At 69.9% G+C, this 113689-nt stretch carries 105 protein-coding genes, 7 tRNA genes and 2 pseudogenes (1 of these 114 cut by a window edge); 39 read left to right on the forward strand and 75 right to left on the reverse strand.

Annotation, left to right across the window (positions count from 1 at the left end; all coding sequences use genetic code 11):
* Positions 1–133: 133 nt before the first annotated feature.
* The 3 genes from KCH48_RS43270 to KCH48_RS33550 all read right to left on the reverse strand — a co-directional run bounded on the left by KCH48_RS43270 (position 134) and on the right by KCH48_RS33550 (position 2135).
* Positions 134–370, reverse strand: a complete 237-nt coding sequence (locus KCH48_RS43270) for a GNAT family N-acetyltransferase (RefSeq protein ID WP_307841021.1) — start codon at positions 368–370, stop codon at positions 134–136.
* A gap of 23 nt (positions 371–393) precedes the next feature.
* Entirely contained in the window at positions 394–522 is a 129-nt protein-coding gene (locus KCH48_RS43275; protein ID WP_307841022.1) for a hypothetical protein, read from the reverse strand.
* Between the two features lie 146 nt (positions 523–668).
* A complete protein-coding gene (locus KCH48_RS33550) occupies positions 669–2135 on the reverse strand; it encodes a GuaB1 family IMP dehydrogenase-related protein (protein ID WP_210580279.1) in 1467 nt (488 codons plus the stop codon).
* Between the two features lie 246 nt (positions 2136–2381).
* Here KCH48_RS33550 and KCH48_RS33555 point away from each other — a divergent pair, with 246 nt between their 5' ends.
* Positions 2382–3581, forward strand: coding sequence for a glycoside hydrolase family 76 protein (locus KCH48_RS33555; protein WP_210580281.1), 1200 nt, complete (start codon positions 2382–2384; stop codon positions 3579–3581).
* Here KCH48_RS33555 and KCH48_RS33560 read toward each other — a convergent pair.
* From KCH48_RS33560 to KCH48_RS33575, 4 genes are all read right to left on the reverse strand, one after another.
* Positions 3575–4648 carry a LacI family DNA-binding transcriptional regulator gene (locus KCH48_RS33560; protein ID WP_307841023.1) on the reverse strand — a complete coding sequence of 358 codons (1074 nt, stop codon included), beginning with the start codon at positions 4646–4648 and terminating at the stop codon, positions 3575–3577. The genes KCH48_RS33555 and KCH48_RS33560 overlap by 7 nt on opposite strands.
* A gap of 325 nt (positions 4649–4973) precedes the next feature.
* Entirely contained in the window at positions 4974–6272 is a 1299-nt protein-coding gene (locus KCH48_RS33565) for an ABC transporter substrate-binding protein (protein WP_246886271.1), read from the reverse strand.
* A 43-nt stretch (positions 6273–6315) separates the two neighbouring features.
* A complete protein-coding gene (locus KCH48_RS43280; RefSeq protein ID WP_210580283.1) occupies positions 6316–7242 on the reverse strand; it encodes a carbohydrate ABC transporter permease in 927 nt (308 codons plus the stop codon).
* A complete protein-coding gene (locus KCH48_RS33575) occupies positions 7226–8200 on the reverse strand; it encodes a sugar ABC transporter permease (RefSeq protein ID WP_307841024.1) in 975 nt (324 codons plus the stop codon). The genes KCH48_RS43280 and KCH48_RS33575 overlap by 17 nt, the downstream gene beginning before the upstream one ends.
* Before the next feature lie 157 nt (positions 8201–8357).
* Here KCH48_RS33575 and KCH48_RS33580 point away from each other — a divergent pair, with 157 nt between their 5' ends.
* Complete coding sequence (locus KCH48_RS33580; protein WP_246886272.1) at positions 8358–9737, forward strand: glycoside hydrolase family 125 protein; 1380 nt, start codon at positions 8358–8360, stop codon at positions 9735–9737.
* 38 nt (positions 9738–9775) lie between these two features.
* Entirely contained in the window at positions 9776–11362 is a 1587-nt protein-coding gene (locus KCH48_RS33585) for a hypothetical protein (protein ID WP_307841025.1), read from the forward strand.
* Positions 11363–11390: 28 nt separating this feature from the next.
* Here KCH48_RS33585 and KCH48_RS33590 read toward each other — a convergent pair whose 3' ends face one another.
* The 4 genes from KCH48_RS33590 to rpe all read right to left on the reverse strand — a co-directional run bounded on the left by KCH48_RS33590 (position 11391) and on the right by rpe (position 14182).
* Positions 11391–11705: a barstar family protein gene (locus tag KCH48_RS33590; RefSeq protein ID WP_210580285.1), complete on the reverse strand. Its 315-nt coding sequence runs from the start codon at positions 11703–11705 to the stop codon at positions 11391–11393.
* Between the two features lie 73 nt (positions 11706–11778).
* The gene (locus KCH48_RS33595; RefSeq protein WP_210580293.1) at positions 11779–12246 is read right to left on the reverse strand and encodes an iron chaperone; all 468 of its coding nucleotides are present in this window, start codon (positions 12244–12246) and stop codon (positions 11779–11781) included.
* Positions 12247–12373: 127 nt separating this feature from the next.
* Complete coding sequence (locus KCH48_RS33600; RefSeq protein ID WP_210580296.1) at positions 12374–13417, reverse strand: sugar-binding transcriptional regulator; 1044 nt, start codon at positions 13415–13417, stop codon at positions 12374–12376.
* A 78-nt stretch (positions 13418–13495) separates the two neighbouring features.
* Entirely contained in the window at positions 13496–14182 is a 687-nt protein-coding gene (rpe, locus tag KCH48_RS33605) for a ribulose-phosphate 3-epimerase (RefSeq protein WP_210580298.1), read from the reverse strand.
* 134 nt (positions 14183–14316) lie between these two features.
* Here rpe and KCH48_RS33610 point away from each other — a divergent pair, with 134 nt between their 5' ends.
* The 4 genes and pseudogenes from KCH48_RS33610 to KCH48_RS33625 all read left to right on the forward strand — a co-directional run.
* Entirely contained in the window at positions 14317–16509 is a 2193-nt protein-coding gene (locus KCH48_RS33610) for an MMPL family transporter (RefSeq protein WP_246886273.1), read from the forward strand.
* Positions 16510–16810: 301 nt separating this feature from the next.
* The gene (locus tag KCH48_RS42570; protein WP_307841026.1) at positions 16811–17857 is read left to right on the forward strand and encodes a helix-turn-helix domain-containing protein; all 1047 of its coding nucleotides are present in this window, start codon (positions 16811–16813) and stop codon (positions 17855–17857) included.
* 42 nt (positions 17858–17899) lie between these two features.
* Positions 17900–18808: a MerR family transcriptional regulator gene (locus KCH48_RS33620; RefSeq protein ID WP_210580301.1), complete on the forward strand. Its 909-nt coding sequence runs from the start codon at positions 17900–17902 to the stop codon at positions 18806–18808.
* A 1-nt stretch (position 18809) separates the two neighbouring features.
* Positions 18810–19033 (forward strand): annotated as a pseudogene (locus KCH48_RS33625) (hypothetical protein); the annotation flags it as partial.
* 489 nt (positions 19034–19522) lie between these two features.
* Here the strand turns inward: KCH48_RS33625 and KCH48_RS33630 are convergent.
* From KCH48_RS33630 to KCH48_RS33665, 8 genes are all read right to left on the reverse strand, one after another.
* On the reverse strand, positions 19523–20911 hold the full coding sequence (locus KCH48_RS33630) for an erythromycin esterase family protein (RefSeq protein ID WP_210580303.1): 1389 nt from the start codon (positions 20909–20911) through the stop codon (positions 19523–19525).
* A 151-nt stretch (positions 20912–21062) separates the two neighbouring features.
* A complete protein-coding gene (locus KCH48_RS33635) occupies positions 21063–21962 on the reverse strand; it encodes an alpha/beta fold hydrolase (RefSeq protein ID WP_210580305.1) in 900 nt (299 codons plus the stop codon).
* Positions 21963–22125: 163 nt separating this feature from the next.
* Positions 22126–22479: a hypothetical protein gene (locus KCH48_RS33640; RefSeq protein ID WP_210580307.1), complete on the reverse strand. Its 354-nt coding sequence runs from the start codon at positions 22477–22479 to the stop codon at positions 22126–22128.
* Positions 22467–22841, reverse strand: a complete 375-nt coding sequence (locus KCH48_RS33645) for an alpha/beta hydrolase fold domain-containing protein (protein ID WP_210580545.1) — start codon at positions 22839–22841, stop codon at positions 22467–22469. The genes KCH48_RS33640 and KCH48_RS33645 overlap by 13 nt, the downstream gene beginning before the upstream one ends.
* A gap of 314 nt (positions 22842–23155) precedes the next feature.
* Positions 23156–24106: an alpha/beta hydrolase gene (locus KCH48_RS33650; RefSeq protein ID WP_210580309.1), complete on the reverse strand. Its 951-nt coding sequence runs from the start codon at positions 24104–24106 to the stop codon at positions 23156–23158.
* A gap of 32 nt (positions 24107–24138) precedes the next feature.
* On the reverse strand, positions 24139–25083 hold the full coding sequence (locus KCH48_RS33655; RefSeq protein ID WP_210580311.1) for an NADP-dependent oxidoreductase: 945 nt from the start codon (positions 25081–25083) through the stop codon (positions 24139–24141).
* Positions 25084–25181: 98 nt separating this feature from the next.
* Positions 25182–25757: an NAD(P)H-dependent oxidoreductase gene (locus KCH48_RS33660; protein ID WP_210580313.1), complete on the reverse strand. Its 576-nt coding sequence runs from the start codon at positions 25755–25757 to the stop codon at positions 25182–25184.
* Positions 25754–26095, reverse strand: coding sequence for a hypothetical protein (locus KCH48_RS33665; RefSeq protein ID WP_246886275.1), 342 nt, complete (start codon positions 26093–26095; stop codon positions 25754–25756). The genes KCH48_RS33660 and KCH48_RS33665 overlap by 4 nt, the downstream gene beginning before the upstream one ends.
* A gap of 199 nt (positions 26096–26294) precedes the next feature.
* Between KCH48_RS33665 and KCH48_RS33670 the strand changes: the two genes are divergently transcribed.
* The 4 genes from KCH48_RS33670 to KCH48_RS33685 all read left to right on the forward strand — a co-directional run bounded on the left by KCH48_RS33670 (position 26295) and on the right by KCH48_RS33685 (position 30787).
* Complete coding sequence (locus tag KCH48_RS33670) at positions 26295–26798, forward strand: MarR family winged helix-turn-helix transcriptional regulator (RefSeq protein WP_210580315.1); 504 nt, start codon at positions 26295–26297, stop codon at positions 26796–26798.
* 566 nt (positions 26799–27364) lie between these two features.
* Positions 27365–27865, forward strand: coding sequence for a cupin domain-containing protein (locus KCH48_RS33675; protein ID WP_210580324.1), 501 nt, complete (start codon positions 27365–27367; stop codon positions 27863–27865).
* Positions 27866–28024: 159 nt separating this feature from the next.
* Positions 28025–30133, forward strand: coding sequence for an ATP-binding protein (locus KCH48_RS33680; RefSeq protein ID WP_210580327.1), 2109 nt, complete (start codon positions 28025–28027; stop codon positions 30131–30133).
* A 177-nt stretch (positions 30134–30310) separates the two neighbouring features.
* Complete coding sequence (locus tag KCH48_RS33685; protein ID WP_210580329.1) at positions 30311–30787, forward strand: nuclear transport factor 2 family protein; 477 nt, start codon at positions 30311–30313, stop codon at positions 30785–30787.
* A gap of 370 nt (positions 30788–31157) precedes the next feature.
* Here KCH48_RS33685 and KCH48_RS33690 read toward each other — a convergent pair whose 3' ends face one another.
* Entirely contained in the window at positions 31158–32567 is a 1410-nt protein-coding gene (locus tag KCH48_RS33690; protein ID WP_210580331.1) for an RsmB/NOP family class I SAM-dependent RNA methyltransferase, read from the reverse strand.
* Positions 32568–32643: 76 nt separating this feature from the next.
* On the reverse strand, positions 32644–33576 hold the full coding sequence (gene fmt, locus KCH48_RS33695) for a methionyl-tRNA formyltransferase (protein ID WP_210580333.1): 933 nt from the start codon (positions 33574–33576) through the stop codon (positions 32644–32646).
* A 369-nt stretch (positions 33577–33945) separates the two neighbouring features.
* Here fmt and KCH48_RS33700 point away from each other — a divergent pair, with 369 nt between their 5' ends.
* Complete coding sequence (locus tag KCH48_RS33700; RefSeq protein ID WP_210580335.1) at positions 33946–34488, forward strand: hypothetical protein; 543 nt, start codon at positions 33946–33948, stop codon at positions 34486–34488.
* 214 nt (positions 34489–34702) lie between these two features.
* Here the strand turns inward: KCH48_RS33700 and KCH48_RS33705 are convergent, their stop codons facing one another.
* The 14 genes from KCH48_RS33705 to pyrR all read right to left on the reverse strand — a co-directional run bounded on the left by KCH48_RS33705 (position 34703) and on the right by pyrR (position 51243).
* A complete protein-coding gene (locus KCH48_RS33705; RefSeq protein WP_210580337.1) occupies positions 34703–36853 on the reverse strand; it encodes a primosomal protein N' in 2151 nt (716 codons plus the stop codon).
* 125 nt (positions 36854–36978) lie between these two features.
* Entirely contained in the window at positions 36979–38187 is a 1209-nt protein-coding gene (gene metK / locus KCH48_RS33710) for a methionine adenosyltransferase (protein ID WP_210580339.1), read from the reverse strand.
* A 239-nt stretch (positions 38188–38426) separates the two neighbouring features.
* On the reverse strand, positions 38427–39629 hold the full coding sequence (gene coaBC / locus KCH48_RS33715; protein ID WP_210580347.1) for a bifunctional phosphopantothenoylcysteine decarboxylase/phosphopantothenate--cysteine ligase CoaBC: 1203 nt from the start codon (positions 39627–39629) through the stop codon (positions 38427–38429).
* A gap of 102 nt (positions 39630–39731) precedes the next feature.
* The gene (gene rpoZ, locus KCH48_RS33720; RefSeq protein WP_003982715.1) at positions 39732–40004 is read right to left on the reverse strand and encodes a DNA-directed RNA polymerase subunit omega; all 273 of its coding nucleotides are present in this window, start codon (positions 40002–40004) and stop codon (positions 39732–39734) included.
* Between the two features lie 38 nt (positions 40005–40042).
* Positions 40043–40600, reverse strand: coding sequence for a guanylate kinase (gene gmk, locus KCH48_RS33725; RefSeq protein ID WP_210580350.1), 558 nt, complete (start codon positions 40598–40600; stop codon positions 40043–40045).
* Between the two features lie 57 nt (positions 40601–40657).
* Positions 40658–40981, reverse strand: a complete 324-nt coding sequence (locus KCH48_RS33730) for an integration host factor (RefSeq protein ID WP_003977346.1) — start codon at positions 40979–40981, stop codon at positions 40658–40660.
* Between the two features lie 278 nt (positions 40982–41259).
* Positions 41260–42102: an orotidine-5'-phosphate decarboxylase gene (gene pyrF, locus KCH48_RS33735; protein WP_210580352.1), complete on the reverse strand. Its 843-nt coding sequence runs from the start codon at positions 42100–42102 to the stop codon at positions 41260–41262.
* Positions 42099–43205 (reverse strand): quinone-dependent dihydroorotate dehydrogenase, encoded by a 1107-nt coding sequence (locus tag KCH48_RS33740; protein ID WP_210580354.1) that lies wholly within the window; start codon positions 43203–43205, stop codon positions 42099–42101. Before KCH48_RS33740 ends, pyrF begins: the two co-directional genes overlap by 4 nt.
* A 54-nt stretch (positions 43206–43259) precedes the next feature.
* The gene (gene carB, locus KCH48_RS33745) at positions 43260–46568 is read right to left on the reverse strand and encodes a carbamoyl-phosphate synthase large subunit (RefSeq protein ID WP_210580365.1); all 3309 of its coding nucleotides are present in this window, start codon (positions 46566–46568) and stop codon (positions 43260–43262) included.
* Positions 46561–47733: a glutamine-hydrolyzing carbamoyl-phosphate synthase small subunit gene (carA, locus tag KCH48_RS33750; protein WP_210580367.1), complete on the reverse strand. Its 1173-nt coding sequence runs from the start codon at positions 47731–47733 to the stop codon at positions 46561–46563. The genes carB and carA overlap by 8 nt, the downstream gene beginning before the upstream one ends.
* Positions 47730–48305, reverse strand: coding sequence for a hypothetical protein (locus tag KCH48_RS33755; RefSeq protein WP_210580369.1), 576 nt, complete (start codon positions 48303–48305; stop codon positions 47730–47732). The genes carA and KCH48_RS33755 overlap by 4 nt, the downstream gene beginning before the upstream one ends.
* Positions 48302–49588, reverse strand: coding sequence for a dihydroorotase (locus tag KCH48_RS33760; protein ID WP_210580371.1), 1287 nt, complete (start codon positions 49586–49588; stop codon positions 48302–48304). Before KCH48_RS33760 ends, KCH48_RS33755 begins: the two co-directional genes overlap by 4 nt.
* 5 nt (positions 49589–49593) lie before the next feature.
* Positions 49594–50571 carry an aspartate carbamoyltransferase catalytic subunit gene (locus KCH48_RS33765; RefSeq protein WP_210580373.1) on the reverse strand — a complete coding sequence of 326 codons (978 nt, stop codon included), beginning with the start codon at positions 50569–50571 and terminating at the stop codon, positions 49594–49596.
* Positions 50572–50661: 90 nt separating this feature from the next.
* Positions 50662–51243: a bifunctional pyr operon transcriptional regulator/uracil phosphoribosyltransferase PyrR gene (gene pyrR / locus KCH48_RS33770; protein ID WP_210580374.1), complete on the reverse strand. Its 582-nt coding sequence runs from the start codon at positions 51241–51243 to the stop codon at positions 50662–50664.
* 252 nt (positions 51244–51495) lie between these two features.
* Here pyrR and bldD point away from each other — a divergent pair, with 252 nt between their 5' ends.
* Positions 51496–51999, forward strand: a complete 504-nt coding sequence (gene bldD / locus KCH48_RS33775) for a transcriptional regulator BldD (RefSeq protein WP_004002691.1) — start codon at positions 51496–51498, stop codon at positions 51997–51999.
* A 178-nt stretch (positions 52000–52177) separates the two neighbouring features.
* Here the strand turns inward: bldD and nusB are convergent, their stop codons facing one another.
* The 17 genes from nusB to KCH48_RS33860 form a co-directional block, all read right to left on the reverse strand.
* Positions 52178–52615 carry a transcription antitermination factor NusB gene (gene nusB / locus KCH48_RS33780; RefSeq protein ID WP_210580377.1) on the reverse strand — a complete coding sequence of 146 codons (438 nt, stop codon included), beginning with the start codon at positions 52613–52615 and terminating at the stop codon, positions 52178–52180.
* A 1-nt stretch (position 52616) separates the two neighbouring features.
* On the reverse strand, positions 52617–53183 hold the full coding sequence (gene efp / locus KCH48_RS33785) for an elongation factor P (protein ID WP_210580379.1): 567 nt from the start codon (positions 53181–53183) through the stop codon (positions 52617–52619).
* A 59-nt stretch (positions 53184–53242) separates the two neighbouring features.
* The gene (locus tag KCH48_RS33790; RefSeq protein ID WP_210580381.1) at positions 53243–54352 is read right to left on the reverse strand and encodes an aminopeptidase P family protein; all 1110 of its coding nucleotides are present in this window, start codon (positions 54350–54352) and stop codon (positions 53243–53245) included.
* A gap of 139 nt (positions 54353–54491) precedes the next feature.
* Positions 54492–55370, reverse strand: a complete 879-nt coding sequence (locus tag KCH48_RS33795; protein WP_210580383.1) for a Pro-rich N-terminal domain-containing protein — start codon at positions 55368–55370, stop codon at positions 54492–54494.
* 164 nt (positions 55371–55534) lie between these two features.
* Positions 55535–56626 carry a 3-dehydroquinate synthase gene (gene aroB, locus KCH48_RS33800; RefSeq protein ID WP_210580385.1) on the reverse strand — a complete coding sequence of 364 codons (1092 nt, stop codon included), beginning with the start codon at positions 56624–56626 and terminating at the stop codon, positions 55535–55537.
* Positions 56623–57105: a shikimate kinase gene (locus KCH48_RS33805; protein WP_210580547.1), complete on the reverse strand. Its 483-nt coding sequence runs from the start codon at positions 57103–57105 to the stop codon at positions 56623–56625. Before KCH48_RS33805 ends, aroB begins: the two co-directional genes overlap by 4 nt.
* A gap of 32 nt (positions 57106–57137) precedes the next feature.
* Positions 57138–58322 (reverse strand): chorismate synthase, encoded by a 1185-nt coding sequence (gene aroC, locus KCH48_RS33810; RefSeq protein ID WP_210580387.1) that lies wholly within the window; start codon positions 58320–58322, stop codon positions 57138–57140.
* A 172-nt stretch (positions 58323–58494) separates the two neighbouring features.
* Entirely contained in the window at positions 58495–58839 is a 345-nt protein-coding gene (locus KCH48_RS33815) for a hypothetical protein (protein WP_210580389.1), read from the reverse strand.
* Positions 58840–58890: 51 nt separating this feature from the next.
* Positions 58891–59730 carry a shikimate dehydrogenase gene (locus KCH48_RS33820; protein WP_210580391.1) on the reverse strand — a complete coding sequence of 280 codons (840 nt, stop codon included), beginning with the start codon at positions 59728–59730 and terminating at the stop codon, positions 58891–58893.
* 5 nt (positions 59731–59735) lie between these two features.
* Positions 59736–61394 carry an endolytic transglycosylase MltG gene (gene mltG / locus KCH48_RS33825; RefSeq protein ID WP_210580393.1) on the reverse strand — a complete coding sequence of 553 codons (1659 nt, stop codon included), beginning with the start codon at positions 61392–61394 and terminating at the stop codon, positions 59736–59738.
* A gap of 121 nt (positions 61395–61515) precedes the next feature.
* The gene (gene ruvX / locus KCH48_RS33830; RefSeq protein WP_210580549.1) at positions 61516–61980 is read right to left on the reverse strand and encodes a Holliday junction resolvase RuvX; all 465 of its coding nucleotides are present in this window, start codon (positions 61978–61980) and stop codon (positions 61516–61518) included.
* A 17-nt stretch (positions 61981–61997) separates the two neighbouring features.
* Positions 61998–64670, reverse strand: coding sequence for an alanine--tRNA ligase (gene alaS / locus KCH48_RS33835; protein WP_210580395.1), 2673 nt, complete (start codon positions 64668–64670; stop codon positions 61998–62000).
* Positions 64670–65020 (reverse strand): hypothetical protein, encoded by a 351-nt coding sequence (locus tag KCH48_RS33840; RefSeq protein WP_210580397.1) that lies wholly within the window; start codon positions 65018–65020, stop codon positions 64670–64672. Before KCH48_RS33840 ends, alaS begins: the two co-directional genes overlap by 1 nt.
* An 8-nt stretch (positions 65021–65028) precedes the next feature.
* Positions 65029–65472: a DUF948 domain-containing protein gene (locus KCH48_RS33845; RefSeq protein ID WP_210580400.1), complete on the reverse strand. Its 444-nt coding sequence runs from the start codon at positions 65470–65472 to the stop codon at positions 65029–65031.
* A 219-nt stretch (positions 65473–65691) separates the two neighbouring features.
* The gene (rpsD, locus tag KCH48_RS33850; protein ID WP_210580414.1) at positions 65692–66306 is read right to left on the reverse strand and encodes a 30S ribosomal protein S4; all 615 of its coding nucleotides are present in this window, start codon (positions 66304–66306) and stop codon (positions 65692–65694) included.
* Positions 66307–66612: 306 nt separating this feature from the next.
* The gene (locus tag KCH48_RS33855) at positions 66613–67968 is read right to left on the reverse strand and encodes a replication-associated recombination protein A (protein ID WP_210580416.1); all 1356 of its coding nucleotides are present in this window, start codon (positions 67966–67968) and stop codon (positions 66613–66615) included.
* Positions 67969–68051: 83 nt separating this feature from the next.
* Positions 68052–68708, reverse strand: a complete 657-nt coding sequence (locus KCH48_RS33860) for a vitamin K epoxide reductase family protein (protein ID WP_210580418.1) — start codon at positions 68706–68708, stop codon at positions 68052–68054.
* Between the two features lie 144 nt (positions 68709–68852).
* Here KCH48_RS33860 and KCH48_RS33865 point away from each other — a divergent pair, with 144 nt between their 5' ends.
* Genes KCH48_RS33865 through KCH48_RS33880 form a run of 4 tightly spaced genes read left to right on the forward strand, consistent with a single transcriptional unit; the run spans position 68853 to position 72380 of the window.
* A complete protein-coding gene (locus KCH48_RS33865) occupies positions 68853–69719 on the forward strand; it encodes an ABC transporter ATP-binding protein (protein WP_210580426.1) in 867 nt (288 codons plus the stop codon).
* On the forward strand, positions 69716–70561 hold the full coding sequence (locus tag KCH48_RS33870; RefSeq protein WP_210580428.1) for an ABC transporter permease: 846 nt from the start codon (positions 69716–69718) through the stop codon (positions 70559–70561). The genes KCH48_RS33865 and KCH48_RS33870 overlap by 4 nt, the downstream gene beginning before the upstream one ends.
* Complete coding sequence (locus KCH48_RS33875; protein WP_210580550.1) at positions 70558–71760, forward strand: sensor histidine kinase; 1203 nt, start codon at positions 70558–70560, stop codon at positions 71758–71760. The genes KCH48_RS33870 and KCH48_RS33875 overlap by 4 nt, the downstream gene beginning before the upstream one ends.
* On the forward strand, positions 71757–72380 hold the full coding sequence (locus KCH48_RS33880) for a response regulator transcription factor (RefSeq protein WP_210580430.1): 624 nt from the start codon (positions 71757–71759) through the stop codon (positions 72378–72380). Before KCH48_RS33875 ends, KCH48_RS33880 begins: the two co-directional genes overlap by 4 nt.
* 246 nt (positions 72381–72626) lie before the next feature.
* Here KCH48_RS33880 and hisS read toward each other — a convergent pair whose 3' ends face one another.
* The gene (gene hisS, locus KCH48_RS33885) at positions 72627–73889 is read right to left on the reverse strand and encodes a histidine--tRNA ligase (protein ID WP_210580432.1); all 1263 of its coding nucleotides are present in this window, start codon (positions 73887–73889) and stop codon (positions 72627–72629) included.
* A gap of 12 nt (positions 73890–73901) precedes the next feature.
* The gene (locus KCH48_RS33890) at positions 73902–74615 is read right to left on the reverse strand and encodes an MBL fold metallo-hydrolase (RefSeq protein WP_210580439.1); all 714 of its coding nucleotides are present in this window, start codon (positions 74613–74615) and stop codon (positions 73902–73904) included.
* Between the two features lie 177 nt (positions 74616–74792).
* Between KCH48_RS33890 and KCH48_RS33895 the strand changes: the two genes are divergently transcribed.
* Together KCH48_RS33895 and KCH48_RS33900 are read left to right on the forward strand one after the other, a co-directional pair.
* On the forward strand, positions 74793–75638 hold the full coding sequence (locus tag KCH48_RS33895; RefSeq protein ID WP_210580441.1) for a peptidylprolyl isomerase: 846 nt from the start codon (positions 74793–74795) through the stop codon (positions 75636–75638).
* A 135-nt stretch (positions 75639–75773) separates the two neighbouring features.
* A complete protein-coding gene (locus KCH48_RS33900) occupies positions 75774–77003 on the forward strand; it encodes a DUF349 domain-containing protein (RefSeq protein WP_210580443.1) in 1230 nt (409 codons plus the stop codon).
* Positions 77004–77082: 79 nt separating this feature from the next.
* Here the strand turns inward: KCH48_RS33900 and KCH48_RS33905 are convergent, their stop codons facing one another.
* From KCH48_RS33905 to ruvC, 8 genes are all read right to left on the reverse strand, one after another.
* Positions 77083–79623: a bifunctional (p)ppGpp synthetase/guanosine-3',5'-bis(diphosphate) 3'-pyrophosphohydrolase gene (locus KCH48_RS33905; RefSeq protein ID WP_210580447.1), complete on the reverse strand. Its 2541-nt coding sequence runs from the start codon at positions 79621–79623 to the stop codon at positions 77083–77085.
* Positions 79624–79904: 281 nt separating this feature from the next.
* Complete coding sequence (locus tag KCH48_RS33910) at positions 79905–80453, reverse strand: adenine phosphoribosyltransferase (RefSeq protein ID WP_210580449.1); 549 nt, start codon at positions 80451–80453, stop codon at positions 79905–79907.
* Positions 80450–81580, reverse strand: a complete 1131-nt coding sequence (gene secF / locus KCH48_RS33915) for a protein translocase subunit SecF (RefSeq protein WP_210580451.1) — start codon at positions 81578–81580, stop codon at positions 80450–80452. Before secF ends, KCH48_RS33910 begins: the two co-directional genes overlap by 4 nt.
* Before the next feature lies 1 nt (position 81581).
* Complete coding sequence (secD, locus tag KCH48_RS33920) at positions 81582–83345, reverse strand: protein translocase subunit SecD (protein ID WP_210580452.1); 1764 nt, start codon at positions 83343–83345, stop codon at positions 81582–81584.
* 132 nt (positions 83346–83477) lie between these two features.
* Positions 83478–83966 carry a preprotein translocase subunit YajC gene (yajC, locus tag KCH48_RS33925; protein ID WP_210580455.1) on the reverse strand — a complete coding sequence of 163 codons (489 nt, stop codon included), beginning with the start codon at positions 83964–83966 and terminating at the stop codon, positions 83478–83480.
* A 175-nt stretch (positions 83967–84141) separates the two neighbouring features.
* Positions 84142–85212, reverse strand: coding sequence for a Holliday junction branch migration DNA helicase RuvB (gene ruvB / locus KCH48_RS33930; RefSeq protein WP_210580457.1), 1071 nt, complete (start codon positions 85210–85212; stop codon positions 84142–84144).
* A 23-nt stretch (positions 85213–85235) separates the two neighbouring features.
* Complete coding sequence (gene ruvA / locus KCH48_RS33935) at positions 85236–85841, reverse strand: Holliday junction branch migration protein RuvA (RefSeq protein ID WP_210580465.1); 606 nt, start codon at positions 85839–85841, stop codon at positions 85236–85238.
* A complete protein-coding gene (gene ruvC / locus KCH48_RS33940; RefSeq protein WP_210580474.1) occupies positions 85838–86383 on the reverse strand; it encodes a crossover junction endodeoxyribonuclease RuvC in 546 nt (181 codons plus the stop codon). The genes ruvA and ruvC overlap by 4 nt, the downstream gene beginning before the upstream one ends.
* Before the next feature lie 137 nt (positions 86384–86520).
* On the opposite strand from ruvC, the pseudogene KCH48_RS33945 reads away from it, so the two are divergent.
* Together KCH48_RS33945 and KCH48_RS33950 are read left to right on the forward strand one after the other, a co-directional pair.
* Positions 86521–87360: pseudogene (locus KCH48_RS33945) on the forward strand (phosphotransferase family protein); the annotation flags it as partial.
* Positions 87361–87440: 80 nt separating this feature from the next.
* Positions 87441–87740, forward strand: a complete 300-nt coding sequence (locus KCH48_RS33950; protein WP_210580475.1) for a zf-TFIIB domain-containing protein — start codon at positions 87441–87443, stop codon at positions 87738–87740.
* Positions 87741–87793: 53 nt separating this feature from the next.
* On the opposite strand, the gene KCH48_RS33955 is transcribed toward KCH48_RS33950, so the two are convergent.
* The 5 genes from KCH48_RS33955 to KCH48_RS33975 all read right to left on the reverse strand — a co-directional run bounded on the left by KCH48_RS33955 (position 87794) and on the right by KCH48_RS33975 (position 88265).
* Positions 87794–87865, reverse strand: a tRNA-Val gene (locus KCH48_RS33955).
* Positions 87866–87899: 34 nt separating this feature from the next.
* Positions 87900–87971: transfer RNA gene (locus KCH48_RS33960), tRNA-Val, on the reverse strand.
* 34 nt (positions 87972–88005) lie between these two features.
* Positions 88006–88077: transfer RNA gene (locus tag KCH48_RS33965), tRNA-Val, on the reverse strand.
* Position 88078: 1 nt separating this feature from the next.
* Positions 88079–88152 (reverse strand) — tRNA-Cys (locus KCH48_RS33970).
* Positions 88153–88192: 40 nt separating this feature from the next.
* Positions 88193–88265: transfer RNA gene (locus KCH48_RS33975), tRNA-Gly, on the reverse strand.
* A gap of 178 nt (positions 88266–88443) precedes the next feature.
* Between KCH48_RS33975 and KCH48_RS33980 the strand changes: the two genes are divergently transcribed.
* Genes KCH48_RS33980 through KCH48_RS33990 form a run of 3 tightly spaced genes read left to right on the forward strand, consistent with a single transcriptional unit; the run spans position 88444 to position 91229 of the window.
* Positions 88444–89484, forward strand: a complete 1041-nt coding sequence (locus KCH48_RS33980; RefSeq protein WP_210580477.1) for a chorismate-binding protein — start codon at positions 88444–88446, stop codon at positions 89482–89484.
* A gap of 52 nt (positions 89485–89536) precedes the next feature.
* Positions 89537–90367, forward strand: a complete 831-nt coding sequence (locus KCH48_RS33985; RefSeq protein ID WP_210580479.1) for an aminotransferase class IV — start codon at positions 89537–89539, stop codon at positions 90365–90367.
* 37 nt (positions 90368–90404) lie between these two features.
* On the forward strand, positions 90405–91229 hold the full coding sequence (locus KCH48_RS33990; protein ID WP_210580482.1) for an N-acetyltransferase: 825 nt from the start codon (positions 90405–90407) through the stop codon (positions 91227–91229).
* A gap of 3 nt (positions 91230–91232) precedes the next feature.
* Here KCH48_RS33990 and KCH48_RS33995 read toward each other — a convergent pair whose 3' ends face one another.
* Positions 91233–91754 carry a DsbA family protein gene (locus tag KCH48_RS33995; protein ID WP_210580484.1) on the reverse strand — a complete coding sequence of 174 codons (522 nt, stop codon included), beginning with the start codon at positions 91752–91754 and terminating at the stop codon, positions 91233–91235.
* Positions 91755–91967: 213 nt separating this feature from the next.
* Here KCH48_RS33995 and KCH48_RS34000 point away from each other — a divergent pair, with 213 nt between their 5' ends.
* Together KCH48_RS34000 and KCH48_RS34005 are read left to right on the forward strand one after the other, a co-directional pair.
* On the forward strand, positions 91968–92411 hold the full coding sequence (locus KCH48_RS34000) for a hypothetical protein (RefSeq protein ID WP_210580552.1): 444 nt from the start codon (positions 91968–91970) through the stop codon (positions 92409–92411).
* A 153-nt stretch (positions 92412–92564) separates the two neighbouring features.
* Entirely contained in the window at positions 92565–92717 is a 153-nt protein-coding gene (locus KCH48_RS34005; RefSeq protein WP_210580487.1) for a hypothetical protein, read from the forward strand.
* Positions 92718–92777: 60 nt separating this feature from the next.
* On the opposite strand, the gene KCH48_RS34010 is transcribed toward KCH48_RS34005, so the two are convergent.
* Together KCH48_RS34010 and KCH48_RS34015 are read right to left on the reverse strand one after the other, a co-directional pair.
* Entirely contained in the window at positions 92778–93338 is a 561-nt protein-coding gene (locus KCH48_RS34010) for a CGNR zinc finger domain-containing protein (protein WP_210580489.1), read from the reverse strand.
* 227 nt (positions 93339–93565) lie between these two features.
* On the reverse strand, positions 93566–93979 hold the full coding sequence (locus tag KCH48_RS34015; RefSeq protein WP_004002642.1) for an SsgA family sporulation/cell division regulator: 414 nt from the start codon (positions 93977–93979) through the stop codon (positions 93566–93568).
* A gap of 191 nt (positions 93980–94170) precedes the next feature.
* On the opposite strand from KCH48_RS34015, the gene KCH48_RS34020 reads away from it, so the two are divergent.
* The 7 genes from KCH48_RS34020 to KCH48_RS34050 all read left to right on the forward strand — a co-directional run bounded on the left by KCH48_RS34020 (position 94171) and on the right by KCH48_RS34050 (position 101780).
* On the forward strand, positions 94171–94623 hold the full coding sequence (locus KCH48_RS34020; RefSeq protein ID WP_210580491.1) for a TIGR02611 family protein: 453 nt from the start codon (positions 94171–94173) through the stop codon (positions 94621–94623).
* 78 nt (positions 94624–94701) lie between these two features.
* Positions 94702–94773: transfer RNA gene (locus tag KCH48_RS34025), tRNA-Val, on the forward strand.
* A gap of 383 nt (positions 94774–95156) precedes the next feature.
* The gene (locus KCH48_RS34030; protein ID WP_210580493.1) at positions 95157–96446 is read left to right on the forward strand and encodes an ABC transporter substrate-binding protein; all 1290 of its coding nucleotides are present in this window, start codon (positions 95157–95159) and stop codon (positions 96444–96446) included.
* Entirely contained in the window at positions 96446–97447 is a 1002-nt protein-coding gene (locus KCH48_RS34035) for a carbohydrate ABC transporter permease (RefSeq protein WP_210580495.1), read from the forward strand. The genes KCH48_RS34030 and KCH48_RS34035 overlap by 1 nt, the downstream gene beginning before the upstream one ends.
* Entirely contained in the window at positions 97444–98337 is an 894-nt protein-coding gene (locus KCH48_RS34040) for a carbohydrate ABC transporter permease (protein WP_210580497.1), read from the forward strand. Before KCH48_RS34035 ends, KCH48_RS34040 begins: the two co-directional genes overlap by 4 nt.
* Before the next feature lie 10 nt (positions 98338–98347).
* Entirely contained in the window at positions 98348–98938 is a 591-nt protein-coding gene (locus tag KCH48_RS34045) for a hypothetical protein (RefSeq protein WP_210580498.1), read from the forward strand.
* A 103-nt stretch (positions 98939–99041) separates the two neighbouring features.
* Positions 99042–101780, forward strand: coding sequence for a Tat pathway signal sequence domain protein (locus KCH48_RS34050; protein WP_210580500.1), 2739 nt, complete (start codon positions 99042–99044; stop codon positions 101778–101780).
* 91 nt (positions 101781–101871) lie between these two features.
* Here the strand turns inward: KCH48_RS34050 and KCH48_RS34055 are convergent, their stop codons facing one another.
* Positions 101872–104232, reverse strand: a complete 2361-nt coding sequence (locus KCH48_RS34055) for an SCO7613 C-terminal domain-containing membrane protein (protein WP_210580502.1) — start codon at positions 104230–104232, stop codon at positions 101872–101874.
* Between the two features lie 68 nt (positions 104233–104300).
* On the opposite strand from KCH48_RS34055, the gene KCH48_RS34060 reads away from it, so the two are divergent.
* Positions 104301–104747 carry an SRPBCC family protein gene (locus KCH48_RS34060; protein ID WP_210580504.1) on the forward strand — a complete coding sequence of 149 codons (447 nt, stop codon included), beginning with the start codon at positions 104301–104303 and terminating at the stop codon, positions 104745–104747.
* A 39-nt stretch (positions 104748–104786) separates the two neighbouring features.
* Positions 104787–104858 (forward strand) — tRNA-Val (locus KCH48_RS34065).
* A gap of 143 nt (positions 104859–105001) precedes the next feature.
* Here the strand turns inward: KCH48_RS34065 and KCH48_RS34070 are convergent.
* Entirely contained in the window at positions 105002–105727 is a 726-nt protein-coding gene (locus KCH48_RS34070) for a 3'-5' exonuclease (RefSeq protein WP_210580506.1), read from the reverse strand.
* A 168-nt stretch (positions 105728–105895) separates the two neighbouring features.
* Here KCH48_RS34070 and KCH48_RS34075 point away from each other — a divergent pair, with 168 nt between their 5' ends.
* From KCH48_RS34075 to thrS, 3 genes are all read left to right on the forward strand, one after another.
* On the forward strand, positions 105896–106462 hold the full coding sequence (locus tag KCH48_RS34075) for a DUF4365 domain-containing protein (protein WP_210580508.1): 567 nt from the start codon (positions 105896–105898) through the stop codon (positions 106460–106462).
* A complete protein-coding gene (locus tag KCH48_RS34080) occupies positions 106459–107721 on the forward strand; it encodes a hypothetical protein (protein ID WP_210580510.1) in 1263 nt (420 codons plus the stop codon). The genes KCH48_RS34075 and KCH48_RS34080 overlap by 4 nt, the downstream gene beginning before the upstream one ends.
* 91 nt (positions 107722–107812) lie before the next feature.
* Entirely contained in the window at positions 107813–109789 is a 1977-nt protein-coding gene (gene thrS / locus KCH48_RS34085) for a threonine--tRNA ligase (RefSeq protein ID WP_210580513.1), read from the forward strand.
* Between the two features lie 29 nt (positions 109790–109818).
* Here thrS and KCH48_RS34090 read toward each other — a convergent pair whose 3' ends face one another.
* Complete coding sequence (locus tag KCH48_RS34090; protein ID WP_210580515.1) at positions 109819–110481, reverse strand: potassium channel family protein; 663 nt, start codon at positions 110479–110481, stop codon at positions 109819–109821.
* 67 nt (positions 110482–110548) lie between these two features.
* Between KCH48_RS34090 and KCH48_RS34095 the strand changes: the two genes are divergently transcribed.
* A complete protein-coding gene (locus KCH48_RS34095) occupies positions 110549–111109 on the forward strand; it encodes an HIT domain-containing protein (RefSeq protein WP_210580517.1) in 561 nt (186 codons plus the stop codon).
* Positions 111110–111218: 109 nt separating this feature from the next.
* Here the strand turns inward: KCH48_RS34095 and KCH48_RS34100 are convergent, their stop codons facing one another.
* Together KCH48_RS34100 and KCH48_RS34105 are read right to left on the reverse strand one after the other, a co-directional pair.
* Entirely contained in the window at positions 111219–112880 is a 1662-nt protein-coding gene (locus KCH48_RS34100) for a hypothetical protein (RefSeq protein ID WP_210580518.1), read from the reverse strand.
* Between the two features lie 299 nt (positions 112881–113179).
* On the reverse strand, positions 113180–113689 hold the final stretch of the coding sequence (locus KCH48_RS34105) for an elongation factor G-like protein EF-G2 (protein WP_210580554.1). Its footprint extends 1689 nt past the window's final position; the window shows 510 of its 2199 coding nt (coding positions 1690–2199); its start codon lies beyond the right edge, outside the window; the stop codon is at positions 113180–113182.

The raw sequence follows: 113689 nt of genomic DNA on the forward strand, positions 1-113689 counted from the left end.
CGGGCTCGTCACCCCCGGCGGATAGCGGCCGGGTGCGCCGGCCGCCCCATGCGCCCGGAGGCTCCGTTCGGCCTCGCTGCGGCGGCACGGACCAGCCATCACCGTTTGTCATGTAGGCATCAGGCACAGCTTCTCAGAGGGCCTTGACGAGGAACACGCAGGCGTCGGCCTGCTCCTGCCGTACACCGTCGGCGTCCAGGCCACGCTCCCGTGCCAGCCGCTCGGCGGTGCGCACCAGCGTGGTTCCGATGCCCTGTGAGCGAAGCGGCTCGGGCCACACCAAGAGGCCGTTGATCTCCGGGCATCCCGGCAGGGCGGCCCGCACCTCCGGCGACTCGCATCCGGTCCAGCGCACCTCCGCGTGGCCCACGGGCCTGCCGTCCAGCCACGGGATCAGATAGGTGCTGCCGCCCCCGCCTCCTGCCGCGCGAACCGGGCCCCGTGGTGGCCGTCGACGCTGTTCGACGGCATGAAGCGCTCCAGCACTTCGACGTCCTCGGCCCTGCAGGCGGCGATCTCCATGCCCCGACCGTAGGACGCGCGCACGCGCACGGCCCTCGATTTTCTCCCGCCGGGCGAGCGGAGGTCGGTAGGGGCCCGGACATGCGCTCGGCCCCCGGTTTTCCCGCCGGTGCGGGACAACGGGGGCCGTGCGCAAGGGACTTGGCTCAGTTCCAGCTGGCGTGCAGCGGCTTGCCCTCCGCGTAGCCCGCCGCGCTCTGGATGCCGAGGACGGCCTTCTCGGCGAACTCCTCCAGGGAGGCGGCGCCCGCGTAGGTGCAGGACGACCGCACACCCGCGATGATCGAGTCGATCAGGTCCTCGACGCCCGGGCGGGCCGGGTCGAGGAACATGCGGGAGGTGGAGATGCCCTCCTCGAACAGCGCCTTGCGGGCCCGGTCGTACGCCGATTCGTCGGACGTACGGTTGGCCACGGCCCGCGCGGACGCCATGCCGAACGACTCCTTGTAGAGACGGCCGTCGGCATCCTGCTGAAGGTCGCCCGGCGACTCGTACGTGCCCGCGAACCAGGACCCGACCATCACGTTGGACGCACCGGCGGCGAGCGCCATGGCGACATCGCGAGGGTGCCGGACACCGCCGTCGGCCCAGACGTGCTTGCCGTGCTTCTTCGCCTCCGCCGCGCACTCCAGGACCGCGGAGAACTGCGGCCGGCCGACCCCGGTCATCATGCGGGTGGTGCACATCGCACCCGGTCCGACACCGACCTTGACGATGTCGGCGCCGGCCTCGACGAGGTCCCTCACACCGTCCGCGGACACGACGTTGCCCGCGACGATCGGGACCTGTGGGTCGAGGGCGCGGACCAGCCTGAGCGCGCTGATCATCGACTCCTGGTGGCCGTGCGCCGTGTCGATGACGAGCGTGTCGACGCCCGCGTCGAGCAGCTGCTTGGCCTTGCCCGCGACATCGCCGTTGATCCCGACGGCGGCGGCGATCCGCAGCCTGCCCTGCGCGTCGACGGCCGGCGTGTAGAGCGTGGCGCGCAGGGCGCCCTTGCGGGTGAGGATGCCGGCGAGCCGGCCGTCGCTGTCGACCGCGGGGGCGTACCGCCGGTTGTGGTGGTCGAGGGTGTTGAAGGCCTCGCGCGGGTCCATGTCGGCGTCGAGCAGCAGCAGGTCCCGGGACATGACGATCTCGAGCTGCGTGAAGCGGTCCACTCCGGACAGGTCCGCGTCGGTGACCACACCGACCGGCCGCTGCTCCTCGTCCACGACGACACCGGCGTTGTGCGCCCGCTTCTGCAGCAGGGCCAGCGCGTCGGCGACGGTCTGGTGCGGGGCCAGCACGATCGGGGTGTCGAGGACGAGATGGCGGCTCTTCACCCAGGAGACGACCTCGGTGACCACGTCGATCGGGATGTCCTGCGGGATGACCACGAGGCCGCCGCGCCGGGCCATCGTCTCGGCCATCCGGCGCCCCGCGATCGCGGTCATGTTGGCGACGACCAGCGGGATCGTGGTGCCGGTGCCGTCCGGGGAGCTGAGGTCCACATCCTGCCGCGAACCGACCGCGCTGCGGTTCGGCACCATGAAAACGTCGTCGTACGTCAGGTCGTAGGGAACCGGAGCTGACTCCACGGGCCGACCCGTACCGGGCTCAAGGAAACGCATAAGTCTCACATTTTCACGCGAAACGGCGCAGGTCACTCCCACAAGGACACAGCAAAACGCCCCCGCGTTCGTGTGATCCTCCATGAGGTACGGGGGCTCCGGTGTCAGGCAGTGGAACCTGCCTTACCCCGAGAGCTTACCCGAACGCGCAGACGACGCCTTGGTGCTGTTCGGACCGTTGACGACCCCCCAGCCCCATGGCAACGTTTCCATCACCCAGCCCCGGCATCGAATGGAGACGTTTCCATGCGCAGGTATCCCTCCCGCCGGACGCTGGTCGGCTCCGGCCTGACGGCCGTGGCCGCGATGGCGGCCGGACCCACCGCGAGCGCGGCCGCCGCCGACGGCGACAAGGCGGCGGGCGACGCCGAGCACCGGTCCCGTGCGCTGTCCCGCGCCAGAGCCGCCTATGCCGCTCTGGAGAGACACTTCGACACGAAGGACGGCTCCGGACTGGTGCGTGAGCAGTATCCGGCGGCCTCGGGCGACCACCCGTACTCCTACGAATGGCCCTTCTCCCAGGTGCACATCGCCGCCTTGGACCTCGCGGCGGTGGACCCGGCGTACGAGTCGGAACTGACCGTCCGCGCGAAGGCCCAGGAGCACTACTGGAACGCCGGCGGAGGCACGACCGGGCTGCCCGGATACGACTCCTACCCCCGCGCCCCGTACGGCTCGGGCGGCGACTTCTTCTACGACGACAACGAATGGGTCGGCCTGGCGAAGATCCAGCGCCACCTGCAGACCGGTGACACCGCCGCGCTGACCCGCGCGAAGGAGATCTTCGCGCTCGTCAGGTCCGGCTGGGACACCGACACCTCCCACGCCGCACCCGGCGGCGTCTTCTGGACCCAGGCGACCTGGAGCCACGACCGCAACACCGTCTCCAACATGCCGGGCGCCCAGCTCGCCCTGCGCCTCCACCTGATCACCGGGGAGCGGGGCTACCTGGACTGGGCGCGGCGGTTCTACGACTGGACGAACACGCATCTCCAGAGCCCCGGCGGGCTGTACTGGGACCACCTCGACCTCAAGGGCACGATCGAGAAGACGGTCTGGTCGTACAACCAGGGCGTACCGATCGGCGTCAACGTCCTGCTCCACCGGGCGACCCGCGACCGCGTCTACCTGCGCCGGGCCGAGCGGATCGCCGAAGCCGCGTACGCCTACTACGTCACGCAGGGACGGCTGTTCAGTCAGCCGGTGTTCTTCAATTCGATCTTCTTCAAGAACCTGCTGCTCCTGGAGTCGGTGTCCGGGGACGGCAGATACCACCGCGCGATGGCCGACTACGCCGACCAGGTGTGGTCCACAATGCGCGATCCCGCGACCGGGCTGGTGCACTTCAACTCGTCCGGCGGCACCGAGGCGATCCAGCAGGCGGCCTTCGCGCAGCTGTACGCGGTGCTCGCGTGGCCCCGCGCCCTCTGGCCGACGCTCTACTGAGACTGAGACTGAGACTGAGACTGCGACCGGGACCGGGGCGGGGGGCCCAACTCCCCCGTGCCGCGGGCGATGAGCCGTACCGGCAGCACGGTCCTGCGGTAGGGGGTACCCACGCCGTTGATGCGGTCGATGAGCAGATGGGCGGCGTGGCGGCCGAGTTCCTCGGTGTCGGAGGTCACCACGGTGACCGGGGTCGGGAGCATGTCGGCGAGCTTGAAGTCGTCGAACCCGACCACCGCGACGGGCGCCCGCAGTCGCTGGCTCGCCCGCAGGACACCCTCGGTGAGGAAGCCCGTGGTCGAGAAGATCGCCGTCGGCGGTCGCTCCGACGTCAGCAGGGCGTGGGTGGCGGCGGAGGCGTCGTCCGTGGTGCCGCGCCGCAGGGTGACGACCAGGTCTTCGTCGACGGGGATGCCGCTGCGCCGCAGAGCCTTGCGGTAGCCGCGCAGTCGGCGCCCGGTCGTGTAGTACGAGGGCGCGACAAGGATCGCGATCCGGCGGTGGCCGTGGTCGATGAGGTGCTGGGTCGCCGCCGCTCCCCCGCCTTCGTTGTCGACCACGACGACGTCGGCCTCGGCGCCGGTGGCGGGCCGGTCGACGAAGACGATGGGCACCTGGTCGTGCGCGTTGACCTCGTCGAGAAAGGCGTGGTCGCCCTGGTCCGGCACGATGATGAGCCCGGCGACCCGCCGTCCGATGAGCTCGCCCACCGCGCGGCGCTCGACCTCCGGATCCTCGTCGGCGGTGCTGAGCAGCACCGCGTACCCGGCCCGGTTCGCCACGTCGACGGCCGCCTTGGCCAGGGACGCGTAGAACGGGTTGGTCAGGTCACCGAGCAGCAGTCCGACGGTCATGGAGGTCTGGCCGGGGCGGAGCGACCGCGCGATCTCGTTGCGCTGGTACCCGATGGCGTTGATGGCCGCGTTGACCCGCTCGGCCGTCTCCTCACGGACCGTTCCGATGCCGTTGACGACGCGCGACACGGTGACGACGGCGACTCCGGCCCGCTCCGCGACATCGCGCATCGTCGGCCGGGTGTTCTGGCGCTGCGTGGAACGACTGCTCACGTGGGGCGGAGACCAACTTTCATCGCCGGGGCGGCCGGGGAACGGCCCTCAGGATACGTTTCCGGGCCCGGGCGCATGCCCCGGTCAGCAGGGACGACCGGGGCTTTGCGTCCGCACGGGCAGGGCGCTAGTGCCCCAACAGGCAACGTTCGCCCCGTCGCGACGCCCGGCACGCTCCCCCAGCCTTCGGCCGGGGGGACCCCCACTCGCCGCACCGGCCGAAAGCCCAAGTACATCCGGTCCATCGACGGGGCCTTCCGGCCGGCACGCCGAGAGCACGCACCGGACGCCGCTCCTTGACGGGCAAACGTTGCCTGCCGGGGCGCTAGCCGTTGTTCTTGATCACATCATTGATCTTGTCGGTCATGGTCTGCAGTTCGGACAGCGGCTTCTTGCCCTGGACGATGTCCGGCCAGTACGCCGTGATCACGTCGCCGGCCTGGCTGGCCCACGGTGTGGTGAAGCGCACGCCCATGGTCAACGGGGCCTCCAGGTCTGTCTTGACGGTGGACGCCACGGTCGTCAGCCCGGCCTTGTCCAGGGCGTCGAAGTAGGCGTCCTGGGCGCCGGTGTAGGCGGGCACGGCCACGGGCGAGTCCGGGAGCACCTTGGTCCACACGGTGGAGTTGAGGTACGAGAGGACCTTGAAGGTGGCGTCCGCGTTCTTGGTGTACGACGGGGTGCAGATGCCCACCGCGTCGTAGAGGGTGGCCGCCTTGTCGACCTGGGGCAGGGGCGCGAAGCCGTACTTGATCTTCGGCTTGTCGGTGAGGAACCCGGCGCCCAGCCACTGACCGCTCCACAGCATCGGGATCTCTCCCGAGGCGAAAAGGGACTGCTGGCTGGAGGTGTCGTAGCCGGGAGGCGCCACGGCACCGCTCTTGATACCCGCGGCGAGTTTGCCGACGCCCTCGGTGAAGGTCGCGTCGGCGGTCACCTTCGTGGGCTGGTGGACGCTGTCGGTGAAGGGCGCGCCACCGGCGGACATGGAGTAGAGGCTGAGGCTGAAGGGCGCGTCCAGAGCCGTCATCGCGTCGGCGACCAGGCCGTACTTGGCACCCTGCTTGTGCAGCTTGTCGGCGGCCGCGTACATGTCGTCCCAGGTCCAGCCGGCGGCCGGCAGGGGTACCCCGGCTGCCTTGAACGCGTCGATGTCGTACCAGATGCCGTAGGTGTTCATCAGGGAGGGGACTCCGCCGATCTTTCCGTCGGCGGTCTTCCAGTTCTTCATCGCGGTGGGGTCGAAGCTGCCGGCCGTGAAGTCACCGGAGCCGGACAGCTTGGACGACCAGTCGGTGAGCAGACCCTGGCCGGTGTACTGCAGTTCGGTGTCGTTGCCGCACCAGAACAGATCGGGCAGCTTCTGGGCCTGGGTGAGGGAGGCGAGCTTGTCCCCGTAGTTGCCGTTGGGGGTGTCGATGCGCTTGACCGTGATGTCGGGGTCCTTGAAGCCGGCCAGGGCTTTGTCGATGAGCTTGTTGGTCGCGTTCGACTCCCAGGTCATCACGGTGACCGTGGTCTTCCCCCCGGACTCGCTTCCCGAGGAGCCGCCGCAGGCGGACGTGGCCAGCAGTCCGCCCGCCACCAGCAGGGTTCCGGCGATGTGCGCTGTTCGTTTCAACATGGCCTCCGGGTACGTGGTTCGGGTCGGCCGACCTCGGTGGGGGTCAGCGCTGGTTGACGGTGCCCAGTGCGCTCAGGCCTTGGATGAAGTAGCGCTGGGCCACGAAGAACACGGCCAGTGGGGGGAGCATGTAGAGCAGGTTCGCGGCCATGTAGAGGTTCCAGTCGGGGGTCTGGCCGGCGAACTGGCCGACGAAGGAGGCCATACCGACGCTCAGCGGCCACTTCTCGGACGAGTACAGGTAGATGAGCGGGTTCAGGTAGTCGTTCCACGAGAACTGGAAGGCCAGGATGGCCATGGTGATCCAGGCCGGCCGGGTGATGGGCAGCATGACGCTGAAGAAGATCCGGATGTGCCCCGCGCCGTCGACCTTGGCGGCCTCGTCGATGGAGTGGGGCACGGACAGGAAGTACTGGCGAGCGAGGAAGATGAACAGCGGATTGCCGCCGAGGAAGGCCGGCACGATCAGCGGCAGCCAGGTGTCGTACCAGCCGATGTCCTTGAAGAGCTGGAACAGCGGGATGATGCCCACCACCGGGGGCAGCATCATGCTGCCGACGAAGGCGTAGAACCAGAGCCTGCGGCCCGGGAAGCGGAGCCGGGCCAGGGCGTATCCCGCCATCATCGAGGTCATGACGCCACCGAGCACCGACAAGCCGGTGATGACAAGGGAGTTGAGCAGCAGGCGGGGGAAGTGGATCGCCTTCGGTCCCTCGATGAAGTTCTCGAAGTGGAACTCGTCGGGCAGCAGCCGGGGCGGGACCTGGAAGACCGCCGACTGGCCCTTCAACGCGATGGTGAGCATCCACAGGATGGGCAGGACCATCACCGACGAGATCAGCAGCGCGACGGCGTACCAGGCCGCGGTCCGTACGGTCTTCCGGGGCGGCCGGGGCGCGTCGGCGGCGGGGGTCGGTCGCGGGGACGGCGCCGGCTCCGACGCCGTCGCGACATCAGGAGTCGTGGTCACTGTAGGTCCAAATCGACGAGAAGCGGGCGGTGGCGGCGATCACGACGACGATGGCCAGGAAGAGCACCCAGACCTGGGCGGAGGCGTAGCCGAAGTCGGCGACCCGGCCGAGCGTGGGGAAGCCGTTGTTGTAGATCGACAGCATCAGGACCCTGGTGCTGAAGCCGGGCCCGCCGAGGCCGTCCGGCGAGAGGATCTTCGGCTGGTTGAAGGTCTGCAGGGCTGTCACCATCTGCAGCACGACCTGCAGCACCATGATCGGGCTGATCAGCGGCAGGGTGATCCGGAAGAACACGGTCCAGGGCCCGGCGCCGTCGAGGCGGGCCGCCTCATAGAGCTCGGTGGGCACCGCCTGGAGCGCGGCAAGGAAGATGATCATCGTGGAGCCGACACTCCAGAGCATGACGATCACGATCGACGGGATCGCCGAGCCCGTACCGGACAGCCACTCGCTGGTCGGGAGATGAAGCCACGTCAGCACCTGGTTGGCCAGGCCGACCTGCGGATTGAAGACGAACTTCCACAGCGTGATCGTGGCGACCACCGGCAGCACCACCGGAAGGTAGACCAGGGTGCGCAGGAGGCGGACGCCCCGGATACGCCGGTTGCAGAACACCGCCAGCGCCAGCCCGATGGCCAGGGACAGCGGCACGTACAGGACGACCAGCAGCAGGGTGGCCCGCACCGACGGCCAGAACGACGGGTCCGTGGTGAACATCCGGCGGAAGTTGTCGAGGCCGACGAAGGTCGGGGCGGTCAGGCCGTTGTACCGCGTCAGCGCGAAGTAGGCCGACCGGATCAGCGGGTAGACGACGAAGACCGTGAAGCCGATGAGAGCCGGCGCCATGAACGCGTAGGCGGCCCGGGTGTCCGACCCGAGTTTCCCTCGCCGGCGCCACGGGCTGCGCGGTGACGGACGCGGGGGTGGGTGCGGCTGCCGGTCCGGGATGGCTGTCACACGCGCTCACCTTCTCCTCATCTTCTCCGAGGAGTTGACGAGAACGCAGACCGGGGCGGACCCGACCGTCTGGCGGTCTCCAGCTCCTTCAAGGTAACGTTTCCATTTCCTGTTGATCACACGGTGGCGCACGTCACAGAGGGAGTCAAGAGGCGCGATGGTAACGTTTCCCGGATCAACATCCGGAACACTGTGGGCGGTTCCGGAGTCGCTGAGGACGCTCGGACGACGGCTGGCCACCGAACTGCGGGGCAGCCCGGCGGCGGACATCGTCGAGAGTTGCCTGACCAACACATGGACCACATCGATGAGTTGGGGCACTGAGCCATCTCAAGGCCCGGAGGTCTTCGTCAGAACCGGAGACATCCCGGCGATGTGGCTGCGCGACAGCACGGCCCAGGTCCGCCCCTACCTCGCCCTGGCCACGGATCCGGCGGTCGGCGACGTGCTGGCCGGCGTGTCCCGCCGCCAGATCCGCTGCGTCCTGCAGGACCCGTACGCCAACGCCTTCAACGACGGACCCACCGGCGCGCACGGCGAGCCCGGTGACCGGCCCGCACCGGGAGACTGGGTGTGGGAGCGCAAGTACGAACTCGACTCCCTCTGCGCGCCGTTGCAGCTGGCGTACGCGATCCGGCGGGCGAGCGGTCGTGAGGACCACCTCGACGACGCCTTTCACCGCGCCGCCTGGACGATCGTACGGATGTGGCGGGCGGAGCAGTCCCACGCGGATTCGCCCTACCGGTTCATCCGGCCGTCCGGTCCCTTCGCCGGTGACAGCCTTCCCCAGGGTGGCCGCGGAGACGGCGTCCGGCGGAACGGCATGACCTGGTCGGGCTTCAGGCCGAGCGACGATCGCTGCCGGCACGGCTACCTCGTCCCGGCCAACGCGCTGGCGTCCGCGACCCTGCACGGGCTGGCCGAACTGGCCTCATCCGCCCTCCGTGACACGGAACTGGCCCAGGAATCCCGCAGGCTGGCCGCCGAGATCGACGCCGGAATCCTGTCGGACGCGGTGGTCGAGGCAGGCGGCACAACCGTCCTCGCCTACGAGGTGGACGGCCTCGGCGCGGTACTGCTCGGCGACGACGCCAACCTCCCCAGTCTGCTGAGCCTCCCCCTGAGCGGCTGGTGCACCCCGGAGGACCCGCTCTATCAGGCCACCCGCACTCTGGTGCTCTCCCCGTCGAACCCGTCCTTCTTCAGCGGCCGTCACGCGTCAGGCGTCGGCAGTGCGCACACTCCGGACGGTCACGTCTGGCCGCTGGCGCTCGCCACGGCGGGCCTGACCGGCGACGAGAACGCCGCGGCACAGGCCCTGGAGACACTGGCGGCCACGACGGCCGGCACCGGCCTGATGCACGAGAGCTTCCATGTCGACGACCCCGGCCGCTACACCCGGGACTGGTTCGGCTGGGCCAACGCCATGTTCTGCGAACTCGCCCTCGACCTGTGCGGGGGCGGCGTACGGGAACTGTTCCCCGTCCACCCCCGGACGCTGCCCGCCGCGCCCACCGCGGCCGACAGGCCCGCCTGACCGGCGCCGTCGCCGTCCCCCCCACCGAGGAGCCCGCCGTGCTGCGCCTGCCCGACGCCGTCCACGTCATGACCGACGACACCCGTCCGCACACGGCGATGTCGGCCACCGAAGGCGTCTGGACGGTGCGCGGCACCCGAGTCACCGCCGAGGGGGCGGCCGGCGGACTGCGGGTGCGCGCCCGCGCGGGCGCCGAGGGCCTGTCGCGGATCGTGCTGCGCTGGCGGCACCGCACACCCGAAGACGCGCGGATCCTGGGAGACGCCTGGGAACGCGGCTACGGCGATCTTCAGTGGCGCACTCTGCAGCCGGAGCGCGCGCTGCCCTGGTACGTCCTGATCACCGGCGCATCCGGAGAGACGACGACCGGGTGGGGCGTGCGGACCGGAGCCGGTGCCCTGTGCTCCTGGACGGTCGACGAGGGTGGCGTCACCCTCTGGTCGGATGTCCGCAGCGGCGGCCTGCCGGTCCTGCCGGGTGAGCGTGTGCTGGACGTGGCCACCGTGGTGACCGCCGCGGCCCCGACACCGTTCGCCGCGCACGAGGCGCTCTGCACCGTCATGAGCCCGGACCCACTGCCCTCCACCGGCCCCGTCGTCGGCAGCAACAACTGGTACTACGCCTACGGACGTGGCTTCGGCCCGGACGCGGTGCTGCGCGACGCCCGGACGGTCGTGGAGTACGCCGACGGGCATGCCGTCCGTCCGTACTGCGTGATCGACGACGGCTGGACCGAGGGCGGCGGATCCGCGCCCGGCGGCCCCTGGGACACCGGGCTGCCGGGCGTGTTCGACGACATGGCGGACATGGCCGCCCGGATCACCGAGACCGGCGCCCGGCCCGGCCTGTGGTTCCGGCCGCTGCTCTCCCGGACCGAGAACGCCGCCGTCCGGCCCTGCATGCTGAGGGACGCCGGTTTCCCCCTCGACCCTTCCCTGGACGTCGCGCTGGAGACGGTCGCCGAGGACGTGACCCGGTTCCGGCGCTGGGGGTACGAACTGATCAAGCACGACTTCTCGACGTACGACGTGTTCGGCCGGTTCGCCGCCGGCTCCCCCGCCGAACTCGCCTCGCCGGGCTGGTCGTTGGCCGACCGGTCCGTCACGAGCGCCGAGATCCTGGTCCGCCTGTATCGCACGATCAACGAGGCCGCGGGGGACACGGTGGTGATCGGCTGCAACACGATCGGCCATCTGTCCGCGGGTCTGGTGCGGGTACATCGATCCGGCGACGACACGTCGGGCCGCAGCTGGGAGCGGACCCGGCGCATGGGCGTGAACACCCTTGCCTTCCGGCTGGCCCAGCACAACAGGTTCTTCACGGTGGACGCGGACTGCGTGCCCTGCACTCCGCGGACGGACTGGAGTCTCAACCGGCAGTTCCTCGACCTGGTGGCGCGTTCCGGCACGGCTCTGTTCGTCTCCGTGGACCCCGCCGCCCGCACCGACCGCACGGACACCGACCTGGCCGCGGCCATCAGGCTCGCACTGGACGGCGGGACACCGGGTGGCGTGGAACCGCTCGACTGGCTGTCCACCACGGCTCCTCGCCGCTGGCGGTCCGGCGCGAAGACCCTCGTCTACGACTGGGCCGAACCCTGGGGAGCGACACCTCTGGCGGTCTGAGGGGTGACCGTCCGGAACCCACGCCGGCTCAGGAGGACCCGCCGAGAGCCAGCGCCACGGTCAGTGCCGGAGCCGTGTCGGCCGCCTGTCCGAACACCTCCCGCGCGGTCTTCCACTCGCCCGGGCGCGCGACGGCGTACGGCTGCCAGTTCCGTACGACGACGAGCAGCCCCTGTTCCGCGGCGCCGTCGGGCCAGACGGTGTGGTCGGAGAGCGAGTCGGCCAGCGCGTCCCAGTTGCGGCCGAACCAGTCGGGCAACGACAGGGCACGGGCGCAGCGGTCCATCAGGCCGCCCTTGTCCGTGACCCCGTCGAGGTCCAGCGTGACCACGACTTCCGTCATCTCAGTACCGCCCTGAACGTTCGTAGTGATCACCGGTGTGATGGTCATTGTGCCGCAGGCCCGGTCCCGCGCCTCAGCGCACCGCCTTCTGCACGAGTGCGGCGATCGTCTTCTCGTGGGCGGGGGTCAGTTCCGTCACGGCGAAGGCGGTCGGCCACATCGTGCCGTCGTCGAGCGTGGCCGAGTCGTCGAAGCCGAGCGTCAGATAGCGGGACTTGAACTTGGCCGCGGCCTGCACGAAGCAGACCACCTTGCCGTTCTTGGCGTACGCGGGCATCCCGTACCAGAGCTTCGGCGCCAGCTCGGGCGCGTTCTCCTTGATGAGGGCGTGCAGCCGCTCGGCGATCACGCGGTCCGCTTCCGGCATCTCGGCGATCTTCTCGAGCACGGCGGCTTCCGCGTCGGCCTTGGTCTTGCGCTTCCCGCCGCGCACGGCCTTGAGCTCCTGAGCATGCTCCTTCATCGCGGCCCGCTCTTCGTCCGTGAAGCCGTCGTACGACGTGGCGGCCGTGCTCTTGGCGGACTTCTCTGCGTTCGGCATGACGGGCATCCTTCTGCGCGATCGGCTGGGAACACCCTCGATGCTAGGAAGCCGCGGCGGCATCGGCTTCTTGAAAACTGACCGATGCTGCCACGGCTCTCCCGTCACACCCTGCTCTGAAGGGCCGTCAGGGCCCGTCGGGGTCCGCCCGGTTGAGCGCGGGCCGCGGTGTCGAGCCCGTCGTCATCAGGTGGTCGGCCGCGGACGTGTCCGTCACCAGGCTCGTGACGAGCCCCGACCGCAGCACCGCGTCGATCGCGCCCGCCTTCCGCGCTCCGCCGGCGATCGCGACGACTTCGGGGATACGGCGGAGCTGGTCGGCCTTGACCGTGATGCACCGCTCGCCCAGGTCCCGTCCGACCCGGCGGCCCTCGGAGTCGAAGAGGTGCGCGGACGTCTCGGCGGCGACACCGAGGGACGAGTAGTGCGCCCGCTCCTCGTCGCTGAGCATGTCGTACACCGTCGAGATGCCCGGCTCCCAGGAGCCGATGGAGACACAGGCGACCGTGACCTTGTCGAAGTACTCGAAGGCCCGCGCGATCCCGGTCTGGTTGCGCAGGGCGGCCGCGGTGGCCACGTCCGGCAGCAGCATGGGCGCGTAGATGGGGTGGGCGTCGCCGCCGGACACCTGGGCGGCCCGCCGCACGGCCTCCACCGAACCGCGCTCCGCGGTCCCGGCGTCGTACACGCCCGTCAACTGCACCACCGTGCACGGCGGCAGCCGGTCGAGGGCCGCGGCCATGTGGATGGTGGAGCGGCCCCAGGCCAGACCGAGCACATCGCCCTCGTTGACGAGTTCGCCGAGCAGGTCGGCGGCCACCTCACCGAGGTTCTCGGGGTCGGGCGAGTCCTCGGCCTCGGCCGGGGACTCGACCACGACGGCATGCCTGAGGCCGTAGCGGGCGCGCAGCGCGTCGGAGCGCTCGGCGTCCAGTTCGGCCGGGACGCGGATCTCGATCCGTACGAGATCCCGTTCGAGAGCGGTCTCCAGGACCCGGGCCACCTTGAAGCGGCTGACGCCGAACTCCTCGGCGATCTGGATCTTGGATTTGCCCTCGAGGTAGAAGCGGCGGGCCATGGCCGCCGCCTGCACCAGCTCAGCGGGTCCCATCCGCATGGCTGACCGGCCCGCCGACATTGCCGACACGGCGCTCTCCTCACTGCTGTTCACACTCTGGATTCGCTGTTCATCCTTGCAGATCCGGCCCACTTGATCCGCCCGGAAGGGCGCCGTTCACGTTCCCTTGGCTCAGTGGTCGCACGCCCAGGACGCGACGGCCGTGGCCGCCTGAGCCTGGGTGCGCAGTGCACGTACCGCGTCGGCCGGATCGGCGGCCCCGTACACCGCCGAGCCCGCCACGAAGACATCTGCTCCGGCCTCCGCGCACCGCTCGATCGTGGCCGCCGAGACTCCACCGTCGACCTGGAGCCACAGCTCCAGGCCGTGCTTGCTGATCAACTCGCGGGTGCGGCGAATCTTCGGAAGCATGATGTCGAGGAACGCCTGGCCACCGAAGCCCGGCTCGACCGTCATGATCAGCAGCATGTCGAGCTCGGGGAGCAGATCCTCGTACGGCTCGATGGGCGTCGCCGGCTTGAGCGCCATGGAGGCACGGGCACCCTTGGCCCGGATCTCCCGGGCCAGCCGCACCGGAGCGGAGGCCGCCTCGATATGGAACGTGACGGAACCGGCACCCGCTTCGACGTACTGAGGCGCCCACCGATCAGGGTCCTCGATCATCAGATGGCAGTCCAGCGGGGTGTCCGTCGCACGGGCCAACGACTCTACGACCGGCACGCCGAGCGTGAGGTTCGGAACGAAATGGTTGTCCATGACGTCGACGTGGAGCCAGTCGGCCCCGTCGACCGCCTTCGACTCCTCGGCGAGCCGGGCGAAGTCGGCGGACAGGATGCTGGGGTTGATCTGCACGGCCATGACCCAAGCCTCCCATGTCCGGGCACGAATGTTCGCCTCGGTCCGTACCTAAGACGTTCATCGGATGTTCCGCGAGGGCCGGGCGTGCCATGCTGGGCCGCCCACCGGCTCCACGGGCGGCTGCGGGGGTGGCCATGACGGGGACCAGTTCCGAGACGAAGTCCGAGATCACGACGGGCACCAAGGGCATCGCACACCTGGTGTGCGGCCGCCGCGCCAAGTGGGTCGTGCTGGTGCTGTGGCTGGCGGTGCTCTTTCTGGCGGCGCCCTTCGCGCAGAAGCTCACCGACGCCCAGGACAACGACGCGGCCTCCTGGCTGCCCGGGTCCGCCGAATCGACCCAAGTCCTGGAGATCTCTGAGGACTTCAGGCCCGAGACGATCCCGGCGATCGTCATCTACGCCCGCGAGAGCGGCCTGACCGCGCAGGACCGGGCGCAGATCACCGAGGACGTGCGGCAGCTCAAGCAGCTCACCGACCACGGCATCCGAGGCGCCGAGACCCGCGGCCCGACCTTCGACCGCGAGACCGACCCCAGGGCCGCCCAGGTCTACGTCCCGATCACCATGGACGAGAAGGGCTGGGAGCGCATCGCGCCCGCGGTCGACGCGATCCGGGACGAGGTCGGGGAGGGCGGCGACGGGCTCGCCGTGCACATCACCGGCCCGGGCGGCACGTCCGCCGACTTCTCCGAGGCCTTCGAGGGCATCGACTCGACGCTGCTGGTGTCCGCGATGGGCGTCGTCATCATCATGCTGCTGCTGACGTACCGCAGCCCCTCGCTTCTGCTGATCCCGCTGCTCTCCGTGATCGCCGCCCTGTTCACGGCACAGGCCCTGATCTACTTCCTCGCCGAGAACGCGGGCCTGACGGTGAACGGCCAAAGTGCGGGCATCCTCACCGTGCTCGTCTTCGGCGCGGGGACGGACTATGCCCTGCTGCTGGTCGCCCGCTACCGGGAAGAGCTGCGCCGCCATGAGGACCGGCACGAGGCGATGGCCCTGGCTCTGCACCGCGCCGGGCCCGCGGTGATCGCGTCCGGCGCCACGGTCGTACTGAGCATGCTGGTGCTGCTGGCCGCCGAGATGAACTCGACCCGCGGCCTCGGCCCGGTCGCCGCGATCGGCGTCGCCGTGGCGCTGCTGGCGATGATGTCGCTGTTCCCGGCCCTGCTGGTGATCTTCGGCCGCTGGATCTTCTGGCCGGTGATCCCGCACCACGGCTCCCCCGACCCGACCGAGCGGGGCGTCTGGGCCCGCATGGGACGCCGTATGGCCCACCGTCCACGCATGATCTGGGGCGTGACCGCGCTGATCCTGGCGGTCTGCTCGCTCGGCCTGATCCAGCTGCGCGCCGAGGGCATCAGCAACGCGGACGCGTTCACCGGCACCCCGGACTCGATCACCGGCCAGGAGGTCTCGGAGCGCTACTTCCCGGCGGGCAGCGGCGATCCGCTCGTCATCGTCAGCAACCAGGCGCAGGCCCAGCAGGTGGGCCAGGCGGTCGCCGCGACCGAGGGCGTCGTCCCCGAGTCGCTGGGCCTGCCACCGGGCACGAAACCGTCGTTCGAGGGCAAGGTCCTCTTCGAGGCCACGATGACCGACGCGGCCGACAGCGAGGCCGCGAAACAGACGGTCGAGCGGGTCCGCGACGCCGTGCACGCGGTGCCGGACGCCGACGCCCAGGTGGGCGGCGGTACGGCGGCCCTGCTGGACATGGACGAGGCGACCACGCACGACAACATCCTGATCATCCCGCTGGTGCTGGTGGTCGTGCTGCTGATCCTCTGTGTCCTGCTGCGCGCCCTGATCGCCCCGCTGCTGCTGATCGGGACGGTGATCCTGTCGTTCGCGGCGGCCCTCGGCATCAGCGCCCTGGCCTTCCGGTACGTCTTCGACTACGCGGGCGAGTCGACGGACTTCCCGCTGTTCGTCTTCGTCTTCCTGGTGGCCCTGGGCATCGACTACAACATCTTCCTGACCACCCGCATCCGCGAGGAGGCGGCCCGCCAGGGCACCCGACCAGGCGTGATCACGGGCCTCGCGGCGACTGGCGCGGTCATCACCTCCGCCGGCCTGGTCCTGGCCGGCACCTTCGCCGCCCTCGGCACGCTCCCGATGGTCGCCTTCGCGGAGATCGGCTTCACGGTCGCCCTCGGTGTCCTGCTGGACACCTTCATCGTCCGCTCGATCCTGGTCACGTCCCTCTTCCTGGACGTGGGCCCGAAGGTCTGGTGGCCGCACCGGCTGGCGAAGGAGGACGGACAGGCCATGGCCCGCGATCCCGCTGTAGGATCTGATTCGGAACAGCCAATTCCGCGGGGGTGACCTGGGCTTTTGCCGGTTGTCTCACTTAGTGGTGATCGTGCCGATCGCCCGCGAGATGGCCGAGATGGACTACCAGTCGTACGCGCCGTTCCACATGGACGCGACGGAGACAGCTGACACCTTCCGCCTGACCCCACCGACCTCGACTCCGCCGTCCGCAACGAGGTCGGCTGAACTCCCACCGCCTCGGCACGGCAGGCACTTGAACCGCGGCGGCGTCGGGACAGAACATGTACGCCACAAGAAGGCGTCGAAATATCGGACACGAGGTGGATCACCGGAGATGAACAGCACTGGATCGGTGACCGACCTGGCGCCCGGGGCGTTCGCCGTCGATTCCAGGGTCCCGGTTGCCGCACCGCGAGGATTCGATGCCTTCCGTCGTGAATGGCAGACGCAGATCGGCGATGTCTTCCCCCTGCCGGCCTTCAGCCCGGCCACGATCGCCGACTTCCGGCTCAAGGGATCCGTCGCCCGGGTGCGCGATGTGGTGATCGCTGATCTCCACATGGCGTCGGCCACCCGGATCGCGGACCCCGCGGGCGGCGATCGGGACCTGGTGGAGATCCACGTACTGCGGCGCGGCGCATGGACGTTGGGCGGCCTGCCCGATCGCGACGAGCACACCGTATCGACCGGGCAGTTCCTGTTCCGGCACTTCGGGCGGCAGATGCCCTTCGAGACGGCGCCGCACACCACGGCGCAGTTCCTTTTCCTGCCCTCCGCGACGCTCAGATCCCTGCTCGGGAACCGGACTGTCATCGGGCCGGCGGACTCGGCCGAGATGCGCCTGCTGACGGCCCACACGAACATGATCCTGAAGACGGCCACCGACCTCGGCCCAGCCGGTGTGTACGCCGCGCACAGCACCCTGATCGAACTGGCCAAGGCGGTGGCGGTGGGTCGCTTCGACGACGTGGAACCACAGTTGGCTCCCGCACTCACCCGGGCCGCGAAGGACCTCGCCAACAGCCATCTCGCCCATCCCGAGCTGTCCCCGACGATGCTGGCACGCGAGCTCAACGTCTCTGTACGCACCCTGCAGCGGGCATTCGCCACGGTAGGAGAGTCGGTGATCGCCTACATCCGCCACCGGCGGCTGGAAGAAGCCCGGCTCGCCCTCACATCGCCGTCCGGCCGGTGGAGCATCTCGGAACTCGCCGCCCACTGGCACTTCGCCGACAGCAGCCACTTCATCCGCGCCTTCAAGAAACACTACGGTCAAACGCCCGCCGAATATGCCCGCTCGACCGGTCGGCCGCACGCTGAAACGGACCTGAAGCAGGGCCCGACGCATGAACTGACCGCTCGGCCGAGCTCTGGAGAACTCACGGGATATCGCGCTTAGGCGCTTGAGTCTCCAGCCGCCGGAGGGTTCAGGATCTTACTCATGGACGACGAACGCCCCCACTTGCTCACCATTGGCCGGCTCGCGCACCGCACCGGACTTCCGGTGCGTACCCTGCGCTTCTGGTCGGACGAGGGGGCGGTGCCGCCTGTGGCCCGCTCCGCGGGCCGCTACCGGTTGTACGACGCCGAGTCCGTGGCCCGCGTCGAGCTGGTCCGCACCCTGCGGGAGCTGGGCCTCGGGCTCGACGACGTGTGCCGCGTCCTGAGCGGCAGCACCACGGTCGCCGAGGTCGCCGACGCGCATGTGGCCGCGCTCGACGCGCAGATCCGCTCACTCAAGGTGAGCCGGGCCGTCCTGTCCACCGTGGCGAAACGGGGTTCGACCGTTGAGGAGACAGCACTGATGAACCGGTTGGCGCGGCTTTCCGCCGCCGAGCGCAAACAGATCATCGACGAGTTCAAGGAGGAGGTGTTCGGCGGCCTCGACGACCCCCGCCTGCGCGACCGCATGCGCACCTTCAGCATCGAATTGCCCGACGATCCCACACCTGAGCAGGTCGACGCCTGGATCGAACTGGCCGAACTGGTGCGGGACCCCGACTTCCGCGCCAGGTTGCGCACATGGATGGAGCTCAACACGCCCGTACCGGGGCAGAGCCGTCCCCCCGGGGCGTCCATCTGGTGGGCCAGGCAGATCGTGCAGACCGTCGCGGAGGTCAGAAAAGGCGGAGTCGCTCCCGAGGGGCCGGCAGCAGCCGAGGTGCTGTCCGAGCTGTTCGGTGACGCCGATCGGGCCGCCGTGCTGCGCAGCCTGGAAGCCGGGATCGAGGCAGGAGCGGAGCACTACCGCAGGCTCGTCGCCCGTGTGCGCGGGCAGGATTCGTCGCCCGACGCGACCGAGGAGCTGGAATGGCTGGCGCGGGCCCTGCGCGCCGCGGATCAGACCTGACCTGGTGCTCGCCCTCGGCACGGGGCAGGCCGCCGACCTCGCGGTGCCGCTCGACCGGGACGAGCTGATCGCCTACGGGCCGCGGCCGTCCGACAACGGCGCCGCCCGGCTGGGGACGGCGGCGTTGGTCCGAAGCCCGGACCCGGCCACGGCACGCGCCATCCCGACCCCGGACCGGTACGCCGACCCTGGGTGCACAACTGGCAGTTCGGCAGGCGGTGGTGATGATTCAAGCGGCTGATCACCGCGCACGAGCATCTGCTGGCCGTGCTGCTGACGCTGAAGCTGTGTCAGCGCATGGGGTACTTCCCGACGCTGGAGGACGTGCCGGAGCAGGTGGTGGCCAAGCGGCGTGGATCCGTCGGGAAGCTCACCGTCACGGACTCAACTGACGCCGCTCGTCGTCCAGCGCCCGCCCCACCCCGGGGCGGGCGTCTGCGTGTTCAGTTGACACTCCCATGACCAAGCACGCAGGTACCTGATCACCTCGAAGAATCTACCGGCTGAGTACGCCGAGTGGCTTGGGGCGGCGAATCTCGGCGGAAGGGCTTCGGTCCGTCACGGTGCCCCGTGCCGGATCACACCCGGCACGGGGTCGCGGCCGTGAACGTCGCCACGCACCGCAGCCGTCGCGGCGAGGGCGTGCCTGGCTGCCACGACGCGTGGCGAACCGGCCCGTTCCGGCCCTCCCCCAGGGGTGTCCGTGGTGGGGTGTCAGGGTGTGCCGAGGTACGTGGTGGCCTGGACGTCGTGCAGGTGTATGAGGATGTCGTGGGCCTTGCCGAATGCGGCCGTGTATTCCACGGGGTCGGGCCATCCGGCGCCGATGTTCCAGGTGCCACGCTCCTTGTCCAGCCACTCGCGCACCGGCTCGGGGGCCTTGCGCATGTCGAGGATGTAGTCGTCCCGGCGGGCCTTGTCCAGGGTCCGTTCGTTGGAGCCCGGCTTCGCGCCGTCCACGTGGTAGCTGCGCATCACGTTGTCGTCGGTGCCGAACGCGATGAAGGAACCCTCGTAGAACGAGAAGCCGATACTGGCGTAGCGGCTGCCCAGTGCGTCGCGGAGAAAGGAGCCCTGAGTCTTGGGGTACCGCGTGTCGAACGAGTCGTAGGACACGTGGGTGTTGTGGGCCGACAGCAGAATCTTGTTCCCGGTGTACTGGTGCCACCACTCCACGTTCTCGGCCATCACCTGGTCGCGGAGCTTCATCATCTGGGCGATTTGATCCTCGTCGCCGATGTCGAAGGACAGGCCCCTGGCCATCTGGTGGATGGCCAGGGCGTGCTGTGTCATCCACAGATGGTTCTGCTTGTCACCGGGGCCGGGGCGCTGTGCGCGCAGGAGGTCGTAGACCTTCCGGGTCCGCTCCGCCCGCTCCTGGCGCTCGGCGAGCGGCAGCTTGTAGTACTCCTCGGCGAAGGTGCCGGCGTCGGTTGTCGGGGCCAGACCGCGGTACAACTCGGTCGCCTGCTTCAGCAGTTGCGGGTACTCGTGGGATACGTAGTCGATGACCCGTGCGTACAGTTCCGGGCCGGCGTAGCCCATGTCGTTGCCCATGAAACGCACCGGGTCGCCGGGGTGGTGGAGGTTGTAGTCCCGCATCCACCTGATGAGGTCGATGTAGTCCTGGTTGTTCCAGATCCGGTAGGAACCCTGGAACTCCTCACGGGCGATGTCCTTGAGGTTGCCCTTGCCCTGCACCACGTACTCGTCGATCCGCACACCGCTGCTCCAGGGGAGTTCCAGGCTGAAGGTCCGGAAGCCTTTCTCCTCGACCAGATAGCGGAAGACCCGGTGCTTCATGCGGAAGAAGTCCCGCGAACCGTGGGTGGCCTCGCCCAGTCCCACCACCTCGGTGCCCTTGAGCATGCGGCCCAGCGCGTCGAGGTCCCGCAGACTGCCCGTGGGGTTCGTGGTCCGCAGGGGGTGGGAGCTGCGGTCGATGCCGGCCACCACACTCTCGCCGCTCTGCCAGGAGGCAGATGCCCTCGATGCCGGGGCCGGTGAACCGTGCGCCGTGGCGCCCATGGCAGGCGTGGCGACCGTCAGCGCGCTGAGGGAGAGGAGGACCGAGGGGATGATTACTGCCTTGCGTCGCGTCATGCGTACAGATTTCCGCGCGCACAGGGTCCGTCACCAACCCGTTTGCTGCCCATCTCCAAGTACCGCAGGCACTACCCCGGGACTCGGGCGAAGAGCAGATACAGGGGACGACGAGATGCACCACGTTGCGCCGGCGAGTCCCGCCAGCCTGTCAGGTGCGCCCGGCGGGTCGGGGCGGGGCAGACAGGAAAGGGAGCAGCTCGCGGGCGAAGGCATCGGGTCGTTCCTCGGGCACGAAGTGGCCACTGCCCTCAATCACCGCGCCGGTCAGGTGCGGCGCGGCTTTGTCCAGGCTGTCGGCGAGTCGGGCGCCTGAGCTGTGCTCGCCGCCGACGGCGAGTACGGGAATGGGAAGGGTTCCTCCGGTTTCGTGCCAGGCCCGGTTGACGCGGCCGTCGTCAAGGAGGGTGCGGTAGTGCGCGAAGCCGGCGCGCAGTGCCTCGTTTCCGCGGTAGGAGGAGGCGATGGTGTCGACCTCTTCCGGCGGGAAGGTTCCGGGTACCGCGGACAACCAGTCGAACCACCACGTGAGGAAGTCGCTTTCCCGGCCTTCGAGGAGCAGCTCGGGCAGTTCTTCGGTCATGAAGAGGCCGAAGTGGAACAGGCCGCCGGAGGCCACGTCCATCGCCTGCTCCAAGCCGAAGCCGGGGAGGGCGAGTTCGACGAGGACGAGGCGTTCGACTTCCTCGGGGTGGCGGCGGGCGTAGGCGAAGGCGACCATGCCGCCGATGTCGTGGCCGACGACGCTTACGCCGCCGTGGATGCCGAGCTGTGCGAGGAGTTCGCGCATGTCCTCTGCTTGTGTGTCCTTGTCGTATCCGCTCGGGGGACGGTCAGAGGCACCCATGCCGCGCAGGTCGGGTACGACGACGCGGTAACCGTGCGCGGCGAGGGCCGGCATGAGGTGTCGCCAGGCTCGCCACGTCTGGGGCCAGCCGTGCAGAAGGAGTACGGGTGCACCGGACCCGCCGACCACGGCATGCAGCCGGGTGCCGTTCGCCGTGACGGTGATGCTCTCGAATCCGTCGGGGAGGGGTGTTTCGTCGCTCATTATTGGATCACCTGGGGTCGGAGAGGAAGACCAGCATTTTCTGGTCGCGGGGGCCGGTGAAGTCGGCGGACGGCCCGGCCGGTTGAGGCTGGCATCGTCGGGTGGGGCGTTCTCGAAGCCGATGCCGTGCGGGACGCCGACCCTCGTGTGGGTCCGTGCTCCTTCAGGCCTGCAGTGCGAGGGCTTCGCGGACTGCGGGTACGACTTCGGCGGCGAACGCGCGGATCTGCTGGCCGTGGTCTCGTTCGGGCCAGATGACGAAACCGTTCATGCCGACGGTGCGCACGAGCGTGACAAGGTGCTCGGTCCACTGGGCGGCGGGCCCCTGGAACGGGCCGGCCGACTCCGGTTGGATGACACCGGCGATGTTGTAGACCCGGCGGATCGTGTCCGGATCGCGGCCCGCCGCCAGAGCTGCGTCGTCGATGCGGCGGACAGCCGTGGGCAGTGCGTCAAGTCCGAGGTAGGCATGCGACGGAAGCCAGCCCTCCGCCTTTGCACCGGTCAGAGCCAGCATGCGGGGCCCGTACGAGTCTGGTGGGCGATCTGCGGCCCACCTCGCTCTCGCGCGAGGATCGACACTGCTGCGGCCATGCCGCCGCCGGCGCTGTCGCCCATGACCCCGATCCGGCCGGGGTCGACGTCGAGTTCTACGGCGTGCTCGTGCAGCCAGTTCAGCGCTGCATAGCCGTCTTCGACCGGGGTGGGAAAGGGGAATTCGGGGGCGCGGCGGTATTCGACGGAGAGCATGGGTACGCCGCTGGCGGAGACGTAGCGGGCGACGGGACCGTCGAAGTGGTCGATGTGGCCGAAAAATAGCCACCGCCGTGGAAGTACACCACTGCGGGACCCGGTGTGATGCCCTTCTTGGTGTACCAGCGCATCTGGATCTGTGTGCCGTCGTCTGCGGTGACGTAGCTGTCGCGCGTCTGGACTTCTTCAGGGAAGGGCTGGGCGGCGCTGGAGGCTGCGAGGATCGGCTCCCAGAAGGCTCGACGACCTTCGACGTCGTCGCGCGAAGGCTGGAATGCTTCGGTCCCGCCCAACTGAGCCAGGACCTCGGCTACTTCGGGGTCCAAATTGAGTGTCATGATCTCGGTCTTTCGCTGCGTGGTGTGAGTGGTGGAACGAGTTGAGTGACGTCGATGGCGAGACCGTCGGGGTCGATACAGGTGAACACGCTCGGCGTAGGTTCAGATCGACTTGAGGACTCGGACCCGATCGGCGATGGCGCGTCGCGCGACGTCGGTGTCGAAGGCGATGGAGTCGAACTCGTGCGGGGCGCCGGGGTGGAGGTGGAACTCCACCGGCACGCCGGCGCGGCTGAGTTTGGTCGCGTAGGCGGTGTCCTCGTCGCGGAAGACGTCGAGTTGGCCGACCTCGATGTAGGCCGGCGGCAGGCCGGTCGCATCCTCGAGACGGGCGGGAGCTGCCGTGGGCGGGACATCGGGGCCGCCGGCGGCCTCGCCGAGCAGGGCGGGCCATGCGGTGAGGCTGTCGTCGTAGGACCACAGAGCGTAGGGCTCGATGTGGGGGTCGGGGGTGGTGGTGCGGTCGTCGAGCATGGGCATGAGCAGGATCTGCCGGGCGATCCGCGGGCCGCCGCGCTCGCGGGCGAGGATGGTCAGGGCGGCTGCCATGCCGCCTCCGGCGCTGTCGCCCATCACGCCGATGCGGTTGGCGTCGACGTCCAGTTCGGCGGCGTGTTCGTGCAGCCAGCGCAGTGCGGCGTAGGCGTCTTCGAGCGGTGTCGGGAAGGGGTGCTCGGGGGCGCGGCGGTACTCGACCGACAGCATCGGCACGCCGCTGGAGGACACGTAGCGGGAGACCGGTCCGTCGAACAGGTCGATGTGGCCCAAGATGTATCCGCCGCCGTGGAAGAACAGCACGGCCGGGCCGGGCTCGGCGCCGTCCTTGACGTACCAGCGCATTTTGATCTGTGTGCCGTCGTCCGCGGTCGCGTAGTGCTCGTGGGTCCTCACGTCGGCCGGGATCGGCTGCGCGGCTCCCGCGGCGCCGATGATCGGTTCCCACATGGCGCGGCGGCCCGCGATGTCGCCCACAGCCGGCGGCTTGGCCTCGGCCATCGCGCCGGCCATCGGGGCCAGCGCCTCGGCGATCTCGGGATCCAGGGACAGTGTCATGGTCGTTTCCTTTCGAGGCTGGTCGGTCGGTGTCAGGCGGCGGGCGCGACGATGACGACCTTGCCGTGCAGCTCGCCCGTGGCGGCCTGGGCGTGGACCGCCGGCAGCTCCGCCAGCGGCACCCGCTGCGCGACGTCGACGCGCAGCTCGCCGGAGTCGATCAGTGCCACCAGCCGCGCCAGCTGGTCGGCGTCGCTGCGGACGAACAGGTCGATGCCCCGCACGCCGCGCTCCTCGTCGCTGGGTGCGGGCATCCACACCGTGGTGTTCACCAGCACCCCGCCCGGACGGATCAGCGTGACGAGCGCGGCGAGTTCGGCCGGGTCGACCGGTGCAAGGTTGAGCACGACATCGACCGGTTCGGTCACCGCCTCGGTCACGCTGGTGGTGGTGTGGTCGATGACCTCATTGGCGCCGGCCGATGTGACCGCCTCGCTGCTGCGCCCGCTGGCCGTGGCGATCACGTATGCGCCGGCGTTCTTGGCCAGCTGCACGGCGTAGCCGCCGACCGCTCCGCCCGCGCCGTTGATCAGCACGCGCTGACCCGCCGTCAGCTTGGCGTGATCGAACAGCGCCTGGTACGCGGTCAGGCCCGCCACCGGCAGCGCTGCGGCGTCGGCCGGCGGGACGCTCTTCGGCGCCGCCGCGAGGATCTCGGCCGGGGCGATGACGTACTGCGCTGCGGCGCCGGGCTTGCCCATCGGCAGGAAGCCGACAACCCGGTCGCCGACCGTGATGCCGTCGACGCCCTCGCCCAGCGCGTCGATGGTGCCGGCGACGTCGAGGCCGGGAGTGTGCGGCAGCACCACCGGGATGGGGCCTTGCATGAAACCGCCGCGGATGTTGCCGTCGACGCCGTTGAACGACGTCGCGGCGACCCGGATCCGGACCTCACCGGCCCCGGGGACGGGCTGCTCCACGTCCTCGTAGCGCAGGACGCTCGGGTCGCCGTACTCGTGGAAACGCACTGCCTTCATGTCGGTTCTCGCCTTCACTGCGATCGATGTTACTTCGAATTCGAAGCAACTGTTGATGACGGTACATCTACTTCGAATTCGAAGCAAGTGCTTGTCGGTCACTGCCGGTGCGAGCTCATCGCCACGGCGAGTTCGGCGGCGGCCTGGTCGATGCACGCGCGCAGCCGCGCCGCGTCGCTGCGCGCCGCGGCCTGCCAGTCGGCGGGATCGGCGACGACGATCGTGGGCACGGGTTCGGTGTGCACATCGGTCAGGCGTCTGCGCATCACCTGCGTAAGGTCGGGCGGCTGCCGGCGGGAGCCACTGTTGAGCGCCAGCAGCACCGGCATGCCGGAGAGGATTCCGTCCCCGAGGACGGCGAAGAACGAGTCGAACACCTCGCTCGGGGACGCGGCGAGCACCGGAGTCGCCACCACGAGCCCGTCGGCCGCCACGACCGCCGCGATCGCCTCCCGCAGGTCGAGGCTGGCGCGGCGCTGGGCAAAATGCTGAGCGAGGTCGGGCGCCAGCCGGTGCAGCTCCAGCACCTCCACCTCGGCGCGCGCACCTCCGGCCGCCAGTGACCGGCACACAGCCTCCGCCACCCAGTCCGCAAGCCGGCGAGTCGGACGCGGATAGCCGGCACCGGCGCTCACCACAGCCAAGGACACCGGACTCCACTCGGCGGCGCTCATCTCGGCATCGTGTTCTCGGCTTCTTCCCCACGGCCGGACTGTGATGCCGTCACCGGGGAGAGCCAAGCGCGACGGTGCCGGACAGTTCCGCGGCATCGGCAAGCAGCTGAGCGGGGATCTCGAAGCCCTCCAGGCGGCTCACGAAGGTGACGGCCCACGTGGCGGAACATCCCGCCCTCCAGCAGCTCGTGCTCCTCCGCGCCGGCCCACACCAGCGCCGAACCGGACAGCAGCAGGTGGAACGGCGGCGCCTCGGCGTCGAGCAGGACGCTGAAGACACTCCCGCCGATCCACTCGAGCTGCTGGTCCTCCCGTTGCGCGGGACTGGAGATACTCATGGCCGGTCCTCGGGATCCGTGGGCGGCGGCGCCGTCCTCGTGCTCCTAACCCTGTGCCGCACCACTGCCCGATCTCCATGTTCTGCGGTGCTCACTCGGGCCCAACACTGCCCATACCGTGCGCTCACGAGGCCACCGCCGAGGTGGCTGGAACGGCGACACTCCACACTCTTCGAATTCGAAGCAGTAGACTCCGGACATGCCTGATTCACCGCCGTCGCTCGACCGTGTGCAACTCGGCGCCTACTTCGACCTCGTCGAGGTGACCAGCCTGCTCCGGCATGCGGTCGAGCAGCAGCTGCGCGAGACCGGTGATCTCAGCTATGTGCAGTTCCAGCTGCTGGCCCGCCTCGGAGACTCGCCGACGGGCAGCCACCGAATGACCGACCTCGCCGACGGCGTCGTCTACAGCCGCAGCGGCCTGACGTACCAGGTAGGTCTACTCGAAAAGGAGGGCCTGGTCGTCCGCGCTCCCTCGCTGGACGACGAGCGGAGCATCACCGTCACCATCACCGATGCCGGGCGTGAGCTGCTTGCGAAGGTGCTGCCGGGGCATGTCGAGGTGGTCAGCGACCTGTTGTTCGAGCCGCTTTCGCGCGACGACGTCAAGGCTCTCGCGAGCCTGCTGGCGCCGGTACGCGACCATATGCGCTCGACACCGCCCCGCTCGGCCACGCCTCGCCGCCGCAAAGGCGGAGCATAAGGACTCGACAGGCGTCGGAGCCCCGCAGGCCGCAGCGGAACAGGACGCGGCGAGACGCCGGGCCGGCCGCGGCAGTCGCCGGTCAACCGGGACGGGGGAAGCCGAGGCGTCAGGTTGGTCGGCGGGCGAACTGGGCGGGTGTTTCTTGAATGCGCGGATGAAGTGGCTGCTGTCGGTGAAGTGCCGGCGCGCGGCGGCTTCGGAGACAGCCAAGCGAAGAGCCCAGAGCTCGTTGGCAGCGGTGTGCTGCGGGGTCACCCAGCGCATTGAACGTGCCCGTCCTGCCGCCCGGGCCGAGGAAACGCCCCCTGCTGCTCATGTGTCCTCCGCGCTGACGAAGATGTCGCCGCAATCCCATCCGGTGTCGCAGACGTACACGCCTACTACGCATAGCCGTTCCTACTGTTGGCTGCACTTCAACCGTCAACAACCAATCGCCCGCGGGTGCACCCACCTGAACCATGGGCCTTGCACGCCGACACCGCGGGCGCTCTGCCCAGCGGCAAGGTCGTCGTCGCGCCAGGCGACCGACTCCCCCTTGACCGACATCTGAGGAGACGACCGCGATGATCCCCGACGACGACCCGTCCCGCTCGCTGACCGTCGCGAACCCCGACGACCCCGGCACGACGTACATCTCGCTGGTGGGCAACACGTACGGCATGCTGGTCACCGGCGAGCAGACCAACGGCCGATACTGCCTGATCGACATGCGCATCCCCGACGGCGGCGGCCCACCGCCGCACCGGCACGACTTCGAGGAGATGTTCACGATCCTCGAAGGCGAGATCGAGTTCACCTTCCGCGGCGAGAAGCACACCGTGGGGGCCGGGTCCACGATCAACATCCCGGCCAACGCGCCGCACAACTTCCGCAACGCCTCGGGTGCGCCGGCCCGCATGCTGTGCATGTGCACCCCCGCCGGCCAGGACGAGTACTTCCTGCGCATCGGCGATGTCGTCGCGGGCAAGGACGCACCGCCGCCGCAGCTGTCGGAGGACGAGCTCGCGGAGCGCCGCCGTCGCGCGGCCGAGCTGGCCTCGACCTACCGAAGCGAGTTCCTGTAGCCCGCAGGGGCCGACAAGCCCGGCCGTCGGCCGAAGCTCACCGAGCCTGGGCGGCCTTCGACAGCTCGACGTCATCCAGGACTCGGCCAGGCCCGGTCCCGCTCCGGTCACGGACGTAACCGGACCTTGATCATCCATCTCCTGTCCGACCGTGGAGGCATGACGGAAACCAGAGAGGGGCTTGGATTGGGAGCAGTGGGCCTGGCGGGCCGGCTGGCGCAGGCTCGAGCCGGTGCGCTGGTGGGCAGGGAGCCGGAGCGGGCGGTGCTCGACCGGATGCTGTCGGGCGCGGCGGACGCTCCACTCGTGGCGTACATGCACGGTCCCGGCGGCATCGGCAAGTCCTCGCTGGTGCGCTACGCCGCCCGGCAGGCCGAGCTCACCGGCCGCCGCGTGGTGCACGTGGACGGACGGTTCCTCGACGCTGATCCGCGCCGGCTCGAGGAGACTGCGGCCCCGGCGTGTGCCGAACCCGGTGCGGTGCTGCTCATCGACACCTTCGAGCAGTGTCAGCCACTCGAGGCATGGCTGCGCGAGACCTTTCTGCTGCGGCTCGCCGACCACGCGATCGTGGTGGTGGCCAGCAGGGTCGCCCCCGACGCCGAATGGTCGCTGGACCCTGGATGGGCGCAGTTGTTCACCGCACTGGCCGTGCGGCCGCTCGACGCCGCTCAGTCCCACGCCCTGCTCGCTGCCCGGGGTGTCCCCGCAGAGCAGCGCGGCGCCTTCGTCGCCTTCGCCGGAGGCAGCCCGCTCGCCCTCTCGCTGGCCGCCTCCGTCCCGGCCGCACCCGGCGCACCGTGGGAGCCGACCGGCGACGTCCTGCGGACCCTGGTCGAGCGGCTGGTGGGCGACCTGCCCGGCGCCGTCCACCGGCGCGCCCTCGAGGTGGTCGCGCAGGCCTACGTCACCCGCGAGCCCCTGCTGCGCGCAGTGCTGGGTGACGAGGAAACCGACAAGGTGTTCTCCTGGCTGCGCCAGCTGCCCTACATCGAGGCCACGCCGGAAGGGCTGCACCCGCACGACGCGGTGCGGGCGACCCTCGAGGCCGACCTGCGCTGGCGGGACCCCGAGCGCTACGACGACGTCCGCGCCCGCATATCGCTCGCGGGCCTGCAGGCCGTGCGCGGCGCCGCCGAGGACGACGTGCTGCTGCGGGTCGCGGAGTGGATGTTCCTCTTCCGCAACCAGAGCGGACCGGATGATCTGTACAACTACCGAACGCACCCGCACATCGAAGACACTCCGCTCCAGGCCGAAGACGTCCCCGGTGTGCTGCGCATGGCCGAGGAGGCCGAGGGCCCGGCATCAGCGGCAGCGGTCGCACACTGGCTTCGCCGCCAACCGGAGGCCTTCCGCGTCCACCGCTACGCGGGCTCCTCCGCACCAGCGTCATTCATGGCCATTCTGCGGCTGGACGCGCCACTGCCCGAGGACCGCGCTGAGGATCCGGTAATCGCGGCAGTCTGGGACCTCGTGGAGGCGGCCGCTCCCCTGGGACCGGGCGAGCACTTGGGCATCCGCCGCTTCGCGGTGCAACCCGGCGGGCACCAGAGGCCCTCGCCCCTGATGGAGCTCACCAGCCGGCGCACCATCGGCGAGGAGATGCGGACCCACAAACGCGCGGTGACCTTCACCGTCTTCGAAGACGCCGACCTGTGGGGGCACTACCTCGCCGAGGCCGGGATGCCGGAGGTCGCGGCCGTGGACGTCGGCGGCCTGCGACAGCACGTCTTCGGCCGGGACTGGCGACGGCAAACAGTGGAACAGTGGGTGCAACACCGGGCTCGCACCGCGGTCACGCCCGTAGCAACATGGCCCGCGACTGTCGCCGCGAGTGACCCGGGCGACCGGCCGGCGCGCGCCGCGTTCGCGGAAGGCGTGCTCGAGGCACTGCGCACCTGGCACACCCCCCGCGAATTCGCCACCAGCGTCCTGCTGTACTCCCATCTCGTGCCGCCGGGCTCACCCGACCCGGCCGCGGACCTGCGCGGCGCCATCCTCACCGCCCTCGACGCGCTGCAGATCGATCCCGCGGGCGTCAAAGCGCACGAGGCTCTCACCGCCACCTACATCACGGCCTCCCGCACCCACAAGGCCGCCGCCCGGCGACTCGGGGTTCCCTACGGCACCTACCGTCGCCGCCTCGCCCTGGCCAAGCAACGCCTGATCGAACAACTGCTGCGCAACCAACCACGACAATCCCCCCGCCCCCGCCACACTCGCGAAAGCTCCGCCACATCAGCCCGTGTGGGGTCTGTCCAGTGAACTTTGCGCTCTCCCCTTCGAGCGGCGGCTACACGCCTCGTACACAGCGGCCGGGCCAGGTGCGCGGAGCGCGACTCGGCGCTGGCATGGAGGAAAACCCCTCCATCGACTTCCCGCTCCGCGACCTCACGATCCCCGTCTGGTCAGGCAACAAAGTCCGTCAAGCAAAGGGACGTTATGGACGACCGTATTGATCTCGCCGAGCTGCTGAGCCGGTATGCAGATATTGCGGATATGAAGGAGTTCACCCACCTGCCCAGTCGCATTTGCACCGATCCCCTGACGGTGGATTTCGAAGCAGTTACCGGCATGCCGGCGATAACTGCTTCGCTGCATGACTGCGTCGAGCTCCTCCGCACAACCTTGGCGCCCTTCGCTGCGACCCACCACGCGATCACCGGCCACGTCGTCACCATCGACGGCGACAGTGCGACGATTCACGCGCACGTGCGTGCCGAGCACTGGCTTCCGGTGGAACTCGTCGGTGACGGACCCGACCGCTGGCTGGTGGTGGGTTTCTACGATACGGAGGCGGTCCGTACGCCGAAGGGATGGCGCATCAGCCGATTCAAACTCACCGTGACCCACCAGGAAAATCCACAGCTGGCGAGCCTCGCTCAAGCCGCTGAGCAGGCGCGCCGACCCCAGGCCTGAGGGGGAGCCGTATCTCAACCGATCTTGGAACCTGCAAGTCGAACGGCGTTCCTGGTCGGGCGATCTTCCGCCGGTATCCGTCGGACATGACGGACGCGTAGTGGGCGGAGGTCCGGCCTTTGCTGCCGGTGCCGGCCTGGCTCCAGGGCAGAGGCGGGCAGCCCGAGAGCTATTGCCACCCCCAGATGCTGGACGCGATCCGCCGACCGGCTGCGCGGGACGGTCCGTGAACGCGAGGGCCGTGAGGCCGAGCCCGCGGCGGGGATCACCGACGCGCAGTCGGTGCGGGCCGCCGCGACAGTCCCGGCCTCCTCACGCGGCTACGACGGCGAATTGGTCACTCATTTTGAGCGCCTACACGCGAAGAGCGTCACCCAGTCCGGCGGATGAGTGCCAGATACATCGCGTCCGTCCCGTGCCGGTGCGGCCACAGTTGTACGTCGGGACCGTCGCCGAGGTCCGGTACGCCCGGCAGCATCGGGCGGGCGTCGAGGAGTTCGGCGTGCGGATCGTGCTTGAGCACGTCGTCGACGACGGCCCGGGTCTCGGCGAGGTGCGGCGAGCAGGTGGCGTAGCCGACGACTCCGCCGACCCGCACCGACTCGAGCGCGGTGCGCAGCAGGGCGCGCTGCAGCGGAGCGAACCCCTCGAGATCGTCGGGCCGCCGCCGCCAGCGCGCCTCGGGCCGCCGCCGCAGCGCCCCCAGCCCGGTGCACGGCACGTCCATCAGCACCCGGTCGAAGGAGCCGGGCAGCCACGGCGGCCGGGTCCCGTCGCCGGCGATGACCTGATACGGACCGGGGTTCCCCTGGAGCGCCTTCGCGACCAGCGCCGCCCGGTGCGGCTGCTTCTCGGAGGCGACGAGCATCGCGCCCCGCTCGGCGGCGAGGGCCGCAAGCAGCGCGGCCTTGCCGCCGGGCCCGGCACACCCGTCGAGCCACTTCTCGTCGGAGCCGTCGATGGGCGCGTTGGCCAGAGCGAGCGCGACGAGCTGACTGCCCTCGTCCTGCACACCGGCCCGCCCCTCCCGCACGGCCTCGATCGCACCGGGCTCTCCGCCCTCGGTGAGCCGTACGGCGTACGGTGACCAGCGCCCCGCCACCGCGGCCTCCTCGCCGAGCAGTTCCTCGGCGGTGGCCCGCCCGGGCCGGGCGACCAGGGTGACCTCGGGCCGCTCGTTGTCGGCCTCCAGCAGCTCCTCGATCCCGGCGCGGCCGCCGCCGAGGGAGTCCCACAGCGCGGAGACGACCCAGCGGGGGTGGGAGTGGACGACGGCGAGATGCTCCTCGGGATCGTCGTCGTAGGGCGGAGCGACCTTGGCGAGCCACCCGTCGAGGTCGTCCTGGGCAACCTTCCTGAGGACGGCGTTGACGAACTTGGCCCGCCCGTCGCCGAGCACGACCCGGGCCAGCTCGACGGAGGCGGACACCGCGGCGTGCGTGGGGATCCGCGTCCCGAGCAGCTGATGCACGCCGAGGCTCAGCACATCGAGCACGGGCGGGTCGACCTCACGCAGGGGCCGGTCCACACAGGCGGCGATGACGGCGTCGTACGTCCCCTGCCGCCGCAGCGTCCCGTACACCAGCTCGGTCGCGAGCGCGGCGTCCCGCCCGTCGAAGTCGCCCTTCTCCCGCGCCTTCCTGAGCAGCGGCGGCAGGACGAGGTTGGCGTACGCGTCTCGCTCGTCCACCGCCCTGAGCGCCTCGAAGGCGAGGAAGCGGACGGGATCCTTCTTGGGCCGACGGTAGGGCTTGCGGGGCCGGCGGGACTGCTCACTCACGTAAAAGGTGCTCCGGATGAAAGATGAAAGGGGGAGAGATGTGCCCCAGCGTACGTCGCTGCCGGGGACCGCCGCGTCACACGCCCAGCGTCTCGCCGTCCGCGTCCCGCACGCCACGCGCCCAGTCGGCCGCCCGCATTGGCTTCTTGCCCTGGGCCTGGACCCAGAGCAGCTCGACGGCGTACGAGCCCGTACCGACGTACACATGGTTCTTGCCGACGGAGAGGACACCTGGGGCGAGCTCGTCGCGGTCGGGCAGGGTGGCGACCTGGATGAGCTTGAGCCGCTCACCGTGGAAGGTGGTCCAGGCGCCGGGGGCCGGCGTGCATCCGCGGACGACGCGGTCGACTCGCAGTGCGGGCGCCGACCAGTCGACGCGGGCGTCCTCGACGGTGATCTTCGGGGCCAAGGTGATGCCTTCGGCCGGCTGCGGTACGGCCTTCAGGGTGCCGTCCTCGATGCCGTCCATGGTCGCGGCGAGCAGCCCGGCGCCGGCGAAGGCGAGCCGGGTGAGCAGGTCGCCGCTGGTGTCGGTGGGCCGGATCGTCTCGGTCACGGTGCCGTAGACGGGCCCGGAGTCGAGCCCCTCTTCGATGAGGAAGGTCGAGGCGCCCGTGATCTCGTCGCCGGCCATGATGGCGTGCTGCACGGGTGCCGCTCCCCGCCAGGCGGGCAGCAGCGAGAAGTGCAGATTGACCCAGCCGTGGGCGGGGACGTCGAGGGCCACACGGGGCAGCAGGGCGCCGTACGCCACGACCGGACAGCAGTCCGGCCCGATCTCCTCGAGCCGCTCCAGGAAGGCGGGGTCCCGCGGCTTGGCAGGCTTCAGCACCTCGAGTCCGGCCTCCACCGCCCGCTCGGCGACCGGACTCGCGACCAGCCTGCGTCCCCGCCCGGCCGGCGCATCGGGCCGCGTGACGACAGCGGCCACCTCGTGCCGCCCGGAGGCGATCAGAGCGTCCAGTGCGGGAACGGCGACCTCGGGGGTGCCGGCGAAGACGAGCTTCATGGGTGGGTACGGGCCTCTCGGGCGGGGGTTGGACGGGCGACGCACCAGTCTATGGGGGGCAGGCGGGGCATGGCCTCCGGACCGGCAGCGGTGTGCTGCTGCCGCCTGTCGAGCGCTGAGCGGGTCTGGCAGCGCCCCGAAGGGGCGCGGGGAACTGCGCGACCAGCCACGACGGACCCGCAGCCGACACACCGCGCTTCCAGCGGAGCGCCAGCGCACGCCCGAGTGACAAGGGCGCACGCATATGCCCATACGCCCCCTCTGCGTGACCCGCGGAGCGAATCCGCGTTGGTCAAGAAAGAGTTGACCACAACGGGCCGCACATCGCGCGGCCCGATCCTTTTCAACGCCGGTTCGAGAGGCTTGTTCATGGCCGACCACGCAACCCACGACGCCCAGGCTCGGGCCAGCCTGCACTTGCTGGTGCGGGACATCGAGCGGGTCCGCCGGCAGGTGGACGCACTGCGCACCCTCACCGCCCAGTTGGGCAACGTCTACCGCCCGCGCCGCTCCGGCCCGTCCACGGGCTTCGTCGTCTACGGACGCGCCCCCGCCCCGACGGTCCGCCTCGCGCAAGAACTGCGCGACAGTGTCGAGACCCTGGTCACGGCCGCCGTGGATTTCGACCGCTCACTCGGCTTCTCCTGGGACGCGGTGGGCTCCGCACTCGGCGTCACCAAGCAGGCCGTCCACCGCCGTTACGGATCACGCCGTGCCGCGACGCAGACGGCCACCGAGGCCGAGCACCCCGCGGAGCCGAAGAGCGCCCGCACGGTCAACGTCAACACCGGCTTCCCCACGATGCCGACGGTCCCCGCCGCCCGCTCCATGCCGACCCAGCCGACGGCAGGCAGCCCGGCCCTCCGCGACGAGGCCAGGCCGACGGCCTTCCCGGGCCCGCGCAACGGCTGACGACACCCGCACTGCCCTCCCGGAACGGAACCGGGAGGGCAGAAGCATGCGGCGGCCCGAGTGAAGTCGGCTACGGTTCGGCAGCGCCCCGAAGGGGCGCGGGGCTGTATCAATGTGCGGCTCCACCTCGTGGGCGCGACCAGCCCCCACCGGCCCGCAGAGAATGCCCCCGCCCAAGTCGCGGTCGCTGCCCTGCCCCCGCCGGAGTCGCCCCTCACCCAATGTCCGGCGGATCAACCCGAACCCGAACCGCCTCCCCGCCCCCCTTGGCCATCCGCGCAGCCTGCGCGGCCTTCAACGCGGCGGCCAGCGCAGCCCCCCGCCCCGGCGGCACCCGGATCAAGGCCCGGTCCCAGTGCTCCCCGGGCGGCGGCGCCCCCACGCGCCGCGGTCCCCCCGCGGCGGTGACCGGCACCGGCACGGGCCCCAACACCTGGGCTTCCCGCGGCAGTTCCACCGCCTCCAGGAACTCCGCGACCGCCTCCCCCGGCCCGGTCACGGCAGCCATCCGCGACACCGGCGGGAACCCCAGCTCGGCGCGCTCACCGAGCTCCCGTACCGCATGGCCGACAGGATCCCACCGCACCAGCGCCTGCACGGGCCGCAACGTGGGTTCGGCGACGACCACCACGGTGCCGCCGTCCCCCTGCGGCCGTACGAGCGCGGACGCGGCGATCCACCGCCGCAACGCGTCCTCGCCGGCGCGCAGATCGGGCCGTCCGAGCATGGCCCAGCCGTCCAGCAGCAGAGCGGCCGCGTATCCGCCTTCGGCAACCGGCTCGGCCCCCGGCGTACTCACGACCAGCGCCGGAGCCCCCGGCACGGTGTCCAGCACATGCTCACGCCCCGACGTGCGTACCGGAACGGCCGGGAAGGCACGCCCCAGTTCCTCCGCGGTCCGCCGCGCCCCCACGACCTGCGCCCGCAGCCGGAACGACCCGCACTCCGGACAGTGCCAGGCAGCCTCCTCGCGCCCGCACCAACCGCACCGCAACGCCCCGGCGTCCTGCCCCTCCATCGGCCCGACGCAATGCCGGCACCGCGCCGGCGCCCGGCACTGCGCGCAGGCCATCCGCGGTACGTACCCCCGCCGCGGCACCTGCACGAGCACCGGCCCGGTGCGCAAGGCATCCCTGGCGACCTGCCAGGCAAGGCTCGGCAGCCGTGCCGCCCGCGCGGCCTCGTCCCGCGCGAGATCCCCGTCCCCCACGGTCCGTACGAGCGGCGCGGCGCCCCGCACCTGCTCGCGTGCCGCCACCAGTGGCCTCGCCCATCCGCTCTCCACGAGCTGCGCGGCCTCCACCGTGCAGCTCCAACTGCCCAGCAGAAAGGCGCACTTGTCCTGGGCCGCCCGGAGCAGCAGCACCTCACGCGCATGCGGCTGCGGCGCATGCAGCTCGCTGTGGCTGTCGTCGCCGTCGTCCCAGATGGCGACGAGCCCGAGATCCCGCACCGGTGCGAACATCGCAGCCCGCGTCCCCACTACGGCTCGCACGGACCCCCGCCGCACCGCCAGCCACTCCCGATACCGCTTCTCGGGCCCGGCATCGGCGGTGAGCACCGCATGCCGCCCCTCCCCCAGCAGCGTCGTCAACGCGGCATCGACCCGCGCAACGGCCCGTCCGTCCGGCAACACGACCAGCGCCCCGCGTCCGGAGGCGAGCGTCGCCGCAACGGCCCGGGCCAGCTCCTCGCTCCACGCATCGGCACCGGGCAGCGCGTTCCACACAGCACGCGGCGCACCCCCGGAGGCCAGCGCCTCAAGAAACGCGCCCCCTCGCTCGTACCGCGCCCATGACCCCGCATCCGGCACCCCGGGCGCGGACAACGGCTCGGGCGACGGCCGTTGCTCGGCCCGCGCGCTGCGTGGCGGCACCGCGAGCTGCAACACATCGGCGAGACTCCCGGCGTACCGATCGGCGACCGCGCGAGCCAATCCGAGCAGTTCCTCGCTCAACACGGGCTCGGGCGACACCACTTGGGCCAGCGCGGCCAACGGCCCCGCATAGTCGGACTCGGCCCGCCGCTCGACAAGGAACCCGTCGATCAGCCCGCCGCCCTCACGCCGCCCGTCCCGCACCCGATGCCGCCCGGCCCCGAACCGCACCCGCACCCGCACCCCGGGCTGCGCCTCGGCGTCGAGCTCCTCGGGCACCGCGTAGTCGAAGTACCGATCAAGATGCAGCACCCCCTTGTCCACCAGCACCCGCGCGACAGGCAGCTCCTTCGCGAGCGCGGCCCCCCGCCACGTCCGCGGCTTGGCCCGCGGCGCCTTCGCCTGACGCACACTCTCCCGAATGAGCGCGAGCTGCTCAGGCGGCGCACCCTCCGCGCCGCCCTCCCCCTGCCCGTTCTCGCTGCTCACCCTTGCATTCTGCCAAACGCCACTGACAACCAGCGGCGTCCGAGCCCCGGGGGCCGCCGGAACGCACCGAGGCCCGGCGCCCCCAAGGGCACCGGGCCTCGCAGAAAGCCGTGGGACCTACAGCCCTACAGCCCCGCCGCCTGCCGCAGTGCGTCCACGCGGTCCGTGCGCTCCCAGGTGAACTCGGGGAGCTCACGGCCGAAGTGGCCGTACGCGGCGGTCTGGGAGTAGATCGGGCGGAGGAGGTCGAGGTCGCGGATGATGGCGGCCGGACGGAGGTCGAAGACCTCGTCGATCGCCTTCTCGATCTTCTCGTGGTCGATCTTGGCGGTGCCGAAGGTCTCGACGAAGAGACCGACCGGCTCGGCCTTGCCGATCGCGTAGGCGACCTGGACCTCGCAGCGCGTGGCGAGGCCCGCGGCCACGACGTTCTTGGCGACCCAGCGCATCGCGTACGCGGCCGAACGGTCCACCTTGGACGGGTCCTTGCCGGAGAACGCGCCGCCGCCGTGGCGGGCCATGCCGCCGTACGTGTCGATGATGATCTTGCGGCCGGTGAGGCCGGCGTCGCCCATCGGGCCGCCGATCTCGAAGCGGCCGGTGGGGTTGACCAGCAGGCGGTAGTTCTCGGTGTCGAGCTTGATGCCCTCGTCCAGGAGCGCCTTCAGCTCCGCCTCCACGACGAACTCGCGGATGTCGGGGGCGAGCAGGGACTCCAGGTCGATGTCGCTCGCGTGCTGCGAGGAGACCACGACCGTGTCGAGGCGGACGGCCTTGTCGCCGTCGTACTCGATGGTGACCTGGGTCTTGCCGTCGGGGCGCAGGTACGGGATGGTGCCGTTCTTGCGGACCTCGGACAGGCGCTTCGACAGACGGTGCGCCAGGAAGATCGGCAGCGGCATCAGCGTCGGCGTCTCGTCCGTCGCGTAGCCGAACATCAGGCCCTGGTCGCCCGCGCCCTGCTTGTCCAGCTCGTCCTCGTCGCCCTCGACGCGGTTCTCGTACGCCGTGTCGACGCCCTGCGCGATGTCCGGGGACTGCGCGCCGATGGACACCGACACACCGCAGGAGGCGCCGTCGAAGCCCTTCTTCGAGGAGTCGTAGCCGATCTCGAGGACCTTGTTGCGGACAAGCGTCGCGATGTCCGCGTACGTCTTGGTGGTGACCTCGCCGGCCACATGCACCTGGCCGGTCGTGATCAGCGTCTCGACGGCGACCCGGGACGTCGGGTCCTCGCGCAGAAGCGCGTCGAGAATGGTGTCGCTGATCTGGTCAGCGATCTTGTCGGGGTGGCCCTCGGTCACAGACTCCGAGGTGAACAGGCGACGGGACACAACGCTCCCTGGGGTTGCAGCGGCTGCTGGCTGATCATGGTCGGACGGGCTCGGGGGCTGCGCCCGGCTCCGTCCGAGAACAGTTTATCGGTCGGCTCGGCCGTCGGTCTTCCTGTCTCGCCACTCGGGAGCACGGTGACCTGCGGCACGGGCATTCTGCCTAATCCACGGTGACCTTGGCCAGGGGTGCCACGCCTCTATGTCCGAGGCGTGGGAGAGCCGTGAAACGAATGAAACGTTCACAGCAGCCGCTGGGCCACCAGGTCCCACACTGTTTCGGCCAGGGCTTCCTTCGGGCCGTGCGGGACGGGGGTCTCGGTGCCGTCGGCGCCCAGCACCACCGCCTCGTTCTCCTCGGCGCCGAACGTCTTGCGCTCCCCCACCTCGTTCACCACCAGCAGGTCGCAGCCCTTGCGTGCCAGCTTCTTGCGTCCGTTGGCCAGGACGTCGTCCGTCTCGGCGGCGAAGCCGACGATCACCTGTCCGGGGCGGGCGCGGTCGGCCGATATCTCCGCGAGGATGTCCGGATTCCGTACCAGCACGATGGGGTCCGGGTCCTGGCCGTCTCTCTTTTTGATCTTTCCGGCCGCGTAGGTCGCCGGGCGGAAGTCGGCGACCGCGGCGGCCATGACGACCGCGTCGGCGTCCGCGGCCGCCTTCAGCACCGCCTCACGCAGCTGTACGGCCGTCCCGACCGGCACGACATCCACACCCGCCGGGTCGGGCAGGGCCGCGTTCGCGGAGATCAGCGTCACACGGGCGCCGCGCGCCGCGGCGGTGCGGGCGAGGGCGTAGCCCTGCTTGCCGGAGGAGCGGTTACCGAGGAAGCGGACCGGGTCGAGGGGCTCGCGGGTGCCCCCCGCACTGACGACGACGTACCGGCCGGCCAGGTCGGGTTCCGTCACTCCCCGGGCCAGGACGCGACGGCAGACCTCGAAGATCTCGGCCGGATCGGGGAGCCGGCCCTTGCCGGTGTCGACGCCGGTGAGGCGGCCCACGGCCGGTTCGATGACGACCGCACCGCGGCGGCGCAGCGTCGCCACGTTCTCCTGGGTGGCCGGGTGCTCCCACATCTCCGTGTGCATGGCAGGGGCGAAGACGACCGGACAGCGGGCGGTGAGGAGAGTGTTGGTGAGCAGGTCGTCGGCGAGGCCGTGGGCCGCCTTCGCGAGCATGTCGGCGGTCGCCGGGGCGACGACCACCAGATCGGCGTGTTGGCCGATACGGACGTGCGGGACCTCGTGGACGTCGTCCCAGACCTCCGTCGCGACCGGGTGGCCGGAGAGCGCGGACCAGGTGGCGGCACCGACGAAGTGCAGGGCGGAGGCGGTCGGCACGACTCGCACGTCATGGCCGGTCTCAGTGAGCCTGCGCAGCAGCTCACAGGCCTTGTACGCGGCGATGCCTCCGCTGACCCCCAGAACGACCTTGGGCTTGTCCACCGTCTCTCCCCGGACTCGGCAAACGTACGACTCCACTACACACCACAGGCCCGGCAGTCGCGCTGCCGGGCCTGTGGAAAAGTCAGCTGCAAGCTGTAAATACTACTGCGCCGGACCCTCAACGGCCTCGGACGTCAGCAGACCCGCGTTGATCTCACGCAGGGCGATCGAGAGCGGCTTCTCGTGGACGTGGGTGTCGACGAGCGGACCGACGTACTCAAGGAGACCCTCGCCGAGCTGCGAGTAGTACGCGTTGATCTGGCGGGCACGCTTGGCCGCGTAGATCACCAGGCTGTACTTCGAGTCAGTGGCCTCAAGCAACTCGTCGATCGGCGGGTTGATGATGCCCTCGGGCGCGGTGATGGAAGAGGACACGCTCTACCTTCCGACAGATGGGATGAGATCGAAAACGATCACACAACGTCCACCAAGGCTAGCAGCTCGCGCGCCACGTCCTCGACGGAGGTGTTGACCAAGGTCACATCGAACTCCGGCTCGGCCTCCAGCTCGACCCTCGCGGCGTCCAGACGCCGCTCGATCACCTCGGGCGGCTCGGTACCGCGTCCGGTGAGTCTGCGTACCAGCTCCTCCCAGGAGGGAGGAGCCAGGAACACCAGCTGGGCCTCCGGCATGGACTCGCGGACCTGCCGGGCACCCTGGAGGTCGATCTCCAGAAGGACGGGCTCACCCGCCTCCAGGCGCTCCAGCACGGCCCTGCGGGGTGTGCCGTAGCGGTTGCCGGCGAATTCCGCCCACTCCAGCAGCTCGCCATTGGCGATCAGCTTGTCCATCTCCTCGTCGGTGACGAAGAAGTAGTGGACCCCATGCCGCTCGCCGGGGCGGGGCTTACGGGTCGTCGCCGACACCGAGAGCCAGACCTCGGGGTGTTCCTTGCGCATATGGGCGACGACCGTGCTCTTGCCGACCCCGGAGGGGCCGGAGAGCACGGTCAGCCGCGGACGTTCACTCATGCAGCGATTATTCCAGCTATCCCGGCATGCCCGGGACTCCCTGCCCGCATGACGGGCTCAGGAGCCGGTGCTGCCGAACTCACGCTCCAGGGAAGCGATCTGGTTCGAGCCGAGGCCGCGCACACGACGGCTCTCGGAGATGCCGAGTCGCTCCATGATCTGCTTGGCGCGGACCTTGCCCACGCCCGGCAGGGACTCGAGGAGGGCGGAGACCTTCATCTTGCCGATGACGTCGTTCTCCTGGCCCTGCTTGATGACCTCGTGAAGGGAGGCGCCGGAGTGCTTGAGTCGATTCTTGACCTCGGCCCGCTCCCGGCGAGCCGCGGCGGCCTTTTCGAGCGCGGCTGCGCGCTGTTCAGGGGTAAGGGGCGGAAGAGCCACGCCTACGTCACCTCGGATGTTGAACTGTCGGATACGGACCGGTGAGGAACCTAGTCGCCCCACACCTGGGGAGCCACGAGCAACACGCTTGCCCGTTCACTCTGCTCGGAGACTAGCGGCCAAGTCCGCCAGAGTCAGCGAGAACAGCGGAAAAGTCCTGGTCAGCCTCCCTGGAGACGGACATTTGCGACATATTGCCCCGGATTTGAGAATGTATTCAGGCTCAAGTCGGTCCCGAGCCACTCATCGGAGGACTGGTGCGACCCGTTTCGAACGCCTCAAGCGGTGGTCACGGCCGCCCGGATCTCCTCCGCGAACCGCTCGGCGGCACCCCGCAGCGCGCCGGCGTCGGGCCCGTGCCGCAGCACTCCCCGGCTGACGTTCGGCACGACATTGCGCACCGCGGCGCCGAAGACCCCGGGAAGGTCGGCCGGGGTGGCCCCTTGGGCGCCGATCCCGGGTGCGAGGAGCGGACCGTTGATGTCGAGGTCGTACGACGACAGATCGCCGAGTGTGGCGCCGACGACCGCCCCGAAGGAGCCCAGCGGCTCCTCCCCCGCGTTCTCGGCGGCCAGGTGCGCCAGCATCGTCGCTCCGACGGTCCGCCCGTCGGCGCGGACGGCGTGCTGGACCTCGCGGCCCTCGGGGTTCGAGGTGAGCGCCAGCACGAACAGGCCCGTGCCGCTCTCCCGGGCCAGCGCGACGGCCGGGCTGAGCGAGCCGTAGCCCAGATACGGCGAGACGGTCAGCGCGTCCGAGAAGAGCGGGGAGTCCTTCCGGAGGAAGGACTCGGCGTACGCGGCCATGGTCGAGCCGATGTCGCCGCGCTTGGCGTCCATCACGACGAGCGCACCTGCGGCGCGGGCCTGTGCGACCGTCTTCTCCAGGACGGCGACACCGCGCGATCCGAAACGCTCGAAGAACGCGCTCTGCGGCTTGAGGACCGCGATCCGGTCGGCCAGCGCCTCGACGACCGTGTGGCTGAACCGCTCCAGGCCCGCGATGTCGTCGTTCAGGCCCCACTCACTGAGCAGGGAGGCGTGCGGGTCGATGCCGACGCACAGCGGGCCGCGCTCGTCCATGGCGCGGCGCAGGCGGGCACCGAAGGGTTCCTGGCTCATGCGGCCTTCCTTACGTCGGCGCCGACCGCGTCGGCGAGGGTGGCGTACGGGCTGGTCCTCAGGCGGGCGGCGAGGCCCTTGTGAATGGCGCGGGCGTAGAAGGGGCCCTCGTAAATGAAGGCGCTGTAGCCCTGGACGAGGGTGGCGCCGGCGAGGATGCGCTGCCAGGCGTCCTCGGCGTCCTCGATGCCGCCGACGCCCACCAGGGTGATCCGATCCCCCACGCGCGCGTAGAGGCGGCGCAGCACCTCCAGGGAGCGCGCCTTGAGGGGGGCGCCGGAGAGTCCGCCGGTCTCCTCGATCAGCGAGGGTTCGGATGTCAAACCGAGGCCCCCGCGCGCGATGGTGGTGTTCGTGGCGATGATCCCGTCCAGACCGAGCTCGACGGCCAGGTCGGCGACCGCGTCGACGTCCTCGTCGGCGAGGTCCGGCGCGATCTTCACCAGCAGCGGGACACGGCGGTCGGTGACCGTACGGTCGGCGGCCTCACGGACGGCGCTCAAGAGGGGACGCAGGTGATCCACGGCCTGCAGATTGCGCAGGCCGGGCGTGTTCGGCGAGGAGACGTTCACGACCAGGTAGTCGGCGTACGGCGCGAGGCGCTCCGTCGACTTCACATAGTCCCCGGCCGCCTCTTCCTCCGGGACGACCTTGGTCTTGCCGATGTTGACGCCCACGACGGTCTTGAAGACCGGCGTACGGGAGGCCAGCCGGGCGGCGACGACCAGTGAGCCCTCGTTGTTGAAGCCCATGCGGTTGATCAGCGCCCGGTCCGGCACCAGCCGGAACAGCCGCTTCTTCGGATTGCCCGGCTGCGCCTCCCCGGTGACCGTGCCGATCTCGACATGGTCGAAGCCCAGCATCGACATGCCGTCGATGGCGATCGCGTTCTTGTCGAAGCCGGCGGCGAGCCCGAAGGGGCCGTGCATACGCAGCCCGAACGCCTCGGTGCGCAGCTCCTTGTAGCGGGGCGCGAGCACGGCCGCAACGAACGTGCGCAGCACCGGGATGCGGACGGCGAGGCGGATCCAGCGGAACGCCAGATGGTGGGCCTGCTCCGGGTCCATCCGCTGGAACGCCAGACGGAAGAAAAGCTTGTACATCACTGTGTCCTCACGAAGAGGGGGACACCGTTTCCGATGTCCCCCTCAGGGCTGCTAGTCGCGGGCCGCGGTCATGAACCGCGCATGTTCCTGGAGCGAACGCACGCCCACATCACCGTGGTTGAGGGCGTCGATGCCCTGGACGGCGGCGGCGAGCGCCTGAACCGTCGTCAGGCACGGCACGGACCGCGCCACGGCCGCCGTGCGGATGTCGTAGCCGTCGAGGCGGCCGCCGGTGCCGTACGGGGTGTTGACGATGAGGTCGACCTCGCCGTCGTGGATGAGCTGGACGATGGTCCGCTCGCCGTTCGGCCCGGTGCCCTCGGACTGCTTGCGGACGACGGTGGCGTGGATGCCGTTGCGCTTGAGGACCTCGGCCGTGCCGGACGTGGCGAGCAACTCGAAGCCGTGGGCGACGAGTTCCCGCGCCGGGAAGATCATCGAGCGCTTGTCGCGGTTGGCGACGGAGATGAAGGCGCGGCCCTTCGTCGGCAGCGGACCGTAGGCGCCCGCCTGCGACTTGGCGTACGCCGTGCCGAAGACGGAGTCGATGCCCATGACCTCGCCGGTGGAGCGCATCTCCGGGCCGAGGACCGTGTCGACGCCCCGTCCGTGGATGTCACGGAAGCGCGACCACGGCATGACCGCTTCCTTGACGGAGATCGGCGCGTCGAGCGGGAGTTCACCGCCGTCGCCGGTCGCCGGAAGCAGGCCCTCCGCGCGGAGTTCGGCGATGGTCGCGCCCAGCGAGATCCGGGCCGCGGCCTTCGCCAGCGGCACCGCGGTCGCCTTCGAGGTGAAGGGCACGGTGCGCGAGGCACGCGGGTTGGCTTCGAGGACGTACAGGATGTCGCCCGCCATCGCGAACTGGATGTTGATCAGGCCGCGGACGCCGACGCCCTTCGCGATGGCCTCCGTCGACGCGCGCAGCCGCTTGATGTCGAAGCCGCCGAGCGTGATCGGGGGCAGCGCGCACGCCGAGTCGCCGGAGTGGATGCCGGCTTCCTCGATGTGTTCCATCACGCCGCCGAGGTAGAGCTCCTGGCCGTCGTAGAGCGCGTCGACGTCGATCTCGATGGCGTCGTCGAGGAAGCGGTCGACCAGCACCGGCCGGGTGGGGCTGATCTCGGTCGACTCGGCGATGTAAGCGGACAGCCGGGTCTCGTCGTACACGATCTCCATGCCGCGCCCGCCGAGCACATACGACGGCCTGACCAGGACCGGGTAGCCGATCTCGTCGGCGATGGCCTTGGCCTCGGCGAAGGTGGTGGCGGTGCCGTGCTTGGGCGCCGGGAGACCGGCCTCCTTGAGGACACGGCCGAAGGCGCCGCGGTCCTCGGCGGCGTGGATGGCCTCCGGCGGCGTGCCGACGACCGGTACGCCGTTGTCCTTGAGCGCCTGCGCCAGGCCCAGCGGCGTCTGGCCGCCCAGTTGGACGACGACACCGGCGATCGGCCCGGCGAGGGACTCCGCGTGGACGATCTCCAGCACGTCTTCCAGCGTCAGCGGCTCGAAGTACAGGCGGTCGGAGGTGTCGTAGTCCGTGGAGACCGTCTCAGGGTTGCAGTTGACCATCACGGTCTCGTACCCGGCGTCGCTCAGCGCGAAGGAGGCGTGGACGCAGGAGTAGTCGAACTCGATGCCCTGGCCGATGCGGTTGGGACCGGAGCCCAGGATGATGACGGCCGGCTTCTCGCGCGAAGCGACCTCCGTCTCCTCGTCGTAGCAGGAATAGAAGTACGGCGTCTTCGCGGCGAACTCGGCGGCGCAGGTGTCGACCGTCTTGTAGACGGGGCGGATGCCGAGGGCGTGCCTCACCTCGCGGACGACGTCCTCGCGCAGGCCGCGGATCTCGCCGATCTGCTGGTCGGAGAAGCCGTGCCGCTTGGCCTCGGCGAGCAGGTCCGGGGTCAGCTCCGGCGCCGCGGCGAGTTCGTCGGCGATCTCCTTGATGAGGAAGAGCTGGTCGACGAACCACGGGTCGATCTTCGTGTACTCGAAGACCTCCTCGGGCGTGGCGCCCGCGCGGATGGCCTGCATGACGGCGTTGATACGGCCGTCCGTGGGCCGTACGGCCTCGCGCAGCAGCTCGCCCTTGGCGCCGGGCTCACCGACGAACGTAAACTGGCTGCCCTTCTTCTCCAGCGAGCGCAGCGCCTTCTGGAAGGCCTCGGTGAAGTTGCGGCCGATGGCCATGGCCTCGCCGACCGACTTCATGGTGGTGGTCAGCGTGGAGTCGGCCTGCGGGAACTTCTCGAAGGCGAACCGCGGGGCCTTGACGACCACGTAGTCGAGGGTCGGCTCGAAGGAGGCCGGGGTCTCCTGCGTGATGTCGTTCGGGATCTCGTCGAGCGTGTAGCCGACGGCGAGCTTCGCGGCGATCTTGGCGATCGGGAAGCCGGTCGCCTTGGAGGCGAGGGCCGAGGAACGCGACACGCGCGGGTTCATCTCGATGACGATGACCCGGCCGTCCTCGGGGTTCACCGCGAACTGGATGTTGCAGCCGCCGGTGTCCACGCCGACCTCGCGGATGACGGCGATGCCGATGTCCCGGAGGGTCTGGTACTCGCGGTCGGTCAGCGTCATCGCGGGCGCGACGGTGATCGAGTCTCCGGTGTGCACACCCATGGGGTCGAAGTTCTCGATGGAGCACACGACCACGACGTTGTCGTGCTTGTCCCGCATCAGCTCCAGCTCGTACTCCTTCCAGCCCAGGATGGACTCCTCCAGGAGCACCTCGGTGGTGGGAGACAGGGTGAGGCCCTGGCCGGCGATGCGGCGCAGTTCCTCCTCGTCGTGCGCGAAGCCGGAGCCGGCGCCGCCCATGGTGAAGGACGGGCGCACGACGACCGGGTAGCCGCCGAGGGTCTCGACGCCCCCCAGGACGTCGTCCATGGAGTGGCAGATGACCGAGCGGGCGGACTCGCCGTGGCCGATCTTGGCGCGGACGGCTTCGACGACCACCTTGAACTGGTCGCGGTCCTCGCCCTTGTGGATCGCTTCGACGTTGGCGCCGATCAGCTCGACGCCGTACTTCGCCAGTACGCCGTTCTCGTGCAGCGAGATCGCCGTGTTGAGCGCCGTCTGGCCGCCCAGGGTGGGCAGCAGGGCGTCCGGCTGCTCCTTGGCGATGATCTTCTCGACGAACTCCGGGGTGATCGGCTCGACGTAGGTAGCGTCGGCGATCTCCGGGTCGGTCATGATCGTCGCGGGGTTGGAGTTGACGAGGATGACACGCAGGCCTTCGGCCTTGAGCACCCGGCACGCCTGCGTGCCGGAGTAGTCGAACTCGGCGGCCTGGCCGATGACGATCGGGCCGGAGCCGATGACCAGGACGGACTGGATATCGGTGCGCTTAGGCACGCTGGCCCTCCATCAGGACTGTGTCCATCAAAGACGTGAAGCGGTCGAACAGGTAGGCGGCGTCATGCGGGCCCGCTGCCGCTTCGGGGTGGTACTGGACGCTGAAGGCCGGCCGGTCGAGGAGCTGCAGCCCCTCCACCACGTTGTCGTTGAGGCACACGTGGGAGACCTCGGCGCGGCCGTAGGGGGTGTCGGACACCTTGTCGAGCGGCGCGTCGACGGCGAAGCCGTGGTTGTGCGCGGTGACCTCGACCTTGCCGGTCGTACGGTCCTGCACCGGCTGGTTGATGCCACGGTGGCCGTACTTCAGCTTGTACGTGCCGAAGCCGAGCGCGCGCCCCAGGATCTGGTTGCCGAAGCAGATGCCGAACAGCGGGATGCCGCGCTCGAGCACGGCCTGCATGACGGAGACCGGGTGGTCAGCCGTGGCCGGGTCACCGGGGCCGTTGGAGAAGAACACGCCGTCCGGCTCGACGGCGAACACGTCCTCGGCCGTCGCCGTCGCGGGCAGCACATGCACCTCGATGCCGCGCTCGGCCATCCGGTGCGGGGTCATGCCCTTGATGCCGAGGTCCACGGCGGCGACGGTGAACTTCTTCTCACCGATCGCGGGGACGACGTACGCCTCCTTGGTGGCGACCTCGGCCGAGAGGTTCGCCCCCTTCATCTCGGGGGCCTGGCGCACCTCGGCGAGCATGGTGCCCTCGTCGGGCAGCGCGTTGCCGGAGAAGATGCCGACGCGCATGGCGCCGCGCTCACGCAGATGACGCGTCAACGCGCGCGTGTCGATGCCGGAGATGCCGACGACGCCCTGATCGCGCAGCTCGTCGTCCAGCGAGCGCCGGGAGCGCCAGTTGGAGGGCACGCGCGCGGGGTCGCGTACGACATAGCCCGCGACCCAGATCTGCTTGCTCTCGGGGTCCTCGTCGTTGACGCCGGTGTTGCCGACGTGCGGGGCGGTCATCACCACGACCTGGCGGTGGTACGACGGGTCGGTGAGGGTCTCCTGGTAGCCGGTCATGCCGGTGGAGAACACGGCCTCGCCGAAGGTGACCCCCACGGCCCCGTAGGCACGGCCTCGGAACGTCCGGCCGTCCTCCAGGACGAGGACGGCGGGAACCGCCTTGTGCCTCTTCGAGGCGGTTCCCTGGATGGAGGTCGTCATCGTTCGGCGCCTTCCGTGCTGTTGGTGTTGATCATGGAGTTAATGACGTCGACCCACTCGTTGTGCTCGGCGGCCGTGTCGGAGCGGATCCCGGAGTCGATCAGCCGCTCTCCGTGCGCCCAGGTCACCACGAGCAGTCCGCCCTCGGTGAGCACCTTGCCGGCGATGCCCTTGTCGAGCCGCGCCTCACGCAGGGACGCCCGGGGGACGAAGAAGTCGGTCGCGCCGGGGCGTACGACGTCCAGTCCTTCGTCCGTCAGCGTGAGCTCGACCCGACTGCGGGTGCCCAGGCCGTGCGCCACGATGCGGTCGAGCCACTGCCCGGCGGTGGTGGAGCCGTGGTAGCGGCCGCTCATCGTCAGTCTCGCCGCACCGGGCTCGTCCGGCGCGCTGGGCAGCTCGGGCAGGTCGCCCTGGAGCGTGCCGCGCCACTTCCAGCCCTCGCGCATCAGCCAGTAGATGAGCGCGACGAAGAGAGCGAGGCCGACGAGCCAGCCGATGCGGGCCGCCCAGTCGGTCACCTCCGCCGACTTCTGATCGGCGGCCAGGTGCGTCAGATGCAGAGGTGTCACGTGAGCTTCCCGTCGACGAGCGTGGCCTTGCCCCGGAGCCACGTGTGCGTCACACGGCCCGGCAGCTCACGCCCCTGGTACGGAGTGTTGCGGCTGCGCGAGGCGAAGCCCTTGGGGTCCACGGACCCACGGTATGCCGTGTCGACGAGCGTGAGGTTGGCGGGCTCACCAGCCGAGACGGGGCGGCCGTGCCCGCCCGCCTGCCCGATCCGGGCGGGCTTGAAGGACATGCGGTCGGCTACCCCGGCCCAGGTGAGGAGCCCGGTGTCCACCATCGTCTCCTGGACCACTGACAACGCGGTCTCCAGGCCGACCATGCCCATGGCGGCCGCGGCCCACTCGCAGTCCTTGTCCTCGTGCGGGTGCGGGGCGTGGTCGGTGGCGACGATGTCGATCGTGCCGTCGGCGAGCGCCTCGCGCAGGGCGAGCACATCGCGCTCGGTGCGCAGCGGCGGGTTGACCTTGTAGACCGGGTTGTACGTCCGGACCAGCTCGTCGGTGAGGAGGAGGTGGTGCGGGGTGACCTCGGCGGTGACGTCGATGCCGCGGGACTTGGCCCAGCGGATGATCTCGACGGACCCGGCGGTCGACAGATGGCAGATGTGGACGCGGGAGCCGACGTGCTCGGCGAGCAGGACATCCCGGGCGATGATCGATTCTTCGGCCACCGCCGGCCAGCCGCCCAGACCCAGCTCGGCGGAGACGACGCCCTCGTTCATCTGGGCGCCCTCGGTCAGCCGCGGCTCCTGCGCGTGCTGGGCGACGACGCCGCCGAAGGCCTTCACGTACTCCAGCGCACGGCGCATGATCACGGCGTCGTCGACGCACTTGCCGTCGTCGGAGAAGACGGTGACCCCGGCCGCCGACTCGTGCATGGCGCCCAGCTCGGCCAGTTTCTTGCCGTCCAGGCCGACGGTGACGGCGCCGATGGGCTGCACATCGCAGTAGCCGTGCTCCTGGCCGAGCCGGTACACCTGCTCGACGACACCGGCGGTGTCGGCGACCGGGAAGGTGTTGGCCATGGCGAACACGGCCGTGTAGCCACCGCTCGCCGCCGCGCGGGTACCGGTCAGCACGGTCTCGGAGTCCTCGCGCCCCGGCTCGCGCAGATGGGTGTGCAGATCGACGAGGCCCGGCAGCAGCACCTTGCCGCCCGCCTCGACGACCTGGGCGCCCTCGTCCGGCAGACCGGTGCCCACGGCCGCGATCTGCGCGCCCTCGATCAGGACGTCCTGCGGCTCCCCGCCGAGCACCTTCGCACCACGGATCAGGATCTTGCTCATCTGTCTTACTTCTCCTCGGTACGGGGGTGGCTGACGGCCGGCTCGCTGCCGCCCAGCAGCAGGTACAGGACGGCCATCCGGATGGAGACTCCGTTTGCGACCTGCTCGATGGCGGTGCAGCGCTCGGAGTCGGCGACCTCGGCGGTGATCTCCATGCCGCGGACCATCGGCCCGGGGTGCATCACGATGGAGTGCTCGGGCATCTTCGCCATCCGGTCGCCGTCGAGGCCGTAGCGCCGCGAGTACTCGCGCTCGGTCGGGAAGAAGGCGGCGTTCATCCGCTCGCGCTGGACGCGCAGCATCATCACCGCGTCGGACTTGGGCAACGTGCTGTCCAGGTCGTACGCCACCTCGCACGGCCAGGTCTCGATGCCGACCGGCACCAGGGTGGGCGGGGCGACGAGCGTGACGTCCGCGCCGAGGGTGTGCAGCAGATCGACGTTGGAGCGGGCGACGCGGCTGTGCAGGATGTCGCCGACGATCGTGATGCGCTTGCCCTCGAGGTCCTGCCCTATCCCGGCGTCCCGCCCGACCAGGCGCCGCCGCATGGTGAAGGCGTCCAACAGGGCCTGCGTGGGGTGCTGGTGGGTGCCGTCGCCGGCATTGATGACGGCGGCGTCGATCCAGCCGGAGTTGGCCAGGGTGTACGGCGCTCCGGAGGCGCCGTGCCGGATGACGACGGCGTCGACCCCCATGGCCTCGAGGGTCTGGGCGGTGTCCTTCAGGGACTCGCCCTTCGACACCGAGGACCCCTTGGCCGAGAAGTTGATGACATCGGCGGACAGGCGCTTCTCCGCCGCTTCGAAGGAGATCCGGGTCCGCGTCGAGTCCTCGAAGAAGAGGTTGACGACGGTACGGCCGCGCAAGGTCGGCAGTTTCTTGATCGGCCGGTCGGCGACCCGGGCCATCTCCTCGGCGGTGTCGAGGATCTGGACGGCGTCGTCGCGGGTGAGGTCGGCGGCCGAGATGAGATGACGCTGCATCTTTCAGGCTCCGTAAGGCAGTTCAGTTTTGGGAGATTCTGGGCAAGCAGGCTTGCGCCGGGGCATACCGGGGCGCACGCCGGGTGCTTGCTACTGGGTCGGCTTCACACCGAGCAGCACGGTGTCGCGACCGTCCTCCTCGGCGAGCTGGACCTTGACCGTCTCCCGCAACGACGTGGGGAGGTTCTTGCCGACATAGTCGGCGCGGATGGGCAGTTCACGGTGGCCGCGGTCGACGAGGACCGCGAGCTGCACGGCGCGCGGACGGCCGATGTCGTTCAGCGCGTCGAGCGCGGCGCGGATGGTGCGGCCGGAGAAGAGCACGTCGTCGACGAGGACGACGAGGCGGCCGTCGACGCCGTCACCGGGGATGTCCGTACGGGCCAGCGCACGCGGCGGATGCATGCGCAGGTCGTCGCGGTACATGGTGATGTCGAGCGAACCGACCGGGATCTTGCGATCGGTGATCTCCTCGAGCTTGCGGCCGAGCCGCTGGGCGAGGAAGACGCCTCGGGTGGGGATACCGAGGAGCACCACGTCGTCGGCACCCTTGGCGCGCTCGACGATCTCGTGGGCGATGCGGGTCAACACCCGCGCGATGTCAGGGCCTTCGAGAACGGGCCGGGCCTCGGACCGCTCTGGGTCCTGCTGGATGTTCTGCTGCTTGTCCATATGAAACGGAGCTCCTTCTCCGCCTCACGGGACGGACCTTAAAGGACGCCGGAATTGCGCCATCCACGGTAGCAGGCCGGGACGACTGCCCTGATCACCCCCTTGGCGTAATCGGATGCTGATACCACGGAAGAGTCGGTGTGGACCATTCGGCTTGACGCAGAAGAGTCACGCTGCGTAACCTCACAGTGAGTTACCAGCCGCGCGGCCTGGAACCACACCAGCTGCGTCGACACAGTGCCGGGGAGCTATATGTCCAGCGAATACGCCAAACAGCTCGGGGCCAAGCTCCGGGCCATCCGCACCCAGCAGGGCCTTTCCCTCCACGGTGTCGAGGAGAAGTCCCAGGGACGCTGGAAGGCGGTGGTGGTCGGATCGTACGAGCGCGGCGACCGTGCCGTGACCGTACAGCGCCTTGCCGAGCTGGCGGATTTCTACGGCGTTCCGGTGCAGGAGCTGCTGCCGGGCACCACGCCGGGCGGTGCCGCCGAGCCGCCGCCGAAGCTGGTCCTGGACCTGGAGCGGCTGGCCCATGTGCCGGCCGAGAAGGCGGGTCCCCTGCAGCGGTATGCGGCCACGATCCAGTCGCAGCGCGGTGATTACAACGGCAAGGTGCTCTCGATCCGCCAGGACGACCTGCGCACACTCGCCGTCATCTACGACCAGTCGCCCTCGGTCCTGACCGAGCAGCTGATCAGCTGGGGCGTCCTGGACGCGGACGCGCGCCGCGCGGTCTCCCACGCCGAGGAGAGCTGAGCGCGGGGCCGCTTCAGCAGAAACGTGCCGCCGGGGTGGCCGGAACTCCATGGTTCCGGCCACCCCGGCGGCTTTCTGCGCCCCTGCCGACGCTCCCGTGGGCCCGGATGCCGGAGGGCCCGCAGCGGTCTCGCTGCGGGCCCTCCGGCACATCCGTACCTCTTGTCGCCTTGTCGCTTTATGCCTTGTCGTCCCGGCGCAGCGACGGCTTGAGGTCCTTCAGACGGCCGAGCAGGCCGTTGACGAACGAGGGCGACTCGTCCGTGGAGAACTCCTTCGCCAGCTGCACCATCTCGTCGAGCACGACGGCGTCCGGGGTCTCGTCGACCCAGATCAGCTCGTACGCACCGAGGCGCAGGATGTTGCGGTCCACGACCGGCATCCGGTCGAGGGTCCAGCCGACCGAGTACTGCGCGATCAGCTCGTCGATCCGCTTCGCGCGCTGCGCATAGCCCTCGACCAGCTGCATCGTGTACTCGCTCACCGGCGGCTGCCGGGTGTCGTCCCGGGAGAGCCGGATCCAGTCGGCGAGGACCGTGAGGACGTCGGCGCCGCGCTGGTCGCCCTCGAAGAGGATCTGGAAGGCGCGCTTGCGGGCCGTGTTGCGGGCAGCCAATTTAGCTGTTCACCCGGCCGAGGTAGTCGCTCGTGCGGGTGTCGACCTTGATCTTCTCACCGGTGGTGATGAAGAGCGGGACCTGGATCTGGTGACCGGTCTCCAGGGTGGCGGGCTTGGTGCCGCCGGTGGAGCGGTCGCCCTGGACGCCCGGCTCGGTCTCCTGGATGGTCAGCTCGACGGCGGCCGGCAGCTCGACGAAGAGCACCTCGCCCTCGTGCTGGGCGACGGTGGCCATGAAGCCCTCGACCAGGAAGTTGGCGGCGTCGCCGACGGCCTTGCGGTCGACCATCAGCTGGTCGTAGGTCTCCATGTCCATGAAGACGAAGTAGTCGCCGTCCATGTAGGAGAACTGCATGTCCCGCTTGTCGACGGTGGCCGTCTCGACCTTCACGCCGGCGTTGAAGGTCTTGTCGACGACCTTCCCGGAGAGCACGTTCTTGAGCTTGGTGCGCACGAAGGCCGGGCCCTTGCCGGGCTTGACGTGCTGGAACTCGACGACGGACCAGAGCTGGCCGCCATCGAGCTTGAGCACCATGCCGTTCTTGAGGTCGTTCGTGGAAGCCACGGTTGCGGAATCTCCTGGACTGACGTGGACGACCCCGGCGCAGGCGCACAGCTCAATCGCTAGAGCGCGAGCAGCTCCTTGGTCGTGATGGTGAGTAGCTCGGGTCCGCCGTCCGCCTCGGGGCGTACGACGAGCGTGTCATTGATCCGGACACCGCCCCGGCCCGGGAAGTGGACCCCCGGTTCGACGGTGACCGGCACGCAAGCGTCCAGTTTACCCATGGCCGCGGGGGCAAGCTGCGGGTCCTCGTCGATTTCGAGCCCGACGCCGTGACCGGTGAGCGGGGCGAGCCCCTCCGTACAGCCCGCGGAGTCCAGCACCTGGCGTGCGGCGCGGTCCACGTCACGGTAGGCGGCGCCGGGTACGAGGCTCTCCCTTCCGGCGCGCTGAGCGGCGAAGACGAGGTCGTAGAGCTCGATCTGCCAGTCCGCGGGAGATGTGCCGATCACGAAGGTGCGGCCGATCTCGCAGCGATATCCGCGGTACGTCGCTCCCAGGCAGACGGAGAGGAAATCGCCCTCTTCCACCCGCCGGTCCGTCGGCCGGTGGGCCCGGCGGCCGGAGTTGGGGCCGGTGGCGACGGAGGTGGGGAAGGCGGGGCCGTCGGCGCCGTGGTCGATGAGCCGTCGCTCCAGTTCGAGGGCGAGGTGCCGTTCGGTGCGGCCGACGAGGATGGATTCCAGGAGTTCACCGAGGGCCTGGTCGGCGATCTCGGCGCCGATGCGGAGGCAGGAGATCTCCTCCTCGTCCTTCACGATCCTGAGCTGCTCCACGGCTCCGCCGAGGTCGGTGAGACGGAGGCGCGGGGCGACCGAGCGGATGGCTCGGTGACGGGCCACGGTGAGGTGATGTTCCTCCACGGCGAGGGAGTCGCCGCCTCCCTGGGCTGCCGCGAGGCCGGCCGCGGCGACCGCGGCGTCGCCTCCGGCGCCGGGGAGGGGGTGGATCCGCAGCGCCTCGTCGAGGCGGCCCTCGGTGGGGCGGCGGTCGGGCGGGTCGGCGCACACGAGCACGTCTTCGGTCTTGCCGAGGAGCAGCACGGCGCCGTGGGGGTCGGTGCCCGCTAGGTAGCGGACGTTGGCGGGGCGCGAGATCAGCGCGGATTGGCTGCCGCCGGCTTGGCAGTGGTCCCTGAGCCGGGTTCGGCGGGCTGCGTACACCTCTGACATGACACGAGCGTAGGAGGGTCGTCTGGTTTGTGCCGGTTGGGAGGGAGCCGTTCGGAGGAGGGGGTGCCGCTGGAGGTTGTGTGCCGGGTGCGGGTGGGTGGGGGTTGCTCGCGCAGTTCCCCGCGCCCCTTCGGGGCGGCTACCACTGGGGTGGGCTGGCAATGGAACGTGCCAGTACGTCGTCCAGTACCCGGGCTGTCTGGGGGACGTCCATCTGGGAGTTGTCGATGATGGGGAGGCCGGAGCCGTACCAGCCGGCCATGCGGCCGTGGATGCGGGCTACCTCTTCGTCGGTGAGGCGGCGGTTGCCTGTGCGGTGGGCGTTGCGTTCCAGGACGATGTCGAGGCCCGGGAGGAGGACGACGGGGAGGAGGCCGGGGCCGACGTGGCGCTTCCAGCCGCCTAGGCCCACGACGGGGCGGTCGGGGAAGACGGCGTCGTCGAGGATGCAGGAGATGCCGTTGGCGAGGAAGTTGCGGGCGGCGAAGCCGCAGGTGCGGCGGGCCAGGCGGTACTGGGCCTCCGAGTGGTCGTTCCACCCGGACTGCGGGTCGGCGAAACCGGAGCGGACCCATTCGCGTACGTCGTCGAGGCTGATGTGGGCCGTGGGGACCCGGCGGTGGTCCGCCCAGTACTTGGCGACGCTGGTCTTGCCGGCGCCCGCCGGGCCGATGAGGAGCACCGCGAGGGTGGTGTTCGTGGGGTCGGGGGCCGCGGTGGCGGGCGGGGTGGTCGGCACGGCGACCGGGCCGCCGGGGGGCAGGGGCACATGGCCGGTGGTCTCCGGCGTGGGTGGAGCCGACGTGTGCTGCTGGACGGTGTGGTGCGGCGGGGGCGGGGCTGTGAAGCCCGGCGCCGGAGGCGGCGGGGACACGGGACCTGGAGCCGGTGGAGGCGGGGACACCGGGGCGGGCCCCTGGTGCGGGCCCGGCTGCTGCGCGGCCGGCGACCAGCCGTCGGCCGGTCCGTGCCCCGGCTGGTGGGGCGGCGGCAGCGGAGAACCCACTGCGTGCTGCATCCGGTGCCACTCCATCTCGTACAGGCAATGGGCGCTGGCAGCGGGGCCCGAACCCCACTCCCTACCGAACGGTACCGTCCCCGGCCGCCGTTTGGTGAACGGCCGGTGGCGGTCCGAAGTGCCCATGCCCACAGGCATATAGGGCGTACGACGCCCGGGAGGACTTACTCCCCCACTTCGCCGTACGCGGCGAGCAGGACGGCGGGGTCCGGTCCCTCCAGGACGGTCGGCTTGGCCAGTCCGTCGAGGACGATGAAACGGAGCACGTCGCCGCGGGACTTCTTGTCGACCTTCATCGTCTCCAGCAGCTTGGGCCACTGGTCGTGGCGGTAGTGCAGCGGAAGGCCGACGGATTCCAGGACGGTGCGGTGGCGGTCCGCCGTCGCGTCGTCCAAACGGCCCGCCAGACGGCCCAGTTCGGCGGCGAAGTGCATGCCCACGGCCACCGCGGCGCCGTGCCGCCACTTGTAGCGCTCGTTCTTCTCGATGGCGTGCGCGAGCGTATGGCCGTAATTGAGGATCTCCCGCAGGCCCGACTCCTTCAGGTCGGAGGAGACGACCTCGGCCTTGACCTTGATGGAGCGCTCGATGAGCTCGGCGGTGTGCGGGCCGGCCGGGGTGCGCGCGGCCTCGGGGTCGGACTCGATGAGTTCCAGGATCGTCGGGTCGGCGATGAAGCCGGCCTTGATGATCTCGGCGAGTCCGGAGACATAGTCGTTGACCGGGAGGGAGTCGAGTGCGGCCAGGTCGCACAGGACCCCGGCGGGCGGGTGGAAGGCGCCGACGAGGTTCTTGCCCTCAGCGGTGTTGATGCCCGTCTTGCCGCCGACGGCCGCGTCCACCATGGCCAGCACCGTGGTGGGGACCGCGATCCAGCGGACCCCGCGCAGCCAGGTCGCCGCGACGAAACCGGCCAGGTCGGTGGTCGCGCCGCCGCCGACGCCGACGATGACATCGGTGCGGGTGAACCCGGACTGGCCCAGCGCCTTCCAGCAGTACGCGGCGACCTCGGCGGTCTTGGCCTCCTCCGCGTTCGGCACCTGGATGGCGACGGCCTCGTAGCCCTGCTCGCCGAGGTCGGCGCAGAGTGCCTCGCCGGTCTCCGCGAGCGCCTCGGGGTGGATGACGCCGACCCGCTTGACCCGGTCGCCGATCAACCCGCCGAGTTCACCGAGGAGTTGACGGCCCACCAGGACCTCGTACGGATCGCTGCCCGCCGTGCCGCCGACCTGGATCCTGGTCACTGCCTCGCTCATGCTTCCTTCAACTCCAGTGCGTCCAGGACGGCTTGGGTGACTTCTTCGGGTGTACGGTCATCGGTCGCCACGACCGCCGCGGCGACCTCGGCGTACAGGTGCCGGCGTGCCTCCATCAACTCCCGCCACTGCTTGCGCGGGTTGATGGCGAGCAGGGGGCGGGCCGTGTTCAGGCCGGTGCGCTTGACCGCTTCCTCGACGTCCATCGAGAGGTAGACGACCCGATGCCCGGACAGCAGTTCACGGGTGTCCGGGTCCAGGATCGCGCCGCCGCCCAGGGCGAGGACGCCGTCGTGCTCGGCCAGCGCGCGCCGCACCGCCCGCTTCTCGATCCCCCGGAAGACCGGCTCGCCCTCGTCGACGAAGATCTCCGCGATGGTGCGGCCCTCGGCGGCCACGATGTCGTCGTCGGTGTCCCGGTAGCCGACGCCGAGCCGCTCGGCGAGCAGTTGCCCGACCGTCGACTTGCCGACACCCATCGGCCCGACCAGCACGATCGCAGGCACCGCAGTCACCGGATCGCCAGGTTGTCGAGGTAGGACCGCACGTTGCGACGGGTTTCGACCACGTTGTCGCCACCGAACTTCTCCGCCACCGCATCCGCCAGGACCAGGGCGACCATCGCCTCCGCGACGATGCCGGCCGCCGGGACCGCGGAGACGTCGGAGCGCTGGTGGTGCGCCTGGGTGGCCTCACCGGTGGTCACGTCCACCGTCTGCAGGGCGCGCGGCACGGTCGCGATCGGCTTCATCGCCGCCCGCACCCGCAGCAGCTCCCCCGTGGTCAGGCCGCCCTCGGTGCCGCCGGAGCGGCCGGAGACCCGCCGGATGCCCTCGGGGGTGTTCACGATCTCGTCGTGCGCCTTCGAGCCCGGCACCCGGGCCAGCTCGAAACCGTCACCGAGCTCCACACCCTTGATCGCCTGGATGCCCATCAGCGCACCCGCCAGGCGGGCGTCCAGCTTGCGGTCCCAGTGCACATGCGAGCCCAGGCCGACGGGCACCCCGTACGCCAGGATCTCCACCACGCCACCGAGGGTGTCGCCGTCCTTGTGGGCCTGGTCGACCTCGGCGACCATCGCCTTGGAGGTGTCCGCGTCCAGGCAGCGCAGCGGGTCGGCGTCCAGCTTCTCCACGTCGGCCGGCGTGGGGTACACACCCTGCGGCGCCTTCACCGAGCACAGCTCGACGACATGGCTGACGATCTCGATCCCGGCCGTCTCCTTCAGGTACGACCGGGCCACCGCGCCCAGCGCCACCCGGGCCGCGGTCTCCCGGGCGGAGGCGCGCTCCAGGATCGGACGGGCCTCGTCGAAGCCGTACTTCTGCATCCCCGCGAGGTCGGCGTGGCCGGGGCGCGGGCGGGTCAGCGGGGCGTTGCGCGCGAGCCCGGCCAGGATCTCGGGGTCGATGGGGTCGGCCGCCATGACCTGCTCCCACTTGGGCCACTCGGTGTTGCCCACCATGATCGCGACCGGGGAGCCGAGGGTCAGGCCGTGCCGGACGCCGCCGAGGAAGGTGACCTGGTCCTGCTCGAACTTCATCCGGGCACCGCGCCCATAGCCGAGCCGCCGCCTGGCCAGGTGGTCCGCCACCATCTCCGTGGTGATCGGCACGCCGGCGGGAAGGCCCTCCAGCGTCGCGACGAGTGCGGGGCCGTGCGACTCCCCCGCGGTCAGCCAGCGCAACCTGCTCAACGGTGCTCCTCGATGCTCGCGCCCTCGTACTGCCCTGCGTACGCGCGTCCTCGCATACGGCAACGGCGTGACCAAGTGCGCGGCCCTGGCCCGCCACCTCCGATCCTCCCACGTCCGGGGCGCTGATCAGGCCGCCGGTCCATCAGGCGGACGGGAAGTGGCCAGGAGCGGGTCACACGGAGCCGTTCCCCTGACGCTGCTGCGGGGCGTAGGCACCCAGGAAATCGGCACCGCTCTCCTGCTGACCAGAACCGCCGGCCGGCGTCTGCTGTGGCGCGTAGGCGCCCAGGTAGTCAGCCCCGCGCCCCTGTCCGTACTGCGCCGCCGCGTGCACGGCCACACCCTGCCGCACCGCACGCCGATGGGCGAGCTTGCGCTTCAGCTTGACGACCCAGGACCCGACGACGGCCAGCACGACGAGTGCGAGCACGGTGATCTGCACCCAGTCCGGCAAGAAGTGCAGCACGGCCTCGAAGATCTCGCCCTTCACGGACGCCAGCGGCATGCCTGTGGCCATGGATGTCTCTCCCCCTCCGGTGGTCCGCCCCCTGCGGAACCGGAAGGGATCCTAGCGGGCGTCGAGCATGTGTTCGCCCGCTTTTCGCATGGCGTCCAGCGGCGCCGGGGTCAGCCCTGTCATCTGCTCCACCTGGAGCACCGCCTGGTGCAGCAACAGGTCGAGTCCACTGACGACGGCCCCGCCGTACGCCGACCAGCGCGCCGCCAGCGCGGTCGGCCACGGGTCGTAGAGGACGTCGAACAGGGTGGCGGGCCGTTCGGGCACGGCGGAGGCGAGGGCGTCGGTCGTACCGGCCGGGGTGGTGGCGATGACCAGCGGGCGGCGCAGCGCCTCTGCGGCGTCCGCCCAGTCCGCCGTACGCACCTCGATGTCGAGCCGCGCACCCCACTGCCGCATCTCGGCGGCACGTTCCTTGCTGCGGACGTAGGCGACGACCTCACCGGTGCAGATCCTGGCCAGCGCCGCCAGCGCGGAGGAGGCGGTCGCGCCGGCGCCGAGGATCGCGGCGGAGTCGACCTGCTCGATCCCGCGCTCGCGCAGGGCGCCGATCATGCCCGGGATGTCGGTGTTGTCGCCGACACGGCGGCCGTCCTCGGTGAACACGACCGTGTTGACCGCCTCGACCGAGGCAGCCGTCTCGCTGATCTCGTCGAGCAGCGGGATGACGGCCCTCTTCAGCGGCATGGTCAGCGACAGCCCCGCCCACTCCGGCCCGAGCCCCTTGACGAATCCGGGCAGCGTCGACTCGTCGACCTCGAACCGGTCGTACGACCAGCCGGTCAGCCCCAGTGCCTCATAGGCGGCGCGGTGCAGCACCGGGGACAGGGAGTGGGCGATGGGCGAACCGAGCACGGCGGCCCGGCGGGCGTCAGTTGCCCGAGCTGTCATTGAGTTCAGTCTCCGCTCCTCGACGCGTTGAACTGGTCGACCAGCTTCTCGTGCTCCGCGAGCGTCTTGGTGAACTTGCTGGTCTTGCCGTCCAGCGAGATGAAGTAGTACCAGCCCTCGTCCGTCGGATTGAGCGCACCCTTGAGCGCTTCAGCGCCGGGGTTGTCGATGGGGCCGGGGGGCAGCCCCTTGACGTAGTACGTGTTGTACGGGTTGTTGTACTGCCTCAGCTCGGCGATCGACAGGTCGATCTTGCTCTGGTTCTTGATGTAGTTGTACGAGGAGTCGAACTCCAGCGATCCGTAGGTCTCGGGGTTCCCGGGCTTGAGTCGGTTGTAGACGACCTCGGCCATCTTGCGGAAGTCGTCATGGCTCGTGCCCTCGGCCTGCGCGAGGCTCGCCACGGTGAGCAGCTGCCAGGGGCCGTCGAGCCCAAGGCTCTCGGCCTTCTTCTCCAGGCCGAGCTCTTCGTACGTGTCGCTGGCCCGGGTGACCATCTCCTTAAGGATGGTCTCCGGCTTCTGCCCCTTGCTGACCCCGTAGCTGGAGGGGTAGAGGAATCCTTCCAGCGGGTCCTTCACGTTCGGGTTGTTCAACGCCCAGTCGGGCAGCCCGAGGTCCTTGTACTTCGCCTTCGCGGCCTTCGCCGTGGTGCCCGCCGACAGTTCGAGGCGCTCGTCGATCGCCTTGTAGACCGACGTGTTCCGCTCGCCCTCGCGGACGATCAGATTGTTCTGGCTCTTGGGGTCGAGCATCAGCTCGACGGCGCTGGCGGCGGACATCTCCTTCTTCATGAGATAGACGCCGGCCTGGATCTTGTTGCCGTCGGGATTCTGCGACTGGGCGGACACGAACGCGTCGACGCTCTTGACGACGCCAAGCTTCTTCAGCTCCTGACCGATGGCGTATCCGCCGGCGCCCTTGGGGATGGTGACGCTCACCGACTCGCTCGTACCGTCACCCGCGAAGTCGGGCGCCGCGCCGAAACGATCCTGATAGAACTGGTAGCCGAAGTACCCGACACCGGCCAGGCCGCCGCCGAAGACCAGGACGACCACCAGGCAGGCGCACCCACTGCGGCGCTTCTTGGGCTTGCCGCCCTTGCTGCGCCGGTCGCTACGCCCGCCGCCGTCCCCGGGCTCGTCGGAGTCGTCGTCATCGTCCCCGCCCGCGAAGAAGGCGTGCTCGCCCTGGTCGGGGCCGGGGTCCCAGTCGGGCCGCTGTTCCGGCTCCTCCCGCCGTCGGCTCGGTGGCTCCGGCGGCGGGTAGGCATCGGGTGTGCCGTAGTAGTCGGGCTGCTGCCCGTCGTAGCCCACGGCCTGCTGGCCGTACGGGTCCGTCGGGTCGGGGTACGGGGTCTGCGCGTGCGTGCCGGTGGGCCAGCCGTTCTCGTCGTACTGCTGGTGTCCCTGGCCGCCGTACTGCTGCGGGTCGTACTGCTGCTGGTACTGCTGCTGCGACTGGTCGTATCCGGACTGCTCGCCGGTGCCCCAGTCGCCGTACTGAGGCTGCTGCGGCTGCTGCGGATAGTGCTGCTGCTGGCCGCCGTAGGCAGGCTGCTGAGCCGCGTGGCCCTGCTGCTGCCCTTCCCATCCGCCGTCCCCGAACAACGGGTCCTCCGGATGCCACGGTTCGGAGCCTTGGCCCCGGCCATACTCAGTCATCGATCCCCTAGAGCCGCGAGGCGGCGGTCGCGCGGCTTTCGGCTCGGCTTCCGTCCCGCCTCTCTTTGTGCGGCAGCTGTTCGAACACCGCCGCATCGCGCGGAACGTTACCGTATCGCGATCAGATGACCACTTCGACGCCCTCGCCCGGGGCTTTACCTGACACCCGTTCGGATTCGAGCGCCTGCTGCAAGATGATCACAGCGGCTACCTGGTCGATGACGGACCGGCCCTTCTTCGACGACACGCCCGAGGCGCGCAGTCCCTGACTGGCCGTCACCGTGGTCATGCGTTCGTCCACGAGTCTGACAGACACCGGCGCGATGCCTTTGGCCAGCTCCTGGGCGAAGGCGCGAACCTTGACGGCAGCCGGGCCCTCGCCCCCCTTGAGGGAGCGAGGAAGGCCGACGACGACTTCGATCGGCTCGTACTCCTCGACGAGTTGCCTGAGCCGACGGTGGGCGGCCGGGATGTCACGTCCCGGGACCGTCTCCACCGGTGTGGCGAGGATCCCGTCGGGGTCGCACGAGGCGACCCCGATGCGGGCGTCCCCGACGTCGATCGCGAGGCGACGGCCGCGGCGCATCACGTGTTCGGCGCCGCTCACTTGGCCGTTTCCGCCACGAGGCGCTCGACGGCGTCGACGGCGTCGCCGACGGCGGCCGGGTTCTGGCCGCCGCCCTGGGCGAGGTCCGGCTTGCCGCCACCGCCGCCGCCGAGAGTCTTGGCGGCGGCACGGACCAGGTCGCCGGCCTTCAGACCGCGCTCGCGGGCGGCGTCGTTGGTGGCGATGACCGTCAGCGGCTTGCCGCCCGCCACGGTGAACAGGGCGACCACGGCGGCCCGTCCGCCCTGGATACGGCCGCGTACGTCGAGGACCAGCTTGCGCAGGTCGTCGGCGGTGGTGCCGTCCGGGACCTGGCCGGTGACGAGAGCGACGCCGCGTACGTCCTTGGCGGACTCGACGAGACCGGCGGCGGCCTGCAGAACCTTCTCGGCGCGGAACTTCTCGATCTCCTTCTCGGCGTCCTTCAGCTTGCCGAGCATGGCGGAGACCTTCTCCGGGAGCTCCTCCGGACGGCCCTTGATCAGCTCCTGGAGCTGGGCGACGACCGTGTGCTCGCGGGCGAGGAAGTTGTAGGCGTCCACGCCGACCAGAGCCTCGATACGACGGACACCCGAGCCGATGGACGACTCGCCCAGCAGCTTCACCAGGCCCAGCTGGGCGGTGTTGTGCACGTGCGTGCCGCCGCACAGCTCCTTGGAGAAGTCGCCGATGGTGACGACGCGGACCCGGTCGCCGTACTTCTCGCCGAACTCGGCGATGGCGCCCTGCTTCTTGGCCTCGTCGATGCCCATGACGTCGGCGCGGACGTCCAGGTCGCGGGCGAGCACTTCGTTGATCTTCTGCTCGACGTCGGTCATCACGGCCGTGGGAACGGCGGACGGGGAACCGAAGTCGAAGCGGAAGCGGCCGGGCTGGTTCTCGGAACCGGCCTGGGCGGCCGTCGGGCCGAGGGCGTCGCGCAGGGCCTGGTGGGTGAGGTGCGTGGCCGAGTGGGCGCGGGCGATGGCCGTGCGGCGCCGGTCGTCGATGGCGGCGTGGGCCTTGGCGCCGACGGTGACCTCGCCGACCTGGACGACGCCCTTGTGGACGTACACACCCGGGACCGGCTTCTGGCAGTCGCGGACCTCGATCACGGCGCCCGTGTCGACCTTGATACGGCCGGTGTCGCCGATCTGGCCGCCGCCCTCGGCGTAGAACGGCGTGCGGTCGAGGACGATCTCGACCTCGTCGCCCTCGGTGGCGGCCGGCGAGGAGACGCCGTCGACGAGGATGCCGACGATCGTGGACTCGCCCTCGGTGTCGGTGTAGCCGATGAACTCGGTCTCACCGGCGCTGTCGGCGATCGCACGGTAGGCGCCGGTACCGGCGTGACCGGTCTTCTTGGACTGGGCGTCGGCTTTGGCGCGCTCCCGCTGCTCCTTCATCAGGCGGCGGAAACCGTCCTCGTCCACGGAGAGGCCCTGCTCGGCGGCCATCTCCAGGGTGAGGTCGATCGGGAAGCCCCAGGTGTCGTGGAGCAGGAAGGCCTTGTCGCCGGCGAGAACGGTGCCACCGGCCTGCTTGGTCTCGCTGACGGCCGTGTCGAGGATGTTGGTGCCGGCCTTCAGCGTCTTGAGGAAGGCGTTCTCCTCGGCGAGGGCGACCTTCTCGATGCGCTCCCGGTCGGTGATGAGCTCGGGGTACTGCTGGCCCATCATCTCGATGACCGTGTCGATCAGTTCCTTGACGACCGGGCCGGTGGCGCCGAGCAGGCGCATGTTGCGGATGGCCCGGCGCATGATGCGGCGCAGGACGTAGCCACGGCCCTCGTTGCCGGGGGTGACGCCGTCGCCGATGAGCATCACGGACGTGCGCATGTGGTCGGTGACGACGCGGAGGGACACGTCCGACTCGTGGGCGGCGCCGTAGTGCACGCCGGTCAGCTCGGTGGCCTTCCTGATGACGGCCATGGAGGTGTCGATCTCGTACATGTTCTGCACGCCCTGCAGAATCATGGCGAGGCGCTCCATGCCGAGGCCCGTGTCGATGTTCTTGCTCGGGAGGTCGCCCAGGATCTCGAAGTTGTCCTTGCCGATGCCCTCGCCGCGCTCGTACTGCATGAAGACGAGGTTCCAGATCTCCACGTACCGCTCGTCGTTGACGGCGGGACCGCCCTCGACGCCGAACTCGGGGCCGCGGTCGTAGTTGATCTCGGAACAGGGGCCGCACGGGCCGGGGACGCCCATGGACCAGTAGTTGTCCTTCATGCCCAGGCGCTGGATGCGCTCCTTGGGCACGCCGACGATCTCGTGCCAGATGCGCTCGGCCTCGTCGTCGTCCTTGTAGACGGTGATCCACAGACGCTCGGGGTCCAGGCCGTAACCACCCTTGTCCTGAGGGCTGGTGAGCAGCTCCCAGGCGTACTTGATGGCGCCTTCCTTGAAGTAGTCGCCGAAGGAGAAGTTGCCGCACATCTGGAAGAACGTGCCGTGCCGGGTGGTCTTGCCGACCTCTTCGATGTCCGGCGTGCGCACGCACTTCTGCACGCTGGTGGCGCGGGCGTACGGCGGCTTGACCTCGCCCAGGAAGTAGGGCTTGAAGGGCACCATGCCGGCCGGGACGAGGAGCAGAGTCGGGTCGTCCGCGATGAGCGACGCCGAAGGGACGACGGTGTGCCCGCGCTCCTCGAAGAAGCTCAGCCAGCGGCGGCGGATCTCAGCCGACTCCATCAGTGGTCCTCATTCCGGTTGTACGAATACGTCGTCCTGTCGCTGTCGACGGACTTCGGGATGTTGCGGTTCTCGATGGCGGCGAAGCGCCGGGAGGCGGGGAGTTCGGGGTTCTCGTTGATCCCCAGTGCCTCCCCCAGCTCGGCCTCCCGTTGGGCCATGCCGTCGCGGACGTCGAGCGCGAAGCCCACCGCACGGTCCTTGAGCCGGTGACCGGCCTCGAGCGCCTTGTTGGCCGCGGTCGCGGCGAGGTTCTCGGGCGTCAGCTGCTTCAGCTTGCGGTTGACCTTGGTGGTGGCCCACACCCCGGCGGCGACGCCCGTGGTGAACCAGAACGTACGGCGGAACATCGGTTCGCTCAGTCCTTCTTCCGCTTCGTCCGCCGTGCGGCCGGGACGGTGCGGCCCACGATCACGGTACGTCGGGACGGCTTCGCGGGCGCGTCGTCCTTGCGGCCGCCGATGGCGCGGCGCACGCCATAACCGAAGGCCGCGACCTTGACCAGGGGCCCGCCGAAGGTGGAGGCGACGGTGGTCGAGAGCGCGGACGCGTTCGACGTGACCTCCTGGACGTCCGACGCGATCGAGTCGACCCGGTCGATCTGGGTCTGCGCGGAACGCACCGCCGCGGAGGCGTCTGCCAGGAGAGGGACGGCCTGGTCGGTCACGTCCGCGACGAGCTTGGTGGTCGCCTTGAGCGTCTGGGCCAGCCTCACCAGTGCGACGGCGAGGAAGGAGACCAGGATCGCCCAGAAGACGGCCACCAGGATCCCGGCCACCTCTCCACCGGACACTGTGTGCACCCGCTCCCTGAAACGTGCCTCTACATCGAAAAGTCGTGGGTCGAGCCTATCGCGCCGGGCATGCCGCTCCGTACCGGATTACGGCCCGCGCACACATGAGTTGCCGTACGGGAAGGGGCCCGGCACGGGCGGATCGGCTCGGACATGCGCGAGCCCGCCGCCTCGCCCACCCGGAAGGGTGGGGAGACGGCGGGCTGAGGTGCTACGGCCTGCCTGCGATCAGCGGGCGTAGTACTCGACGACGAGCTGCTCGTCGCAGATCACCGGGATCTCCTTGCGGTTCGGCTCACGGTCCAGGCGGAAGGCCAGGGCGCGGAGGTTCACCTGGAGGTAGCGCGGGGTCTCGCCGTCGGGGGCGAAGCCGCCCTCACGGGCGATGGAGAAGAGGGTCTTCTCACGGCTGCGCTCACGGACCATCACGACGTCGTCGGGCTTGACGCGGAAGGACGGCTTGTCGACCTTCTGGCCGTTGACCTCGATGTGGCCGTGGACGACCATCTGGCGGGCCTGGTAGATCGTGCGGGCGATGCCCGAACGCAGGACCAGCGCGTCGAGACGACGCTCCAGCTCGATGATCAGGGCCTCACCGGTCTTGCCCTGAACCTTGGAGGCACGCTCGTAGGCGCGGACGAGCTGGCGCTCGGACACGTCGTACTGCGCACGCAGACGCTGCTTCTCCAGCAGACGGACCTTGTAGTCCGAGTTCTGCTTGCGGCCACGGCCGTGCTCACCCGGCGGGTAGGGACGGGCCTCGAAGTACTTGACGGCCTTCGGGGTCAGCGCGATGCCGAGGGCACGCGACTTCTTGACCTTGGGGCGGGGCTGGTTCGCCACTGCTTCTTCTTTCCTGGTTATCGGCTTGTCAGGGTTGAGGGAGGTCGCATCCGCAGCCGGGGAAACCCTGCTGGTCCGGTCGGTCGGACCTGCTGGGCAGCCGCTCCCTGGTCTGGGCACATACGTGCAGCACGCGAGTGGCCCACCGACCGGTCTCGTCGTACGACGAGTGGTGGTGGGCTGCCCGCGACACCATTCGAACGGTGCGCGACGCTCCTGGAGCCGGTCCGTGAGGACCGGGTCTCCGGCTGACCGTCCTGTTCTGACTGCACAGGACACAGCACTTCGAGCGATTCTACAGGGTGCTCAGGACCGCTTGCGACCGAGGTGCTTGCGGGTCCACTCCACCGCGTCCGCGTACCGCGCCTCGGCGCCGTGCCGCGTCGGCGTGTAGTACTCCCGGTCCTTGAGGGCGTCCGGGGCGTACTGCTGCTCGGCGATGCCCTCGGCCAGGTCGTGCGGATACACATACCCCTGCGCGTGACCGAGCTTGGCCGCGCCCTTGTAGTGCCCGTCGCGCAGGTGCGGGGGGACCGAGCCCGCCAGGCCCTTGCGTACGTCCTCCATGGCGGCGCCGATGGCGGTCGTCGCGGAGTTGGACTTGGGGGCGAGGGCCAGGGCGATGGTGGCGTGGCTGAGGGTGAGGGCGGCCTCGGGGAAGCCGATCATGGCGACGGCCTGGGCGGCGGCCACGGCTATCGGCAGCGCGTTCGGATCGGCGAGGCCGATGTCCTCGCTGGCGGAGATCATCAGGCGGCGGGCGATGAAGCGCGGGTCCTCGCCTGCCTCGATCATGCGGGCCAGGTAGTGCAGGGCCGCGTCGACGTCGGAACCGCGGATGGACTTGATGAGGGCGCTGGCCACGTCGTAGTGCTGGTCACCGTCGCGGTCGTACTTCACCGCCGCGCGGTCGACCGTCTCCTCCAAGGTCTGGAGGCCGAGCTCCGTCTCGCCCTTGTCGAGCGCGGCGCCGGCGGCGGCCTCCAGGGCGGTCAGGGCGCGGCGGGCGTCGCCGCCGGCGATGCGCAGGAGGTGGGCCTCGGTGTCCTCGGGGAGGGTGAGCGCGTCCTTGAGGCCCCGCTCGTCGGACAGGGCCCGCTTGATGAGGCTCCTGATGTCGTCGTCCGTGAGGGGTTCGAGGGTGAGCAGGAGGGAGCGGGACAGCAGCGGGGAGATGATCGAGAAGTACGGGTTCTCCGTCGTCGCCGCGATCAGGGTGACCCAGCGGTTCTCGACGGCCGGGAGCAGGGAGTCCTGCTGGGCCTTGCTGAAGCGGTGGATCTCGTCGAGGAAGAGGACGGTCTCCTTGCCGAAGCCGCCGGTGGCACGGCGGGCGCCGTCGATGACCGCGCGGACCTCCTTGACGCCCGCGGTGATCGCCGACAGCTCCACGAAGCGTGCGTTGGTGGCCTTCGACACGACGTACGCCAGGGTCGTCTTGCCGGTGCCCGGCGGGCCCCAGAGGATCACCGAGGAGGGCCCGGCCGGGCCGGAGGCGCCCTCGCCGACCAGTCTGCGCAGGGGTGAGCCCGGCTTCAGCAGGTGCTGCTGGCCCACGACCTCGTCGAGGGTGCGCGGGCGCATCCGAACGGCCAGGGGGCTGCTGGACGGGTCCTTCTCCTGGCGTTCTTCTGCTGCGGCGGTGAACAGGTCGGGCTCCACGCTGAAGACCCTAGTTCACCGCACTGACAATGCCGGACGGCCCCGGAATTCCGGGGCCGTCCGGCATTGCTCGGGCCAGTGGGTCAGCTGGTCCAGAAGTCCCACCAGCGGGTCAGGATCAGCATGCCGATGATGCCGATGTGCAGGACGGGCAGGACCCAGGTGAACTCGCCGAAGAAGCCCTTGAGCCAGTTCGGCGCGGGCAGGAAGCCCTTGCGGATGTTGAACGAGGTCACGTACCAGAACATGATGATCGTCGCGACCCAGGCCAGGCAGCACCACAGGCACAGCGCGTTGATCCGGTACAGGGACTGGAACGTCAGCCAGGCGCAGAAGCCGACACCGAAGAGCGTGCCGGCGTTGAAGGTCAGCCAGTACCAGCGCGGGAAGCGGGCACCGGCGAGCAGGCTCATACCGACGCAGATGACGATGCCGTACGTCACGAGGCCGAGCATCGGGTTGGGGAACCCGAAGGCCGAGGCCTGGTCGCTCTCCATGACGCTGCCGCAGGAGACGACGGGGTTCAGGCTGCAACCGGGAGTGAAGGTCTTGCCCTCGACCTTGGCCTCGAGCAGCTTGAACTTGTCCAGCGTGATGACCCACGCGGCGAGCAGTCCGGCCGCACCGGTGATCACCAGCAGCAGGGCGAGTGCACGACTGCCACCCTCCGCGCGCGGCGAGGGCGCGGCACGCTCCGGCTCGTGGTCGGTGGAGACGTCCTTGACTGTCGTCTTGCTCATTCCGCCGATTCCGTCGCTTGAGAACTGGACCTTCTTCCGGCAGGGCCATTGTGCCGCACGCGTGCGTGTATCCACCGTTCGATGGACATAAGGCGGTACGCATGGTCGTCCCGGACCGTTCGGTTCCGGACGACGCTCGTTCCCATGACCACACACGCGAACGGACTCGCGGTGGACGTACGGGGGCTGCGCAAGCAGTACGGGGACGTGACCGCGGTAGACGGCATCGACCTGGGCATTCGCCAGGGCGAGGTGTTCGGCCTGCTGGGGCCCAACGGGGCCGGCAAGAGCACCACGGTGGAGATTCTTCAGGGCAATCGCACCCGGGACGCGGGCGAGGTCCAGGTGCTCGGGGCGGATCCGGCGACGGGCACGCGCGCGTGGCGCGCGCGTGTCGGAATCGTCTGGCAGGACGAATCGGCGCCCGCCGAGTTGACGGTCCGCGAGACCGTACGGCATTTCGCGCGCTACTACCCGAGGCCCCGGGACCCCGAGGAGGTCATCGGCCTGGTGGGTCTGGAGGCCAAGGCGGGCAGCCGGATCAAGGCGCTGTCGGGCGGGCAGCGGAGGCGGCTTGACGTGGCGCTCGGCGTGATCGGCGGGCCCGAGCTGCTGCTTCTGGACGAGCCGACGACCGGGTTCGACCCGGCTGCCCGGCGGCAGTTCTGGGAGCTGATCCGCAAGCTCGCGGACGAGGGCACGACGATCCTGCTGACCACGCACTATCTGGAGGAGGCGGAGGCGCTCGCCCACCGGCTGGCGATCATCTCGCAGGGCCGGGTGGTCGCCGAGGGGGAGCCCGGTGTGCTGCGGGAGCGCCACGGCACCGAGGCCACCGTCGCGTGGACGGAGACCGACGGCACCCCGCGCACCATGCGGACGGTCACGCCCACCAAGACCGTCGCCGAGCTCATGCACCGCTTCGACGGTGAGATCCCGGGGCTGCGAGTGAGCCGCCCCACGCTGGAGGATGTCTATCTCCGGCTGACCGGACAGGAGGACGCGCGATGACCACGACCGCCGTACGAGCCGGGGCCGGGACGCGTCCGCAGCGGCTGCCCGGCGCCTGGGGGCTCGGTCTGCAGCGGGGCGGGCTGGAGATCAAGCAGTTCTTCCGGCAGCGCGACCAGGTGGTGTTCACCTTCGCCTTCCCGGTGGTGTTCCTCTTCCTGTTCGCGTCGATCTTCAAGGACGACGTCGAAGGCGCGGGCGTCACCGCCTCGCAGCTGTACGTCCCGGCGATGATGGCCGCCGGCATCATGTCGACGAGTTTCCAGTCGCTCGGCATCTCGATCGCCATCGAGCGGGACGAGAAGGTACTGCGCCGGCTGCGCGGCACGCCGATGCCGTCGGCCGCGTACTTCCTCGGCAAGATCTGGCTGGTTCTCGTCACCGGTCTCATGGAGACGGCGATTCTGCTGCTCGTCGGGACGACCCTGTACGACGTCGACCTGCCGTCGGACGTGCGTACGTGGTTCGACTTCGCGTGGATCTTCGTGCTGGGTCTCACGGCGTGCGCGCTGCTCGGCATCGCGATCAGCTCGGTCCCCAAGTCCGGCAAGAGCGCGACCTCCGTGGTCGTCCTTCCGTTCCTGGTGCTGCAGTTCATCTCCGGGGTGTACATCGCCATCGACACCATCCCGGACTGGATGCTGAACATCGGGGCGCTGTTCCCGCTGAAGTGGATGTGCCAGGGACTGCGCGCGGTGTTCCTGCCGGAGTCGGCGCAGGTGCTGGAGCAGGCCGGGAGCTGGGAACTGGGCAGGGTCGCGCTGGTGCTCGGGGCGTGGTGCGTCGGAGGATTGGTGCTGTGCCTGCTGACCTTCCGGTGGAAGAACCGGCGCGACGGATGAACGGTCCGGCGGGACCCGGGGGCGCGTACACCTGGGCCCGCTCGTTCCGGCTCTGGGACACGTACTTCGCGCTGATCTGGCTGGCCACCCTGGTCTACGTGCTCGGCGCGGGGTTCCCGGGGTGGCCGGTCCGTGCCGTCGCGGCCGCGCTGCTGATACCGCTGGCTCCCCTGTACGTATGGGTGGGGCGCCCCATCCTGTGCGGTGACCCGCCCGACGAGCGGCAGGCGGTGCGTTTCCTGGCGGTGGCACTGACGCTGTTCCTGCCGTCGGCCGTGCTCGTCGGGGAGACGCGGGTGCTGACCTTCGCGCTCGTGCCTCCGTGCTTCATGGCGTTGCGGATGCGGTGGGCGCTGACGGCCGTGGCGGTCATCAATCTCGTGCCCGTGGCGGGCTGGGCGCTGCTGTGGCGGCCCGGCGCCCAGGACGTCTTCTTCAACGCGGTGTTCGCCGTGGTCACCTTCGTCTTCTCGGTGGCGCTGGGCAGTTGGATCATCCGGATCATCGAGCAGAGCCAGGAGCGGGCCGAGCTGATCGCGGAGCTGGACGCGAGCCGGCATGAGGTCTCCCGGCTCTCGTCGGCGCACGGCGCGCTTGCGGAGCGGGAACGGATGGCCCGGGAGATCCACGACACCCTCGCCCAGGGCTTCACCAGCCTGCTGATGCTGATCCAGGCCGTCGAGGCCGAGCTCGACCACGACCCGGCACAGGCCCGCCGTCACCTGGCCCTGATGGACGAGACGGCCCGGCAGAACCTCGCCGAGGCCCGCGCCCTGGTCGCCGGGGGCACCCCCGCCGACCTCGACGGCGCCTCGCTCCCGGACGCGGTCGGCAGACTCGCGGCACGCCATGCCGCGAAGCTGGAGGTGACGGGTCCGGTGCGCGCGCTGCCCGCCGGTCCCGAGGTGGTCGCCCTGCGCTCCTGCCAGGAGGCCCTGGCCAACGCCCGCAAGCACGCCGGGAGTTCTGTGGCCGTGGGCATCAGGCTGGCGTACGCCGACGAGACGCTCACCTTGTCCGTACGGGACGACGGCTGCGGCTTCGATCCCGGTGCCGTCCATGACGGGTACGGTCTGGCGGGGCTGCGCGCCCGGGCCGCCGAGGTGGGCGGAACCGCACAGGTCGACAGCGCGCCGGGCGAGGGCACCACGGTGACCGTCCGGCTGCCCCTACCCGACGTGAGGAGTGAGGTGCCGTGATCCGGATCATCCTGGCCGACGACCATCCCGTCGTACGGGAGGGGCTGCGGGCGATGCTCAGCGCGGAACCGGACCTCGAGGTGGTCGCCGACGCGTCCAGCGGACCGCAGGCGGAGGCGCTGGCGGCCGAGTTGCGGCCCGACATCGTGCTGATGGATCTGCGGATGCCGGACGGCGGGGGTGTCGACTCGATCGTGCGGATGGCGGAGGCGGGGCTGGGTTGCCGGGTCATCGTCCTCACGACGTACGAGACGGACCGGGACATCCTGAGGGCGGTGGAGGCGGGGGCGGCGGGGTACCTCCTCAAGGATCTCCCCCGAGGTGAACTCGCCGAGGCCGTACGGTCCGCGGCGCGTGGCGAGACGGTGCTGGCGCCGTCGGTGGCGGCGCGACTCGTGGACCAACTCCGGACGAAGCCGGAGCGGCCGCGGTTGTCGGTGCGGGAGACGGCCGTGCTGCGGCTTGTGGCCGAGGGCTGTACCAACGCCGAGATCGGGCGCCGGTTGTTCATCGGCGAGTCGACCGTGAAGACCCATCTGCTGCGCGTCTTCGGCAAGTTGGGCGTGGACGACCGGACAGCGGCGGTGACGAGCGCGATGCGGCACGGCTTGCTGGACTGAGGTTTTTCGCCCCCGCCGCCCCTACCCGTCCCATCCTCCAGGGGCTCCGCCCCTTCGACCCCGTTTCGGGGGCCAGCCCCCGGACCCCCGCTCCTCAAACGCCGGAGGGGCTGACTTTTAGCCCGTCCGGCGTTTGAGGACGAGGCCGTTCAGGCCGAAGCGGGGGTCTGGGGGCGGCAGCCCCCAGGGATGGGACGGGTAGGGGCGGCGGGGGCGAAAACCGCTGGGCCGCGCCGCCCACCGGGCTCAGCCCAGCCTCGCCTCCAGCTCGGCCACGATCTCGTTGACGCCGATCGGGGTCTGCTCGCCGGACTCCATGTCCTTGAGCTGGACGACGCCCTCGGCAAGGTCGCGTTCGCCGGCGACGACGGTGTAGCGGGCGCCGCTGCGGTTGGCGTTCTTCATGGCGCCCTTGAGCCCCTTGGCGCCGTAGGAGAAGTCGGCGGCGATGCCCGCCTTGCGCAGGTCGGTGACCTTGGCGAACAGGACACGGCGGGCCTCGTCACCCAGCGGAACCGCGAACACGCTGGTGGCCGCCGGGAGTTCGAGCTCGACGCCCTCCGCCTCCAGAGCCAGGACCGTGCGGTCGACGCCCAGCGCCCAGCCCACCGACGGCAGCGCGGGACCGCCGATCATCTCGGAGAGGCCGTCGTAGCGGCCGCCGCCGCCCACCGCGGACTGCGAGCCCAGACCGTCGTGGACGAACTCGAAGGTGGTGCGCGTGTAGTAGTCCAGGCCGCGCACCAGCTTCGGGTCGTCCTCGAAGGCGACGCCCGCCGCGGTGATCAGTTCACGGACCTCCTCGTGGTACGCCTTGCAGGCGTCGCAGAGGTAGTCACGCAGCAGCGGCGCACCCGTCAGCTGCTTCTGGACCGACTCGCGCTTGTCGTCGAGGACGCGCAGCGGGTTGATCTCCGACCGGCGCAGTGTGTCCTCGTCGAGGTCCAGGCCGCGCAGGAAGTCCTGGAGGGCCGCGCGGTAGACCGGACGGCACTCCTTGTCGCCCAGGCTGTTGAGCAGGATGCGGAAGTTACTCAGGCCCAGCGAGCGGTACGCCTGGTCCGCCAGGATGATCAACTCGGCGTCCAGCGCCGGGTCCTCCGCGCCGATCGCCTCGGCGCCGACCTGGGAGAAGTGGCGGTAACGGCCCTTCTGCGGGCGCTCGTAGCGGTAGTACGAGCCCGAGTACCAGAGCTTGACCGGGAGGTTGCCCGCCTTGTGCAGGTTGGCCTCGAGGGCGGCGCGCAGGACGGAGGCCGTCCCCTCGGGGCGCAGGGCGAGCCGGTCGCCGCCCTTGGTCTCGAAGGCGTACATCTCCTTGGTCACGATGTCGGTGGACTCACCGACACCGCGCGCGAACAGCTCGACGTTCTCGAAGCCGGGCGTCTCGATGTAGCCGTAGCCGGAGTTGCGCAGCGGAGCCGCGATCGCCTCACGGACGGCCAGGTAGACGGCGCTGTCCGGCGGGATCAGGTCGTACGTGCCCTTGGGGGCCTTGAAGGTGCTCACGGAACTCTCTCGTCACATTCCTCGTCGGGGAGCGGCGTTCGGATCCGTTCCCTGGCCGGCGGCCACCTGCCGCAGATAAGGGTTGGTGGCGCGCTCCTGGCCGATGGTCGTCTGGGGGCCGTGGCCGGACAGCACCACGGTCGAGTCGTCGAGCGGCAGGCACACACGGGCCAGCGAGTCGAGCATCTCGGCCATGTCACCGCCGGGCAGGTCGGTGCGTCCGATGGAGCCGGCGAACAGCAGATCCCCGGAGAAGAACACCGACGGGATGTCGGCGGTCTCGGGCATCCGGAAGGTCACCGACCCCTTGGTATGGCCCGGCGCGTGGGCGACGGAGAGCTCCAGACCCGCCAGCTCCAGTCGCGCGCCATCGGTCAACTCCTTGACGTCGTCCGGCTCCCCGATGGTCAGCTCGCCCAACAGCGGCATCCCGATGGAACGTCCGAGCGCCTTCTCGGGGTCGTTCATCATGTACCGGTCCTCGGGGTGGATCCAGGCCGGCACGTCGTGCGCGCCGCACACCGGGACGACCGAGGCCACGTGGTCGAGGTGGCCGTGGGTGAGGACGACCGCCACGGGCTTGAGCCGATGCTTCTTCAGTGCTTCCTCGACTCCTGGGGCCGCTTCATGGCCCGGGTCGATGATCACGCACTCCTCACCGGCGGCGGGGGCGACGAGATAACAGTTCGTCCCCCAGGCCCCGGCGGGGAACCCGGCAATGAGCACGATCGTCCTTCGTTGTGTCGATTCGGGTGGCTTGCGCATGGGCAGCGCCTGAGGTCAGAGCCTACCGGCGCTGCCGATTCCTCAGCGAACCCATATACGGTACGGGGCACACGCGGGTGGTCGATTCGAACGACGCACGCGTACCGGTCGACGTACGAGACGTATGAGGAGAACCCGGTGGTCAGCCAAGAACAGCGGAAGCGTCAGCTCGCGCGGGAGAAGTTCTTGCGCCAGCAGCAGCGGCGCACCGAGGCACGGCGCAAGGCGCGTACGCGCAACGCCGCGATCGCGTCCACGGTCGGCGTGATCATGATCGCCGGCCTGACGCTGTACACGACCGGGGTCCTCAAGGACGACGACAAGACCAACGCGAGCGCGGACGTCACGCCGAGCGCGTCGGCGCCCAGCAAGGCTGAGGACCCGTGCGAGAAGCCGGCCGCGGGCAAGGCCAAGACGGCGACCTGGAAGAAGGAGCCGGCGATGACCATCGACGAGTCGGCGAAGTACACGATGAAGCTGGCCACGACCTGCGGTGACATAGACATCGACCTGAAGGCGTCGGCCGCGCCGCACACCGTGAATTCCTTCAACTTCCTCGCGGGCAAGGGGTTCTTCGACCACACCAAGTGCCACCGGCTCGTCCCCAGCGGCATCTTCGTGCTGCAGTGCGGCGACCCGAAGGGCACCGGCATGGGCGGACCCGGCTACACGATCCCGGACGAGAACCTCAAGGACAAGAGCCTCAAGGGCGGGGTGTACCCGGCGGGCACGGTCGCGATGGCCAACCAGTACAACGCCCAGACGAAGCAAGGGCGCAACTCCGGAGGAAGCCAGTTCTTCCTCGTCTACCAGGACAGTCAGCTGCCGCCCGACTACACACCGTTCGGAACGGTGTCCGAAGCGGGCATGAAGGTCCTGAAGAAGATCGCGGACGCTGGAGCGCAGGCCGCGGACCCCGCGACGGGGAACACGGCACCCAACGCGACGGTCGTGATCAACAAGGCAACTGTCACGAAATCCTGACCGTCAACTGCGAAATTTCGGTCGCGCGGGATGCGGACAGGCAACCCGCCGGTCGCCTATGTTGGCCGTGACGAAACTGTGGACGATGCCCGGGGGTGCGGAAGCCCTACGCAGGCATCATGTGGAGGAGGCGCTGTGAGCAGCGACCCGTGGGGCCGCGTCGACGAGACGGGGACCGTGTACGTGCGTACGGCCGACGGCGAGCAGGTCGTCGGTTCCTGGCAGGCCGGCTCCCCCGAGGAAGCGTTGGCCTACTTCGAGCGCAAGTACGAGGGCCTGGTTGTCGAGATCGGCCTCCTCGAGAAGCGAGTGAAGACCACCGACCTCTCCGCGAAGGACGCCCAGGTCGCCATCGACCACATCCGTGAGCAGGTCGACGCGCATCACGCCGTCGGTGATCTGGACGCGCTGCGCAAGCGGCTGGACAAGCTCGTGGAGACCGTCGAGGCACGCCGCGAGGAGCGCAAGCAGCAGCGCGCGCGGCAGTCCGACGAGGCCCGCAAGGCCAAGGACGCGCTGGTCACCGAGGCGGAGCAGCTGGCCCAGTCCGACCAGTGGCGGGCGGCCGGTGAGCGGCTGCGGGCGCTGGTGGACACCTGGAAGGGTCTGCCGCGGCTGGACCGCAAGTCGGACGACGAGCTGTGGCACCGCTTCTCGCACGCCCGGTCGGCGTTCTCCAAGCGCCGCAAGGCACACTTCGCGTCGCTGGACGCCCAGCGCGAGGAGGCCCGCAAGACCAAGGAGCGGCTGGTCGCCGAGGCCGAGGCACTGTCGGGCTCGACGGACTGGGGTCCGACGGCCGCGCGTTACCGCGAGCTGATGTCGGAGTGGAAAGCCGCGGGCCGCGCCCAGCGCGAGCACGAGGACGACTTGTGGAACCGCTTCCGCGGTGCGCAGGACGTGTTCTTCGCCGCCCGCAGCTCGGTCTTCGCCGAGCGGGACGCGGAGCAGTCGGAGAACCTGAAGCTCAAGGAGGAACTGGCCGAGGAGGCCGAGAAGATCCTCCCGGTCACGGACCTCAAGGCCGCCCGTGCCGCGTTCCGCTCGATCAACGAGCGCTGGGAGGCCATCGGCCATGTGCCGCGCGACGCGCGTCCGAAGGTCGAGGGCCGGATGCACGCGGTGGAGCGGGCCATCCAGGAGGCCGAGGAGGCCGAATGGCGCCGGTCCAACCCGGAGGCACGCGCGCGTGCCGAGGGTCTGACCGGCCAGCTCCAGGCCGCCGTGGAGAAGCTCCAGAAGCAGATCGAGCAGGCGCGCGCCCAGGGCAACAACTCCAAGGCCGACAAGCTGGAGCGGGAGCTGGAGGGCCGCCAGGCCCTGCTGGACCAGGCGCTGAAGGGTCTGCAGGAGTTCGGCGGCTGACACACCTCAGGTACACACACCTCAGGTACATGGAAAGGGGCTCCCCGAGGGGGAGCCCCTTTTCGTGCTCGTACGGCGGTTACGCTCGGCTGCGCGCCGACGTCACCCGGTACACGTCGTACACGCCCTCCACTCCCCTGACCGCCTTCAGGACGTGGCCGAGATGCTTCGGGTCGCCCATCTCGAAGGTGAAGCGGGAGGTGGCGACGCGGTCGCGGGAGGTCTGGACGGCCGCGGAGAGAATGTTGACGTGCTGGTCGGACAGGACCCGGGTGACGTCCGACAGCAGCCGGGAGCGGTCGAGGGCCTCGACCTGGATGGCGACCAGGAAGACCGAGGACTGCGTGGGCGCCCACTCGACGTCGAGGATGCGCTCGGGCTCGCGGGACAGCGAGTCGACGTTCACGCAGTCGGTGCGGTGAACCGATACTCCACTGCCGCGCGTGACGAAGCCCATGATGGGGTCACCGGGGACCGGCGTACAACAGCGGGCGAGCTTGACCCAGACGTCGTCGACGCCCTTGACCACCACACCGGGGTCCTGGCTGCTGCGCCGCTTGCGGCCTCGGCCGCGGGGGGACGGTACCGCCTCGTCCATCTCCTCGGTGGCGGCTTCCTCACCGCCGAGGGCCTGAACGAGCTTCTGTACGACGTTCTGCGCGGCGACATGTCCCTCGCCGATCGCCGCGTACAGCGAGGAGATGTCGGGGTAGCGCATCTCGTGCGCCAGGGTGACGAGGGAGTCGCCCGTGAGGATGCGCTGGATCGGCAGGTTCTGTTTGCGCATCGCGCGTGCGATGGCGTCCTTGCCCTGCTCGATGGCCTCGTCCCGGCGTTCCTTGGAGAACCAGGCCCGGATCTTGTTGCGCGCGCGCGGCGACTTGACGAAGCCGAGCCAGTCGCGGGACGGTCCGGCGCCGGCCGCCTTGGAGGTGAAGACCTCCACCAAGTCGCCGTTGTCCAGGGTGGATTCGAGCGGCACGAGACGGCCGTTGACCCGTGCTCCTATGGTGCGGTGGCCGACTTCGGTGTGGACCGCGTACGCGAAGTCGACGGGCGTCGCACCGGCCGGGAGCGCTATGACGTCGCCCTTCGGCGTGAAGACGAAGACCTCGTTGCGGGACAGGTCGAAGCGCAGCGACTCCAGGAACTCGCCCGGGTCCTCGGTCTCCTTCTGCCAGTCGAGCAGTTGGCGCAGCCACGCCATGTCGTTGAGGTGGTCGTCCTTGCCCTTGCCGGACGACTTCGGCACATCGGTACGGATCTTGGAGGCGCCCGCGACGGCCTCCTGCTTGTACTTCCAGTGCGCGGCGATGCCGTACTCGGCGCGACGGTGCATGTCGAACGTACGGATCTGGAGTTCGACCGGCTTGCCGTTGGGCCCGATCACCGTCGTGTGCAGCGACTGGTACATGTTGAACTTGGGCATCGCGATGTAGTCCTTGAACCGGCCGGGGACCGGGTTCCATCGCGCGTGCACGGTGCCGAGGGCGGCGTAGCAGTCGCGGACGGTGTCCACGAGGACGCGGATGCCCACCAGGTCGTAGATCTCCGCGAAGTCACGGCCGCGGACGATCATCTTCTGGTAGACGCTGTAGTAGTGCTTCGGGCGTCCGGTGACGGTCGCCTTGATACGGGCCGCGCGCAGGTCCTGCTGGACCTCGTCGGTCACTATGGCCAGATACTCGTCACGCTTCGGTGCCCGCTCGGCCACCAGCCGTACGATCTCGTCGTACATCTTGGGGTAGAGGATCGCGAAGGCGAGGTCCTCCAGTTCCCACTTGATGGTGTTCATGCCGAGGCGATGGGCGAGCGGCGCGTAGATCTCGAGGGTCTCGCGCGCCTTCTTCTCCTGCTTCTCGCGCTTGAGATAGCGCATGGTGCGCATGTTGTGCAGGCGGTCGGCGAGCTTGATGACCAGGACGCGGGGGTCCTTGGCCATGGCCACGACCATCTTGCGCACGGTCTCGGCCTGCGCGGCCTCGCCGAACTTGACCTTGTCCAGCTTGGTGACGCCGTCGACGAGCAACGCGACGGAGTCGCCGAAGTCGCGGCGGAGCTGGTCGAGGCCGTACTCGGTGTCCTCGACGGTGTCGTGCAGCAGGCCTGCCATCAGCGTGGCCGGATCCATACCCAGCTCGGCGAGGATCGTGGTGACGGCGAGAGGGTGCGTGATGTACGGGTCGCCGCTCTTGCGCTTCTGGCCGCGGTGCCAGCGCTCGGCGACCTGGTAGGCCTTCTCGATCTGGCGGAGGGTGGCCGTCTCGATCTTCGGGTCGTTGCTGCGGACTATGCGCAGCAGCGGTTCCAGGACCGGGTTGTACGGGTTGGAGCGCTGGACGCCGAGGCGGGCGAGGCGGGCGCGGACGCGGTTGGAGGAGCCGGAGCGGGCCGGCTGGCCGGTGTTCGGGCGGACCGCGGGCGTGGCCAGGCTCTCGGACGGGGCCGGCTTGGGGCGCGACTGCTCGGCCGACTTGTCGACGGGCGCGGACTGGGCATGCTCGACCGGCCCGCGGGTGTCGTTCTTCGCGCTCGACTCGGTCGGCGCGGGCGGCTTCGCCGCGGGCGCCGAGGCGGGCTCGGGCTTGGCGGCGGTGAGTGGCTGGGCCTCGTCTGGCAAGAGGGCTCCTCGTGCGCGATCCGGGTCCCCCGGTCAGGCTCCGGAGATCCCATGGTAGCGATCCTCAGCGGCGGGATCGCCTTTCGGCCGATGTGAGGACCGTCTATCGGGGGCTGCGGTGAGTGATTTCGGGGCCTGTGCGGGGGTGGCAGGTGGATTGCCGACTGCCGGTCCGTTGTGGTTGATCGCGCAGTTCCCCGCGCCCCTAACGGGGCGCGAAACGGCCGGCCCGGATGTAACCGGGCCGGCCGTTTTTGTAGGGCATGGATCTGCTGTCAGTCTCAGACCACCAGGAGCGCTTCCAGCGGGGCGCCCTCCAAGGCCGGTTCCAGGCGGGCTCGGCCGCCCAGGAAGCCGAGTTCCATGAGGACCGCGACGCCCGCGACCTCGGCGCCCGCGTGGCGGATCAGCTTCAGGGAGGCCTCGGCGGTGCCGCCGGTGGCGAGGACGTCGTCGACGATCAGCACGCGGTCGTCGGCGGCCAGGTCCTCGGCGTGGACCTCGATCTCGGCCGAGCCGTACTCCAGGTCGTACGCCTGGCTGAGAGTGGCTCCGGGGAGCTTGCCCGCCTTGCGTACGGGGATGAAGCCGAGGCCGGCACGGACGGCGACCGGGGCGCCGAGGATGAAGCCGCGGGCCTCCAGTCCGACGACCTTCGTCGCGTTCGTCCGCTCGGCGACCTGGGCGAGGGCGTCGGTGAGGGCGGTGAACGCCGCCGGGTCCGCCAGGAGCGGGGTGATGTCCTTGAACATCACACCCGGCTCCGGGTAGTCGGCCACGTCACGGATGCGGCTGAGCAGCAGCGCGCTGATGTCGGTGAGCTCGGTCATCGGCGCTTCCCCGACGGTCGGCCCCGGCCGCGGCCGCGGGAGGCGGGCTGGCTGCGGACCGCCTGGCCCTGCGGGCCGACGACCGCGGGAGCGGCATCCGCGGGCTCGACGCCGAGCGGCTCCTCGACGGCCTGGTCCTCCGCGGCCTCGCCCTGTGCGCCTGCCTGCGCCCGCTTGGCGAGGACGCGCTTCCTGAGCGCCTTCATCTGCGGCTCGCGCTCCTTGAGGTCGGCGACGAGCGGGGTGGCGATGAAGATCGAGGAGTACGCACCGGCCGCGAGGCCGACGAACAGCGACAGCGAGATGTCGTTCAGCATGCCGGCGCCGAGGAAACCGCCGCCGATGAACAGCAGGCCGGCGACCGGGAGCAGCGCGACCACCGTGGTGTTGATGGAACGCATCAGGGTGCTGTTGATGGAGTTGTTGGCGACGTCGCTGTACGTCAGGCGGGTCTGTTTGGTGATGTCCTTCGCCTGCTCCTTGAGGCTGTCGAAGACGACGACAGTGTCGTAGAGCGAGTAACCGAGGATGGTCAGCAGACCGATCACCGTGCCCGGTGTCACCTCGAAGCCGACGAGGGCGTAGATGCCGACGGTGATGGTGATGTCGTGGATCAGGGCGACCAATGCGGCCGCGGCCATGCGCCATTCGAACGCGATCGCCAGATAGATCACGACGAGCACCATGAAGATCGCCAGACCCTGCCAGGCCTTGTTGGCGATCTGTTCACCCCAACTGGGGCCGACGAGCTCGGCGTTGATCTTCTCCGAGTCGACGCTCAGGTCCTTGGAGAGATCGGCCTTGATCTGGTCGGCCTTGGCGGTGTCGATACCGGCGATCTGGATGCGCAGGCCGCCGCTGCCGAGCTCCTGGACGATCGCGTCGTGGCCGGACGCGGTTTCCGCGTACTCCTCGGCCTGGGAGACCGAGACGCTGGACTTCGGGGTGGTGAAGACCGCGCCGCCCTGGAACTCGATGCCCATGTTCAGGCCGCGCACCGCCAGGCCGGCGATGGCCACGATGGTGATCAGGATCGAGACGCCGTACCAGATCTTGCGGTTGCGGACGAAGTCGTAGCCGACCTCGCCACGGTGCAGTCGGGCGCCGAGGTTGCCGAGCTTCGACATCTCACGCCTCCTTCGGGTCGACAGGGCCGGCGGTGGGGCGGACGGGACGGCGGGTACGGCGCAGCGGAGGTTTGGCTCCCAGGCCCTTCGGGTCGAGGCCGGACCACTTGTGGCCGTTCGCGAAGAACTTCTTGCGGGCGAGGATCGTCATCAGCGGCTTGGTGAAGAAGAAGACGACGACCACGTCGAGCACGGTCGTCAGACCGAGGGTGAACGCGAAGCCCTGGACCTTGCCGACGGTGACGATGAACAGGACCGCGGCGGCGAGGAACGACACGAAGTCGGAGACCAGGATGGTGCGCCGGGCGCGCGGCCAGCCCCGCTCCACGGCGGGGCGCAGCGTGCGGCCCTCGCGGATCTCGTCCCGGATCCGTTCGAAGAACACGATGAACGAGTCCGCTGTGATGCCGATCGCGACGATGGCACCGCACACGGCCGGCAGGTTCAGCGCGAAGCCGATGGTCGGGCCGAGCAGCGACATGATCACGTAGGTGAGGATCGCGGAGACCAGCAGCGAGGGGATGGCGATGATCGACAGGCCGCGGTAGAAGGCCAACAGGTAGATGATGACCAGGGCGAGACCGATCGCGCCCGCGATCAGGCCGGCCTGCAGCTGCTCACCGCCGAGGGCCGCGGTCACCGTGGTGACGCTGTCCTCCTTGAAGGTCAGCGGCAGGGCGCCGTACGACAGCATGTTGGAGAGGCTCTGGGCCGACTCCTGGTTGAAGTTGCCGGAGATCTCGGCGTTGCCGCCGGTCAGCGCCTGGCGGACGTACGGGTCGGAGACGACCTCGCCGTCTAGGACGATGGCGAACTGGTTCTGCGGGGACTGGTTCTGGGCCAGCTTGCCGGTGATCGCGGCGAACTTCTTGGTGCCGGCGGACGTGAAGTCCATCGTGACGGTCCAGCCCGCGCCGGTCTGGGTGTTGAAGACGGCCTGGGCCTTGTCGACGTCGGTGCCGTCGACCTCGGCGGGGCCGAGGATGTACTTCTGCCACTGACCCTGCGCGTTCTGGCCGCAGGCGACCGTCGGCGCGGTGGGCTTGGAGCCCTCGCCGGCCGTGGCGCGGACCGCCTTCTTGGTGCAGTCGAGCGCGGCGTACTGCGCCTGGAGCTTGCTGGTGGCGTCGTCCGGGGCGCTGCCGCTCGGAGAGGGGGAGGCGCTGGCGGAGGGCGAGGCGGAGCCGCTCGGGGTGGCGTCGGCCTTGAGCGCGTCGGTGACCGCGCGTCCCTGCGTGGTGGGCGTCGCCGAGGGGGTGCCGGACGGGGACGAGGACGAGGTCGCCTTGTCCTTGTCGGCGTCGCCCGAGGCGCTGCTGGAGGCGCTGGGCGACGGGGTGGCCCCGGCTCCGGCGCCGGCGACCTCGGTGGTGAGGACGGGACGGAAGTAGAGCTTGGCGGTGGTGCCGACCTGCTTCCGGGCCTCCTCGGAGTTCGTGCCCTTGGGGATGTTGACGATGATGTTGCGATCGCCCTGGGTCTGGACCTCCGCCTCGGAGACACCGAGACCGTTGACACGGCGGTTCATGATGTCGACCGCGGTGTCCATGTTCTTCTTGTTGATCGCGGACTGGTCACCGTCCTCGGGCTCCGCGCGGAGCGTGATGCTCGTACCGCCCGCCAGGTCGATGCCGAGACGCGGAGTGGTGTGTCCGGAGGCGAACATTCCCCCGGTGAGCGCCACGATGGCGATCAGGATCAGGACCAGCGAGCGCCCTGGCTTGCTCTGGGCGCTCGCGCTCCGGCCCTTCTTAGGTGCTGCCACCTTCTCGTACTCCCTCTCGGGCCGCCTCGCGCCCGTGCGGCGGGCGGGCGGCCATGACATGGTGTCGGGATCCCCGTCGAGCTTCGCATGTCCCGGGGCGCGCGGGAGCGGCCCGCGCACCCGGGTGCATGACTACTTCGCGTCGGAGTCGCCGTCGGTCTTCTTCGGCTCGTCGTCAGCCTTCGCCTCGGCGGCCGCGGGCTCGTCGGCCGGCTCCTCGTCGGCGTCCTTCTTGCCCAGGTCGACCGGCGTGTCGTCGGAGGCGGCGGTCTCACCGGACTCCGACTCGGTGAGGGAGGAGGCGTCGTCCGGGACGACGTCGCTCTTCAGGTCGTGCTCGACGCCGTGGACGATGCGGTTGTACTCGTCGTCGGTCAGGACGGCACCGATCGCGTTCTTGGCGAAGAGGAGGTCGACACCCGGGCCTGCGTCGAGGAGGACCGTGTCCTCGTTGACCTCTTTGACCGTGGCATACATGCCCCCGATCGTGCGGACGCCGCTGCCGGGCTGCATTTCGTTCCGCATGTTCGCGGCCTGCTGCTGCTTCTTCTTGGCCGAGCGGGTCATCAGGAACATGGCCCCGATGAGCACGATGAACGGGAGGAGGGTCACGAGACTCACGGGTCGGTACTTCCTTCACGCGACCGCGATGGTGAGCGGCCTGATGGTTGGGGGTATGTGTGCCGCCGACAAAGGCGGCATCGGCGGAGTCTAAGCGAGTCCGCGCGCAAGGAACAACGCTCAGCATGGCACCGGGGTTCCTGGTCCGGCCAATGCCCTCGCCGTCGGGCCTCCGTCACGTCCCGAACAGGTCCTGTTGTCCGTTTCCGGCACCGGACGAGCGGGGCGGGGTGAGGCCGAGATGTGCCCATGCGGCAGGCGTGGCCACCCGGCCGCGCGGGGTGCGGGCCAGCAGCCCCTCCCGTACGAGGAACGGCTCGGCGACCTCTTCCACGGTCTCGCGCTCCTCCCCCACCGCGACGGCGAGCGTCGACAGTCCGACCGGGCCGCCGCCGAAGAGCTTGAGCAGGGCTTCGAGGACGCCCCGGTCGAGCCGGTCGAGCCCGCGGGCGTCGACTTCGTACACCTTCAGTGCCGCGGACGCGATGTCGCGCGTGATGATCCCGTCGGCCTTGACCTGCGCGTAGTCGCGGACGCGGCGCAGCAGGCGGTTGGCGATACGGGGTGTGCCGCGGGAGCGGCCGGCGATCTCGGCGGCGCCGTCGGCCCCGATCTCGACGTCGAGGAGGTGCGCGGAGCGGTGGATGACGCGCTCCAGTTCGGCAGGCTCGTAGAACTCCATGTGCGCGGTGAAGCCGAAGCGGTCGCGCAGCGGGGGCGGCAGCAGGCCCGCGCGCGTGGTGGCGCCGACCAGGGTGAAGGGGGGCAGTTCGAGCGGGATGGCGGTGGCGCCCGGGCCCTTGCCGACGATGACGTCGACGCGGTAGTCCTCCATCGCCATGTAGAGCATCTCCTCGGCGGGCCGGGACATGCGGTGGATCTCGTCGAGGAAGAGGACCTCGCCCTCCTGGAGCGAGGACAGGATCGCGGCGAGGTCGCCGGCGTGCTGGATGGCGGGGCCGCTGGTGATGCGGATCGGGGCGCCCATCTCGGCCGCGATGATCATCGAGAGGGTGGTCTTGCCGAGGCCGGGGGCGCCGGAGAGCAGCACATGGTCGGCGGTGGCGCCACGCGCGCGTGCGGCCCGCAGGACGAGGTCGAGTTGCTCGCGGACCTTCTCCTGGCCGATGAACTCGTCCAGATCCTTGGGGCGCAGGGCGGCCTCGACGGCCTGGTCCTCACGGTCGGCGACCGACCCCACCAGCCGCTCGGCGGCGGGGGTGTCGGTCGGGTCGTCCCAGTTCATTGCGTATGCCTCGGGGTCGGGGGTCAGCGGGCGCGGTTGAGGGTCTGGAGAGCGGCCTTCAGCAGCTGGCCCACCGGCGGGGTGCCCTCTGCCGCCTCGGCCTGCGGGGCCACGGCGGCCACGGCCTCTTCGGCCTCCCGGGTCGCGTAGCCCAGTCCGATCAGCGCGGCGTGCAGTTGGTCTCGCCAGCCGCTGCTGATCGCTGTACCCATCGCGGGGGCACCGATCGGCTCGCCGAGCCGGTCCTTCAGCTCCAGCAGCAGCTTCTGGGCGCCCTTCTTGCCGATGCCGGGGACGGCGGTGAGCGCCTTCTCGTCGGCTGTCGTGACGGCTCGGCGCAGGGCGTCCGGGCTGTGTACGGCGAGCATGGCCTGGGCCAGGCGGGGGCCGACTCCGCTGGCGGTCTGGAGCAGTTCGAAGGTCTGCCGTTCGTCGTCGTCCGTGAAGCCGTACAGGGTGAGCGAGTCCTCTCGGACCACGAGCGAGGTGTGCAGCTTGGCGGGCTGACCGAGCCGGAGCGTGGACAGGGTGTTCGGCGTGCACTGGACGGCCATGCCGACACCGCCGACCTCGACCACCGCGGCGTCGGGGGCGAGGGCGGCGACCGTGCCGCTGACGAAGGCGATCATGCCGGGCGACCTTTCGATGCGGTTGTCTTTGCCGCCTGCAGGGCGACGGCCTGCTGGAGGCGGTTCTGGGCGGGGGCCCGCCAGATGTGGCAGATGGCGAGCGCGAGCGCGTCGGCGGCGTCGGCGGGCTTGGGTGGCGCGTCGAGCCGCAGCAGTCGGGTGACCATCGCGCCGACCTGCGCCTTGTCCGCGCGTCCGCTGCCGGTGACGGCGGCCTTGACCTCGCTGGGGGTGTGCAGGGCGACGGGGATGCCGCGGCGGGCGGCGCAGAGCATGGCCACGGCGCTGGCCTGGGCCGTGCCCATCACCGTCCGCACGTTGTGCTGGCTGAACACCCGCTCCACGGCGAGGAATTCGGGCCGGTGTTCGTCCAGCCACTGCTCGATGCCCTGCTCGATGGCGACGAGCCGGTGCCCCAGGTCCGCGTCCGCGGGCGTACGGACGACGCCGACGCCGAGCATGGTGAGCGGCCGGCCCGCGACACCTTCGACCACACCGACACCGCACCGCGTCAGCCCCGGGTCCACCCCCAGCACACGCACCCCCGCACCATCCCTTCGATCGCCTGTTTGTGCAGGCTATCGGGTACCACTGACAACAACGGCGGGCCGGGGGGGGGGGGGGCCGCCCCCCCCCCCCCCCCCCCCCCCCCCGCCCCACCCGCCCCCCCCCCCCCCCCGCCGCCCGCCCCGACGCCACAGTCGTCCGCCACGAGGGCACCGTCGCCAAGGCACACGCCCCCGACGCCACCCCCACCGACCTCACCCCCCGCCTCACTGTCGCCACCCACCTCCCGGATGTCCTCCTCTCCCCTCTCACACCGACCCCGGTCACGCTCCACGGCCGTATCGTGACGTTCTGGCCGTACGGCACCCCCGTCGATCCGGAGAACCCCGACACCGCCCCCTGGGAAGCCGCCGCCACCCTCCTCGCCCGCCTCCACAGGACCCCAGCGCCCCACGCACTGTCCCCTATGCGCGGCCCCGCCAAGGCAGCCCACGCCGTCGCCCGCCTCCGCGCCCTCGCCCCGCACCCGGCCGTCTCCCCGGTCCTCCGCGCGTGGACCGCCCTCCCCGCCTGGGCCCGCGCCGAGACCCCCATGCCGGACACCACCACCCTCTGCCACGGCGACTTCCACCTCGGCCAACTCGTCCGCCACCCCGCCCCGGACGGCCCGTGGCGACTCATCGACGTCGACGACCTCGGCACCGGCACCCCCGCCTGGGACCTCGCCCGCCCCGCGTCCTGGTACGCCTGCGGCCTGCTCACACCCGACGAATGGACCCGCTTCCTGTCCGCCTACCGCGCAGCCGGCGGCCCCGCCGTCCCCGCCGAAGGCGACCCCTGGCCGGCCCTGGACGTCCCCGCCCGCGCCCTCACCGTCCAGACCGCCGCCCGCGCGATCACCAAGGCGGCGGCCGCGGACCGCCCGCTGGACGAGGTCGAGCAGTCCCTCGTGGACGCCTGCGACCGAATGAGTTCCGCCCCACCGGAGTTCAGCCCACACCCGGCGAAGTAGTGTGCAACCGACCGCAGCCGGACAGAGTCTGTCCTGGCGAAACGCGAAGCAGGACCGACCGGCGAGGAGTTGAGCCGACCATGCAGTGTCCGAAGTGCCATGCGCCCATGCACACGTACAACCGCAACGGCGTCCAGATCGAGCAGTGCAGCGGTTGCCGCGGGATCTTTCTCGACTACGGCGAGTTGGAGGCGCTGTCTCGCGTCGAGTCCCAGTGGGCCCAGCCCGCCCCGCCACCCCCGGCCGCCCCGCAGGCGTACCCCGCCCCGCAGGCACCCGCCTGGGGCGCCCCGCACGGCGGCGGCCACCACGGCGGCCACGGCGGTCACTACGGCAACAAGCGGCACAAGAGCTTCGGCCACATGCTGTTCTCCAGCTGACCGGACCACCACGAAGCCCCCGGCCGTACGAGACGGCCGGGGGCTTCGGTGTGTGGACGATACTGGGATTGAACCAGTGACCTCTTCCGTGTCAGGGAAGCGCTCTCCCGCTGAGCTAATCGTCCTCGGGACCGTGACCCGAGGGCCACGAGCTGTGCGTGCGCGATACTGGGATTGAACCAGTGACCTCTTCCGTGTCAGGGAAGCGCTCTCCCGCTGAGCTAATCGCGCGAGTCGGATCTTGCCGACGGAGCAGCAGATCCAGTGGACGATACTGGGATTGAACCAGTGACCTCTTCCGTGTCAGGGAAGCGCTCTCCCGCTGAGCTAATCGTCCTTGGAGGTGGAGACGGGATTTGAACCCGTGTAGACGGCTTTGCAGGCCGTTGCCTCGCCTCTCGGCCACTCCACCAGGAGTGTAGGGGATCCGGGTGGACCCCCTGCTTCCTTCGAGCGGACGACGAGGTTCGAACTCGCGACCTCAACCTTGGCAAGGTTGCGCTCTACCAACTGAGCTACGTCCGCTTGTCGTTTCGTACCGCTCCCGCGGCCCGGCGACGAGTTGAACTCTAGCGGATTCTAGGGCCAGTACAAAAACGCGTTTGTGCAGCGTGCTGCGCTGCACCCGGTTGCCGACCCGGCCGGGGCGGCCGAGGCGACATGGCCAGGTCACCTGCGTGACACCCGCCATAGACTCGACTGCGTGTCCGACCTGCCTCCTCTCGCGCGTTTCGGTGACCGCGTCGCCACCGGTCTCCTCGATGTCACCAGCGACCCCGCGGCCCTCGACTCCACCGGTTTCTGGGCCGTTTGCGCGGACTTCGAGGGCCGGCTGACCTGCGCCCGCTTCGCCGACGTACGACAGGAGCCCGTGCCCGCACCGGTGCCGGGCCGGTGGCGCGGACCGGCGACCGGTGACTGGACGTCGTCCCTCGATCGCGCCGCGTACATGGCGGGCGTACGGCGTGTCCGTGAGCACATCGCGGCCGGCGAGGTCTATCAGGCGAACCTGTGCCGGGTGCTCTCCGCACCGATTCCGCCCGACGCCGACGTGGACGCGCTCACCGCGCTGCTGGCCCGCGGCAACCCGGCACCGTACGCGGGGACGATCCGGCTGCCCGGCCACGGGGTGGAAACAGCCACGGCCTCGCCGGAGCTCTTCCTGCGCCGGGACGGCCGGGTCGTCGAGTCCGGGCCGATCAAGGGCACCGGACGCACCGAGGCGGACCTGCTGGAGAAGGACTACGCCGAGAACGTGATGATCGTGGATCTGGTGCGCAACGACCTCGGGCGTGTCTGCGGCACCGGCAGCGTGACCGTCCCCGATCTGTGCGCCGTCGAGAAGCACCCCGGCCTGGTCCATCTCGTCTCCACCGTCCGCGGCGAGCTGCGTACCGGCGCCGGGTGGCCGGAGCTGCTCGCCGCCGCGTTCCCGCCCGGGTCGGTCACGGGAGCGCCCAAGTCGAGTGCCCTGAGGATCATCGAAGCGCTGGAGACGGCGCCCAGGGGGCCGTACTGCGGCGGCATCGGCTGGGTCGACGCCGACCGGGGGACCGGCGAGCTGGCCGTCGGTATCCGTACCTTCTGGATCGACCGGACGGAGGGCGTCCTGCGCTTCGGCACGGGCGCCGGCATCACCTGGGGGTCCGACCCGGAGGGGGAGTGGCGGGAGACCGAGCTGAAGGCGTCCCGGCTGCTCGCGGTAGCGTCGGGAACGTACGAGGACAGTGGAGCGGGAGTCTGACGCGCCGGGCCCGGCCGACCAGACACGTGCGCAGGGTTGCGAGGTAGAACCAGTGAAGCTTTGGCTCGACGGCGGGCTGCAGGACATCGAGGCCGCCCGTGTCTCCGTCTTCGACCACGGGCTGACCGTGGGAGACGGCATCTTCGAGACGGTGAAGGCGGCCGACGGGAAGCCGTTCGCGCTCACCCGCCATCTCGACCGGCTGACCCGCTCCGCCCGCGGCCTGGGTCTGCCCGACCCGGACCACGACGAGGTACGACGCGCCTGCGCCGCCGTCCTCGAGGCCAACCCGATGCCGCTCGGCCGGCTGCGCATCACCTACACCGGCGGTCACGGCCCGCTCGGCTCCGACCGCGGTGAGCACGGCCCGACCCTGGTGGTCGCCCTCGGGGAGACCAGCCGCCGCCCCGACTCCACGGCGGTCGTCACCGTGCCGTGGACCCGCAACGAGCGCGGCGCACTCACCGGCCTGAAGACGACCTCGTACGCCGAGAACGTCGTCGCCCTCGCGCGCGCACGCCAACAGGACGCCTCCGAGGCGCTGTTCGCCAACACGGTCGGCCAACTCTGCGAAGGCACCGGGTCGAACGTCTTCGTGGTCCTGGACGGCGAGATCCACACGCCGCCGCTCGCCTCCGGCTGCCTCGCGGGCATCACGCGCGCGTTGACGATCGAGTGGACCGGGGCGAAGGAGACCGACCTGCCGCTGGACGTCCTTCAGCGGGCCGACGAGGTCTTCCTGACGTCCACGCTGCGGGACGTCCAGGCCGTGCACCGGGTCGACGACCGTCTCCTGCCGGGCGCGCCCGGTCCGGTGACCGCGAAGGCGATGCGGATCTTCGACGAGCGGTCCCGGGCCGACGTCGATCCGCTCGGAAATTGAGAGCGCCCGGTCCGCCCCGACGGGTAGAACTGCCCTGATGACCACGACTCTGCGGCCGACCGAGCCGCTTCAGCACCAGGCGGACGGGACGCGCTCACGCCGCTACCAGGTGTGCGTGAACAGCCGTCCCGTGGGCCGGATACACCTCGGCACCTCTCCCTCCTTCGGCGCCACGGTGGCCCGCATCCTGGACCTGCGCATCGAGGAGCCGGACCGGCGCCGCGGCCGGGCGACGGTGGCCGCCCTCGCCGCGGAGGAGGTGGCGCGCGGCTGGGGCTGCCGGCAGATCGAGGTGGGCGTTCCCGCCGAGGCCGGGGCGGCGCTGCGGCTCTTCCAGGCGCTCGGTTACGTCCTGCGCAACCGCGGCATGGAGAAGCGGCTCGGCGACACACCACCCGAACTGCCCGCCGGCAGCCGGGGGCGGTCCATGACGGAGGCCGAGTTCGCGTCGTGGCACGAGTACGAGGCCGAGCAGTACGCGCGTATGTGGATCGAGCGGGGCGTGCCCGAGGCCGAGGCGTACGCCAAGTCGCGGCGCGATCACGAGACCCTCCTGCCCCAGGGTCTGACCACCGAGAACATGCTGTTCAGCGTGTTGGAGGACAAGGGTGTGCGCGTGGGCACCCTGTGGCTGGCCCTTCGGGACGACAAAGCGTTCGTCTTCGACGTCGAGGCCGACGCGGCCCATCGCGGACGCGGACACGGCCGTACGCTGATGCTGCTGGCGGAGAGCCAGGCGATCGCCGCCGGTCGACGTGCCCTCGAGCTCAACGTGCACGCGGGCAACACCCCGGCGGAGCGGTTGTACGAGTCACTCGGCTACGAGGCGACGCAGTACAGCCTCTACAAGGACCTGCTCTGAGGCTCATTCACTGTCGGCGAGCAGCCGGTCCGCGATCTCCTCGATGCGCTCGCGCAGCCCTTCCTGGCTCTTGCCGCCGTCCAGCCGCTCGCCGCCGATGACATACGTCGGCGTGCCGGTCACGCCGATCGCCTTGCCCTCGGCCTGGTCGGCGTCGACGATCAGGATGTGCCGGCCGTCGATCAGAGCGGTGTCGAACTCCTCGGCGTCGAGACCGAGTTCGCGCGCGACCTCGACCAGGAAGGGTTCTCCCTTACGGTCCAGCTCCTCGACCTTGGCCAGAACCGCCTCGACGTACGGCCAGCCCTGCCCCTGCCCCTGCTCCAGCGCCTCCTCGGCGGCCTGCGCGGCGGCGAAGGCGTGCTTGTGCTTCTCCAGCGGGAAGTGCCGCAACCGCAGCTCCAGCCGGTCGCCGTAGCGGGCCCGCAGGGCGCGGAGATCGTCCAGCGCGCCACGGCAGTCCGGGCACTGCAGCTCGCACCACACGTCGAGAACGGGTGTGGCGGGGGAGGAGGAGTCGCTCATGGTCACAGTCTCCCAGCCCCGGCCCGGACGACCCAATCGGCACCCGGGCCGTACGCCACCGTTCGGCACCTGTCGTACGTCACCGTCCGGCACCTTCGGAGGAGGCGACCCGGAGATGTCCCTGATGTCCGCCAGGACCATGGCCCGCCGGGGGTCGGACGGTGCAGGATGGAAGGGACGAAGTGCCCGACCGAGGCCTGCCTGGAGGACCGGATGATTGCCGAGACCGTCTGTTCCGCCGCAGCCGCGGCAGGCCTGGGCATCGCGGCGGTCACGGCGTACCGCAAGCGTTTCCTCACGGCCGCCCGTATCGCGGCCTACTCCCTCGTCCCGCTGGGCCTGGTGATGACCGGGGTCGTCGACTGGGTCGCCGACACCGCGTTCAGCCCGGTGGCCTGGGCGGGCTTCGGCGTGCTCGGCGCGTCCTGGCTGCTGTTCGCGGGCACGCGCGCGGTGGAGCGCCGGCGCGGTGGCACCCGCAAGGAGCGCAAGGCCGCCGCCCGGTCCGCACAGACCGAGGCGGTGGCGCCGGCGGCCTCGGCGCCCTCCCTGGGCCCGGCCTCCCGCTCGAAGACGCCCTCCGCGACCGCACCCCGTGCCGACAAGGCGGACGACTTCAGCGACATCGAGGCCATCCTCAAGAAGCACGGCATATGACGGCGGCCTGCCGACTGAAACGACACAGTCGACCGGCGCGCAGCCAGAAATGATCACGGCCTGAACCCGCCGTCACGGAATTCGGCGAACTCCCGTACATTGCGGGCGTGTTGATCGCGCCAGGGCCCTAACCTGCGACATCATCGCCGCGAGATGCTGGACACGACACAGAGCGAGGCCGCGCCGCCGCAGGAAGAGCCGCGCGGATGCCTCTTCGCCCTTTCCCAGCCACCGCTGATGATCTTCCTTGCGGTGATCGGGTGTCTACTGCTCATGGCCGCGTTGCACGACCTGCTGTTGCTGTGAGCCGTACCCGTGGTCCCCGGCGCCACCCGCCGGGGCCACGTCGGCATCCTCGTCCCGCCCTCAGCCCGCCGCCTCTTTCCGTCGCGCCCGGTACGCGGCGACATGCAGACGGTTCCCGCAGGTGCGGCTGTCGCAGTACCGGCGCGAGCGGTTCCGGGACAGGTCGACGAAGGCGTGCCGGCAGTCGGGCGCCTCGCACCGCCGCAGCCGCTCCTGCTCCCCGGCCACCACGAAGAACGCCAGCGCCATCCCGCAGTCCGCCGCCAGGTGATCGGCGACGGAGGCACCGGGCGCGAAGTAGTGCACGTGCCAGTCGTAGCCGTCGTGGTCGGTGAGCCGGGGCGTCGTGCCCGCGGCGGCGACCAGATCATTGATCAGCGTGGCCGCGGCCCGGGCGTCCGGTGCGGCGAAGATCCCCGCGAACCGGCTGCGGATCTTCCGCACCGCCGAGAGGTCGAACTCCGAGAGCACCCCGACGTCACTGATTTCGTGGTTTCGTACGAAATCCTCGAGAGCCGCGACATCCGCCAGCCCGTCCGGGGTCGCATCGTCCTCCGGTGCGGTGTTCACCAGATCCACCACGGTGTCCAGCGCACACCGGGTGTCGTGGGTGATCAGCACGTTTCGCTCCCTGGCCTGGGGGGTCGGGCCGGTGCCCGCCGATGCTGGCCGATGGTAATGGCTGACCGGCCCTCGCCGAAGCGGCGTGCGGGGCTCCGGAGCCCTGGACGACACAGCGGCACCGCCCGGACAGGCCGGGCGGTGCCGCTGTGTGCGATATGCGATTGTCTTGGCCCGAGCCGTCACCCCGAGTCGACGGCGCCGGGCGGCTTGGTGAGAGCCTCGCCCTAGCTTTCCGCCAGGATGTGTGAGAGCTCCTGATCCAGATCGAAGTGACGATGCTCGGTGCCCGGTGGCACCGCCGCGTCCGTGCGCTTCAGAAAGGACTCCAGAGCCCTTGCCGGGGCCTCCAGCAGGGCCTCGCCCTCCGGAGAGCTCAGGGCGATGCAGACGACCCCCTGGCCGTGACTGCGCGACGGCCAGACGCGGACGTCGCCGGTGCCCGTGGGCCGGTGGAGGCCCTCCGCGAGCAGGTCGCGGGCGAACACCCACTCGACGGTCTCTTCGGCACCGGTGTGGAAGGTGGCGTGCACGGCGTAGGGGTCGGCCGTGTCATACCGCAGGCCTGCGGGGACAGGCAGGGAGGACTCGCTCGACACAACGAGGCGCAGGTGCAGCTCGCAGCTGACCGTGGTGTTCATAAGCGCCAGGGCCTTTCGCTCAGTGTGCGCTCGGGGATTCGCACGTCGGCGAAATCGACATGCCACCTACGGTGCCGTTGTAAACCCCTCTGAGTGTTTTGCGTGTCTTTACGTAACTCTTCCGGCCGAGAACCAGTTCGCGAGGTACCTCCATTCCGGTGACCGGTTTCTCTCCGGTAGGGTTTGGCCGTATGAATACGGGGAGTGACGAGCCTGGCGAGGTCGCCATGGCTGCGGACGAGACGAAGGCGGACGGGGCGAAGAGCGAGCAGGCGCTCGGCTCGAGAGCACCGGAGTTCATCAAGGCGCGCCGGGTGCTGCACCTGAGCTGGCAGGTCGGCATCTTCGCCGTGGGCCTCGCGGTCGTGGTCGTGGGCATCATCCTGCTGCCCCTGCCCGGACCGGGCTGGGTGGTCATCTTCGGCGGCATGGCGATCTGGGCGACCGAGTTCGTCTGGGCCCAGCTGGTGCTGCGCTGGACCAAGCGCAAGGTCACCGAGGCGGCACAGCGCGCGCTCGATCCCAAGGTGCGGCGCCGCAACATCATCCTGACGACGATCGGCCTGGTGATCATCGGGGCTCTCCTCGGGATCTACCTCTGGAAGTTCGGCGTCGTGATGCCCTGGAAGATCAAGGACCAGTGAGCCGCGCGGGGGTGCCTGTGACCGGTTGCCTTCGGTGACAGGTATGCCCTGACATGGGGTAATGTTCTCCGTGCACCCGGGCGATTAGCTCAGTGGGAGAGCGCTTCGTTCACACCGAAGAGGTCACTGGTTCGAACCCAGTATCGCCCACCCGGGAACGGCGGCCCGTCTGCGAGAGAGCAGGCGGGCCGCCGTCGTGTGTGTGCCTCCGGCCCGCTGCTGCGAGCGTGACGACCCGTCTCTGCGCCCGCTCCCAACTCCCGGCCTCACGCGGCGACTTTCGGCCGCCCGCCGTACCCGTGCGACAGGCCACTTCCCGTTCGGCCGGCCGACCCCGCGCCTCTCACCTGCGCCGTCGCCTCGCCCGCCGCGACAGCCCTCGTCCGAACGCCGCCCGATCGCCGGTCCGGGCCGCAAGAAATTCCTGTCCGAATCATTGACGCACCCTCAACCCCTTCGTACCTTGTGCCAGCAAGCGCTTACTTGAAACGATTCATGCAGGCGGCAACGACGCTGCGGGGAGGGGCCCGACTGTGGGAACCAGCAGGAATGTTGAGAGACGAACGATCCTGAAGGCGGCCGGAGCCACGGCGGCCACGCTCGGGCTGGCCGCGACAACGGGGTGCGGCGGCGACGGAGGCACCTCCTCCGATGGGACGGTGACGATCCGTTACGCGTGGTGGGGTGCCGAGGACCGCGCCCAGCGCATCAACAAGACCATCGCGCTCTTCGAGAAGAAGTACCCGAAGATCAAGGTGAAAACGGACTTCCAGCCGTACACCGACTTCTGGAAGAAGTTCAACACCCAGGCCTCGGGCGGAAATCCGCCGGACGTCTTCCAGAATGCCGTTGGATTCCTGCGGAAATACGACGCGAAGAATGTGCTCCTCGACCTCAAGGCCCAGGTCGACGCGGGCAACCTCTCCATGGACGGCTTCCGGGCCGGACTGGACAAGTTCGGCGAGATAGACGGAAAGCTCCTCGGGGTCCCGGTCGGCTCCAACTCGATGGCCCTGGTCATCGACAAGCCCGTTTACACCAAGGCGGGCGTGAAGCCGGAACAGGGCTGGACCTGGGACGACTTCGACGCGGCGATGAAGAAGATCCGCGACAGGACAGGACGCGCAGGCGACAGCGGCATGTACGGCGTCATGTACCTCTACGACCTGTACCTGCGCCAGAACGGCAAGGCATTCTTCACCGAGGACGGACTCGGCTTCACCGAGGCGGATCTGACCCAGTGGTGGACGAAGGCCAAGAAGGGCGTCGAAGAGGGCGTCTACGCGGACGCCAAGAAGGTCGCCCAGGTCAAGCCCAAGTCGGCCGTCTCCGCTGAGATCGCCGCCGGTGAGTTCACCTGGGACAACTTCACCGTTCGCTACACCTCCGAAGGCAAGAGCGAGTACGGCCTGGCGCCCATTCCGACGACCGACGGAAAGAAGACCGGCCAGTACCTCGGCTCCCTGATGCTGAGCGCCTCCAAGCGCACCCAGCACCCCAAGGAAGTGGCGCAGTTCATCGACTTCATGGTGCACGACCCCGAGGTCGCCAAGATCATGGGCTATGACCGCGGTGTGCCCGCGACACAGGCGCAGTACGACGCGTTCAAGCCGACCGACGAGGTGAACAAGGGGATCGCCGCCTACGAGGAGTCCCTCGTCGAGTCCGGCGTCCTGGAGCCGATCACCCCGCACCCGAACGGCGCGGACATCTGCGAGGCCGCGTTCCTGCGCATCGCCGAGGAACTCGCCCTGGGCACCCGCTCGGTGGACGAGGCCGTCAAGCAGTTCTTCACCGAGTCGAAGACGGCTCTCGTCGCCTGATGGGAACCACCGTGACACACGCCCCTGCGATGGAGGGCCTGACCAAGGACTCCGAGCCGCGGCACGGTCCGGTGAAGCCCGCGCGCCCCGCCGCCCTCAAGCGGCGGCGGCGCCGGGAGAACCTGGCCGGCTATCTCTTCATGTCTCCCTGGATCGCCGGGTTCCTGCTGCTCACGGCAGGCCCGATGATCGCCTCGCTCTACTTCGCCTTCACCGACTACAACCTCTTCGACTCACCGAAGTGGATCGGCCTCGACAACTTCTCCGAGATGTTCGGCGACCCCCGTTGGCGCCACTCGGTGCAGGTGACGATGTGGTACGTCGTCGTCGGCACGCCGCTCAAGCTGCTCGCCGCCCTCGGTGTGGCGCTGCTGCTCGCGCAGAAGCGGCGCGGACAGGCCTTCTACCGGGCCGCCTTCTACGCGCCGTCGCTGATCGGGGCGAGCGTCTCCGTCGCCATCGTCTGGAAGGCGATCTTCTCGGACGACGCGATCGTCGACCGTACGCAGAAGATCTTCGGGATCGACGTCGGCGGCTGGACCGGCGACCCGGAGCTGATCATCTACAGCCTGGTGGCGCTCACCGTCTGGCAGTTCGGCGCCCCCATGGTCATCTTCCTCGCGGGCCTCAAGCAGGTCCCGCGGGAGCTGTACGAGGCGGCCGAGGTCGACGGGGCGGGCAAGCTGCGGCGGTTCTGGAACATCACGCTGCCGATGATTTCCCCGGTCCTCTTCTTCAACGTCCTGCTGGAGACCATCCACTCCTTCCAGATCTTCAGCTCGGCATACATCGTCGGCGGCGGAGCCGGAGCCAACGCCTGTGGACCCGCGGACGGTTCGATGGTCTACACCTGCTACCTCTACGTCCAGGGCTTCGAGAACAGCCGGATGGGCCTGGCCTCCGCCATGGCCTGGATGCTGCTGGTCGCAGTCGCCTTGGTGACTGCGGTGCTGTTCTGGTCCCAGAAGCGCTGGGTGCACTACGAGGAGGGCGCCCGATGAGCGCACAGGCCACCGACATCACGCCGGGCGCCTCCACGAAGGCCGGGGCTCTGCGCCGTAGGCTGCCGGGCTCTCTCGCGTGGCACGTGGGGTCCCTTCTGATTCTCGCGGTGATCCTCTATCCGGTGATCTGGGTCATCGGCGGCTCGTTCAAGAAGAGCGAGGACATCGTCGGCAGTCTGGATCTCTTCCCGACCGATCCGATCACCGACAACTACACACGGCTGTCCGACGGCATCGCGGACATCTCGATCTCGACGTTCTTCGTCAACTCGCTGACGCTCGCGATCGGTTCCGTGGTCGGGATCCTCGTGTCCTGCTCGCTGACGGCGTACGCCTTCGCGAGGATCCGGTTCGCGGGCCGCAATCTGCTGTTCACGCTGATGATCGGCACCCTCCTGCTGCCGTATCACGTGCTGTTGATCCCGCAGTACGTGCTCTTCCGCAACATGGGGATGATCAACACGTACACCCCCCTGCTGCTGGGGAAGTACCTGGCGATAGAGGCGTTCTTCGTCTTCCTGATGATGCAGTTCATGCGCAATCTGCCCAAGGAACTCGACGAGGCGGCCCGTCTCGACGGCTGCGGGCATCTGCGCATCTACTGGTCGATCGTGCTCCCGCTGTGCCGCCCGGCCCTGATCACCAGCGCGATCTTCACCTTCATCAACTCCTGGAACGACTTCATGGGGCCGCTGATCTATCTGAACGAGCCCGACAAGTACACGGTCTCGCTCGGCCTGAAGATGTTCGTGGACCAGGAGGGCGTGGCCAACTACGGCGGCATGATCGCGATGTCGCTCGTCGCCCTGCTGCCGGTGCTCGCCTTCTTCCTGGCCTTCCAGCGCTATCTGATCGACGGCATGGCGACGTCCGGACTGAAGGGCTGAGGCGGTCACGATGGCCCAGGTACGGGTGAAGCCGCGCAGGGAGTCGGTGTTCGCCGAGCGGTTCGCCGTCTTCGCCGAGTGTCTCCTCGCCGGCGTGTGGATCACGGTCGCCTCGCTCGGCGTCGTCACCTACCCCGCCGCCTTCGCCGCCGGTGCCCGGCATCTGCGGCGCCTCACAGCACACGAGAGCGGCGGATGGCGGGAGTTCGTCACGGACTTCCGGGCGGCGGTGCGGCGCGGGTGGGCCGTCGGGCTCGCCGGGTGGCTCGCGGCGGCGGCTGTCTGGGTGGACGTCCAGGCCGTGCGCGCCGGGATTCCCGGGGGGCCGCTGGTGGGGGCCGTCGGGGTGTTCGCGCTGATCGGGCTCACCGTCGCCGGGCTGCGTGCGGCGGCCCTCTGGACGCCGGGCGCCCGCTGGCGGGAACTGCTGGCCGCCGCCGGACGCCGGACCGTCCTCGACCCCGCCGGCTCCTTCCTCATCATCGCCGGACTGGCGGTCGTGGCCCTGTCCGCCTGGTTCATCGCACCGTTGGCGGTCCCCGTGCTGGGGGCCGTCGCGGCGGCGGCCATCGCCGTGGAGGAGCGGTATCGGCACCGCTGACACGCGGTGCCCGCACACGGGTCGGCGCCCTGGGCGTCGTACCTCTCTCTGTCATGCCCCTGACCACCCTGCACCCGCACGGAAAGGAAAGGCGGAAACTCTCATGTCTCCCATCCCTCGCAGGTCCCTCCTCAAGGCTGCCGCCGTCGCCGGAGCCGCCGCCCAGTTCAGCTGGGCACTCGGCACGAACGCGGCGGCGGCCCCCAGAGCCGAGGCCGCCGACGCGGACCCGGTGACCCTGGACTGGCTGGAGGACGGCGGCCTCGGCGCCGCACCCGGCTCCACGGTCGGCGTCCCCTGGCCGAAGGGCGCCCACCCGGCGGACCAGACCTTCGCGCTGGCCGACGCCGACGGCAAGGCCGTACCCCTCCAGTCCTGGCCGATCGCCTACTGGCCCGACGGCTCCCTCAAGTGGTCCGCGCACGCAGTGAGTTCGGGCACCGGCAAGCTCACCCTCACCGCCGGCGAACCCACCGCCCCCGACCACAAGGTCACCGTCGCCAAGCGCGGCGGCACCATCGACATATCGACCGGCGTCATCACCGCGAAGATCGGCACGTCGGGCGCCACGCTGGTCAAGTCCGTCACCCGGGGAGCGACGGAGATCGCGCGCAACGGCCGGCTCGTGCTGCTCCGCCAGCCGGAGATCGAGGACGGCGACCAGGGCACGGTGAAGTACGAGCGGTTCGAGGGCGCCATCGGGGAGGTGACCGTCGAGCAGGAGGGCCCGGTCCGCGCGGTCGTCCGCATCGACGGCAAGCACCGCAAGGGGAAGCGCGGTTGGCTGCCGTTCTCCATCCGTCTGTACTTCTACGCCGGCGCCGACTCCTTCCGCATGGTGCACACGATCACCTACGACGGGACGCAGGAGCCGGGCAAGGCAAGCGGCGACTTCATCCGCGGCATCGGCGTGCGCTTCTCCGTGCCGATGCGCGACGAGTCGTACGACCGCCACATCCGCATCGGCGGCGAGGGCACCGGTCTGCTGCGCGAGGCGGTCAAGGGCATCACCGGGCTGCGGCGAGACCCGGGGGCGGCCGTGCGGACGGCCCAGTTCGAGGGCAAGAAGCTGCCCGACCCGTCCACCTGGGACCAGCGGGTGACCACTCGGCTGCAATACATCCCCGAGTGGGGCGACTACACCCTCTCGCAACTCTCGGCCGACGGCTTCGGCGTCCGCAAGCGCACCAAGAAGGGCCACGGCTGGATCCCCGCAGGCGGCGGCCGGCGGGCGAGCGGCTTCGGGTACGTAGGAGGCGCCTCCGGCGGATTCGCCTTCGGACTGCGGGACTTCTGGGAGAAGTTCCCCGCCCAGCTCGACATCCGCAATGCCCAGACCGACGAGGCCGAGGTCACGCTCTGGCTCTGGTCGCCCGAGGCGCAGCCCATGGACCTGCGCTTCTACCACGACGGCATGGGCCAGGACACGTACCCCGAACAGCTCGAAGGCCTCAACATCACCTACGAGGACTACGAGCCCGGCTTCGGCACCCCCTACGGCATCGCCCGCACCAGTGAACTCCTCTTCTGGGCCCACGACTCCACGCCGAGCGCCGAGGCGATGGCAGAGCAGGTGAAGGCCGTCAGGACACTCCCGCAGCTCGCCGCCCCGCCCCAGCAGCTCATCAAGGCGGGCGTCTTCGGCAAGCTGTTCGCCGAGCCCGACCGCTCCACGGCCGCCAAGGCGAAGATCGAGGACCACCTCGACTTCCTCTTCACCTACTACAAGGACCAGGTGGAGATGCGCCGTTGGTACGGCTTCTGGGACTACGGCGACATCATGCACAGCTACGACTCCAGCCGCCACCAGTGGTGCTACGACGTCGGCGGCTACGCCTGGGACAACTCCGAGCTCTCGCCCGACCTTTGGCTCTGGTTCGCGTACATGCGCTCCGGCCGCGCCGACATCTTCCGCTTCGCCGAGGCGATGACGCGGCACACCGGCGAGGTCGACGTGTACCACCTGGGCAAGTGGGCCGGCCTCGGCACCCGCCACGGCGTCCAGCACTACGCCGACAGCGCCAAGCAGCAGCGCATCGCCAACACCACCTACCGGCGCTACTACTACTTCCTCACCGCGGACGAACGCGTCGGCGACCTCATGCACGCCAACGTCGACTCCGACGAAACCTTCCTCGTCCTCGACCCCATCCGTAAGATCCGCACCGAGCCGTACACGCCCGACCGGAACGCGCTCTCGATCGGTTTCGGCACGGACTGGTCGGGGCTGGTGTCGGCCTGGCTGACCGAGTGGGAGCGGCGCGGCCCCAAGTGGGAGAAGGCCAAGGCGCGGGTCCTGTCCACCATGGAGACCATCGCCGCCCAGCCCAACGGCTTCGTCCAGGGCAGCGCGCTGTACGACCTGGACACGGGCAGGTTCGCCGTCGCGGCGGAGCCCAAGGTCGGGGTGTCGCACCTCTCGGCGATGTTCGGCCTGGTCGAGCTCTGTGCCGAGCTGATCGACCAGATCGAGATGCCGAAGTTCAAGGAGGCGTGGCTCGACTACTGCCGGTACTTCAACGCCACCAAGGCCGAGCAGCGGGCACGGTACGGCTCCGATTTCGGCTCCCTGTTGCTCTTCCAGGGGCATTCGCGGCAGGACGCGTACGCGGCCGTTCAGACCGGCGACGACAAGTTGGCGGCGCGGGCGTGGCGGCAGTTCTACAGCAGTGCGGATGTCTGGGACTACAAGGAGTCCACGGACTGGTCCACGAAGAAGATCGAGGGGCCGACTGGGTTGGTGCCCGGTAGTGAGGCGGCGTGGGTGTCTACCAACTCCACGGCGTTGTATGGGCTGGCGGCTATTCAGAATCTGGCGCTGGTGGGCAACAAGATGCCGTAGCGCTCCGCTGGTTGAGCGGTTCGTTGGCTGCGGGTCGGTGGGGGCTGGTCGCGCAGTTCCCCGCGCCCCTATCGGGGCGATGTACCTCGCCCTAGTTCATTCTTCCCAGGACCTCCCGCACTCGCCTGACATCCCGGATTCGTTGCTCGTACGTCGCACCTAGGGCGAGGAGCAGGAGGCCGGCGAGGGCGGGAGGGGCCCAGCGGGGGAGGGCGGTGGTCATCTCGACTACGTATGGGGCCAGTTCGTGGAGGGCGTCCAGGGTGAGGATCGAGCCGCCCAGGAGTAGGGGGGCTTGGAGGTGGTTGCGGGCGCCCAGGAGCGTGATGAGGAGCGCCGCTGTGCCCAGGAGGAGTGGGCGCGGGCCGTGTTGGCCGGCCCAGACCGCGAAGAGGCTCGGCACGAGGGTGGCGGTGAGTCCGGGGGCGTACGCAGTCCAGGATGAGGTCTGTGGGTCGCGTTGCCTGCGCAGGGCGCCGATGAGCAGTGCGGGGACGGTGACAGGCAGTGTGTAGGCCTCGGGGGTGGTGATGTCCCAGGACGCCAGCCGTACCCAGGTGGCCAGGACGAAGAGGGCGGCGGCGACGTAGCCTGCGGCGCGGCGGTCGGGGCGGAGTGCCGTGGCGGCCGCGATTACGCCTGTCAGGGCAAGTACCAGGGCGAGCATCGGCGGTTCGTCGGCCGCCAGAGCGACGGCGATGAGGCCTGCGACCGCGCCGGTCACCTCCACGGACGTCGTCGTCTTCTCGTCGACGTGCGCCGCCAGCAGTGCGGCTGCCGCCGTGACCAGGAGCACGAGCAGCGCGGTGTGCTCCGGCCGCAGCTCCAGTGCCGCCCCCGACGCGACGGCGAGCGCGGTGGCGTACGTGAGCGTTGCGGCGGCGGGGAGTGGCTTGCGTACGGCCGTCGCGAAGAGCGCCGTCAGGGACGCGAGCGTCGCGAGGGTTACCGGTTCGGAGGCGAGGGCGAGGAAGGTGAGGCTCAGGGAGGTGACGAGGGCGAGGACGGTGGCCGTGGGCCGCCGGAGGAGCAGGAGGGCGGCGGTGAGGGCGCCGTAGATCAACAGGGTTGCGGTGTACGGCAGTTGCAGTGTGGCGGGGAGGACGAGCGCGCTCGCCCACGCCAGGGTCAGGGACGCGTCCAGCGCTCGTGACCGCCAGGAGGCCTTCCTGACCGCCAGTGCCAGTACCCCGGCGACCGCTGCGAGGACGAGGGGCGCGGTGGCTGTGTCCGGGGGCCACGGCGTCTCGACCGTGACGGCGTCCCGTGCCGAGTCCGGCGCACCCGACCACACCTGCTCCGCCCAGCCGACCGGCCCCAGCAGGGCGACGGCCACGACGGGCAGCGCCCACAGCACGGCAAGGGACTGTACGGCGGCGGAGGCCCACGCCATGCCCCGCCGGACGGCCTCCGGGAGCCGGCCCGCCGTCGTGGCCGCCAACAGGGCGACCCCGCACGCGAGATGGACCGGCACCGTCCACGCGTCCGGCAGCGCGGGGCGCAGTGCGCCGCCGACCGCGGCGACGACGAGCAGCCCCGAAGCGGCCGCGAGTCCCTTCGCCTGCTTCTCGCTCGGCGCCTGCCAGGCCGCGCCGAGTGCGAGGGCCGCGGCCAGGAGGAGGAGCGCCGCCGCACGGGCGGCGGCGCTCGGGCCGGTGGCCGTCCAGCACAGCCAGCCGGCCGTCATGACGCTCCAGCCGCCGAGGCCGTACGCGCCGCCGAGGGCGACGAGACGTACGGGCCTGGCGCTCGCCCGGAGCGCGACAACCGTGTCGGACCCGGCCGTCGCGAGAAGCGCGGCCGTGATCGTGAACCAACTCGCGTCGACCGCGATGGTCCAGAGGAGCAGGGGGAGTTGAGCAGCCGCCAGCGCGGCGGGAAGGGGCAGACGCAGCTCACGCGTGCGCGGCAGGAACCCGTACGCCGCCCAGAGGCCCGCCAGCAGCGCCGCCGACGCCGCCGCGAACCGCGTGCCGTCGGCACCCGCGAAGGCGACCTCGTGCAGCGCGTAGGCGTCCAGCATCGTCAGCGCCAGTCCCAGCCCCGCCACCGACTCGGCCGTGGAGCGCAGCCCGCGCTTCAGCAGGGGCAGCGGCGCGGCGAGGACGGCTGTCGTGACCGCGGCGAGCACCAGTGCCCGCCCGGTGACTCCCAGGTGCCGCCAGCTGACCAGCGTGAACGCCGTCGCGGCGAGGGTGAGGAGGATGCCGCCGAGCAGCAGGAGGACGTTCTGGACCCGCGGGGCGGTGGCCTCGGGGCGCGGCGGCGCGGCGGGCGGCTGCTGCTGCCGGTTAGGGTGCAGCGTGGCGACCAGCCAGGCCCTGCGAGCCAGCAACTGTGCCCGGCGGGCGTCCAGTTGCCATAGCTCCCAGTCGAGGAGCCGCAGCTCCTCGGCCGGCGGTGGGATGTGCGTCATGCCTTGGAGTGTGGTCCGCGTCACGTCGTACGGCATGAGTGCGGATACTCAGAACGTACTCAGATGTGTGCTCCTCGTGCCCGTGGCCGGGGCAGACTCGGAGTATGGACTGGTCCCATTACCGCTTCCGCAGCGTGTGGGTCCTGCACGCGCCGCCCGCCGCCGTGTACACCGCGCTGGAGCGGGCCGAGGACTACCCCGACTGGTGGCCGCAGGTCCGGCAGGTCGACGCGATCGACGACGTCAGCGGCATCGTCAGGGTGCGATCCGTGCTGCCGTACGAGCTGACCTTCACCGCGCGTGAGGTGGTGCGGGACCGTGCGGCCGGGGTGCTGGAGATCGAGATGTCCGGTGACCTGGACGGCTGGGCGCGCTGGACGGTCCGTGCGCACGGCGCGGGTACCCTCGCCTGCTACGACCAGGTCGTCGATGTGAGCAAGCCGCTGCTCAGACGCTTCGCCGTGCCGGGGCGGCCGGTCTTCCGGGCCAACCATCGGCTGATGATGCGGGCCGGACGGCGGGGGCTGGCCGCCTACTTGGAAGCAGTTTGATGGAAACCCGCGGGGACCTGTATTGTTCAGTCCGTTCCCGGGCGATTAGCTCAGTGGGAGAGCGCTTCGTTCACACCGAAGAGGTCACTGGTTCGAACCCAGTATCGCCCACGTTCGCGAGAGCGACGTGTGTCCGCAAACAGCGCGGACACACGTCGCTCTCTCTGTGTTGTGCGCGGCTTCGCCGCGCGGAGTGGGGGCTCCGCCACCCACACCCCCGGACTCGGCGTTGCTGTCGGGCGGGGTCGTAAGGCTCAGGCCGCCGCAGGCAGGTCCGGACGCAGGGGCCACGCCGGGTCCACCGCCTCCTCGGTGCCGCTGCGGGCGAACCATGCCTGCAGGCCGCGTGCCTGTGCGGCGTGCCACACGGCCTGCAGGGTGTGCAGTTGGGCGGGGGAGAGACGCTCCAGCCGGGCGGCGAAACGGCGCCCCACCGCCCGTACGACATCCAGGGCGGCCACCGCATCGGCCGACGCGTCGTGCGCGCCGTCCAGGACGACGCCATAGTGCGCGCACAGGTCGGTGAGCGTGCGGCGGCCCTTGCGGTAGCGGTCGAGATGCTTGTCGAGGACCCGGGGGTCGAGCACCAGCAGCGGCGACGTCTCGAACCAGTGGTCCAGGGACGAGGCCCGATGGCGCCGCAACTCGCGGTCCAGGATGGTCAGATCGAAGGGTGCGTTCATCACCACGAGCGGACGGCCCGCGGCCGCCTGCTCGGCCAGTTCACTGGCTATCTCATGCATCACCGGCGCAGGCCAGCGGCCGTTGCGCTGCAGATGCTCGTCCGTCAGTCCGTGTACCGCCGTCGCCCCCTCGGGCACCGGCACACCCGGGTTGACCAGCCACCGGCTCACCCGCGGCCGGGCACCCGGGGCATCCTGGACGACGACGGCGGCCGACACGATCCGGTCGGTCTCGACGTCCACGCCCGTGGTCTCCGTGTCGAACGCGGCCAAAGGGCCCTCGTACCAGCACGTCATACCTACACAACTCCTCGTTCACCCACGGCAGCTGACGTACCGTCTTCTGCCCGTTTGGTGATACCCGGGCTGTTTGCGGCGTACGCGGGCCGGACACAACAGGAGTGCGGGTCTTTGCAGTTCAGCGGGCCCGTCGCGGGGATTCACTTGCTCGGAAGGCTGTTGGTCATGGCGATAGCGCAGCCCGAACGGGGCGGGCTGCTGCCCGCTCGGACGGGCCCCCATCGCGGTTCACTCGCCACCACCGCCTGCATGGAGACACTGCAGGTGGGCTATCTGCACGCCGTCGCCGCCGCGGCGGGCTGTTCGCTGTCCCAGCCCTTTCCGGACAACGGCATCGACTGGCACGTCAGCCACAGCGCCGCCGGGCACACCGTCGACGACGAAGTCACCATCAAGGTGCAGCTCAAGGCGACGTACCAAGTCCCGCCGAACCCTCCCGGGCGCTTCTTCTCCTTCACGCTCGACAACGACCACCTGGCGAAGCTCGCCCGCACGCCGGTGTCCGTGCACAAGATCCTGGTCGTGATGCTCGTCCCGCGGTCCCAGGACGACTGGCTGCGCGCCAGCCACGACCGGCTCGACCTCAGGCACTGCTGCTACTGGGTCAACCTGGCCGGCCACGCCATCACCGGTCGGCGCCGGACCACCGTGCGGATTCCGACCTCACGCATCTTCGACGACCGGGCGCTCTGCGAGATCATGACGCGGGTCGGGACGGGAGGCAGGCCATGACACACCGTTCGCTGGAGGAGCCGGTACGACCAGGGCGGCCGCATCCCGTGGACGCGCAGTGGAACCGGCCGCCCGAGCCCGGCGAGGTCGACCCCGCCGTGCTCAGCGCCCTGCTGCACCGCCACGGCTGGCAGCGCCGCGGCGGAGCCGCCGGACGCTACGGCCGCTGGACCCCGCCGGGGCCCGGCGGCGCCGGCACGAGCCTGCTCGTGCCGGAGAACCGAGCCTTCCCCGACAGCGACGACCTGCTCGGCGAAGCCCTCGTCGCACTGTCCCGCAGCGGCTCGCCCTCCGCGCGCGAGGTCCTGGTCGGCCTCACCGTGCCCAGCGACGAGATCCGCTGGTGGCGCGACGTACCGACCGGGCCGGCCGGCGCCGCGCCATGGATGGCCGAGGAACAACTGCGCACCGCCGCCCGCCAGATGCTTCTGGCGGGCGCTCTCGCCACACGCGCGCGGGCCGGCTATTACGGCGCCCGGCACCGCCGCCCCGCCGCCGCGTCCCTGGAGAACGTCCTCGTCGGCGCCGCGACCGGCGGCCGTCAGCTGACCGCGTTCGTGCCCGTCGACACCGGACGCCTGCTCGCCGTACGCCTGCACCAGGCCCTGTACGCCGCCCGCGAGGCCATCGACTATCAGCGGGCCACCGGCGGCATGGACGCCTTCGACGGTGCCATCGAGGCGGGCGTCAGCCGGGAACTGACCGAGGCGCTCGTCACCCTGGTCCGTGGCACCGAGGGCGCCCGCGTCGCCGTCGAGTGGGCGCCCGGCGCCGGGGTCCCCGAGGGGTGTGCCGCGGGTGCCGAGGCCGTCGAGTTCTCGCCCGGCGACCTGCCCGTGCTGCGCGAGGCCGGGGCCCGCTATCTGCGCGAGGAGCCGTCCATGGCGGTGCGGATCACCGGGACGGTGACCCGGATGCGCCGGTCGGGGCCGCGCGGCGAGGGCGCCGTACGGCTGCGGGTGATCGCGGGCGCCGAGGTGCCGCACATCCGGCTGACCCTGGACGAGGAGGCGTACCGCATCGCCGGGCACGCCCACCTCGTCGGACTGCCGGTGCGGGTGCACGGCCGGCTGGAGAGCCGGGGCGGCTTTCGCAGGCTCACCGGAGCCTCCGGCGTCGTACCGGTGCAGGTGGACGATGCCGAGCGGGACCGGATGATGAAGTCGATTCAAGAGACCGTAGAGATCACAGCCTTCTTCGAGGATGCCTGCGGAAGCGACGATCACGACGCGGGCCTGGACGCCGGCTTCGGGGAATGATTTCGCGGTGGGACGTCCGGGGTCGGTACGATCCGGTATTGCGCGCGCTCCAGGTACGGCGCCCGCACCCACCTTCAGTCAGGAGAGACCGGTGTCAGACGTCCGTGTGATCATCCAACGCGATTCCGAGCGGGAAGAGCGCACGGTGACGACGGGCACTACGGCCGCGGAGCTCTTCGCCGGCGAGCGCTCGATCATCGCCGCGCGCGTGGGCGGCGAGCTCAGGGACCTGTCGTACGTGCTCTCCGACGGGGAAGAGGTCGAGGGCGTCGAGATCTCCTCCGAGGACGGCCTGAACATCCTGCGCCACTCCACCGCGCATGTGATGGCGCAGGCCGTGCAGGAGCTTTTCCCCGAGGCCAAGCTGGGCATCGGCCCGCCCGTCAAGGACGGCTTCTACTACGACTTCGACGTCGAGAAGCCGTTCACGCCCGAGGATCTCAAGGCCATCGAGAAGAAGATGCAGGAGATCCAGAAGCGCGGGCAGCGTTTCTCGCGGCGTGTGGTGACCGACGAGGCCGCGCGCGAGGAGCTGGCTTCGGAGCCGTACAAGCTGGAGCTGATCGGGCTCAAGGGCGCGGCCTCCTCCGACGACGGCGCGGACGTCGAGGTCGGCGCGGGCGAGCTGACGATCTACGACAACCTGGACGCCAAGACCGGCGATCTGTGCTGGAAGGACCTCTGCCGCGGTCCCCACCTGCCCACCACCCGGAACATCCCGGCGTTCAAGCTGATGCGCAACGCGGCCGCCTACTGGCGCGGCAGCGAGAAGAACCCGATGCTCCAGCGCATCTACGGCACCGCCTGGCCCACCAAGGACGAGCTGAAGGCACACCTCGACTTCCTCGCCGAGGCCGAGAAGCGCGACCACCGCAAGCTGGGCAACGAGCTGGACCTCTTCTCCATCCCGGAGCAGATCGGCTCCGGCCTCGCCGTCTTCCACCCCAAGGGCGGCATCATCCGCCGGGTGATGGAGGACTACTCGCGCCGCCGGCACGAGGAAGAGGGCTACGAGTTCGTCTACACCCCGCACGCCACCAAGGGGAAGCTCTTCGAGACGTCGGGCCACCTGGACTGGTACGCCGAGGGCATGTACCCGCCCATGCAGCTCGACGAGGGTGTGGACTACTACCTCAAGCCCATGAACTGCCCGATGCACAACCTGATCTTCGACGCTCGCGGGCGTTCCTACCGTGAACTGCCGTTGCGCCTCTTCGAGTTCGGGACCGTGTACCGGTACGAGAAGTCGGGCGTCGTGCACGGCCTGACGCGCGCGCGGGGCTTCACGCAGGACGACGCGCACATCTACTGCACGCGTGAGCAGATGTCGGAGGAGCTCGACAAGACGCTCACCTTCGTCCTCGGTCTGCTGCGCGACTACGGTCTGACCGACTTCTACCTGGAGCTGTCCACCAAGGACCCGGAGAAGTTCGTCGGCTCCGACGAGGTCTGGGAGGAGGCGACCGAGACGCTGCGCGAGGTGGCCGAGAAGCAGGGCCTGCCCCTGGTCCCCGACCCGGGCGGCGCCGCCTTCTACGGCCCGAAGATCTCCGTGCAGACCAAGGACGCCATCGGCCGCACCTGGCAGATGTCGACGATCCAGCTCGACTTCAACCTGCCGGAGCGGTTCAACCTGGAGTACACCTCGCCCGACGGCTCCAAGCAGCGCCCGGTCATGATCCACAGGGCGTTGTTCGGCAGCATCGAGCGGTTCTTCGCTGTGTTGCTCGAGCACTACGCGGGTGCGTTCCCGGCGTGGCTGGCGCCGGTGCAGGCGACCGGTATCCCGATCGGCGACGCGCACGTCGAGTACCTGGAGAAGTTCGCCGCGGCGGCGAAGAAGCAGGGGCTGCGGGTCGAGGTCGACTCGTCCTCCGACCGGATGCAGAAGAAGATCCGCAACGCCCAGAAGCAGAAGGTGCCCTTCATGGTCATCGCGGGCGACGAGGACATGGCGAACGGTTCGGTCTCCTTCCGCTACCGCGACGGTTCGCAGGAGAACGGCATCCCCTTCGACGAGGCCCTCGCGAAGATCGCGAAGGTGGTCGAGGAGCGGGCGCAGGTCTGACGCGCATGTGAGAAGGCCCCCGGGGGAGTTCAGCTCTCCGGGGGCCTTTCCTTGTCCCCGTCCTCGTACGCGAAAACCTGCAACAGCCACGCCGAGAACGACCCGGTGACCGCGCCGAGCAGTGCCAGCCCGCAGGCCATCATCCCGACCGCGATGAGCCGCCCGACCGGTGTGACGGGCGTGATGTCGCCGTACCCGACCGTGGAGAGCGTCGCGCAGGTCCACCAGACCGCGTCGCCGAAGGTCTGCATGGTCGCGTCCGGCGCCGCGTGCTCCTGCTGGTAGACGGCGAGGGCTCCGGCGAATCCGAGCAGCACGGTCGACAGTCCGGCGTAGGTGATCACCCGCGCGTGCAGCGCCAGCCGTGGCCGACCGTGCCGACGTTGCACGGCCTCATACAGCCGCACCACCCGCAACGGACGCAACAGGGGCAGCACCAGCACCACGGTGTCCAGCAGGTGCGACCGTACGAAGCCCAGCCGCCGCCCGCTCAGCCGCCACCGCACCCCATAGTCGACGGCGAACAGGGCCCAGGTGCCGGCCAGCACGGCGAGGCAGACGTCCCGCCAGACGCCCGGCAGACCATGGGCCAGGACGAGCACCGCATACGCGGCGAGATAGACCAGCGACGCGATCGCGAGAGGCACCTCGGCGCGCTGCTCCCAGCGGCCCTGGGGACTGTCGGCATCCACCGGCTCAGCTTCGCCCGGGACGTCGGCCGCGCAACCCCGCCGACACGCCGCGAACGGGCGAAGTCATATGCTTCCTTGCATGACGAGTGAGCCGGAGCAGCAGTGGGGAGTGGGGACGCAGGACGCGTTCCAGCGCCTGTGGACGCCTCATCGGATGGCCTACATCCAGGGTGAGGGCAAGCCGACCGGCCCCGGTGCCGAGGACGGCTGTCCCTTCTGCTCCATCCCGGCCAAGTCGGACGAGGACGGTCTGGTCGTCAGGCGCGGCGAGCAGGTCTACGTCGTGCTCAATCTGTACCCGTACAACGGCGGGCACCTGATGGTCGTGCCCTACCGCCATGTCGCCGACTACACGGACCTCACCGGTCCGGAGACCGTCGAGCTGGCCGCGCTGACCAAGCAGGCGATGACGGCACTGCGGACCGCCTCCGGCGCGCACGGCTTCAACATCGGCATGAACCAGGGCTCCGTGGCCGGCGCGGGCATCGCCGCCCATCTGCACCAGCACATCGTCCCGCGCTGGGGCGGCGACACGAACTTCATGCCGGTCGTCGGCCACACCCGCGTCCTGCCCCAGCTCCTCGCCGACACCCGCAAGATGCTGGCGGAGGCCTGGCCGGCGGCCTGACCCGCGCCCTGAAGGGGCGCGGGGCTGTATCAATATGCGGCTCCGCCGCGTGGGCGCGACCAGCCACGAATGGACCCGCGGCCGAAACACCGGCCTTCCAGCGGAGCGTTTACGCGTCGTAGAGGTCCGCCTTCCTCGGCATCGGATCCTGCACCGCCGTGCTGAGGAACGCCGACCTGTTGCCGAACTTCTCCGTGTCCACGCCGTTCTCCTCCAGCACCTTGATCGCCGCCGAGTGCACGACGCGCAGCACCGGTGTGGCGGCGCGCAGCGCGTCGTCGGCCATGAAGCGGTGGCGCCACGGCTGATCCGCCCACGCGTGCCGCAGGCCGAAGGGCTCGGGGAGGGTGAGGGTGCCGCCGAGCCAGTTCAGCAGGGGCGGGTACCAGGAGATCGGGGCCCGCACCGCCAGCCGTACCACCTCGTCGCTGTCGACCAGGGGAAGCTTCACCTTGCGGGTCTCCCACGGCTTGAACGACTTGGCGACTTCCTTGGTCGGCGCCTCTGGTTTGCTGGTGAACAGCCCGTTCACCGGGCCGAGGGCGTGGCCGGTGACCTCGATGCGCAGCGTCTGGTGCAGCACCGTCACCGTGATCAGCATGGTGATGACCAACTGCCCGTCCCAGAGCACCCATTGGACACCCAGGTAGTGCCGGTCACCGCTGCCGAACTGCTGCTTGTTGCAGATGTCCTGTATCGCGTGGGACTTGATCTGGTAGGCGTCCACGTCGGTGCCCTCGGGACGGGACACCGCCTTGGCGTTCTCCGCGATGGGCGTGACGATCCAGTGGCGTATGGACGCCTTGGGGAAGCCGCCGGTGTTCAGCGTGTTCCGCTCCAGCATGCGCAACTGGTCGTGGATGGACCGGATGACGTCCCAGCTGCGGAACGGGTGGATCTCCCGGTCCGCGTCGGCGGGAACCAGATCCTCGGCGAGCTGCCAGGCGCCCCAGCGCGTTCCCATGCCGAGTATGCCCTTGGGCCCGGCGTAGAACACGGAGTTGGACTGCTGCTCGGCGCTGAGCTGGGCCAGGGACTGGCGCAGCTGCTCGGCCGCGGTCTCGCCGGGGCTGCTCGGCACCGCTTCCGGCACCTTCGCGCCGACGCTGCTGCCGGCCAGCAGACTGTCCCACCGCCCCCGCAGGTCCTTCGCCGTGCCCTCGCAGATCTGCTTGGCCCAGAACCAGCCGACCACCGGCATGACCACACAGGCCCGCGCATACCAGAGCCAGAAGCCGGAGAACGGCGTACGGATCAGGAAGATCACGGCGAGGGCGCCCGCCGCGACGAGCAGCCCGGTGGCGAACGCGCCGGCCTGTTTGTCGTCCCGCTTGGCGATGATGGTGCGGAGCGTGAAGATCAGCAGCCAGACCAGGAGCCCGGGCAGGAACAGCACACCGCACACCACCATGACCAGGCTCAGCAGTCTGTCGCGGTCCTTGCGGATGTTGTTCGCGGCCAGGCAGTGCTCGACGACGACCTGCGGTTCGCTGCCGAAGGACTGGATGAGCGGCTTGCGGCCGGGGCCCAGCATGCGGTCCACCACGGCCCGCGAGAAGGCCTCACCCAGGTTGGGCCGGAAGATCTTCGCCCACTTGAGGCCTTCCTTGACGGTGGTCTGGTGCCATTCGTTGTCGGCCTTCTTGATGTCGCCGACCAGATTGTCCCGATAGGCCGCCGAGGCCAGCGCGAACGTCGCCGTCTGGTCCCCGTCGCCCGTGCGCGGCACCTGCGGACCGAAGATGTCCGCGTAGCCGCTGTCAAAGCTCATTCCCGCCCCCGATCGCCGCGATTCTCGCTTCTGCGGCCTTCCCGACTTCCTTGCCCTGCACACCTGTTGATCAGGTCTTCAGCGTATCCGCAGGCACTGACACCCGTCGGCGGACGGTCGAAAGCACCTCTTTTAGGCTCGTTCGCCTCCGGGGCGCTCCAGCCGGTGTCGAGAGTCCGACCGTGCTCAGCGCTTCGCGCCTCCGCGCGCTCGGACTCTCGACACCGGCACGCCCCTGCGGCTCACTCGCGTCGCCGACGCGGAGGGGAGCGTTCCGCACAGCCTGCCGATGTCTCCAACTATGAGGCGGCGCGCTCCTGTTCACGGATCCTTTCGGAGATCTGCGGCGGCATCGGCTCGTGCCGCGCGTACCGACGGTTGAAGCGCGCTGTGCCGTGCGACAGGGACCGCAGGTCGACGGCGTACCGGCCGATCTCGATCTCGGGCACCTCGGCCCGTACGAGGGTCCGCGCGCCGGTCGTCTGCTCGGTGCCCAGCACCCGGCCGCGCCGCCCCGACAGGTCGCTCATCACGGCCCCCACATAGTCGTCGCCGACCAGGACGGTCACCTCGGCCACCGGCTCCAGCAGATGGATCTTCGCGTCGGCCGCGGCCTCCCGCAGCGCCAGCGCGCCCGCCGTCTGGAACGCGGCGTCGGAGGAGTCCACGGAGTGCGCCTTGCCGTCGAGGAGCGTCACCCGGATGTCGACGAGCGGGTGTCCGGCCGCAACTCCCTTGGCGGCCTGGGCCCTTACGCCCTTCTCGACCGACGGGATGAACTGCCGCGGCACCGCACCGCCGACCACCTT

The organism is Streptomyces sp. GESEQ-4 (assembly GCF_017948455.1).
Taxonomy (GTDB): Bacteria; Actinomycetota; Actinomycetes; order Streptomycetales; family Streptomycetaceae; genus Streptomyces.

Coding starts and splice junctions, on each gene's coding strand:
- KCH48_RS33865 (WP_210580426.1), top strand. CDS start 68,853: ATGACCACACACGCGAACGGACTCGCGGTGGACGTACGGGGGCTGCGC.
- alaS (WP_210580395.1), bottom strand. CDS start 64,670: ATGGAGTCGGCTGAGATCCGCCGCCGCTGGCTGAGCTTCTTCGAGGAG.
- KCH48_RS33860 (WP_210580418.1), bottom strand. CDS start 68,708: ATGAGCAAGACGACAGTCAAGGACGTCTCCACCGACCACGAGCCGGAG.
- KCH48_RS33580 (WP_246886272.1), top strand. CDS start 8,358: ATGGTAACGTTTCCCGGATCAACATCCGGAACACTGTGGGCGGTTCCG.
- KCH48_RS33760 (WP_210580371.1), bottom strand. CDS start 49,588: ATGAGCAAGATCCTGATCCGTGGTGCGAAGGTGCTCGGCGGGGAGCCG.
- secF (WP_210580451.1), bottom strand. CDS start 81,580: ATGTCGAAGCTCGGCAACCTCGGCGCCCGACTGCACCGTGGCGAGGTC.
- KCH48_RS33630 (WP_210580303.1), bottom strand. CDS start 20,911: ATGACGCGACGCAAGGCAGTAATCATCCCCTCGGTCCTCCTCTCCCTC.
- KCH48_RS33565 (WP_246886271.1), bottom strand. CDS start 6,272: ATGTTGAAACGAACAGCGCACATCGCCGGAACCCTGCTGGTGGCGGGC.
- KCH48_RS33655 (WP_210580311.1), bottom strand. CDS start 25,083: ATGAAGGCAGTGCGTTTCCACGAGTACGGCGACCCGAGCGTCCTGCGC.
- KCH48_RS34015 (WP_004002642.1), bottom strand. CDS start 93,979: ATGAACACCACGGTCAGCTGCGAGCTGCACCTGCGCCTCGTTGTGTCG.
- KCH48_RS33875 (WP_210580550.1), top strand. CDS start 70,558: ATGAACGGTCCGGCGGGACCCGGGGGCGCGTACACCTGGGCCCGCTCG.
- KCH48_RS33740 (WP_210580354.1), bottom strand. CDS start 43,205: ATGTACAAGCTTTTCTTCCGTCTGGCGTTCCAGCGGATGGACCCGGAG.
- KCH48_RS33620 (WP_210580301.1), top strand. CDS start 17,900: ATGGACGACGAACGCCCCCACTTGCTCACCATTGGCCGGCTCGCGCAC.
- KCH48_RS34040 (WP_210580497.1), top strand. CDS start 97,444: ATGAGCGCACAGGCCACCGACATCACGCCGGGCGCCTCCACGAAGGCC.
- KCH48_RS33660 (WP_210580313.1), bottom strand. CDS start 25,757: ATGAGCGCCGCCGAGTGGAGTCCGGTGTCCTTGGCTGTGGTGAGCGCC.
- rpe (WP_210580298.1), bottom strand. CDS start 14,182: ATGGCCGTGCAGATCAACCCCAGCATCCTGTCCGCCGACTTCGCCCGG.
- KCH48_RS34035 (WP_210580495.1), top strand. CDS start 96,446: ATGGGAACCACCGTGACACACGCCCCTGCGATGGAGGGCCTGACCAAG.
- KCH48_RS34075 (WP_210580508.1), top strand. CDS start 105,896: ATGGCGATAGCGCAGCCCGAACGGGGCGGGCTGCTGCCCGCTCGGACG.
- KCH48_RS34000 (WP_210580552.1), top strand. CDS start 91,968: ATGATTGCCGAGACCGTCTGTTCCGCCGCAGCCGCGGCAGGCCTGGGC.
- KCH48_RS33840 (WP_210580397.1), bottom strand. CDS start 65,020: ATGTTCCGCCGTACGTTCTGGTTCACCACGGGCGTCGCCGCCGGGGTG.
- KCH48_RS43275 (WP_307841022.1), bottom strand. CDS start 522: ATGGAGATCGCCGCCTGCAGGGCCGAGGACGTCGAAGTGCTGGAGCGC.
- KCH48_RS33790 (WP_210580381.1), bottom strand. CDS start 54,352: ATGTCAGAGGTGTACGCAGCCCGCCGAACCCGGCTCAGGGACCACTGC.
- KCH48_RS33950 (WP_210580475.1), top strand. CDS start 87,441: ATGCAGTGTCCGAAGTGCCATGCGCCCATGCACACGTACAACCGCAAC.
- KCH48_RS33765 (WP_210580373.1), bottom strand. CDS start 50,571: ATGCAGCGTCATCTCATCTCGGCCGCCGACCTCACCCGCGACGACGCC.
- ruvA (WP_210580465.1), bottom strand. CDS start 85,841: ATGATCGCCTTCGTCAGCGGCACGGTCGCCGCCCTCGCCCCCGACGCC.
- KCH48_RS33650 (WP_210580309.1), bottom strand. CDS start 24,106: ATGACACTGTCCCTGGATCCCGAGATCGCCGAGGCGCTGGCCCCGATG.
- KCH48_RS33665 (WP_246886275.1), bottom strand. CDS start 26,095: ATGAGTATCTCCAGTCCCGCGCAACGGGAGGACCAGCAGCTCGAGTGG.
- KCH48_RS33675 (WP_210580324.1), top strand. CDS start 27,365: ATGATCCCCGACGACGACCCGTCCCGCTCGCTGACCGTCGCGAACCCC.
- fmt (WP_210580333.1), bottom strand. CDS start 33,576: ATGAAGCTCGTCTTCGCCGGCACCCCCGAGGTCGCCGTTCCCGCACTG.
- KCH48_RS33680 (WP_210580327.1), top strand. CDS start 28,025: ATGACGGAAACCAGAGAGGGGCTTGGATTGGGAGCAGTGGGCCTGGCG.
- gmk (WP_210580350.1), bottom strand. CDS start 40,600: ATGAGTGAACGTCCGCGGCTGACCGTGCTCTCCGGCCCCTCCGGGGTC.
- KCH48_RS34080 (WP_210580510.1), top strand. CDS start 106,459: ATGACACACCGTTCGCTGGAGGAGCCGGTACGACCAGGGCGGCCGCAT.
- KCH48_RS34005 (WP_210580487.1), top strand. CDS start 92,565: ATGCTGGACACGACACAGAGCGAGGCCGCGCCGCCGCAGGAAGAGCCG.
- KCH48_RS33670 (WP_210580315.1), top strand. CDS start 26,295: ATGCCTGATTCACCGCCGTCGCTCGACCGTGTGCAACTCGGCGCCTAC.
- KCH48_RS34060 (WP_210580504.1), top strand. CDS start 104,301: ATGGACTGGTCCCATTACCGCTTCCGCAGCGTGTGGGTCCTGCACGCG.
- KCH48_RS33635 (WP_210580305.1), bottom strand. CDS start 21,962: ATGAGCGACGAAACACCCCTCCCCGACGGATTCGAGAGCATCACCGTC.
- KCH48_RS34070 (WP_210580506.1), bottom strand. CDS start 105,727: ATGACGTGCTGGTACGAGGGCCCTTTGGCCGCGTTCGACACGGAGACC.
- KCH48_RS33995 (WP_210580484.1), bottom strand. CDS start 91,754: ATGAGCGACTCCTCCTCCCCCGCCACACCCGTTCTCGACGTGTGGTGC.
- KCH48_RS33550 (WP_210580279.1), bottom strand. CDS start 2,135: ATGCGTTTCCTTGAGCCCGGTACGGGTCGGCCCGTGGAGTCAGCTCCG.
- KCH48_RS33640 (WP_210580307.1), bottom strand. CDS start 22,479: ATGCTGGCTCTGACCGGTGCAAAGGCGGAGGGCTGGCTTCCGTCGCAT.
- ruvB (WP_210580457.1), bottom strand. CDS start 85,212: ATGAACTGGGACGACCCGACCGACACCCCCGCCGCCGAGCGGCTGGTG.
- KCH48_RS33805 (WP_210580547.1), bottom strand. CDS start 57,105: ATGGGTGTCGGCAAGTCGACGGTCGGGCAACTGCTCGCCGAGCGGCTC.
- KCH48_RS34045 (WP_210580498.1), top strand. CDS start 98,348: ATGGCCCAGGTACGGGTGAAGCCGCGCAGGGAGTCGGTGTTCGCCGAG.
- bldD (WP_004002691.1), top strand. CDS start 51,496: ATGTCCAGCGAATACGCCAAACAGCTCGGGGCCAAGCTCCGGGCCATC.
- carA (WP_210580367.1), bottom strand. CDS start 47,733: ATGACGACCTCCATCCAGGGAACCGCCTCGAAGAGGCACAAGGCGGTT.
- KCH48_RS33685 (WP_210580329.1), top strand. CDS start 30,311: ATGGACGACCGTATTGATCTCGCCGAGCTGCTGAGCCGGTATGCAGAT.
- KCH48_RS34100 (WP_210580518.1), bottom strand. CDS start 112,880: ATGAGCTTTGACAGCGGCTACGCGGACATCTTCGGTCCGCAGGTGCCG.
- KCH48_RS33555 (WP_210580281.1), top strand. CDS start 2,382: ATGCGCAGGTATCCCTCCCGCCGGACGCTGGTCGGCTCCGGCCTGACG.
- KCH48_RS33990 (WP_210580482.1), top strand. CDS start 90,405: ATGACCACGACTCTGCGGCCGACCGAGCCGCTTCAGCACCAGGCGGAC.
- KCH48_RS33610 (WP_246886273.1), top strand. CDS start 14,317: ATGACGGGGACCAGTTCCGAGACGAAGTCCGAGATCACGACGGGCACC.
- KCH48_RS33815 (WP_210580389.1), bottom strand. CDS start 58,839: ATGGCCACAGGCATGCCGCTGGCGTCCGTGAAGGGCGAGATCTTCGAG.
- aroB (WP_210580385.1), bottom strand. CDS start 56,626: ATGAGCGAGGCAGTGACCAGGATCCAGGTCGGCGGCACGGCGGGCAGC.
- mltG (WP_210580393.1), bottom strand. CDS start 61,394: ATGACTGAGTATGGCCGGGGCCAAGGCTCCGAACCGTGGCATCCGGAG.
- KCH48_RS33590 (WP_210580285.1), bottom strand. CDS start 11,705: ATGACGGAAGTCGTGGTCACGCTGGACCTCGACGGGGTCACGGACAAG.
- KCH48_RS33700 (WP_210580335.1), top strand. CDS start 33,946: ATGGCCGACCACGCAACCCACGACGCCCAGGCTCGGGCCAGCCTGCAC.
- KCH48_RS34020 (WP_210580491.1), top strand. CDS start 94,171: ATGAATACGGGGAGTGACGAGCCTGGCGAGGTCGCCATGGCTGCGGAC.
- pyrR (WP_210580374.1), bottom strand. CDS start 51,243: ATGGACAAGCAGCAGAACATCCAGCAGGACCCAGAGCGGTCCGAGGCC.
- pyrF (WP_210580352.1), bottom strand. CDS start 42,102: ATGAGCCAGGAACCCTTCGGTGCCCGCCTGCGCCGCGCCATGGACGAG.
- KCH48_RS34095 (WP_210580517.1), top strand. CDS start 110,549: ATGCTTCCTTGCATGACGAGTGAGCCGGAGCAGCAGTGGGGAGTGGGG.
- KCH48_RS33595 (WP_210580293.1), bottom strand. CDS start 12,246: ATGCCGAACGCAGAGAAGTCCGCCAAGAGCACGGCCGCCACGTCGTAC.
- KCH48_RS33910 (WP_210580449.1), bottom strand. CDS start 80,453: ATGACCGAGCTCACCGACATCAGCGCGCTGCTGCTCAGCCGCATCCGT.
- KCH48_RS34050 (WP_210580500.1), top strand. CDS start 99,042: ATGTCTCCCATCCCTCGCAGGTCCCTCCTCAAGGCTGCCGCCGTCGCC.
- KCH48_RS34055 (WP_210580502.1), bottom strand. CDS start 104,232: ATGCCGTACGACGTGACGCGGACCACACTCCAAGGCATGACGCACATC.
- KCH48_RS33820 (WP_210580391.1), bottom strand. CDS start 59,730: ATGACAGCTCGGGCAACTGACGCCCGCCGGGCCGCCGTGCTCGGTTCG.
- ruvX (WP_210580549.1), bottom strand. CDS start 61,980: ATGCGCCGCGGCCGTCGCCTCGCGATCGACGTCGGGGACGCCCGCATC.
- KCH48_RS33870 (WP_210580428.1), top strand. CDS start 69,716: ATGACCACGACCGCCGTACGAGCCGGGGCCGGGACGCGTCCGCAGCGG.
- KCH48_RS33795 (WP_210580383.1), bottom strand. CDS start 55,370: ATGCAGCACGCAGTGGGTTCTCCGCTGCCGCCGCCCCACCAGCCGGGG.